At 59.5% G+C, this 114,312-nt stretch carries 111 protein-coding genes, 1 tRNA gene and 1 riboswitch (2 of these 113 cut by a window edge); of the genes, 54 read left to right on the top strand and 58 right to left on the bottom strand.

Annotated elements, in window-relative coordinates; translation table 11 throughout:
• From trpB to rpsA, 5 genes are all read right to left on the bottom strand, one after another.
• Positions 1-625, bottom strand: partial view of a tryptophan synthase subunit beta gene (gene trpB, locus KO492_RS18485; protein WP_066606997.1) — the 5' end (the start) only. The gene continues 626 nt to the left of window position 1, outside the view; 625 of the gene's 1,251 nt are visible here — the first part of the coding sequence; the start codon lies at positions 623-625; its stop codon lies off the left edge, out of view.
• A 98-nt stretch (positions 626-723) separates the two neighbouring features.
• A complete protein-coding gene (locus KO492_RS18480; protein ID WP_216046308.1) occupies positions 724-1,365 on the bottom strand; it encodes a phosphoribosylanthranilate isomerase in 642 nt (213 codons plus the stop codon).
• A gap of 37 nt (positions 1,366-1,402) precedes the next feature.
• Positions 1,403-1,750 (bottom strand): LapA family protein, encoded by a 348-nt coding sequence (locus tag KO492_RS18475; protein ID WP_216046307.1) that lies wholly within the window; start codon positions 1,748-1,750, stop codon positions 1,403-1,405.
• Between the two features lie 10 nt (positions 1,751-1,760).
• Entirely contained in the window at positions 1,761-2,042 is a 282-nt protein-coding gene (ihfB, locus tag KO492_RS18470; RefSeq protein ID WP_066606989.1) for an integration host factor subunit beta, read from the bottom strand.
• A gap of 403 nt (positions 2,043-2,445) precedes the next feature.
• Positions 2,446-4,125 (bottom strand): 30S ribosomal protein S1, encoded by a 1,680-nt coding sequence (gene rpsA / locus KO492_RS18465; RefSeq protein ID WP_216046306.1) that lies wholly within the window; start codon positions 4,123-4,125, stop codon positions 2,446-2,448.
• Positions 4,126-4,485: 360 nt separating this feature from the next.
• On the opposite strand from rpsA, the gene KO492_RS18460 reads away from it, so the two are divergent.
• Positions 4,486-4,938, top strand: coding sequence for a hypothetical protein (locus tag KO492_RS18460; protein WP_216046305.1), 453 nt, complete (start codon positions 4,486-4,488; stop codon positions 4,936-4,938).
• An 81-nt stretch (positions 4,939-5,019) separates the two neighbouring features.
• Here KO492_RS18460 and KO492_RS18455 read toward each other — a convergent pair whose 3' ends face one another.
• The 13 genes from KO492_RS18455 to miaB form a co-directional block, all read right to left on the bottom strand.
• Positions 5,020-5,652 (bottom strand): NAD(P)H-dependent oxidoreductase, encoded by a 633-nt coding sequence (locus KO492_RS18455; protein ID WP_216046304.1) that lies wholly within the window; start codon positions 5,650-5,652, stop codon positions 5,020-5,022.
• Positions 5,653-5,797: 145 nt separating this feature from the next.
• Positions 5,798-6,742, bottom strand: a complete 945-nt coding sequence (locus KO492_RS18450) for a hypothetical protein (RefSeq protein WP_216046303.1) — start codon at positions 6,740-6,742, stop codon at positions 5,798-5,800.
• Entirely contained in the window at positions 6,739-7,347 is a 609-nt protein-coding gene (cmk, locus tag KO492_RS18445) for a (d)CMP kinase (protein WP_216046302.1), read from the bottom strand. The genes KO492_RS18450 and cmk overlap by 4 nt, the downstream gene beginning before the upstream one ends.
• Before the next feature lie 57 nt (positions 7,348-7,404).
• A complete protein-coding gene (gene aroA, locus KO492_RS18440; protein WP_216046301.1) occupies positions 7,405-8,754 on the bottom strand; it encodes a 3-phosphoshikimate 1-carboxyvinyltransferase in 1,350 nt (449 codons plus the stop codon).
• Between the two features lie 96 nt (positions 8,755-8,850).
• The gene (gene trmB, locus KO492_RS18435) at positions 8,851-9,597 is read right to left on the bottom strand and encodes a tRNA (guanine(46)-N(7))-methyltransferase TrmB (protein WP_216046300.1); all 747 of its coding nucleotides are present in this window, start codon (positions 9,595-9,597) and stop codon (positions 8,851-8,853) included.
• A gap of 123 nt (positions 9,598-9,720) precedes the next feature.
• Positions 9,721-10,902: a methionine adenosyltransferase gene (metK, locus tag KO492_RS18430; protein ID WP_216046299.1), complete on the bottom strand. Its 1,182-nt coding sequence runs from the start codon at positions 10,900-10,902 to the stop codon at positions 9,721-9,723.
• Between the two features lie 9 nt (positions 10,903-10,911).
• Positions 10,912-10,962, bottom strand: a riboswitch (SAM-SAH riboswitch).
• A 37-nt stretch (positions 10,963-10,999) separates the two neighbouring features.
• On the bottom strand, positions 11,000-12,523 hold the full coding sequence (gene lnt, locus KO492_RS18425; protein ID WP_252735610.1) for an apolipoprotein N-acyltransferase: 1,524 nt from the start codon (positions 12,521-12,523) through the stop codon (positions 11,000-11,002).
• The gene (locus tag KO492_RS18420) at positions 12,516-13,451 is read right to left on the bottom strand and encodes a transporter associated domain-containing protein (RefSeq protein ID WP_216046298.1); all 936 of its coding nucleotides are present in this window, start codon (positions 13,449-13,451) and stop codon (positions 12,516-12,518) included. Before KO492_RS18420 ends, lnt begins: the two co-directional genes overlap by 8 nt.
• 42 nt (positions 13,452-13,493) lie before the next feature.
• Positions 13,494-13,982: an rRNA maturation RNase YbeY gene (ybeY, locus tag KO492_RS18415; RefSeq protein ID WP_216046297.1), complete on the bottom strand. Its 489-nt coding sequence runs from the start codon at positions 13,980-13,982 to the stop codon at positions 13,494-13,496.
• Positions 13,983-13,998: 16 nt separating this feature from the next.
• Positions 13,999-15,009, bottom strand: a complete 1,011-nt coding sequence (locus tag KO492_RS18410; protein WP_216046296.1) for a PhoH family protein — start codon at positions 15,007-15,009, stop codon at positions 13,999-14,001.
• Between the two features lie 209 nt (positions 15,010-15,218).
• Entirely contained in the window at positions 15,219-15,533 is a 315-nt protein-coding gene (locus KO492_RS18405) for a hypothetical protein (protein ID WP_216046295.1), read from the bottom strand.
• A gap of 11 nt (positions 15,534-15,544) precedes the next feature.
• The gene (locus KO492_RS18400) at positions 15,545-16,042 is read right to left on the bottom strand and encodes an OmpA family protein (protein WP_082715433.1); all 498 of its coding nucleotides are present in this window, start codon (positions 16,040-16,042) and stop codon (positions 15,545-15,547) included.
• Positions 16,043-16,364: 322 nt separating this feature from the next.
• Positions 16,365-17,714, bottom strand: coding sequence for a tRNA (N6-isopentenyl adenosine(37)-C2)-methylthiotransferase MiaB (miaB, locus tag KO492_RS18395; RefSeq protein WP_216046294.1), 1,350 nt, complete (start codon positions 17,712-17,714; stop codon positions 16,365-16,367).
• Between the two features lie 178 nt (positions 17,715-17,892).
• On the opposite strand from miaB, the gene KO492_RS18390 reads away from it, so the two are divergent.
• The 4 genes from KO492_RS18390 (at position 17,893) to KO492_RS18375 (ending at position 20,540) form a co-directional block, all read left to right on the top strand.
• Positions 17,893-18,756 carry a hypothetical protein gene (locus KO492_RS18390; RefSeq protein ID WP_216046293.1) on the top strand — a complete coding sequence of 288 codons (864 nt, stop codon included), beginning with the start codon at positions 17,893-17,895 and terminating at the stop codon, positions 18,754-18,756.
• A 185-nt stretch (positions 18,757-18,941) separates the two neighbouring features.
• Entirely contained in the window at positions 18,942-19,370 is a 429-nt protein-coding gene (locus tag KO492_RS18385; protein WP_066606941.1) for an FKBP-type peptidyl-prolyl cis-trans isomerase, read from the top strand.
• Between the two features lie 122 nt (positions 19,371-19,492).
• Positions 19,493-19,990 (top strand): hypothetical protein, encoded by a 498-nt coding sequence (locus KO492_RS18380; RefSeq protein ID WP_216046292.1) that lies wholly within the window; start codon positions 19,493-19,495, stop codon positions 19,988-19,990.
• A 130-nt stretch (positions 19,991-20,120) separates the two neighbouring features.
• Positions 20,121-20,540 carry a DUF1489 family protein gene (locus tag KO492_RS18375; RefSeq protein ID WP_216046291.1) on the top strand — a complete coding sequence of 140 codons (420 nt, stop codon included), beginning with the start codon at positions 20,121-20,123 and terminating at the stop codon, positions 20,538-20,540.
• Positions 20,541-20,613: 73 nt separating this feature from the next.
• Here the strand turns inward: KO492_RS18375 and hisG are convergent, their stop codons facing one another.
• From hisG to hisS, 3 genes are read right to left on the bottom strand one after another with little or no spacing between them, the layout of a single operon-like run.
• Positions 20,614-21,312, bottom strand: coding sequence for an ATP phosphoribosyltransferase (gene hisG / locus KO492_RS18370; protein ID WP_066606930.1), 699 nt, complete (start codon positions 21,310-21,312; stop codon positions 20,614-20,616).
• Positions 21,312-22,409 carry an ATP phosphoribosyltransferase regulatory subunit gene (locus KO492_RS18365; RefSeq protein WP_216046290.1) on the bottom strand — a complete coding sequence of 366 codons (1,098 nt, stop codon included), beginning with the start codon at positions 22,407-22,409 and terminating at the stop codon, positions 21,312-21,314. Before KO492_RS18365 ends, hisG begins: the two co-directional genes overlap by 1 nt.
• Positions 22,409-23,893 carry a histidine--tRNA ligase gene (gene hisS / locus KO492_RS18360; RefSeq protein WP_216046289.1) on the bottom strand — a complete coding sequence of 495 codons (1,485 nt, stop codon included), beginning with the start codon at positions 23,891-23,893 and terminating at the stop codon, positions 22,409-22,411. Before hisS ends, KO492_RS18365 begins: the two co-directional genes overlap by 1 nt.
• Positions 23,894-24,039: 146 nt before the next feature.
• Between hisS and KO492_RS18355 the strand changes: the two genes are divergently transcribed.
• Positions 24,040-24,252, top strand: coding sequence for a SlyX family protein (locus tag KO492_RS18355; RefSeq protein ID WP_066606921.1), 213 nt, complete (start codon positions 24,040-24,042; stop codon positions 24,250-24,252).
• Positions 24,253-24,356: 104 nt separating this feature from the next.
• Here the strand turns inward: KO492_RS18355 and KO492_RS18350 are convergent, their stop codons facing one another.
• Positions 24,357-25,436 carry a hypothetical protein gene (locus KO492_RS18350; protein WP_216046288.1) on the bottom strand — a complete coding sequence of 360 codons (1,080 nt, stop codon included), beginning with the start codon at positions 25,434-25,436 and terminating at the stop codon, positions 24,357-24,359.
• Positions 25,436-28,954, bottom strand: coding sequence for a DNA polymerase III subunit alpha (gene dnaE, locus KO492_RS18345; protein WP_216046287.1), 3,519 nt, complete (start codon positions 28,952-28,954; stop codon positions 25,436-25,438). The genes KO492_RS18350 and dnaE overlap by 1 nt, the downstream gene beginning before the upstream one ends.
• A gap of 248 nt (positions 28,955-29,202) precedes the next feature.
• On the opposite strand from dnaE, the gene xdhA reads away from it, so the two are divergent.
• The 10 genes from xdhA (at position 29,203) to panB (ending at position 41,014) form a co-directional block, all read left to right on the top strand.
• On the top strand, positions 29,203-30,576 hold the full coding sequence (gene xdhA / locus KO492_RS18340) for a xanthine dehydrogenase small subunit (protein WP_216046286.1): 1,374 nt from the start codon (positions 29,203-29,205) through the stop codon (positions 30,574-30,576).
• Positions 30,576-32,978 carry a xanthine dehydrogenase molybdopterin binding subunit gene (gene xdhB / locus KO492_RS18335; protein WP_216046285.1) on the top strand — a complete coding sequence of 801 codons (2,403 nt, stop codon included), beginning with the start codon at positions 30,576-30,578 and terminating at the stop codon, positions 32,976-32,978. Before xdhA ends, xdhB begins: the two co-directional genes overlap by 1 nt.
• Positions 32,975-33,898, top strand: coding sequence for a xanthine dehydrogenase accessory protein XdhC (xdhC, locus tag KO492_RS18330; protein WP_216046284.1), 924 nt, complete (start codon positions 32,975-32,977; stop codon positions 33,896-33,898). Before xdhB ends, xdhC begins: the two co-directional genes overlap by 4 nt.
• Positions 33,895-35,406 (top strand): ABC transporter ATP-binding protein, encoded by a 1,512-nt coding sequence (locus KO492_RS18325; protein WP_216046283.1) that lies wholly within the window; start codon positions 33,895-33,897, stop codon positions 35,404-35,406. Before xdhC ends, KO492_RS18325 begins: the two co-directional genes overlap by 4 nt.
• Positions 35,403-36,488 carry an ABC transporter permease gene (locus KO492_RS18320; protein WP_216046282.1) on the top strand — a complete coding sequence of 362 codons (1,086 nt, stop codon included), beginning with the start codon at positions 35,403-35,405 and terminating at the stop codon, positions 36,486-36,488. The genes KO492_RS18325 and KO492_RS18320 overlap by 4 nt, the downstream gene beginning before the upstream one ends.
• On the top strand, positions 36,488-37,414 hold the full coding sequence (locus tag KO492_RS18315; RefSeq protein WP_216046338.1) for an ABC transporter permease: 927 nt from the start codon (positions 36,488-36,490) through the stop codon (positions 37,412-37,414). The genes KO492_RS18320 and KO492_RS18315 overlap by 1 nt, the downstream gene beginning before the upstream one ends.
• Positions 37,415-37,452: 38 nt before the next feature.
• Positions 37,453-38,538 carry a BMP family ABC transporter substrate-binding protein gene (locus KO492_RS18310; protein WP_216046281.1) on the top strand — a complete coding sequence of 362 codons (1,086 nt, stop codon included), beginning with the start codon at positions 37,453-37,455 and terminating at the stop codon, positions 38,536-38,538.
• A 216-nt stretch (positions 38,539-38,754) separates the two neighbouring features.
• Positions 38,755-39,105: a carboxymuconolactone decarboxylase family protein gene (locus KO492_RS18305; protein WP_066606897.1), complete on the top strand. Its 351-nt coding sequence runs from the start codon at positions 38,755-38,757 to the stop codon at positions 39,103-39,105.
• Positions 39,106-39,319: 214 nt separating this feature from the next.
• Complete coding sequence (panC, locus tag KO492_RS18300; protein ID WP_216046280.1) at positions 39,320-40,168, top strand: pantoate--beta-alanine ligase; 849 nt, start codon at positions 39,320-39,322, stop codon at positions 40,166-40,168.
• 27 nt (positions 40,169-40,195) lie between these two features.
• Positions 40,196-41,014 (top strand): 3-methyl-2-oxobutanoate hydroxymethyltransferase, encoded by an 819-nt coding sequence (gene panB, locus KO492_RS18295; protein WP_216046279.1) that lies wholly within the window; start codon positions 40,196-40,198, stop codon positions 41,012-41,014.
• Between the two features lie 334 nt (positions 41,015-41,348).
• On the opposite strand, the gene KO492_RS18290 is transcribed toward panB, so the two are convergent.
• Together KO492_RS18290 and KO492_RS18285 are read right to left on the bottom strand one after the other, a co-directional pair.
• Positions 41,349-41,546 (bottom strand): CsbD family protein, encoded by a 198-nt coding sequence (locus tag KO492_RS18290; protein WP_216046278.1) that lies wholly within the window; start codon positions 41,544-41,546, stop codon positions 41,349-41,351.
• A gap of 78 nt (positions 41,547-41,624) precedes the next feature.
• Positions 41,625-42,611 carry a 2-hydroxyacid dehydrogenase gene (locus KO492_RS18285; protein WP_216046337.1) on the bottom strand — a complete coding sequence of 329 codons (987 nt, stop codon included), beginning with the start codon at positions 42,609-42,611 and terminating at the stop codon, positions 41,625-41,627.
• Between the two features lie 165 nt (positions 42,612-42,776).
• On the opposite strand from KO492_RS18285, the gene KO492_RS18280 reads away from it, so the two are divergent.
• From KO492_RS18280 to KO492_RS18270, 3 genes are read left to right on the top strand one after another with little or no spacing between them, the layout of a single operon-like run.
• The gene (locus tag KO492_RS18280) at positions 42,777-43,307 is read left to right on the top strand and encodes an SH3 domain-containing protein (RefSeq protein ID WP_252735608.1); all 531 of its coding nucleotides are present in this window, start codon (positions 42,777-42,779) and stop codon (positions 43,305-43,307) included.
• 6 nt (positions 43,308-43,313) lie between these two features.
• Positions 43,314-44,303 carry a capsular polysaccharide export protein, LipB/KpsS family gene (locus tag KO492_RS18275; protein ID WP_216046277.1) on the top strand — a complete coding sequence of 330 codons (990 nt, stop codon included), beginning with the start codon at positions 43,314-43,316 and terminating at the stop codon, positions 44,301-44,303.
• 27 nt (positions 44,304-44,330) lie between these two features.
• Positions 44,331-45,224, top strand: a complete 894-nt coding sequence (locus tag KO492_RS18270; protein WP_216046276.1) for a cation diffusion facilitator family transporter — start codon at positions 44,331-44,333, stop codon at positions 45,222-45,224.
• A gap of 27 nt (positions 45,225-45,251) precedes the next feature.
• Here the strand turns inward: KO492_RS18270 and KO492_RS18265 are convergent, their stop codons facing one another.
• The 6 genes from KO492_RS18265 to KO492_RS18240 all read right to left on the bottom strand — a co-directional run bounded on the left by KO492_RS18265 (position 45,252) and on the right by KO492_RS18240 (position 51,952).
• On the bottom strand, positions 45,252-47,276 hold the full coding sequence (locus tag KO492_RS18265; RefSeq protein ID WP_216046275.1) for a M3 family metallopeptidase: 2,025 nt from the start codon (positions 47,274-47,276) through the stop codon (positions 45,252-45,254).
• Positions 47,277-47,419: 143 nt separating this feature from the next.
• Complete coding sequence (locus KO492_RS18260; RefSeq protein ID WP_216046274.1) at positions 47,420-48,469, bottom strand: HesA/MoeB/ThiF family protein; 1,050 nt, start codon at positions 48,467-48,469, stop codon at positions 47,420-47,422.
• Positions 48,466-48,933 (bottom strand): dUTP diphosphatase, encoded by a 468-nt coding sequence (gene dut, locus KO492_RS18255; RefSeq protein WP_216046273.1) that lies wholly within the window; start codon positions 48,931-48,933, stop codon positions 48,466-48,468. Before dut ends, KO492_RS18260 begins: the two co-directional genes overlap by 4 nt.
• 49 nt (positions 48,934-48,982) lie before the next feature.
• Positions 48,983-50,182 (bottom strand): bifunctional phosphopantothenoylcysteine decarboxylase/phosphopantothenate--cysteine ligase CoaBC, encoded by a 1,200-nt coding sequence (gene coaBC / locus KO492_RS18250; RefSeq protein ID WP_216046272.1) that lies wholly within the window; start codon positions 50,180-50,182, stop codon positions 48,983-48,985.
• A 76-nt stretch (positions 50,183-50,258) separates the two neighbouring features.
• Positions 50,259-51,074 carry a ChaN family lipoprotein gene (locus KO492_RS18245; RefSeq protein WP_216046271.1) on the bottom strand — a complete coding sequence of 272 codons (816 nt, stop codon included), beginning with the start codon at positions 51,072-51,074 and terminating at the stop codon, positions 50,259-50,261.
• Entirely contained in the window at positions 51,071-51,952 is an 882-nt protein-coding gene (locus tag KO492_RS18240) for an RNA polymerase factor sigma-32 (protein ID WP_216046270.1), read from the bottom strand. The genes KO492_RS18245 and KO492_RS18240 overlap by 4 nt, the downstream gene beginning before the upstream one ends.
• Positions 51,953-52,095: 143 nt before the next feature.
• Between KO492_RS18240 and cobU the strand changes: the two genes are divergently transcribed.
• From cobU to KO492_RS18220, 4 genes are all read left to right on the top strand, one after another.
• Positions 52,096-52,629, top strand: a complete 534-nt coding sequence (cobU, locus tag KO492_RS18235) for a bifunctional adenosylcobinamide kinase/adenosylcobinamide-phosphate guanylyltransferase (RefSeq protein ID WP_216046269.1) — start codon at positions 52,096-52,098, stop codon at positions 52,627-52,629.
• Positions 52,626-53,195 carry a histidine phosphatase family protein gene (locus tag KO492_RS18230; RefSeq protein ID WP_216046268.1) on the top strand — a complete coding sequence of 190 codons (570 nt, stop codon included), beginning with the start codon at positions 52,626-52,628 and terminating at the stop codon, positions 53,193-53,195. The genes cobU and KO492_RS18230 overlap by 4 nt, the downstream gene beginning before the upstream one ends.
• Before the next feature lie 77 nt (positions 53,196-53,272).
• A complete protein-coding gene (locus tag KO492_RS18225; protein ID WP_216046267.1) occupies positions 53,273-53,959 on the top strand; it encodes a glutathione S-transferase in 687 nt (228 codons plus the stop codon).
• Positions 53,960-54,061: 102 nt separating this feature from the next.
• The gene (locus tag KO492_RS18220; protein WP_216046266.1) at positions 54,062-55,573 is read left to right on the top strand and encodes a YifB family Mg chelatase-like AAA ATPase; all 1,512 of its coding nucleotides are present in this window, start codon (positions 54,062-54,064) and stop codon (positions 55,571-55,573) included.
• Here the strand turns inward: KO492_RS18220 and KO492_RS18215 are convergent.
• The 4 genes from KO492_RS18215 to rsmI all read right to left on the bottom strand — a co-directional run bounded on the left by KO492_RS18215 (position 55,566) and on the right by rsmI (position 58,805).
• Positions 55,566-56,444, bottom strand: a complete 879-nt coding sequence (locus tag KO492_RS18215) for an alpha/beta hydrolase fold domain-containing protein (protein ID WP_216046265.1) — start codon at positions 56,442-56,444, stop codon at positions 55,566-55,568. The two genes, KO492_RS18220 and KO492_RS18215, sit on opposite strands and share 8 nt — an antisense overlap.
• A gap of 8 nt (positions 56,445-56,452) precedes the next feature.
• The gene (gshB, locus tag KO492_RS18210) at positions 56,453-57,388 is read right to left on the bottom strand and encodes a glutathione synthase (protein ID WP_216046335.1); all 936 of its coding nucleotides are present in this window, start codon (positions 57,386-57,388) and stop codon (positions 56,453-56,455) included.
• 131 nt (positions 57,389-57,519) lie between these two features.
• Positions 57,520-57,918, bottom strand: a complete 399-nt coding sequence (locus KO492_RS18205; protein ID WP_216046264.1) for a YraN family protein — start codon at positions 57,916-57,918, stop codon at positions 57,520-57,522.
• 29 nt (positions 57,919-57,947) lie between these two features.
• Positions 57,948-58,805, bottom strand: a complete 858-nt coding sequence (gene rsmI, locus KO492_RS18200; RefSeq protein ID WP_216046263.1) for a 16S rRNA (cytidine(1402)-2'-O)-methyltransferase — start codon at positions 58,803-58,805, stop codon at positions 57,948-57,950.
• A 112-nt stretch (positions 58,806-58,917) separates the two neighbouring features.
• Between rsmI and KO492_RS18195 the strand changes: the two genes are divergently transcribed.
• From KO492_RS18195 to murJ, 3 genes are read left to right on the top strand one after another with little or no spacing between them, the layout of a single operon-like run.
• A complete protein-coding gene (locus KO492_RS18195; protein ID WP_216046262.1) occupies positions 58,918-60,096 on the top strand; it encodes a penicillin-binding protein activator in 1,179 nt (392 codons plus the stop codon).
• Positions 60,056-62,878, top strand: coding sequence for a [protein-PII] uridylyltransferase (locus KO492_RS18190; protein WP_216046261.1), 2,823 nt, complete (start codon positions 60,056-60,058; stop codon positions 62,876-62,878). The genes KO492_RS18195 and KO492_RS18190 overlap by 41 nt, the downstream gene beginning before the upstream one ends.
• Positions 62,875-64,416 (top strand): murein biosynthesis integral membrane protein MurJ, encoded by a 1,542-nt coding sequence (gene murJ / locus KO492_RS18185; RefSeq protein WP_216046260.1) that lies wholly within the window; start codon positions 62,875-62,877, stop codon positions 64,414-64,416. Before KO492_RS18190 ends, murJ begins: the two co-directional genes overlap by 4 nt.
• Before the next feature lie 48 nt (positions 64,417-64,464).
• Here the strand turns inward: murJ and KO492_RS18180 are convergent, their stop codons facing one another.
• Positions 64,465-65,163: a rhomboid family intramembrane serine protease gene (locus KO492_RS18180; protein ID WP_066606834.1), complete on the bottom strand. Its 699-nt coding sequence runs from the start codon at positions 65,161-65,163 to the stop codon at positions 64,465-64,467.
• A gap of 77 nt (positions 65,164-65,240) precedes the next feature.
• Here KO492_RS18180 and trpS point away from each other — a divergent pair, with 77 nt between their 5' ends.
• Positions 65,241-66,257: a tryptophan--tRNA ligase gene (trpS, locus tag KO492_RS18175; RefSeq protein WP_216046259.1), complete on the top strand. Its 1,017-nt coding sequence runs from the start codon at positions 65,241-65,243 to the stop codon at positions 66,255-66,257.
• 72 nt (positions 66,258-66,329) lie between these two features.
• On the opposite strand, the gene KO492_RS18170 is transcribed toward trpS, so the two are convergent.
• The gene (locus tag KO492_RS18170; RefSeq protein WP_216046258.1) at positions 66,330-66,914 is read right to left on the bottom strand and encodes a L,D-transpeptidase; all 585 of its coding nucleotides are present in this window, start codon (positions 66,912-66,914) and stop codon (positions 66,330-66,332) included.
• A 373-nt stretch (positions 66,915-67,287) separates the two neighbouring features.
• Here KO492_RS18170 and KO492_RS18165 point away from each other — a divergent pair, with 373 nt between their 5' ends.
• The 10 genes from KO492_RS18165 (at position 67,288) to KO492_RS18120 (ending at position 75,958) form a co-directional block, all read left to right on the top strand.
• Positions 67,288-67,743: a universal stress protein gene (locus KO492_RS18165; protein ID WP_066606827.1), complete on the top strand. Its 456-nt coding sequence runs from the start codon at positions 67,288-67,290 to the stop codon at positions 67,741-67,743.
• Between the two features lies 1 nt (position 67,744).
• Positions 67,745-68,209, top strand: coding sequence for a DUF2267 domain-containing protein (locus tag KO492_RS18160; protein WP_216046257.1), 465 nt, complete (start codon positions 67,745-67,747; stop codon positions 68,207-68,209).
• A gap of 82 nt (positions 68,210-68,291) precedes the next feature.
• Entirely contained in the window at positions 68,292-68,858 is a 567-nt protein-coding gene (locus KO492_RS18155) for a NifU family protein (protein ID WP_066606819.1), read from the top strand.
• Positions 68,859-69,290: a GNAT family N-acetyltransferase gene (locus KO492_RS18150; protein WP_303578285.1), complete on the top strand. Its 432-nt coding sequence runs from the start codon at positions 68,859-68,861 to the stop codon at positions 69,288-69,290. It begins immediately after the preceding gene.
• A gap of 222 nt (positions 69,291-69,512) precedes the next feature.
• A complete protein-coding gene (locus tag KO492_RS18145) occupies positions 69,513-70,502 on the top strand; it encodes a BMP family lipoprotein (RefSeq protein ID WP_216046256.1) in 990 nt (329 codons plus the stop codon).
• A 12-nt stretch (positions 70,503-70,514) separates the two neighbouring features.
• Complete coding sequence (locus tag KO492_RS18140) at positions 70,515-72,101, top strand: ABC transporter ATP-binding protein (protein ID WP_216046255.1); 1,587 nt, start codon at positions 70,515-70,517, stop codon at positions 72,099-72,101.
• Complete coding sequence (locus KO492_RS18135) at positions 72,098-73,201, top strand: ABC transporter permease (RefSeq protein ID WP_216046254.1); 1,104 nt, start codon at positions 72,098-72,100, stop codon at positions 73,199-73,201. Before KO492_RS18140 ends, KO492_RS18135 begins: the two co-directional genes overlap by 4 nt.
• A 3-nt stretch (positions 73,202-73,204) precedes the next feature.
• The gene (locus KO492_RS18130; protein WP_216046253.1) at positions 73,205-74,167 is read left to right on the top strand and encodes an ABC transporter permease; all 963 of its coding nucleotides are present in this window, start codon (positions 73,205-73,207) and stop codon (positions 74,165-74,167) included.
• A gap of 136 nt (positions 74,168-74,303) precedes the next feature.
• Complete coding sequence (locus KO492_RS18125; protein ID WP_066606803.1) at positions 74,304-75,212, top strand: sulfite exporter TauE/SafE family protein; 909 nt, start codon at positions 74,304-74,306, stop codon at positions 75,210-75,212.
• Positions 75,213-75,214: 2 nt separating this feature from the next.
• Entirely contained in the window at positions 75,215-75,958 is a 744-nt protein-coding gene (locus tag KO492_RS18120; RefSeq protein WP_216046252.1) for a TIGR02186 family protein, read from the top strand.
• Between the two features lie 3 nt (positions 75,959-75,961).
• On the opposite strand, the gene KO492_RS18115 is transcribed toward KO492_RS18120, so the two are convergent.
• The 4 genes from KO492_RS18115 to ccrA all read right to left on the bottom strand — a co-directional run bounded on the left by KO492_RS18115 (position 75,962) and on the right by ccrA (position 80,849).
• On the bottom strand, positions 75,962-77,518 hold the full coding sequence (locus KO492_RS18115) for an ATP-dependent DNA helicase (protein WP_216046251.1): 1,557 nt from the start codon (positions 77,516-77,518) through the stop codon (positions 75,962-75,964).
• Between the two features lie 57 nt (positions 77,519-77,575).
• Positions 77,576-78,214, bottom strand: a complete 639-nt coding sequence (locus tag KO492_RS18110) for an acyl-homoserine-lactone synthase (RefSeq protein ID WP_216046250.1) — start codon at positions 78,212-78,214, stop codon at positions 77,576-77,578.
• 169 nt (positions 78,215-78,383) lie between these two features.
• A complete protein-coding gene (locus KO492_RS18105) occupies positions 78,384-79,097 on the bottom strand; it encodes a helix-turn-helix transcriptional regulator (protein ID WP_216046249.1) in 714 nt (237 codons plus the stop codon).
• A 471-nt stretch (positions 79,098-79,568) separates the two neighbouring features.
• Positions 79,569-80,849: a crotonyl-CoA carboxylase/reductase gene (gene ccrA, locus KO492_RS18100; protein WP_216046248.1), complete on the bottom strand. Its 1,281-nt coding sequence runs from the start codon at positions 80,847-80,849 to the stop codon at positions 79,569-79,571.
• A 356-nt stretch (positions 80,850-81,205) separates the two neighbouring features.
• On the opposite strand from ccrA, the gene KO492_RS18095 reads away from it, so the two are divergent.
• The 3 genes from KO492_RS18095 (at position 81,206) to KO492_RS18085 (ending at position 85,023) form a co-directional block, all read left to right on the top strand.
• Positions 81,206-83,230: a protein meaA gene (locus KO492_RS18095; protein WP_252735607.1), complete on the top strand. Its 2,025-nt coding sequence runs from the start codon at positions 81,206-81,208 to the stop codon at positions 83,228-83,230.
• A 96-nt stretch (positions 83,231-83,326) separates the two neighbouring features.
• Positions 83,327-84,037 carry a purine-nucleoside phosphorylase gene (gene deoD / locus KO492_RS18090; protein ID WP_216046247.1) on the top strand — a complete coding sequence of 237 codons (711 nt, stop codon included), beginning with the start codon at positions 83,327-83,329 and terminating at the stop codon, positions 84,035-84,037.
• Positions 84,034-85,023: an aldo/keto reductase gene (locus tag KO492_RS18085; protein WP_252735606.1), complete on the top strand. Its 990-nt coding sequence runs from the start codon at positions 84,034-84,036 to the stop codon at positions 85,021-85,023. The genes deoD and KO492_RS18085 overlap by 4 nt, the downstream gene beginning before the upstream one ends.
• Positions 85,024-85,096: 73 nt before the next feature.
• Here KO492_RS18085 and KO492_RS18080 read toward each other — a convergent pair whose 3' ends face one another.
• The 13 genes from KO492_RS18080 to KO492_RS18020 form a co-directional block, all read right to left on the bottom strand.
• Positions 85,097-85,267 (bottom strand): hypothetical protein, encoded by a 171-nt coding sequence (locus tag KO492_RS18080; protein WP_156444371.1) that lies wholly within the window; start codon positions 85,265-85,267, stop codon positions 85,097-85,099.
• Between the two features lie 130 nt (positions 85,268-85,397).
• On the bottom strand, positions 85,398-85,598 hold the full coding sequence (locus KO492_RS18075; protein WP_252735605.1) for a hypothetical protein: 201 nt from the start codon (positions 85,596-85,598) through the stop codon (positions 85,398-85,400).
• 132 nt (positions 85,599-85,730) lie between these two features.
• Positions 85,731-86,510, bottom strand: coding sequence for a succinate dehydrogenase iron-sulfur subunit (locus KO492_RS18070; RefSeq protein WP_066606775.1), 780 nt, complete (start codon positions 86,508-86,510; stop codon positions 85,731-85,733).
• A 123-nt stretch (positions 86,511-86,633) separates the two neighbouring features.
• On the bottom strand, positions 86,634-86,972 hold the full coding sequence (locus KO492_RS18065; protein ID WP_066606772.1) for a hypothetical protein: 339 nt from the start codon (positions 86,970-86,972) through the stop codon (positions 86,634-86,636).
• Entirely contained in the window at positions 86,969-87,640 is a 672-nt protein-coding gene (locus KO492_RS18060; protein WP_216046246.1) for a sulfotransferase, read from the bottom strand. The genes KO492_RS18065 and KO492_RS18060 overlap by 4 nt, the downstream gene beginning before the upstream one ends.
• Before the next feature lie 207 nt (positions 87,641-87,847).
• Positions 87,848-89,656, bottom strand: coding sequence for a succinate dehydrogenase flavoprotein subunit (gene sdhA / locus KO492_RS18055; protein WP_216046245.1), 1,809 nt, complete (start codon positions 89,654-89,656; stop codon positions 87,848-87,850).
• Between the two features lie 22 nt (positions 89,657-89,678).
• Complete coding sequence (gene sdhD, locus KO492_RS18050; protein WP_066606764.1) at positions 89,679-90,053, bottom strand: succinate dehydrogenase, hydrophobic membrane anchor protein; 375 nt, start codon at positions 90,051-90,053, stop codon at positions 89,679-89,681.
• A gap of 11 nt (positions 90,054-90,064) precedes the next feature.
• Positions 90,065-90,463: a succinate dehydrogenase, cytochrome b556 subunit gene (gene sdhC / locus KO492_RS18045; RefSeq protein ID WP_216046244.1), complete on the bottom strand. Its 399-nt coding sequence runs from the start codon at positions 90,461-90,463 to the stop codon at positions 90,065-90,067.
• 291 nt (positions 90,464-90,754) lie between these two features.
• Positions 90,755-91,786 (bottom strand): MaoC family dehydratase, encoded by a 1,032-nt coding sequence (locus KO492_RS18040; RefSeq protein WP_216046330.1) that lies wholly within the window; start codon positions 91,784-91,786, stop codon positions 90,755-90,757.
• A 16-nt stretch (positions 91,787-91,802) separates the two neighbouring features.
• On the bottom strand, positions 91,803-92,006 hold the full coding sequence (locus tag KO492_RS18035; RefSeq protein WP_216046243.1) for a DUF1737 domain-containing protein: 204 nt from the start codon (positions 92,004-92,006) through the stop codon (positions 91,803-91,805).
• 10 nt (positions 92,007-92,016) lie between these two features.
• Positions 92,017-92,565, bottom strand: a complete 549-nt coding sequence (locus tag KO492_RS18030; protein ID WP_216046242.1) for an NnrU family protein — start codon at positions 92,563-92,565, stop codon at positions 92,017-92,019.
• A gap of 27 nt (positions 92,566-92,592) precedes the next feature.
• Positions 92,593-93,447: an HpcH/HpaI aldolase/citrate lyase family protein gene (locus KO492_RS18025; protein WP_216046241.1), complete on the bottom strand. Its 855-nt coding sequence runs from the start codon at positions 93,445-93,447 to the stop codon at positions 92,593-92,595.
• Positions 93,448-93,591: 144 nt separating this feature from the next.
• The gene (locus tag KO492_RS18020) at positions 93,592-94,347 is read right to left on the bottom strand and encodes a sulfite exporter TauE/SafE family protein (RefSeq protein WP_216046240.1); all 756 of its coding nucleotides are present in this window, start codon (positions 94,345-94,347) and stop codon (positions 93,592-93,594) included.
• A gap of 162 nt (positions 94,348-94,509) precedes the next feature.
• Between KO492_RS18020 and mdh the strand changes: the two genes are divergently transcribed.
• Both mdh and KO492_RS18010 read left to right on the top strand, forming a co-directional pair.
• Positions 94,510-95,472 carry a malate dehydrogenase gene (gene mdh / locus KO492_RS18015; RefSeq protein WP_066606751.1) on the top strand — a complete coding sequence of 321 codons (963 nt, stop codon included), beginning with the start codon at positions 94,510-94,512 and terminating at the stop codon, positions 95,470-95,472.
• Positions 95,473-95,597: 125 nt separating this feature from the next.
• Complete coding sequence (locus KO492_RS18010; protein WP_216046239.1) at positions 95,598-96,644, top strand: glycosyltransferase family 2 protein; 1,047 nt, start codon at positions 95,598-95,600, stop codon at positions 96,642-96,644.
• Positions 96,645-96,721: 77 nt separating this feature from the next.
• On the opposite strand, the gene KO492_RS18005 is transcribed toward KO492_RS18010, so the two are convergent.
• Positions 96,722-97,381 carry an outer membrane protein gene (locus KO492_RS18005; RefSeq protein WP_216046238.1) on the bottom strand — a complete coding sequence of 220 codons (660 nt, stop codon included), beginning with the start codon at positions 97,379-97,381 and terminating at the stop codon, positions 96,722-96,724.
• A gap of 350 nt (positions 97,382-97,731) precedes the next feature.
• On the opposite strand from KO492_RS18005, the gene sucC reads away from it, so the two are divergent.
• The 7 genes from sucC to lpdA all read left to right on the top strand — a co-directional run bounded on the left by sucC (position 97,732) and on the right by lpdA (position 106,782).
• Complete coding sequence (sucC, locus tag KO492_RS18000; protein WP_066606745.1) at positions 97,732-98,925, top strand: ADP-forming succinate--CoA ligase subunit beta; 1,194 nt, start codon at positions 97,732-97,734, stop codon at positions 98,923-98,925.
• Between the two features lie 5 nt (positions 98,926-98,930).
• A complete protein-coding gene (sucD, locus tag KO492_RS17995; RefSeq protein ID WP_066606743.1) occupies positions 98,931-99,818 on the top strand; it encodes a succinate--CoA ligase subunit alpha in 888 nt (295 codons plus the stop codon).
• Positions 99,819-99,955: 137 nt separating this feature from the next.
• Positions 99,956-102,925 carry a 2-oxoglutarate dehydrogenase E1 component gene (locus KO492_RS17990; protein WP_216046237.1) on the top strand — a complete coding sequence of 990 codons (2,970 nt, stop codon included), beginning with the start codon at positions 99,956-99,958 and terminating at the stop codon, positions 102,923-102,925.
• 4 nt (positions 102,926-102,929) lie between these two features.
• Positions 102,930-104,426: a 2-oxoglutarate dehydrogenase complex dihydrolipoyllysine-residue succinyltransferase gene (odhB, locus tag KO492_RS17985; protein ID WP_216046236.1), complete on the top strand. Its 1,497-nt coding sequence runs from the start codon at positions 102,930-102,932 to the stop codon at positions 104,424-104,426.
• A 23-nt stretch (positions 104,427-104,449) separates the two neighbouring features.
• Positions 104,450-104,902 carry a hypothetical protein gene (locus tag KO492_RS17980; RefSeq protein WP_216046235.1) on the top strand — a complete coding sequence of 151 codons (453 nt, stop codon included), beginning with the start codon at positions 104,450-104,452 and terminating at the stop codon, positions 104,900-104,902.
• Complete coding sequence (locus KO492_RS17975) at positions 104,899-105,294, top strand: MAPEG family protein (RefSeq protein WP_216046234.1); 396 nt, start codon at positions 104,899-104,901, stop codon at positions 105,292-105,294. The genes KO492_RS17980 and KO492_RS17975 overlap by 4 nt, the downstream gene beginning before the upstream one ends.
• 93 nt (positions 105,295-105,387) lie before the next feature.
• The gene (lpdA, locus tag KO492_RS17970; RefSeq protein WP_216046233.1) at positions 105,388-106,782 is read left to right on the top strand and encodes a dihydrolipoyl dehydrogenase; all 1,395 of its coding nucleotides are present in this window, start codon (positions 105,388-105,390) and stop codon (positions 106,780-106,782) included.
• Between the two features lie 81 nt (positions 106,783-106,863).
• Here lpdA and KO492_RS17965 read toward each other — a convergent pair whose 3' ends face one another.
• The 3 genes from KO492_RS17965 to KO492_RS17955 form a co-directional block, all read right to left on the bottom strand.
• Complete coding sequence (locus KO492_RS17965; protein ID WP_216046232.1) at positions 106,864-107,340, bottom strand: acyl-CoA thioesterase; 477 nt, start codon at positions 107,338-107,340, stop codon at positions 106,864-106,866.
• A 393-nt stretch (positions 107,341-107,733) separates the two neighbouring features.
• The gene (locus KO492_RS17960) at positions 107,734-108,387 is read right to left on the bottom strand and encodes a GntR family transcriptional regulator (protein WP_066606725.1); all 654 of its coding nucleotides are present in this window, start codon (positions 108,385-108,387) and stop codon (positions 107,734-107,736) included.
• Between the two features lie 31 nt (positions 108,388-108,418).
• Entirely contained in the window at positions 108,419-109,114 is a 696-nt protein-coding gene (locus tag KO492_RS17955) for a M48 family metallopeptidase (protein WP_216046231.1), read from the bottom strand.
• A 162-nt stretch (positions 109,115-109,276) separates the two neighbouring features.
• On the opposite strand from KO492_RS17955, the gene KO492_RS17950 reads away from it, so the two are divergent.
• From KO492_RS17950 to KO492_RS17930, 5 genes are all read left to right on the top strand, one after another.
• Entirely contained in the window at positions 109,277-109,591 is a 315-nt protein-coding gene (locus KO492_RS17950; protein ID WP_216046230.1) for a TIGR02300 family protein, read from the top strand.
• Positions 109,592-109,727: 136 nt separating this feature from the next.
• Positions 109,728-109,803, top strand: a tRNA-Ala gene (locus tag KO492_RS17945).
• A gap of 443 nt (positions 109,804-110,246) precedes the next feature.
• Positions 110,247-112,190 (top strand): acetate--CoA ligase, encoded by a 1,944-nt coding sequence (gene acs / locus KO492_RS17940; RefSeq protein WP_417274862.1) that lies wholly within the window; start codon positions 110,247-110,249, stop codon positions 112,188-112,190.
• Between the two features lie 177 nt (positions 112,191-112,367).
• Entirely contained in the window at positions 112,368-112,625 is a 258-nt protein-coding gene (locus KO492_RS17935) for a DUF4212 domain-containing protein (protein ID WP_216046228.1), read from the top strand.
• 12 nt (positions 112,626-112,637) lie between these two features.
• Positions 112,638-114,312: the 5' portion of a sodium:solute symporter family protein gene (locus tag KO492_RS17930; protein ID WP_216046227.1), read on the top strand. Its footprint extends 68 nt past the window's final position; the window shows 1,675 of its 1,743 coding nt (coding positions 1-1,675); its start codon is at positions 112,638-112,640; its stop codon lies beyond the right edge, outside the window.

Below are 114,312 nucleotides of genomic sequence, written 5' to 3'. Positions count from 1 at the left end.
CCGGATAGGGATGCGGTCCCGCCACCGTGCCGATGCAGTAGAACGTGTCGCGCACATTGGTCACCCAATCGCGCAGCGCATCGTTCATCGCATCCTTGAGCGTGCCACGACCGGAGGAAACCGGAACAACCTTGGCTCCCAAAAGCTCCATGCGGAACACATTCGGCTTTTGACGCTCCACATCCGTCGCGCCCATGTAGACGATGCACTCCAGCCCGAACTTGGCACAGACAGTCGCCGTGGCCACCCCGTGCTGCCCTGCACCGGTCTCCGCAATGATCCGCGTCTTGCCCATGCGCCGCGCAAGCAAAATCTGCCCCAGCACATTGTTGATCTTGTGCGCGCCGGTGTGGTTGAGCTCCTCGCGTTTAAGATAAATCTTCGCGCCGCCCAATTCGTCGGTCATCTTCTCCGCAAAATACAGCGGCGATGGACGCCCCACATAATGCTTCCAGAGGTCACGCATCTCGTCCCAGAACGCCGGATCGGTCTTGGCCTTGTTATACTCCTCCTCCAGAGAGAGAATCAGCGGCATCAATGTCTCTGACACAAACCGCCCGCCGAAAATACCGAACCGCCCCTTTTCGTCAGGGCCATTCATGAAGCTGTTAAAAAGATCGTTCATCGCGATGCTCCCTTGCGGATCTCACAGGATGTAGCGCAGGGGGGCGGACCGGTAAAGCGCGCCCGCCTCCTTTGTGCCGAAATACTCGAAAAAGCCCGTCACGCGGCGCGGATCGTCTCGATAAAGGCGCGGATTTTTCCCGCATCCTTCACACCCGGCGCGCTTTCCACGCCCGAGGACACGTCCACCTGTTTCGCCCCGGTCATCTGGATTGCCAGAACCACATTCTCGGGCGTCAACCCGCCTGCCAACATCCACGGACGGTTCCATGCGCGTTTGGAGATCAGACGCCAGTCAAAGGACAGGCCATTGCCCCCCGGAAGGTCAGCCCCTTTCGGAGCCTTGGCATCCACGAGCAACTGGTCGCACACCATCCCGTAGGCATCGAGCGCAGGCACATCTTCGGCGCTTGCCACACCCACTGCTTTCATCACGGGAAGGCCATAGCGCGACCGGATTTCGGCCACGCGCTCGGGGCTTTCCTTGCCGTGAAGCTGCAACATATCAAGCGGCACTTCCGAGGTGATCCGATCCAATTCCGCATCTGTGGCATTCACCACCAGCGCGACCTTGGCGACCCCCACGGGAACATCCAGCGCCAGATCACGCGCAGTTGCGACTTCGACATGGCGCGGAGATTTCGGGAAAAAGACAAAGCCCAGATATTGCGCGCCCGCCTCGACCGCCGCAGAAACGGCATCAGGCGTTTTCAGCCCGCAGATTTTCACACGAGTTTCCATGGGTCGGGTCTATCGCGCCAGGAACCGTTTTCCCAGATTAATTTTCGAGAAGCGCCAGAACCTCGTCGCCTTCGTTCTTCGCCTTGTCGGTTTTCAGCTTGCTGACTTCCCGCGCGAGCTTTTCCTTCTCACGCTTGTGCGTCGAGGCGGCAGAGCGGTGTTTATACTCACGCATCCATTCCCAGACAAAGCCGATCAGAAGCCCCGCGATGATCGCGCCAAAGATCACAACGAACAGCGGCAGGCTGACCGACATGGTCACGCCGCTCAACGTGGCAAGCTCTGCGGGCAGAAGGTTCAACGTCACGACATCCCGATTGGCGATGGCAACGGTCACAAGCACCACGGCCAGCGCGGCGAGAAAGGCGTAACGGATGTATCGCATGGAAATGACCTTATTCTTCGTTCAGACGGTCGCGCAGGAGCTTCCCGGTTTTGAAAAACGGCACATGTTTTTCCTCGACAGGAACACTTTCCCCCGTGCGCGGGTTGCGGCCCATTCTGGCATCGCGCTTCTTGACGGAAAAGGCGCCAAATCCGCGCAGTTCCACCCGATCGCCGCGCGCCATCGCTTCGATGATTTCCTCAAAGATCGTGTTGACGATACGCTCCACATCGCGTTGGTAAAGATGCGGATTTTCGTCAGCGATCTTCTGGATCAACTCAGACCGAATCATTGAAGCTCCCCCTTACATTTCAGGCGCGTTTATGTCCTCAGATCATGCCGGAGAGATATGAGCCCGCATGACTATTTATAGAGTGACTATAGGATGGGATCGCGATCCGGGGAAGCGTTTCATAGGGGCGTGACACGGGTTTTTTACCCCTAATATGCTGACTTTCCGCCCAAAAATCCGGTTTCGCTGTGCAAATTCCGATTTTGGCACCCTCTCGCCTCGTGCCGCATTGCGGCAAAATCTGCGGCGATTCGGTTTTCATGCCCTGTTCAAGGCGACCAGTCACGACAAGTTCCAGTGACCCCGAAGCCCCCACCGACCCGCTCGGCTCAAGCGCGGATGGGTCAAAGAAAAAGGCCCCGCAGATGCGAGGCCTTTTCCCGATTTTGATCGACTGTCGCGATTACTCGTCGCCGGTCTTCAGAGCCGCGCCGAGGATATCGCCCAAGGACGCGCCGGAGTCGGAGGAGCCATACTGTGCAACGGCTTCTTTTTCTTCGGCAATCTCGCGTGCTTTGATGGACAGACCCAAACGACGGGTTTTCTGATCCACATTGGTCACGCGCACATCGATGTGATCGCCGATCTGGAAACGCTCGGGGCGTTGTTCAGCACGATCACGGGACAGGTCGGAGCGACGGATGAAGGATTTCGCGCCTTCATATTCCACTTCGATCCCGCCGTCTTCGATGGCAGTCACGGTCACGGTCACGACGGAGCCGCGTTTCACGCCCTCAACCGCACCGGAGAAGCTGTCGTCCAGAGCTTTGATGGAGAGAGAGATACGCTCTTTTTCCACGTCCACTTCGGTGACAACGGCTTTGACCACGTCGTTCTTGTGGTAGTTCTGGATGGCTTCCTCGCCACGCTCGTCCCAGGACAGGTCGGAGAGGTGAACCATACCGTCGATGTCGCCCGGCAGGCCGACGAACAGACCGAATTCGGTGATGTTCTTGACTTCGCCTTCGACCACGGTGCCTTCCGGATGGGTCTCGGCAAAGAGTTCCCACGGATTGCGCATGGTTTGTTTGAGGCCGAGAGAAACACGACGCTTGGACGGATCGATCTCGAGAACCATGACTTCCACTTCTTGCGAGGTGGAGACGATTTTGCCCGGATGGACGTTTTTCTTGGTCCAGGACATTTCGGAAACGTGGACAAGACCTTCGACGCCCGGTTCCAGCTCGACGAACGCACCGTAGTCGGTGATGTTGGTCACGCGGCCCGTGTGAACGGTTTCGAGCGGATATTTGGCTTCAACAGAATCCCAAGGATCGTCCTGCAGCTGTTTCATGCCGAGGGAGATACGGTGGGTCTCTTTGTTGATCTTGATCACCTGAACCTTGATCGTCTCGCCGATGGAGAGGATTTCGGACGGGTGGTTCACGCGACGCCATGCCATGTCGGTGACGTGCAACAGACCGTCGACACCGCCGAGGTCCACAAAGGCACCGTATTCGGTGATGTTTTTGACAACACCGTCAACAGCCTGACCTTCGTGCAGGTTGCCGATAACTTCAGCGCGCTGTTCCGCACGGGACTCTTCGAGGATCGCACGACGCGATACAACGATGTTGCCACGGCGACGGTCCATCTTGAGGATTTGGAACGGCTGCTTGAGACCCATGAGCGGGCCAGCATCGCGCACGGGGCGCACGTCGACTTGGGAACCCGGAAGGAACGCAACCGCGCCGCCCAGATCGACCGTGAAACCGCCTTTGACGCGGCCAAAGATGGCGCCTTCGACGCGCTCTTCGGATGCGTAGGCTTTTTCGAGACGGTCCCATGCTTCTTCACGACGGGCTTTATCGCGGGAGATAACCGCTTCGCCACGGGCGTTTTCAACACGGTCGAGGAACACTTCAACTTCGTCGCCAACAGCAACGGAAGGAGCCTCACCCGGGTTTGCGAATTCTTTAAGATCAACGCGGCCTTCCATTTTGTAGCCGACGTCGATGATGGCCTGACCTGCTTCAATAGCGATCACTTTGCCTTTTACGACAGACCCTTCAGCGGGTGTGTCAATTTCGAAGCTTTCATTCAGAAGGGCTTCGAAGTCCTCCATAGATACGTTCTGAGCCATGTGGTCTCTAGATTCCTTTTCATACATTTATGCGGGCCATGCGGTTGTCTCCGCCGGTCTTGATTTCATTGACGTCTGGGATCGCTCTCAAAGCACCGAAGGACAGGGTGAAAACACAAACAAGAAGGGCCGGAGATTTCCATGCTGGAGATCTTCTGGCCCTGCTCACCCATGCCCGCGACTCTTTACGGTCGTCAGACAAGCGCGCGTATAGGGGAAAACCCCTTGATTGGCAAGACAATGTGCCTCAAGCGCGCATGTTATCGGATAACAGGCGGATCGACGTGCTTTGCTTTTGTATAACCTCGCCCACTGTGAAAGCGTATCGGGACAAAAAACATAATTTAGGAACGACTTGATATGAACATCTCAAAACGCACTTTCCTCACAACGGGCGCTGCCGCTGTTGTTTCAAGCGCCTTCGCCCTCCCCGCTCTCGCAGCAGGAAAAGAGGGCTTCACCCCCGTTGCTGGCGCTGCCCTTGGTGCGGCGGGCCCACTTGCCCTCGGCCTCGGGGCCATCATCGCTGTCGGAGCCATCGCAGGCGGCGGTGGCGGCGGCAAAGTGAATGTTCAGGACCTGTCCGTTACCGCGATCAACAAAGCGGCCCCCGAAGACCGCCCGACACTCCTCGGCAAGGAACTCGAAGCACGCCTATCCAAGGAATTCCCCGAATTCAAATTCAACGGCGAAATCGTCACAGCCGTCCGCAAAGCCTACGGGAAGGGCCTGAGCGAGGGCAAAACCCTGATCACCGCCGCAGGAAAAGAGCAGGACTGGTCAATCAAAGTGACAATCGTCATCAAAATCTGACCATTCCCAGCCGCCAGATGAGCCCGCCGAACATGCGGTCTTCGGCTCATCTGGCGGTTCGGGCCTTCTGCCGGAACCGGATCAGTTCAGGTCCGTCACCATCTCATAGGCAGGTTTGCGGACCTTTTTGAGCGAGGCCAGCCAGTCGCCCTCCACGTCACGCGTCCCCAGCACCAGCGCCACAACGGATTTGAGGCCTTTGTCCTCAAGCCCGAGGATCGCGTCGAACTGTGCGGGATCGAAACCCTCCATCGGCGTGCTGTCGACCTCCAACTCGGCTGCCGCCGCCAGAGCAAAGCCCAATGCGATATAGACCTGACGGGCGGCATGTTCGAAATTTTCATGCCCGTCCCGCGACAGGTAGAGCGATTTCAAACGGCTGTAATAGGCATCCAACGCCTCGCGCGTGCCCGGACGTTCTGCGGCGTGATGGTCGACCACCGCATCAATGCGCGCATCATCGTAATTGTCATAGGCCGCAAAAACCAGAAGATGCGAACCGTCCGTAATCTGTTCCTGCCCGAAAGACGCCGCCTTGAGCTTTTCGCGCAGATCCTTGTTGCGGATCACAAACAGGTGGAAAGGTTGCAGGCCGGAAGAGGTCGGCGTCATGCGGATGGCTTCGACGATCTGTGCCACCTTGGCCTCATCCGCCGGTTTGGACGGGTCCATTTTCTTTGCGGCATAGCGCCAGTCGAGCTTGTCGAGGAACATCAGGAATCCTTGGTATATTGGTATATGTGCGTTTGCCGCACCATATGCATGGCGACCCCCCGCGACAAACCCATATTTCCGGCCACCCCCTTGCGCACATCCCCCCCCTTGCGCATCTCTCTGGGTGGCGGGCGCAAGGGGTTGTTTACGACATATCCAAACCGAGGCGCTCTGGCGGAAACCCCATATCCGCAAAACGCGCCAGCACATTGGCCTCGAACGCCGGATCGTCCAGCCACAGGCATTGCGAGAAATACCAGTAGAGAAACTTTGTGTAGTCGCGCTTTTGCCCCACGGCCCGCGCAAGCGCCGCCGCGAAGTCTTCCGGTGTTTTTACCACCTCTGCGACCTGATCGAAATCGGCGCGGGCAAAGAGCAGCGTCGGCGTGCCGTGCAGAAACCCTTCTATCGACGCGGCCGAATTGGCCGACACCGTCACCGCCGCCTGCCTCAACAGGTCATGCACATTGGCGTTGGTCTTGATCGGCCTGTATCCCGCCGCCTTCATCTCCTTGATCGCCTTCACCCCCTCCTCTTTGCGAAGCGGGTGGGGTTTGACATAGACCGGCCGCCCGTCCGCACCCTCCAGAACCGTGCGGATCATCTCGTCGCGGCTCATATAGGCGTGCCCCCGACGATAGGGCGGCGGGCCTTGCAGAAAGATGACGATGCCCTCGGGGTCGATCTCTTCCACGGCTTTCTTCTGATGATACCGCGAGTTGCGCTGCTCGGAGAAACGCGCCTTCAGCGCCGCGACATAGCGCTCCGCCTCAAGCGCATCTATTGCCTCGGGCACAAAGCTGCGCATCGCTATGGAACTGTCCGCCAGCACACCCTTCGGATCAAGATGCCAACACCCGTCCAGATAGGCCAGCGCCGCGATCAACACATCCTTGTGGGGCTTGCGGGCATTGTCCACCACATGCAGATTGCCATCCGGCGCAACCGGCGGGAACCGTGGCGCGATCTCCACCGTGCCGCCACGCCGCTCGATCATCCGCTTGAGACGCGGGTAAAGCGACGACATCTTGCCCGCCTCCAGAGCCGCCCGCTCGTGATCGGGCAGATGCAGGACGAGCTTCGCCGTCATCCCAGCTTGGCCTCGATCAGTTCAATGACTTTCGCCACGGCCTGCTCGATGCTCATCGAAGTAGTGTCAATCACAACCGCATCCTCGGCGGGCTTCAGCGGAGCCGTGGCCCGTGCCGCGTCACGCTCGTCACGTTCGCGCAGATCGTCGAGCACCTCTTCAAAGGTGATCTCCTCGCCCTTTTCCACCAGTTCCTTATGCCGTCTGCGCGCACGCACCTCGTCGGAGGCAATCACATAGAGCTTCACCTCGGCATCCGGACAGATCACCGTGCCAATGTCACGCCCGTCGAGAACCGCACCGCCCTCGCGGCGGGCAAAGGCCTGCTGGAAATCCACCAACGCCTCGCGCACAGCCGGCTCCGCAGCCACCCGTGAGGCGGCCTGTCCCGCATCCGCCGAGCGCAGGTCATCACGCTCCAGATCCTGTGCCGTCAGGGTTTGCGCCGCTTCAATCGGCGAGAGACCTTCAAAGGTTTTTGCGCCCGTCGCACGATACAACAGGCCCGTATCGAGATGGGCAAAGCCGAAATGTTGCGCGACAGCTTTGGAAATCGTGCCTTTTCCGGCGGCGGCAGGACCATCAATCGCGATGCAGAAACTCATGTTTTTTCCTCCTGAGGGGAGCACACGCTGACTCTTTGCGCGCGCGAGGTCAAGCCCTCAGTTGTTGCGTTTCACATCAGCGCCCAGATCGGTCATTAATTTTTCAAAAACCGGAAACGACGTGGCAATGGGACTGGCGTCATCCACCGTGACCGGCTCTTGCGCCGCCATCCCCAGAACGAGGAAGGACATGGCGATCCGGTGGTCGATATGGGTGGCACAGGTCGCGCCCCCTTTGACACCTTGCGCACCACAGCCGTGCACAATCAGCGTGTCCTCGTCCTCTTCGACCTCCACGCCGCACGCCTCAAGCCCGCGCGCCATCGCGTCGATGCGGTCAGATTCTTTCACCCGCAACTCCTTGACGCCTTTCATGACGGTGGTGCCCTCGGCAAATGCCGCCACCACCGAGAGAACCGGATATTCGTCAATCATCGAAGCGGCCCGTTCCGGCGGCACCTCGATGCCTTTGAGTTTGGAATATTTCACCCGCAAATCGGCAACCGGCTCGCCGCCTTCCTCACGCGGGTTCTCGAAGGCAATATCCGCCCCCATCTCCACCAGCGTGGTGTACAGCCCGTTGCGCGTCAGGTTCTGGCTCACGCCGGGCACGAAAATCTCCGAGCCTTCGACAATGAGCGCCGCACAGACCGGAAACGCCGCCGAGCTCGGATCGCGCGGCACGGCCACCTCTTGCGGCGTCAATTCGGGCCGCCCTGTCAGCGTGATCTTGTTATAGCCCTCCGGCGTGGTCTCGGTCACAACCTCCGCACCGAACCCCGCGAGCATCCGCTCCGTATGGTCCCGCGTGGCCTCTTTCTCGATCACCACAGTTTTGCCCGGCGCGTTTAGTCCCGCAAACAACACGGCGGATTTCACCTGCGCGGAGGGCACAGGGGTTTCATATTCCACCGGCACAGGCTCCGCCGCCCCCACAAGGGTCAGCGGCAACCGCCCGCCAGAGCGCCCGACAGCACGCGCACCGAACAGCGCCAGAGGATCGGTCACCCGCGCCATCGGCCGTTTGCGCAAAGAACCGTCGCCGGTAAATGTCGTGCAGAAATCATAGGTCGCCACGCAGCCCATAATGAGCCGCACGCCCGTGCCGGAGTTGCCACAGTCGATCACATCTTCGGGCTCGGTAAAGCCGCCGACGCCCACCCCATGAACAGTCCACTCCCCTGCCCCTTCGCGCACCACATCCGCACCCAGCGCCTGCATCGCCTTGGCGGTGTCGAGCACATCTTCGCCCTCAAGAAGTCCGGTGATCCGTGTCTCCCCCACCGCCATAGCGCCAAAAATCAGCGCGCGATGCGAGATGGATTTGTCACCGGGCACCGCTGCCGTGCCTTTCAAAGGCCCGCTCTTGCGCGCTGTCATCGGGATCGGGGTGCCGTGGCTGGACATGTTGCTCTCCTCACATTTCTGACCGCCCTGATACCGCAAGCAACGCAAACGGTCTATCCGGCAGTCTCCTTTGTGGCGAAAATACTCAGACCACGCTCACCGCTTGCGAAAGGTCATGTAATGGGGCGTGCGGCCTTCGCGGATCGCCTTTTTCTCATAACGTGTCGAGAACCAGTCGGCCCACGGCTTGCGCCAGTCTTCCGCACTCTCGCCCAGCCATTCGAATCCCGCGCGTGGCACTTCTTCCATCGTCTGCCGCACATAGTCGGGAATATCGGTCGCCACACGGAATTCCGCGCCGGTTTCAAGTACACGGTAGAGCGGCGCAAGATGTTCCTGAGTGACGAAACGCCGCCGGTGGTGACGGGCTTTGGGCCAGGGGTCGGGATAGTTGAGAAAGGCTTTCTCGATGCTCTCGTCCGGCAGCACGTCGAACAGGTCACGCGCATCGCCGGCATGGATCGCCACATTGTCCAGACCGCCCAAGCGGCGCATATGTCCGAGACAGGAGGCCACCCCGTTCACATAGGGTTCACAGCCGATGATCGCGACATCGGGATAGCTCTGCGCCATATGGATCAGATGCTCCCCTGCGCCGAACCCCACTTCGAGCCAGACAGGTTTGCCGCCGAACCGCTCGACCAGATCAAGCTTTACCCGCTCGGGGTTTTCCTCCCAGCTCACCGGTCCGGGAGCCAGCCGCGGCAGGTCTTCTTCGAGATAGACCTTTTGCGCCTGATTGAGCGTCTTGCCGTGGATGCGGCCATAGAAATTGCGCCATGGCGCACCGGAGGCGTGAGCAGTCTTGTTGGCGTCAGAGTCGTGCGTTTGATCGTCGGACATGGGAAACCCTGTTTTGTTCAAGCGGGGCTTTTGCCAAGAAAGCCGTGAAAACACAATGCAACGTGCCGAGCTTCACTCTTGAAGCGATGAGGCGCACGGCTCTGCGCACGCCCCATGTTGCATTCAGATCGCGCTTTTCAACGCTTCGGCCAGATCGGTGCGCTCCCAGCTAAAGCCGCCATCGGCTTCAGGAGCGCGGCCAAAGTGCCCGTAGGCCGCCGTGCGCTGGTAGATCGGTTTGTTGAGCGAGAGATGGGTGCGGATGCCGCGCGGAGTCAGATCCATGACCTGCGGGATCGCGGCCTCGATCAGCGCCTCGTCGATTTTGCCTGTGCCGTGGAAATCCGCATAGATCGACAGGGGCGCCGCCACACCGATGGCATAGCTGAGCTGGATCGTCGCCTTATCGGCCAGACCCGCAGCCACCACGTTTTTCGCCAGATAGCGCGCGGCATAGGCCGCGGAACGGTCCACCTTGGTCGGATCCTTGCCGGAGAATGCCCCGCCCCCGTGCGGTGCGGCCCCGCCATAGGTGTCGACAATGATCTTGCGCCCCGTCAGGCCCGCATCTCCGTCAGGTCCGCCGATGACGAACTTGCCCGTCGGGTTGACGTGCCAGACCGTATTCGCCGTGAGCCAGCCTTCGGGCAGCACTTCTTCGATATAAGGCGCCACAATCGCGCGCACATCATCGGAGGTCAGGTTTTCGTCAAGGTGCTGGGTCGACAGGACAAGCGAGCTGACTTCGACCGGCTTGCCATCCGCATAACGCACGGAAAGCTGTGCCTTGGCGTCAGGGCCAAGCATCGGCTCCGTGCCATTCTTGCGCACCTCGGCCAGACGACGCAGAATCGCATGGGAGAACTGGATCGGAGCGGGCATCATCGCCTCGGTCTCATTGGTGGCAAAGCCGAACATGATCCCCTGATCGCCCGCGCCCTCGTCCTTGTTGTCGGCGGCATCGACACCTTGGGCAATATGGGCGGACTGTTCGTGCAGGAGATTCGTGAGCTCCAGCGTCTTCCAATGGAACTTGTCCTGCTCGTAGCCGATGTCGCGCACGCAATCGCGCACGATACCGTCAATCTTCCCCATATAGTCGTGCAGCTTGTCCTGATCGGACAGGCCCACTTCTCCCCCGATCACCACGCGGTTTGTGGTGGCGAAGGTCTCGCAGGCGACCCGCGCTTCGGGTTCTTCTGAGATCAGGGCATCAAGGACAGCATCGGAGATACGGTCACAGACCTTATCCGGGTGGCCCTCGGAAACAGATTCCGAGGTGAATACGTAGTCTTTGCGGGACATAGGGGGTCGTGCTCCATTGGGTTATGTCGCCCACACGTCAGGAAGCCGTTGTGCGGGCCGTTGATTAGTCAGCGATATAGACCCTCACGGGGGAGGGTCAATCTGTTTTTCTGTCACGGGTCAGTCGGGCTGTCCCCCAACCGCCTATCACAAGCAGAGTTAACATTACCCAAACAGACAGTTCCCCAAGCCGCGCATAGGGTGTTTCGGGCAAGGCAGAGGGCAGCGCCTCGGTGAAGGCACCGGAGCGGCCCAGCGGGATCTGCGCGATCATGCCCCCGCGCGCATCGACAAGCGCCGAGACCCCTGTATTGGCGGCACGCACCATCGGCAGCCCCATCTCGATCGCACGGAACCGCGCCTGCACAAGCGACTGCTGCGGGCCGGAAAACCCGCCGAACCACGCATCATTGGTCATTTGCAAAAGCCAGTCGGGCCGCTCTTGTGTGCGCAAGTCACGCGGGAAAATCGCCTCGTAGCAAATCAGCGGCAAGGCGTGCCCCAAGCCCCCCGTATCGAAAAGATGCGGCCCACGACCTGCGGAATAGCCGTAGCCGTTCTTGGCGGTGAAGGCCCGCAGGCCGATCCGCTCCAGCAGACCGGGCAAGGGCATGTATTCTCCGAAGGGCACGAGGTGGTGTTTGTCATAGGTCTCGACAACCTGCCCCGTTTCATCCAGCAAAACGGCGCTGTTATAGCCCTGCATCCCGTCAACGCGGTTCAGCCCGACAATGGCACGGGCGGGCGCGGCTGTCTGTGCGATCTCTTCGAGGTAGGACCCCGCGGCATAAAGCGGCGCGGCGACCGACGTTTCCGGCCAGATCACCAGATCGGCCGGTGCCTCACCCGCACCCTTGGTCAACTCAAGCGCACGGTTGTAGAACACGGGGATATAATCCGGATCCCATTTGAGATGCTGCGGCGCATTGGGTTGCACCACGCGGATGTTATACCCTGTCTTTTCGGGGAGAGGCTGCGCCTCGCGATAGGCCCCACCGGCCCAGACCAGAGCGAACAGGCTAAGGGACATCCCCACCAGCCGGACAGACCGGCGCTGCGCCGCGAAGGCCAGAAGCGCGGCGAAGGCAAAGCCCAGCATGGTCAGGCCATAGGGCCCGATCAGCGCAGCAAGCTGTGCCACCGGCGTATCGATCCAGATATAGCCCGGCATGGCCCAAGGAAAGCCCGTGAACACATGACCGCGCGCAAGCTCTGCACCCCCCCAAACTGCGGCCAGTCCCGACAGGCCGGATTTGAGTATTTTTGCCATACAGAAAGCCAAAGCCCAGAACAGTGCCAGCCCCCCTGCCATGAGAAACAGGGCGAAGGGGATCATCCAGCCATGTCGCCAAGGCTCGACCAGAAAGGGATTCACGATCCAGTTGAGGGCAAAGAGAAAATGCGCAAAGCCGATGAGCCAGCCCAGAAAGGCCGCCTGACGCGCACCCTGCGCTCCAAGCCATACACGCGCCGCCAAAGCTAGGCCCAGAAGCGCCACGGGCCAAAGCCCCAAGGGGGCCTGCCCCGCCGCGATACACAGCCCCGCCGCAAAGGCCGTGAGGCGGGGACGTGTCGCATGACGCGCAAGACGGGACCAGCGGCGCGCCATAAGATCAGGCATCAAGTTTCGGTTTGACGGCGGAAGGCAGACGCACGCGCAGCCGTTTGATCCGGCGCGGGTCGGCGTCAATCACCTCGAACTCGGTGCCGGTCGGATGCGGGATCACCTCGCCACGCGCGGGCACGCGCCCCGAGAGCAAAAAGACCAGACCGCCGAGCGTGTCGATTTCTTCCTCGTCATCCTCGTCGGCCAGTCGCAATCCGATGGCGGCTTCGAACTCTTCGAGCGGAGCCTTAGCTTGGGCAATGAACACGCCCGGCGCGGATTGTGTCCAGAACACATCCTCGTCGACATCATGTTCGTCTTCGATTTCACCAATGACCTGTTCGACCAGATCTTCGAGCGTCACCAGACCGTCCACACCACCGTATTCATCAATCACCAGCGCCATATGCATCCGGTCCGACTGCATCTTCTGCAACAGGATACCGATGGGCATGGAGGGCGGCGCATAGATCAGCGGGCGTAGCATTGCGTTGAGATCGAACTGCTTGGCCCCCTTGCCGTTGAATCCGTATCCCAGCGCGACATCTTTCAAATGCACAAGCCCCACGGGCGTGTCCAAAGTGCCGTTATAGACCGGAAGGCGGGTCATGCCGCTTTCACGGAAGACCTTTACCAGATCATCCATTTTGATATCGCAAGGCACCGCCACAATATCGGCTTTCGGCACAGCGACATCATCCACACGCATACGGCGCAGGTTGACCATGCCGGGACGCTGCGCAGGCGGGACCTGCGCGGCGGGTGCCGGTGTATCGGCGATTGTCGGTGTCTTGTCGGGTTTGGAGGAAAACACAGACCTGAGACGATCGAACCAACCATTGGAAAATTTTCCGGCCCGATTCGAGTGGCTCTGCGTTCTACTTATGGGGTCCGCTGGCGCGCTCTGCGCTGCCATAGAAGACCCAGGCTCTGTATCGCCCATGCGTCCTTTCCAAAATCACGCGGCCCAAACGCGGCCGTTCGCCTAATATGGGTCCTCTAGACCCAAGGTTGCAAGTATTTCGACCTCTGTAGCTTCCATAATTTCGGCATCGCGGTCGGAAATGTGATCATAACCCAACAGATGTAATAAACCATGAATAATTAAATGGGTGACATGCTCGGCCATCGGCTTATCTGCGGCCTCGGCTTCGCGCGCGCAGGTGTCGTAGGAAATCGCGATATCGCCCAGTTCGATCATCCCGTCGAATGACGGCGCGGGCAAGGGCGGGCGCTCCTCCGGTGTGGCGCGCTCGTCTGCGGGCCACGACAGGACATTGGTGGCTTTGTCTTTCTCGCGAAAATCCGCGTTGAGCACTTTGATCCGCGCATCATCGCAAGCCAGAACAGAGCCTTCGCAGAGATCGACCTCAAGACCCACGCGAGCACAAAACGCATCAACGGCCCGCGCCACCAGCGCCTCCAGCCCCGCGTCTTCCCAGCGCGGATCTTCAATGATCACATCTATGGCCATAAGCCCTCCGGAGCGGTTACTGCGCTTCGTCGGACTCATAGGCCTCGATGATCGCGGCGACAAGCGGATGTCGCACCACATCTTTCGAGGTGAAGTAGTTAAAGGCAATATTCGGCACACCTGCGAGGATGCGTTCGGCGTCGCGCAGGCCCGAAGGCACCCCGCGCGGCAGATCGACCTGTGAGCGGTCGCCGGTGATGACCATGCGCGAACCTTCGCCCAAACGGGTCAGGAACATCTTCATCTGCATGGTGGTGGAGTTCTGCGCCTCGTCCAACACCACAAAAGCGCGGCTGAGGGTGCGACCGCGCATAAAGGCCAGCGGCGCGATCTCGATGGTCTTTTCCTCTTTCATCTTGGCCAGTTGCTTGGCCGGAATGAAATCATTCAGCGCGTCATAAAGCGGCTGCATATAGGGATCGACTTTCTCGTCCTGCGTGCCGGGCAGAAAACCCAACCGCTCGCCCGCTTCCACCGCTGGGCGCGACAGGATGATCTTGTCGACATGGCCGTTGATGAGCATATTCACGCCCACCGCCACGGCCAGATAGGTCTTCCCCGTGCCCGCAGGCCCGATGCCAAAGGCCATCTCGTTCTTGAACAGGTTCTGCACATAGGCCTTTTGCGCCTCGGTGCGCGGCTCGATGAGCTTTTTGCGGGTCTTGATCTCCACATCCCCGCCACGGAACATTTCCATCTGGTCGCCCGGCAAGCCCTTGTCGGCAGGGGTCTCCCCCATCCGGATCATGCCATCAATATCGCCCGGTTCGATCTCGCGTCCGGCTTCGAGCTTGGAATAAAGATCCTGCAACACCGAAGCGGCACGCCCGCGTGTGCTTCCTGTTCCCATGACAGACAACATATTGCCGCGTCGGACGATCTGAACGTCGAGCTTGTGCTCTATCTGGGCGAGGTTTCTATCGAATTCACCACACAGGTCGATGAGCAACCTGTTGTCATGAAATTCAAGAAGCGTTTCGTGGACTGCGTCCTGCGATTTCGGGGGTGTCAACGCGCTCAGGCCCAAATAGTTTCTCCGGTTCTGGTCCGACTCTGGTGATGGTTCTTCCTCTCATGGTGCCAAGGGATTGCGGTTCTGGCAAGCACAGACACTAAATCTTCACCTCGCGCTCAGCACAACCCCGCCACCCCATCCACAAATCGCCTAAAAAACAATCAAACGAAAACGGCCACCCACAGCGGGATGGCCGTTGAAATTCAAGGTAAAAATCCGGCTTAGATCGGGTCGGAAATCGTCGTTCCCTTTTTATAGGGACCAACCGCCGTATTCGGCGCGGCAGTACCGGAACAGACCGGTTTGCCGTATTTGTCGACGCGCGCGCTAAGATAACCTTCGACGCCATCGTCAATGATCCAGTGATCACAGCCTTGCGGGTCGATCCAGATACCGGCCTCAAGCTTCGAGAGATGCTTCGTGTCGAAACCGCGATCCACGGTCTTGTCCTTTTTCGGGACTTCCATGAACCCTGTTTCACAGGCAGACAAGCTTCCGGCAACAGCGAGAAGGGCGAGGGTTTTCACTACATTCATCGTCTCTCTCCTCACTTGATACACAGAATTTCGACGCGGCGGTTTTGCTGCATACCGGCCGCTGTGGCGTTCGAGGCTTTCGGCATCCGTTCACCATAGCCGCGCACATCGGCAACATAGGCGCCGGTCTTGCGTGCCACTTTGGCCACCGCATTGGCGCGGTTGTAGCTCAGACGCATGTTGTATTCGTCAGAAGCGCGGCTGTCGGTGTGACCGATGATGATATAGGCCGTCGCGCCCGCTTTCCGGAAGAACTCGGTCAGACGTTTGCGTCCGGCCGCAGAGATGGCATATTTATCTGTGGCGAAAAGCTGGTCGGAGGGCATCACCGCACAGCTTCTGACCGGATGGCAGGTCGGACGACCCTGACGGTCAAGCTTCAGGTCCATATACCCTTCGGCACCATCATCCATCACCCAATGTTCGCACCCGTCCGGATCAATCCAGATGGTCGGTGTGTAGTTTTCGCCCTGAACACGGGTCTGTGCCTGCAACGGCGCGGCCCCCATAGTTGCGAGAGCCAATCCCGCACTTGCCACTAAGGCAAATACGGCCCGGCCTTTCCGGCCTGTTTTGAGAAATTCGATGGTCACGTTTTCCGTCCCCCAAATGTACACATTTTCAGACCGCCCATAATCGCCCCCACAGCCATAAGCTGCCAGCGTCCTACTCACTAAGATTGTGGCTGAAAGATAGCAAAATTTGGTGCTTTGTGAAGGAAAAACACCAGATATTGTGTCTCAAATTTCAACGAAATCAAACCTTAGCTAAAATTGTTTCCAGAACAAGGTGCAGTCGAAAATATTTTTGCCCCTACGTCACCTTCACAGGTCAGCGCAGCACAACACCCGCCAGAGAATTCGGTCCGCTTTCGATGATTCTCACCCGCGCAATCTCGCCCACAGCCACGTCGTCAGTGACGTGAACCGCATGAAGATACTCGGATTTTCCAACCATCTGACCGGCGAGCCGCCCCTTGCGTTCAAACAGGACCGAAACTTCGCGCCCGATCATGGCATCCTGAAAGGCGCGTTGCTGCTCGGTGATGAGCTCTTGCAAGCGGTAGAGACGTTCGGAGGCGACATCGGCATCCACCATCTTGTCGTCCTTCTCCGCCGCAGGTGTCCCCGGACGCGGTGAATATTTGAACGAATAGGCGGAACCATAACCGACTTCGCGCACGAGGTTCATCGTGTCCTCGAAATCCTGATCCGTCTCGCCGGGAAAGCCGACAATGAAATCGCCGGACATGGCAATGTCGGGCCGTGCGGCGCGGATACGCTCAATCAGGCGGATATACTCTTCTGCCGTATGCTTGCGGTTCATCGCCTTGAGAATACGGTCGGAACCGGACTGCACGGGAAGATGCAGATAAGGCATGAGCTTGTCGCAATCCCCGTGCGCCGCGATCAGGTCATCTTCCATATCGTTCGGGTGCGAGGTGGTGAAACGGATGCGCTCCAGCCCGTCAACCTTGGCCAATTCGCGGATGAGACGCGCAAGGCCCCATGTTCCGCCCTCGCCTGCCCCGTGATAGGCGTTCACATTCTGCCCCAGAAGGGTGATCTCGCGCACGCCACGCTCCACCAGATCGCGCGCCTCGGAAAGCACACGCTCCGCCGGACGGGACACTTCCGCGCCGCGCGTATAAGGCACCACGCAGAAGGCACAGAACTTGTCGCAGCCTTCCTGCACCGTCAGAAACGCCGCCGGTGCGCGTTTGGCCTTGGGGCGCGCCTTGAGATGTTCGAACTTGTCCTCTTCGGGGAAATCGGTGTCGAGCGCCTTGACGCCCTTGCCCGCCTTCGCCTCAAGCTGCGGCAGTTTGTGATAGCTTTGCGGGCCGACAACCAGATCGACCATCGGCTGACGCCGGATGATCTCTTCGCCCTCGGCCTGCGCCACACAGCCCGCCACACCGATCTTCAGATCGGGGTTGGCCAGTTTCAGATCCTTGTAGCGCCCGAGCTCGGAATAGATCTTTTCCGCCGCCTTCTCGCGAATGTGGCAGGTGTTCAACAGGATCATGTCCGCCTCTTCGGGCGAAGACACTTCCGTATAGCCCGACCCGCCGAGACTTTCGGCCATGCGCTCGCTGTCATAGACATTCATCTGGCAACCATAGGTCTTGATAAAGAGCTTTTTGGCGCCTGCCTTGGTGTCGATCTTGGTCTCGGACATCGCTTGGGTCCACATATCATGGGGAATTAAAGCGCCCTCCTAACGCAACTGGCCCAACAGGGCAAGCATCACGGGTCAGGAGGTCTTGTTGCGAAACTGTTTCCCTTTGCCTTGCAATCCCCTGCCCTTCATGCATTTTTTACCGCGAACGGGGACAGTGCTCCGGTAAGGGATATTCATGCGGTACGACAGCCTCGACACTTTTCTCACAGACGGCAAGGACGCGCTTCTGAAAGGGCCGGTTGCACTGGTCTTTGCTGAAGACCTTGTGGAAGTCGACACGACCCTGCGCCACCACCTGTCTCTGGGCTTCAAACAGGTGCTTCTCTTTGCCCCTGACGAGGTCCGCCTGCCCGAAGGGCTGGAGTTGAAAATCCACCGCATCCGCTACGCGACCCGCGCGCCGGAGATGCTCTCCACCGCCGTAAACCGGATCATCGAGGCCGCGCCGGGGATCTGGCTGTATTACTGCTACAACGGGGAATACCTGTTTTTCCCCTTCTGCGAGACCCGCACAATCACGGATATGCTGACCTTCCACACCGAAGAGCGCCGCGACGCGATGCTCACCTATGTGGTCGATCTCTACGCTGGCGATCTTGGCGCACATCCGAACGCGGTCTCCCTCGAAGACGCCCATCTTGACCGCTCGGGCTATTACGCTTTGGGCCGCGCGGATGCCGACGGGCAGCAAAAAGACCGCCAGCTCGACTTTTTCGGCGGGCTGAGATGGCGGTTTGAAGAACACATCCCCCACCACCGCCGCCGCATCGACCGGATCGCGATTTTCAAGGCCAGAAAGGGTCTGAAACTCAGCGAGGAGCATCTGTTCAACGACGAGGAATACAACACCTACGCCTGTCCGTGGCACCACAACCTGACCGCCTCCATCGTATCATTCCGCACCGCCAAGGCCCTGAAAAGCAATGCCGGATCGACCTATGATATCGAGAGCTTCATGTGGCACAATTCCGTCGAATTCGAATGGCACAGCCAGCAGTTGCTCGACCTTGGCCTGATGGAGCCCGGTCAGTGGTTCTGACGCCTTCCGAACAGGGGCCGACGGATATTCCTCCTGAAACCGCGCAACACAGGCGCTTTTCCTGCGCTTTTTCCGGCCTTCGGGTTGCAAATGCCGAATCAGAGCTTATCCTCATAGCCAATCGCAACGGGCACCTGCGTAAGAAGCGCAGCCCCGAAATTCACCCCGAAAAGTTAGGACGTTTTATGACCGAAGTTAAATCGGGCGACAAAGTTCGTATTCACTACACCGGCACCCTGTCCGACGGCACTGTCTTTGACAGCTCCGAAGGCCGCGACCCTCTCGAATTCACTGTTGGCTCCGGCCAGATCATTCCGGGCATGGACAAGCACCTGCCAGGCATGACCGTTGGCGAAAAGAAAACCATCGTTGCCGTGGCTGACGAAGCCTATGGCCAGCGTCACGCCGACGCCCAACAAGCCGTGCCGCGCGCACAGATCCCTGCCGAGATTCCGCTCGAAGTTGGTCTCCAGCTTCAGATGCAGAGCCCCCAAGGTCAGGTGATCCCCGTCACGGTCGTGGAAATCACCGAAGAGGAAGTGACGCTCGACGCCAATCACCGCCTCGCCGGCGAAGACCTGACCTTTGCTATCGAGCTGGTTGAAATTCTCTGATCCGAGTATTTTCCCGGCAAAGAAAACAGGGCGGCGCGCACAAAGCGGGCCGCCTTTTTTCATGTCCGGCCCTCCCGTGTTTTTGGCATTGATCCGGCGCGCTTTTGCCGTCAAATGACCCCATGACCACGGAGTTTGCCCCAGATTGCCCGAATTGCGCCGCGCTATGCTGTCTCGCGCTGGCCTTTGACGCAGGCGACATGTTTGCCCATGACAAAGCCGCGGGTGTGCCCTGTCACCGGCTGGCGGGGACCTCGTGCTCCATCCACGCCGATCTGGCGCAAAAGGGCTACAAGGGCTGCGTTGCGTTTGACTGTCTCGGCGCGGGGCAAAGGGTGACGGCGCTTTTCACCGAGAACTGGCAACAGCACTCCGCAATGACCGGTCCGATGATGGAAGCCTTTCGCAAAATGCGGAGTGTCAGGGAATTGCAGCAAATGCTTATGGCTGCCGAAACCCTGCCCCTGCCCGAACATGCGGCGTCCGAACGGCGGGCGTGGTCCGACAGGCTTTCTGCCGCCTGTGACGATCTTGACCGGCTGGAGGCCTTCGACCTAGCCCCCCTGCGCCAGTGGCTCAAGGGGCTTGCCACCTATGTCAGGCGGGACGCGGAACTATAGGACAGACCGGAGCTTTGAGCGCGGGTTTTGCACCATGTTTCGTATGAAGGCAGAGCGCATCCAGATCTTGTGATGACGTTTTTCAGCAAAGCTGTTTCAGCTTCCCCCAAATTCGCTTTAGAGTGCGCCTATGGCCAACCACATCAATCTCGTCAAACTTTGCGTCGGAATCGACTCTTTCGAAGAACTGAACGCCTATATCGAAGCCGCCCCCGGCGGTATTCGTGGCCATGTCACCCGCATGTGGCCGAAACAGGAAGACAAGCTGCTGCAAGGCGGCTCGCTTTACTGGGTGATCAAGGGCGTGGTTCAGGCCCGTCAGGAGATTGTCGGACTTGAAGAAGTCATTGGCGAGGACGGCGTGCGGCGCTGTCGCATCCTGTTGTCCGCCCCGCTCATCCGCACGCAAAACGCGCAACGCCGCCCGTTTCAGGGCTGGCGCTATCTCAAGCCGGAGGACGCCCCTGCCGATCTGCCCCGAGGCCGTGCGCAGGAGCCGGAACTGCCCCCCGAACTGGCGCAGACATTGGCCGAGATCGGTGTGATCTGAGTATTTCCGGCACAAAGGAAACGCCGTGCGCCTCAAGGGGCAACCGTCTACGGCAAGCCCCTCTGCGTTGCGATCAGTCGTCCAGCCCCATCATCCGGCACAGCTCTGCGAGCGTGGCGCGGTCCTCGTCGGTCCAGTGTGCCATGCGCGATTTGAACAGCGTCGCCTGAGAGCGGTGCACCGGATCACAGTTGAGGATTTTCAGGTGGTTGGCCCGCAAGGTCTCGCCCGTCGAGGTGATGTCGGCAATTGCCTCTGCGGTCAGGTTTTTCACCGTGCCTTCGGTGGCGCCCTGACTGTCGACAAGCTGGTAATCGGCCACACCATGCGCTTTGAAATATTCGCGGATCAGGTGGTGGTATTTCGTCGCGATCCGCAGACGGAAACCGTGGCGCGCACGGAAGGCGGCGGCGGCAGCATCCAGATCGTCGAGCGTATCGACATCGGTCCAGCATTTCGGCACGGCGATGATCAGGTCGGCATGGCCAAACCCCATCGGCGCCAGTTCATACACTTTGTTTTCCCAGCTAGCCAACTTGTCGCGCACCAGATCCGATCCGGTGACGCCCATATGGATACGGCCAGCGGCGAGTTCGCGCGGGATTTCGGAGGCCGAGAGCATCACAAGCTCCACACCCTCGATCCCGTCGACCACGCCGGAATATTCCCGCTCGGCCCCCGCACGCGACAAAGTCACGCCGCGCTCGGAAAACCATTCAAAGGTCTTGTCCATCAACCGGCCCTTGGAGGGCACGCCCAGTTTGACGACCATCACGCGCCTCCTTTCAGGCTCAGGAGCACATTCGGGCGGATCACCCCGCCCACGGCGGGAATTGACCGCCCCTGCCCCAAAACAGCGGTGAGCGCATCATAGCGCCCGCCGGTGGCCACAGGCGGCAGGTCGGGGCGGGCTTCGGCGTAAAACCCGAAGACGAACCCGTCGTAATATTCCATCGAGGTGCGGCCATAGGAGGCTTCGAACACAAGGTTCTCCACATCAACGCCGCGTTTGCCCAGCGCCTCGGTGCGGCGGCTCAACAGGTTCACCGCATCGGAAATCGCTGGCAGATCGACCGCAATATCGCGCAGTTGCGACAGCACATGCGGCAGGGTCTCCTTGAGCGAAAGGATGTCTTCGAGCAATTCGATCTCGCTGGCGGGGATCGGCGGGGCGCTGGCGTCTTCTTCAAGCGCCTTGATACGCATGTCGATCTCCGTCTGTGTGCGCAGCCCGATAAAGGGCGCCTCACCCTCTTTCAGATTGGCACGCACGCGGTCGAGATTTTGCTGGCGCAAGCCTGTGCCCGCTTCGGAAAACCGCGTCATCAAGGCGCGGAAACGACGCGGCCGCCAGATGTGACGCAAGAGCGCGGCGCGGCGGGTTTCGGTCGTGTTCAACCCTGCCACAGCGGCCTTGAGGATGCCAATGTCCCCCGTCGCGGCACGCAGGTCATGTTCCGCCAGCGCCTCCGCGAAATTGGCGAAGACTTCGGCATCGGCGGCAGCCGGATCGGAGCCGTCGAAGACCTCGTAGCCGACCTGAAAATACTCGCTGGCGCGGCTGGGCATGTCTTCCTGTTTGCGAAACACCTCGCCCGCATAGGTGTATCGCGCAGGTTCGGCCCCATCGCTCATATGTTGCTGCACCATAGGCACGGTGAAATCCGGACGCAGCATCATCTCACCATGTTCGGGATCATCGGTCACATAGGCCCGCGCGCGGATGTCCTCTCCGTACAGGTCCAAAAGCACCTCGGCAGGCAGGAGAATATCCATCTCGACAGGCAGCGCACCTTGCGCCTCGAACAGAGCCTTGAGCCGTGCGGCCTCGGTCTTGACGGCGGCTTTCGTGATTTCGGGGCGGGGCATCAGGAATAGCTTTCGATGATTTCACGCACCTTGGCGACCATCTGGTCGCGCGGCACTTCATACTGGTTGGGGCGGTCTTTCCACTCCTCAAGAGAAGCATTCTCCGCCAGTTTCGTGCCGAGGATCAGATCCTTGATCTGCACCACGCCGCGTTCCGCCTCGTCACCCCCCTGAATGATCGCCACAGGGCTTTCCCGTTTGTCGGCATATTTGAGCTGGTTGCCGAAGTTCTTCGGATTGCCCAGATAGACCTCGGCGCGGATGCCCGCCTGACGCAGTTCCGTGACCATTGTCATATAATCACCCATCCGGTCGCGATCCATCACGGTCACGACGACAGGCCCCTGTGCCGTGGACCCGATCCGGCCCGTGGCGCGCAAGGCGGCCAGAAGGCGGTCAACGCCGATCGACATGCCGGTTGCGGGCACGGCCTGACCGGTGAAGCGTTTCACCAGATCATCATAGCGCCCGCCGCCCGCGACAGAGCCGAATTCACGCACGCGACCTTTCTCGTCCGTGATCTCGAAGGTCAGTTCCGCCTCGTAGACAGGGCCGGTGTAATAGCCCAAGCCCCGCACCACGGCGGGGTCGATCACGATGCGGTCGGGGCCGTAGCCCTGACCTTCGAGCAGGGTTGCGATCTGGCGCAGCTCGTCCACACCTTCGATACCGGTCTTGGCCTCTCCAACCAGTTCCGCCAGACGGTCCAATGTCGCCGCGTTGCTGTCCTGACGCCCGTTCACAAAGCCGAGGATCAACTCGACCTGCGCGGTCTCCAGACCTGCGCCTTTGGTGAAGTCGCCACTCTCGTCCTTGCGCCCCTCGGTGAGCAAGGCCATCACGCCCGCATCCCCGAATTTGTCATGCTTGTCGATGGTGCGCAGAACGATGCCGCGTACATTGGCGAATTCTTCGGTGTCGGGCAGGCCAGCGGCCTCCAGCACCCCGTCGAGCACCTTCCGGTTGTTTACGCGGATGATGTAATCGCCACGCTTGATGCCAACGGCCTCCAGCGTATCGGAGAGCATCGCGCAAATCTCCGCATCGGCGGCCACAGAGGGCGCGCCAACAGTGTCGGCGTCGCATTGGTAGAACTGGCGGAAACGTCCCGGACCGGGTTTCTCGTTGCGCCACACCGGCCCCATTGCAAAGCGGCGGTAGGGCGAAGGCAGGTCCTGACGGTATTGTGCCGCCACACGCGCCAGCGGCGCGGTCATGTCATAGCGCAGGGCGACCCAATCGGAATCATCTTCCTGCCATGCAAAGACACCCTCGTTCGGGCGGTCCACATCAGGCAGGAACTTGCCAAGCGCCTCGACGGTTTCCACCGCAGAGGTTTCCAGCGCCTCGAACCCGTAATGATGATAGACTTTGGCGATCTGATCGAGCATATGCTTGCGCTCGGTCACTTCTGTGCCGAAGTAATCACGAAAGCCCTTGGGCGTCACTGCCTTGGGGCGCGGGGTTTTCTTGGGCTTGGCCATGGCTGGTCCTTTTGCTCACTGTCGCGGGCGGCATATCGCACAGGCGGCTCAGGGGCAAGACGGGGCAGGCCCGCAAGGGGTGAAAACCCGTGCAAAACCGCCTATATTGGACAGTGGATCAGTTCACCACTGAGAGGGAGAAAGACATGTCAAACGAAACCCGCGTGACCGTGCTCGAAGAACAGGTCGCCTATCTCACCAAAACAGTCGAAGAACTCTCCGATGTGGTTGCAAAACAGGAACGCATGTTGGAGTTGGTCGAACGGCGGCTGGGCATGTTGATGGAGGCCGAGGCGCTCCGCCAATCCGATTCCGAGGGCACCGTCGCTCTGGCCGACCAGCGGCCGCCGCACTGGTAAGCCCGCCACCTGCATGGCTCACCGCGAGGTCATAGACCGCGTTTGCGCCGCATAACGCGTTGCGAAAGAGTGTGTTCAGTCAGGCGCTTCAGACAGGCCGCGCCTCAGCGCATTTCCTCGCTCATCACCTGACCGTCATGCAGCAACAGTTCCAGCCAGTCCTCCTCCGCCCCGAAACGGGGATAGATCGAGACAAAGGCCACCTGACGCTCCAGATCACTCAGCCGCTCCGCAGGGCAATAGGAACCACGGCCCACGCCGCAGGTCTTGCGCTTGATCTTCTCGTAGGTCTTGTCCGCATTCGACCAGTCACGGTCCGTGTCGTCGGAATAGCGCAACACCTCATGCAGCCCCGCCGCGCCGAACATCACCAGCGCCGCTGTGACCTGACGTGCGCAGCCATCGGCAAAGCCGGTGATATACTGGCTGTGCGGGGCGGTGTTTTCAGGGGCGCTGTCGTAAAGCTGCCAGACGGGGCGGCCTTCACGCGGGAACTGGTCAACCTTTGCGCCCATCGCGCGGGGCCGGATCTCGCAATTGATCCCGACCTCGCCAAAGGGCAGCACCTCACCGGTTTTCACAGTCGAAACCGGTCCGTTTTCGGGCGCGGCTTTCAGAAAGCCGAACAGCGGCTTGCGCGTCTTGGCGGCAGGCTTGGCGGGCTGAGCCTCTGGCGCAGTCTCTTCGGGAACTTCGAGGAGCGTGCTTTGCACGCCGTAAGTCTCCGGTCGCACCTCGGAACTCTCGGCCTCGGCAAGGGCGGCTCCGGCCTCCGTCTCCACCCGCATGGCGACCTCGTCGGTCGCCCCCTCGGCACGTTTCGGTTTCAGAAAGCTGAAGATGCCGCCGAATCCGGCTTTCTGGACCTCTGTGGTCGCGGCACGAATCTCTGGTGTCTCTGCGACATCCGGCTCGTCACCGGCGGCCATATCAGCGGTCGTGTCTACAACCAGCGCGGCATCAGTAGACGGCTCGCCCATCTCGTCAGACAGTTCGCCGCCCTTCAACTCATCCGCTTCGACCTGCGCCGTTTCGTGGAGCACCTCGGCACCATCCGCCGCCGCGACGGCCTCCTCAGCGACAGGTGCTACGACCTCTCCCGACGGCGGGGCGAGAAACTCCGGCACAGACATCTGACACGCGCTCAAAAGCAGCCCGCAAGAGGTGAGCAAGACGCAGCGCATCAAATGTCCTCAACCATAATCACTCCATCGAAAGACTTGATCGCGCCTTTGACTTCCGGCGTGATGACAAACGGTTTGGGCACGTCGATATCCACCTCGTTGGGATAATCCGGTGCCATGATGCAAAAGCTGATCGCGCCTTTGGGCGGCTGTTTTGCCTCTTCGGTGATGCGGGTCAGAAGCTCACCCACCTGTGCGATGGCGCTGGCGTCCTCGCAATAGATCTTGAGCCCCGCCCCGCCGGCATCCGCGACCACCGTATCCATCGGCGCGACCGAGCGGATCATCGGGTCGAACTGCCCGTCATTGAACCGCCCTTCGAGCGTCACCACCAGCTTGTCGTGGTTCTCGAAGATCGTATAGGCGCTCTCGTAATCGCCCTTTTTCGGGAACATGGCGATGCCCGCCAACTGACCGGTGGAGTCAGAGATATTCATCCGGAAATAGCGCGTGCCCTTGCCCGATTTCATCGGACGGAAGCCCGAAACCAGCACGCCGACCTTCATGATCGCGCCGCCTTCGGCTTCGGCCTTGGCCTGCACCTCGGCAATCGTACCGATCTTCTTGCGTTTCAGGGCGCTGGCATAGTCGTCGAGCGGGTGGCCGGAGAGATAGAACCCGATGGCCTTGTGTTCTTCCATCAACCGCTCGGAGGCGACCCAGTCATTTACCGGCGAGAGGCGCGGTTCCGGCAGGTCTTCACCCGCATCACCAAAGAGCGAGACCTGATTGGAGGCCTTTTGCTCATGGATCGCGGCGGAATATTGCACCAGCGCATCAAGGCTCTCGAAGACGCGGCGGCGGTTGCTGTCGAGCTGGTCGAAGGCGCCCGCGCGGGCGAGCATCTCAAGCGGGCGTTTGCCGACCTTCTTGAGATCGACGCGACGCGCGAAATCGAACAGCGTGACAAAGGGTTTGCCGCCTTCTTCGCGCGCACGGACGATCAGTTGCATCGCCTCTCCGCCGACGTTTTTGAGCGCGCCCAGCGCATAGACCAGTTTCTGGTCCACCACATCGAAAGTCGCAAGCGAGCGGTTCACGCATGGCGGAATGATCTCGATCCCCAGCCCGCGTTTGACCTCTTCGGCATAGATGGAGAGCTTGTCGGTGAGGTGGATATCGCAATTCATCACCCCCGCCATGAACTCGACGGGATGGTTCGCCTTGAGCCAGCCGGTCTGGTAGGACACCACCGCATAGGCCGCCGCGTGGGATTTGTTGAACCCGTAGTTGGCGAATTTCTCCAGAAGGTCGAAAACCTCGGAGGCTTTCTTTTTGTCGACCCCGTTCTTGGCCGCGCCCTCTTCGAATTTCGGGCGCTCGGCGTCCATCGCCTCCTTGATCTTTTTCCCCATCGCACGGCGCAACAGGTCGGCGCCGCCAAGGCTGTAACCCGCCATGACCTGCGCGATCTGCATCACCTGTTCCTGATAGACGATGATGCCTTGGGTCTCGGCCAGAATGTGGTCAATCGTCGGATGGACGGATTCCAACTCCTTGCGCCCGTGTTTCACGTCGCAATAGGTCGGGATGTTCTCCATCGGCCCCGGACGGTAGAGCGCCACAAGCGCCACGATGTCTTCGATACAGGTCGGCTTCATCTGACGCAGCGCCTGCATCATGCCCGAGCTTTCCACCTGAAACACCGCAACCGTTTTCGCATCCGAATAGAGCTTGTAGGTCTTTTCGTCATCCAGCGGGATGAGGTTGATCTGGTTCTCCCCGCCCTCGGGCGGCTCGTAAAGCTGTGTCCCGTCCGCCGCAACATGCAGCGGGCGGCCCGATTTGAAGATCAGGTCCATCGCCGACTGGATCACCGTCAGCGTCTTGAGCCCCAGAAAGTCGAACTTCACCAGACCCGCCTGCTCGACCCATTTCATGTTGAACTGGGTGGCGGGCATGTCGGAGCGCGGGTCCTGATAGAGTGGCACCAGATGGTCCAGTGGCCGGTCCCCGATCACAACCCCCGCCGCGTGGGTCGAGGCGTTGCGCAACAGCCCTTCGACCTGCTGGCCATAGGTCAGAAGCCGGTCCACAACCTCCTCGTTGCGGGCCTCTTCGCGCAGTTTCGGCTCGTCTTCCAACGCCTGCTTGATCGAAACCGGCTTCACCCCCTCGACAGGGATCAGCTTCGACAGCCGGTCCACCTGCCCGTAAGGCATCTGCAACACCCGCCCGATGTCCCGCACCGCCGCCTTGGACAAAAGCGCACCAAAGGTGATGATCTGCCCCACCTTGTCGCGCCCGTATTTCTCCTGCACATAGCGGATGGTTTCCTCGCGGCGGTCCATGCAGAAGTCGATGTCGAAGTCAGGCATAGACACACGTTCGGGGTTCAGGAACCTCTCGAACAGCAGCGAATAGCGCAGCGGGTCCAGATCGGTGATGGTCAGACAATAGGCGACCAGAGAACCGGCCCCCGACCCCCGACCGGGCCCGACCGGAATACCGTGATCCTTCGACCACTTGATAAAATCGGCCACGATCAGGAAATACCCCGGAAAGCCCATCTGCTCGATGATGCCCAACTCGAACTTGAGCCGGTCCTCGTAATCCTCCCGCGAGCCTGCCGGCTGGATCACGGCCAGACGTTTGTCGAGACCTTCCCACGCCTGTTTGCGCAGTTCCTCCACCTCGTCATCAGCGAATTTCGGCAGGATCGGCGCACGTTTATAGACCTTGAAGGCACAGCGTTTCGCGATCTCCACCGTGTTCTCGATGGCTTCGGGCAGATCGGCAAAAAGCGCGGCCATTTCCGACGGCGACTTGAAATAATGCTGCGGGGTCAGACGCCTGCGCGGCTCCACCTGATCGACATAGGCCCCCTCGGCGATACAGATCAGCGCATCATGCGCCTCATACATCTCGCTTTTCGGGAAATAGGCATCATTGGTCGCCACCAAAGGCAAACCCATCTCATAGGCCCATTCGACAAAGGGCCGCTCGGTCAGCCGCTCCGCATCCGTGTGGCTGCCGCCCTCGCCCGGATGGCGCTGCAACTCGACATAGAGCCGGTTCGGGTAGATCGCCTTGAACCGCTCCAGAAGGGCGCGGGCCTGATCGAAGTGATTCTCCAGAATCATCTTGCCCACCGGCCCCAGCGATCCGCCGGTGAGACAGATCAGCCCCTCGGAATATTGCTCCAGCTCGTCCACCGTCACCTGTGGCACACCGTCGTGCTTGTCCACATAGAGACAGGAGTTGAGCTTCATCAGGTTCTCGTAACCCGTCTCGCTCTGGGCCAGAAGCACCACCGGCGCAGGGCGTTTCTGGCGCTCTCCGGGGGCGGCCACATGATAGGCCACATCCACCTGACAGCCGATGATCGGCTGGATCCCTGCGGCCTTGGAATATTCGGAAAATTCCAACGCACAAAAGAGGTTGTTGGTATCCGTCACCGCCACGGCAGGCATGTCCATATCCTTCACCATGCCGCTCAATTTCTTGAGCCGCATCGCCCCTTCAAGAAGCGAGTATTCGGTGTGGACGCGAAGATGGATAAAAGTTGGACTGCTCATTTGCCGCCAAGCTAACGCAAGCCGGTCACGGAGGCCAAGGGCAAAACGTGTCTATTTCACGGCTCCGTTATAAACCGTCCCCGCGCCCGAATTTTGATCATAAGTGCAAAATTTGCGCAAGAACCTGTCACCATGCCGCGCAAATCCCTTGCAAAACGCCTGTCGGAGCGGTTTCCTAACAGGAACTCATTCGCGTTTTCCGCCGCATCGGGCGCGGGTTTGGAACAAGACAGCGGCAGGTCTGATATATGGAGATCACTTTTCGGCTGAACGGCGAGCTCATCACAGCCAGCGAAACACCGACGCGAACTCTGCTTGACTATTTACGCGAAACACGCGGCCTCACCGGCACAAAAGAGGGCTGCAACGAAGGGGATTGCGGAGCTTGCACCGTGATGGTGGAAGACGCGCAGGGCAAAAAGCCCCTGAACGCCTGCATCCTGTTCCTGCCCCAGCTTCACGGCAAATCCGTCACCACGGTCGAGGGTCTGTCCAAGGGCGACAGCCTGCATCCCGTGCAAAAGGCCATGATCGAAGAACACGGAAGCCAGTGCGGCTTTTGCACGCCGGGCATTGTCATGTCTCTGGCCACAGCACATGCCCGCGGCGAGACGGCGCATAAGGATGTTCTGGCCGGAAATCTCTGCCGCTGCACGGGCTACGCGCCCATCCTGCGTGCCGCGAAAAAGGTCGAGGATGCGCCTGTGCCCGAGGGGCTGGATCACATCCCCTTTGCCACCCCTGCCATTGTCGAGCGCCCCGAGACCACCGACGAGCTTGCCGCCATCTATGCGCTGCGTCCTGATGCGGTGCTGATTGCGGGGGCGACCGATGTCGGACTTTGGGTCACGAAACAGATGCGCGATCTGGGTGAGGTGATTTTCCTTGGCGGGATCGAGGATCTCAAAGGCATAACGGAAACTTCCGACGCATTCGAAATCGGTGCGATGACCCCGATTGCCGATCTGATCGCGACGTTCAAGCCTCATGCGCCCTCGCTTGCGGAGATGTATCGCCGCTTTGCCTCCACACAGGTCCGCGCGGCAGCCACGCTTGGCGGCAATATCGCCAACGGCTCTCCCATCGGTGACAGCCCGCCCCCGCTCATCGCCGCAGGTGCCACGCTGACGCTGCGCAAGGGTGAGGACCGGCGGAGCATCGCGCTGGAAGATTTCTTCATCACCTATGGCAAACAGGACCGCCAGACCTCCGAATTTGTCGAAAGCATCACCGTGCCGAAAGCAGGGCTTGAGAACCTCAAAGTCTACAAGCTCTCGAAACGCTTCGATCAGGACATTTCCGCCGTCTGCGGCGCGTTCAACATCACGGTCACGGACGGAACCATCACCGCCGCCCGCATCGCCTTTGGCGGCATGGCCGGCACGCCTGCACGCGCCAAGACCGTCGAGGCGGCGCTGACCGGCAAGCCGTGGACGCAGGAGACCATCGACGCAGCCCTGCCCGCCTTTGCCGAGGATTACACGCCCATGAGCGACATGCGGGCCTCGAACACCTACCGCCTCACCACCGCGCAAAACATGCTGCGGCGCTATTTTGCAGAGGATCAGGGCCTTGCCACATCGGTCCTTTCGGTCACGCAAACCGGAAAGGAGGACGCATAATGTCAGTCGGCTCCCCCCTTCCCCATGACGCGGCCAAGCTCCATGTCACCGGACAGGCGCGTTACATTGACGATATTCCGCTGCCTGCGGGCACGTTGCATCTGGCCTTTGGCCTGTCCACCATCGCCCATGGCGAGATCACCGCAATGGACCTCTCCGCCGTGCGGGCCGCACCGGGTGTGGTGCGGGTCTATACGGCAGAGGATTTCGGCGACCATGTGCCGGACTGTTCGCCCTCTCTGGGCGACGAGCCGCTTCTGACGTCTTCGGAGGTGCAGTTCATCGGCCAGCCGGTGTTCCTCGTCGTCGCCACCTCGCATCTGGCCGCGCGCAAGGCCGCCAAACTTGGCAAGATCGACTACAAGGAACGCCCCGCGATCCTCGACTATGACACCGCGATGGAGGCAGAAAGCCGTTTCGAAGAAGGCCCGCGCATCTATGGCTGTGGCGACGCGGCTCAGGCCATCGCCAAGGCCCCGCACAAGATCGAAGGCACCATCGAGATCGGCGGGCAGGAACATTTCTACCTCGAAGGTCAGGCCGCCGCCGCCGCCCCGCAGGAAGGCGGCGATATGGTCGTCTATTCCTCCACCCAGCACCCCTCCGAAATCCAGCACAAGGTCGCCCACGCGCTCCATGTGCCGATGCATGCGGTGCGTGTGGAAACCCGTCGCATGGGCGGCGGCTTTGGTGGCAAGGAGTCCCAAGGCAACTGGCTTGCCATCGCCTGCGCCATCGCGGCACGCGACACCGGCAAGCCCTGCAAAATGCGCTATGACCGCGACGATGACATGATCATCACCGGCAAGCGCCACGACTTCCGCATCTCCTACACCTGCGGCTTTGACGAGGACGGGCGCATTCTCGGCGTCGACTTCCTGCAACTGACCCGCGCGGGCTGGTCACTGGACCTGACCCTGCCCGTGGCCGACCGTGCCATGCTGCATGCGGACAATGCCTATTTCCTGCCGAACGCACGGATCGAAAGCCACCGGCTCAAGATGAACACCCAGTCCAACACCGCCTATCGCGGCTTTGGCGGGCCGCAAGGCGTTCTGGGCATCGAACGTGTCGTCGACCATATCGCGCACACGCTGGGCAAAGACCCTGTCGAAGTGCGCAGGCTCAACTATTACGACGAGATGGTCACCCCCACCGCAGGCGACGGACAGCCCGAAGACCATGTGCTCTCGCTTGACGGAGAGCCCACCTCCGAAGGCAGCGTCGAACATCTCGACCCGCACCCGCAACACGCGGGCGGCCAACTCACCCCGCGCGGCAAGCTCACCCCCTACGGGCAGGAGGTCGAGGACTTCATCCTGCACGGCATGACCGAAAAGCTCATGGAGACCGCTGACTATGCCGCGCGCAAAGAGGCCGTCGCACAGTGGAACGCCGAAAACCCGATCATCAAAAAGGGGCTCGGCGTCTCGCCCGTCAAATTCGGCATTTCCTTCACGCTGACCCACCTCAATCAGGCGGGGGCGCTGGTCCATATCTACAATGACGGTTCGATCCACCTGAACCACGGCGGCACGGAAATGGGGCAAGGTCTGTTCCAGAAGGTCGCCCAAGTCGCCGCCACGGAATTCGGTGTCTCGCTCGACAAGGTCAAGATCACCGCGACGGACACCGCCAAAGTGCCCAACACTTCGGCCACCGCCGCCTCTTCCGGCACCGATCTTAACGGTATGGCGGTGAAAAACGCCTGTGACCGCATCCGCACGCGACTTGAGGTCTTTATCCTCGAACGTTTTGGCGAAAGCGATGTGACATGGTCCGGCGGCAAGGTCCGCTTCGGCACACAGGAGATGAGCTTCGAGGAGCTGGTGAGCCTTGCCTATATGAACCGCGTCTCGCTTTCCGCGACAGGGTTCTACAAGACGCCAAAGATCGAATGGGACCGGATCAAGGGCAAAGGCCGCCCGTTTTTCTACTTCGCCCACGGCATCGCCATCACCGACGTGGCGCTCGACACGCTCACCGGCGAAAACCGCATCCTGCGCGCCGACATCCTGCATGACGCGGGGGCCTCGCTCAATCCGGCCATCGACAAAGGCCAGATCGAAGGCGGCTATGTGCAGGGTGCAGGCTGGCTCACCACCGAGGAACTGGTCTGGGACGACAAGGGGATGCTCAGGACCCACGCCCCCTCGACCTACAAAATCCCCGCCTGTTCCGACGCGCCCGAAGTGTTCAACGTGGATCTGTGGGACGGGCGCAACCGCGAAGAAACGATCTATCGATCCAAAGCCGTGGGCGAGCCGCCCTTCATGCTGGGCATCTCCGCCTTTCTCGCGCTCTCGGATGCCTGCGCCGCCTGTGGCCCGCATTATCCCGCGCTCAACGCCCCCGCCACGCCAGAGGAATGTCTCAACGCCATTGCGAGGGCACGCGGATGAGCTTTGACCGCGAAGCATTATGCGCGGCCATTGCAACACATGGCCGCGTCGCGCGTGTTGTTGTGGCAGAGGTCCAAGGCTCCGCCCCGCGCGAAGTCGGTGCCGCCATGCTGGTCTGGCAGACTAACAACGGACCGGCGCAATCCGGCACGATAGGCGGCGGCACTTTGGAATATGAGGCGGCCAGACACGCCTTCACCGCACCGCGCCTGCAACGCCTGCCGCTTGGCCCCGCAATGGGCCAGTGCTGCGGCGGGGCGGTGACGCTTCTGACCGAAGTGTTCGAAGATGCCGAGGATATTCCCGAGGACATTTTCGCCCGCGGTCCCGGCCCCATGCCTTTTGCTGTGAAAAAAGCTCTCACCGAAGCGCGGGCGCAGGGTGTGGTCACACCGAAACTCTATGGCGCGTGGATGGTCGAACCTGTCACCCGCGCCACGCGGCCGATCTGGGTCTGGGGCGCAGGCCATGTGGGGCGTGCCATCGTGACCACGCTTGCGCCGCTGCCCGAGCTTGCCATCACATGGGCGGACACCGCCGCCGCACGGTTTCCCGATCACATCCCCGATGGCGTCACCCGACTCGTGGCCGCCAGACCGGACACGCTCGTGCCCTACGCGCCACCAGAGGCCGAACACCTGATTCTCACCTATTCCCATGCGCTTGATCTGGAGCTGTGCCACCGCGTTCTGTCGCACGGATTCGCCTTTGCCGGCCTGATCGGGTCGCGCACGAAATGGGCGCGGTTCCGCAACAGGCTGCGCGATCTTGGTCACACAAATGCCCAAATCGACCGCATTTGCTGTCCAATTGGGCAACCTGACCTCGGGAAACACCCTCAGGCCATTGCGGTCGGGGTCGCTGCGCAAGTAATCTCGCGAAGAGAGATCACAGAATCCTACGGGGAACGGACAGGGTGACAGAACTTTTAAAAGTCGTGGGACTGACCCGCGAATATCCCGGCGTGCGCGCCAATGACGATGTCAGTTTTTCCATCGGCACGGGCGAGGTTCACGCGCTTTTAGGCGAAAACGGCGCCGGAAAATCCACCCTTGTCAAGATGATCTACGGGCTGGAAAAACCGGATGCGGGCTTTATGAAACTGCGTGGCGGCTCCTACACGCCCGCCAATCCACAGGCCGCCCGTGCCGCCGGTGTCGCCATGGTGTTCCAGCATTTTTCCCTGTTCGAAGCCTTGAACGTAGCAGAGAATGTCGCGCTCGGCATGGAGAACCCGCCGAAGATGCGTGAACTGGCGGCCTCTATCCGTCAGGTCTCCGAGAATTACGGCCTGCCCTTGGACCCCGACCGCATTGTGGGCGATCTGTCGGCGGGGGAGCGGCAACGGGTGGAGATCATCCGCTGTCTTTTGCAAGACCCGAAGCTTCTCATCATGGACGAGCCGACCTCGGTCCTGACGCCGCAAGAGGTCGAGATCCTGTTCAAGACCCTGCGCAAGCTGCAATCCGAGGGCACGTCGATCCTCTACATCTCCCACAAACTCGAAGAAATCCGTGCGCTGTGTGACGAGGCGACAATCCTGCGGCTGGGCAAGGTCGTGGGCGAATGTGATCCGAAAACCACCACCGCACGCGATATGGCGGAGATGATGGTGGGCCAGACGCTTCATGTCCCATCACGCGAAAGCAGCGAGGCGGGGGAGATGTTGCTGGAGGTCAAAGACCTTGATTTCGCGCCATCAAACCCGTTTGGCACGCGACTCAAGAAAGTCTCGCTCAAGCTGCGCGCGGGTGAGATTCTGGGCATCGGCGGCGTCGCGGGCAACGGGCAGGACGAATTGCTTTCCGTGCTGTCCGGCGAGGCACGCACCGACAAGGGCGCGATTGCCTTTGACGGGCAGGATGTCAGCGCCTTGGGACCGAATGCGCGGCGCAGGATCGGGCTTCTGACCGCCCCCGAAGAACGTCTCGGCCATGCCGCAGCCCCCAACATGAGCCTGACGGAGAACGCCGCGCTGACCGCGACGATCCGCAAAAAGCTCAGCAAGAACAACTTCCTGAACTGGAAAAAAACCGAAAGCTTTGCCCGCGAGGTCATCAAGGCCTTTGACGTGCGCACCCCCGGTCCCGCCTCTGCGGCGCGCTCGCTGTCGGGCGGCAATTTGCAGAAATTCGTGATTGGCCGCGAGGTGTTGCAAGACCCGAAGGTCTTTGTGGTCAACCAGCCGACATGGGGCGTCGATGCCTCCGCCGCCGCCGACATCCGGCAGGCTCTGCTCGATCTGGCCGCAGGCGGTGCGGGCGTCATCGTGATTTCGCAAGACCTCGATGAACTGATGGAAATTTCCGACCATTTCGCCGCTCTGAACGAAGGCACCCTGACCGCGCCCCGCAAGGCCAAGGGGCTGACCGTCGACGAGATCGGCCTGATGATGGGCGGCGCGCACGATCTGGAGGCCGCACAATGATCACCTTTGTCAAACGACCGCAGCCTTCGAAATTCTGGACCATCGCCACGCCGGTTCTGGCGGTGCTCCTGACCATGATATTGGGCGGGCTGCTGTTTGCCGCTATGGGCAAGGATCCGGTCGTCGCCATTCGCACGATCTTTTGGGACCCGCTGTTCAACGACCAGTTTGCTGCCTATTCGCGGCCCCAGTTGCTTGTGAAAGCCGCGCCTCTGATCCTGATCGCCATCGGCCTGTCGCTGGGCTTCAAGGCGGGCATCTGGAACATCGGCGCCGAAGGGCAATATATCATCGGCGCACTCACAGGGGCCTCTGTCGGGCTGGCGTTCTACCCGCTTGATGCGTGGTGGATTTTCCCGCTGATGGTGATTGCGGGGGCTTTCGGCGGTTTTCTCTGGGCGATGATACCGGCCATCCTCAAGACGCGGTTCAACACCAATGAAATCCTCGTCTCGCTCATGCTGGTCTATGTGGCCGAACAGATCCTCGCCTCCGCCGCCCTCGGGTTTCTGCGCAACCCCGAAGGCAACGGCTTTCCCGGATCGCGCAACCTGAGCCAGATCCCCGCCATGTCGAACCCAGAGCTGATCTCCGGCACAGGCGCGCATTGGGGCGTGGTTGCCGCCTTCGCCGCCGTGGTCGCCGCCTATGTGCTGATCAACAAACACATGCTCGGCTTTCAAATCCGGCTGACGGGCGAAAGCCCCCGCGCCGCGCGGTTTGCAGGCGTCAAGGACAGGCTGCTCGTCGTCTTCTGCCTCGGCACCGCCGGCGCGCTGGCAGGGCTGGCCGGTCTGTTCGAGGTCACAGGCCCCGCAGGCCAGATCTCCATCGACTTCGGCGCGGGCTACGGCTTCACCGCCATCATCGTCGCCTTTCTCGGTCGCCTGCATCCGGTGGGCATCCTGCTCGCGGGCCTGCTGCTGGCGCTCACCTTCATCGGCGGGGAACTTGCACAGTTCATGCTCGGCCTGCCCTCCGCGGCCATTCAGGTCTTTCAGGGGATGCTGCTGATGATCCTTCTGGCGATGGATATTCTCGTCAACTACCGTGTGATGATCGCCAACAAGGAGGCCGCGTGATGGATTTCGGAGGCATCAACCCAGTCATTCTTCTGGCCTCGCTCATGGTCGCCTCGACACCAATCCTTCTGGCCGCTCTGGGCGAGATGGTGACGGAGAAATCCGGCGTGTTGAACCTCGGCGTCGAAGGCATGATGATCACCGGCGCGGTCTGCGGCTTTATCGCAGCGGTCGAAACCGGCTCGCCCACAATGGGCTTTGTCGCCGCAGCCATCGGCGGCATGGCGCTCTCCATGCTCTTTGGCCTGCTGACACAGGTTTTCCTCACCACACAAGTGCCCGCAGGGCTGGCGCTCACACTGATGGGAACCGGTCTGGCCTCCCTGCTCGGGCAGAACTACGTCGGGATCAAACCGCCCTCGCTGCCCGATCTGCATGTGCCGCTCTTGCAGGACATCCCCTTCATCGGCCCCGTCGTGTTCCAACATGACGCCGTGGTCTATCTCAGCCTCTTTGCCGTGGTCGCTGTCTGGACCTTTCTCAAATACACCCGCGCCGGTCTGGTCCTGCGCGCGGTCGGGGAAAACCACGCCGCCGCCCATGCGCTCGGCTACAAGGTCAAGCTGGTGCGCTTTGCCGCCATCGGCTTTGGCGGCGCGATGGCCGGACTGGGCGGGGCCTACATCAGCCTCGTGCGCGTGCCGCAATGGACCGACGGGATCACCGCAGGCATCGGCTGGATCGCTCTGGCGATTGTCGTCTTTGCCTCATGGCGCGCAGGTCGCGTGTTGATCGGGGCCTATCTCTTTGGCGGCATCACCGTGCTGCAACTCAACCTTCAGGCGGCAGGCGCGAAAGTGCCCGTGGAGCTTCTCTCCATGTCGCCGTTCCTTGCGACCATTGTGGTCCTTGTCGTCATTTCCGCCCGCCGTCATGGTGGCACCAACGCCCCCGCGATGCTCGGGCGGATTTTTCACACCTCGTGAGGTTCACGAGGAATTTGTTTCAAAAGGGGAGACTATCCATGAAACGTAGAACTCTGCTGACTGCTGCTGCGGCGGCCTCTGCACTGACCCTTGGCCTTGGCGCACCCGCCTTTGCCCAAGACCCGACCAAAGTCGGCTTTATCTATGTCGGTCCTGTCGGTGACGGTGGCTGGACCTATGAGCATGACCAAGCCCGCCTCAAAGTCGAAGAACATTTCGGCGACAAGGTCGAAACCGTGTTCCAGGAAAGCGTGCCCGAAGGCGCAGATGCCGAACGTGCGATCACGCAGATGGCGCTCTCCGGTGCCGATCTGATCTTCACCACCTCTTTCGGCTACATGGACCCGACCATCAACGTCGCGGCCAAATTCCCGAATGTGAAATTCGAACATGCCACCGGCTATAAAACTGCCGACAACGTGGGTGTCTATTCCGCACGTTTCTACGAAGGTCGCGCCGTTCAGGGCACCATCGCAGGCATGATGACCAAGACCAACAAGGTCGGTTACATCGGCTCCTTCCCGATCCCCGAAGTGATCCGCGGCATCAACTCCGCCTATCTCCACGCCAAGAAGGTGAACCCTGACGTCGAGTTCTCCGTGGTCTGGGCCTACACTTGGTTCGATCCGGCGAAAGAGGCCGATGCCGCTCAGGCGCTCATTGACCAAGGTGCCGATGTGATCCTGCAACACACCGACTCCACCGCGCCGCATGCCGCCGCACAGAAGGCGGGCAATGTCATCACATTCGGTCAGGCCTCCGACATGTCGGAATATGCACCGATGCCGCGCGTGTCTTCGATCATCGACAACTGGGCGCCCTACTACATCGAGCGCATTCAGGCGGTCATGGACGGCACTTGGGAAAGTGACAACACATGGGACGGCATCGGGCCGGGCATGGTTGGCATCGGCGAGATTTCCGACGCGGTTCCCGAAGACGTGAAAGCCGCCGCTCTGGAGATCAAGGACAAGATTGCCTCCGGCGAATATCACCCGTTCACAGGTCCGATCAACAAGCAGGACGGCACGCCTTGGCTGGCCGAAGGCGAAGTGGCCGATGATGGCACGCTTGCGGGCATGAACTTCTATGTCGAAGGTCTGACCGGCGAGATTCCGCAGTAAGCGGCAAGCCTGTCGCGGCCCGACAAGGGTCCGACACCTATCCGACGCAAGTCCGACACCCGATTGGGGCCCGTTTTCGTGACGGGCCCTTTTCCTTTTTGATCTTCGTTTTCCTAAATATTTTCAAAATCGAATATGTTTGATGCCGATCAAAGTCCGCCCTTTCTGCATATGCGAAAAGCGCCCCATGTAAGACACGCGAACAAGGAGTTTCTCATGTCCTGGGTTGAAAAAAACGAAGACATGCGCAATGCGCTGCGCGCCCTGAATAAAGCCAACAAGAACATTCCGGCGGGCTTCGGAGCCATGTCGAAAGCCGCGCTGGAAGGCGATGCGCTGGACCATAAAACCAAGGAATTGCTGGCGCTTGCCATGGCCGTTTCGGTGCGTTGCGAACCCTGTGTCGGCTTTCACGTCGAAGCCCTGATGAAACACGGCGGCACCCGCGAAGAACTGGCCGAAATGCTGGCCATGAATGTGCAGATGGGCGGCGGCCCCGTGCTGATGTATGCGGCAAAAGCGCTGGAATGTTGGGACGAACTGGCCGCGCTCAAAGACAAGAGCTAAGACTGGAAACATTTTTGAAAAGGCGGCCCTCTGGAGGTCGCCTTTTATATTTTATCTATCTGTTTCTGTTAGTTATATGCGTCACATCCAGCTTGCGCCACGCGACTTCTGCGCGGACCGGAAGCCATATCCCTGATCTCCTTGTCGCTCTGCCCCACAGTTTGTAGTCTGCGCGCAATCAGAGGCTCACGAGAGCCGGAACGGAGAAGCAAAGATGAAAATCTGTCGGACCAAACAAGAGATACGGGACACGGTGAAAGCCTTTCGCAGCGCCGGAGAAAGCGTCGGTCTCGTTCCCACAATGGGCTTTTTGCATGACGGCCATCTGACGCTGGTGCGCACGGCACAAAACCGGACCGACCGTGTCATCGTGTCGATTTTCGTCAACCCGACGCAATTCGGAGAAGCCGCCGATCTCGACGCCTACCCGCGCGACGAGGCCCGCGACTTTGCACTTCTGGAGGCCGAAGGGGTCGACGCGGTCTTCTGTCCCACTGTCGACGAAATGTATCACCCCGACAAACAGACCACTGTGCTGACCGAAGAGCTGGACAAAACCCTCATGGGCGCCCTCCGTCCCGGCCACTTCAAAGGCGTCTGCACCGTGGTAACAAAACTCTTCAACATCACCACCCCCAACCAAGCATTTTTTGGTGAAAAGGACTACCAACAGCTTCAAGTCATCAAAACCATGGTCCGCGACCTCGACATGCCCGTCGAGATCACAGGGGTGCCGACCGTGCGCGATGTTGACGGGCTCGCCATGTCCTCGCGCAACGTGCGCCTCTCCGCCGAAGACCGGAAGGCGGCGCGTATCCTCAACAAAGCACTGGCCTATGCCGATTACGAAGTCTCCGACGGGCGCAACGCACAGGATCTCGAAGAGGAAATTCGTGCCTTCATCGCCCGCGAACCCCGCACCCAGATCAAAAGCATCGATGTCCGCGACGCAACGACACTGCAAGAGGTCGAGGGCAAAATCACCCGTCCTGTGGTAATCCTTCTCGCCGCCCGCTTCGGGGATGTGCTATTGATCGACCAAAGGGTGGCACATCCGGCCTAAAGCCCTGAAGGAGGAGGAGGAAAAATCATGTCTACACAAACCGAAACCATTCGACGCGTCACCGTCCCGCAAATCCGCGCCCGCAAAGGCGGTGATCCGATTGTCTCGCTCACCGCCTATCACGCCCATACCGCTGCAATTGCCGAGAAATACTGCGATTTCCTGCTGGTCGGCGATAGTCTCGGCATGGTGATGCACGGGATGGAAAGCACGGTCGGCGTGTCTCTGGACCTGATGATCATGCATGGCAAAGCAGTGGTGCGCGGCACCAAACGCGCGCTGGTCGTCGTGGACATGCCCTTCGGTTCCTATGAGGAAAGCCCCGCACAAGCCTTTCGCAATGCCGCGAAAATCATGAAGGAAACCCAGTGCCAAGCCGTCAAGCTCGAAGGCGGCGCGCGCATGGCGGAGACGATCAAATTCCTCTCCGAACGCGGCATTCCGGTGATGGCCCATATCGGACTGACACCGCAAAGCACCAACATCATGGGGGGCTTCAAAACCCAAGGCCGCGACGAGGATGACTGGCAATTCCATATCGACGACGCCAAAGCCGTAGCCGAAGCTGGCGCGTTTGCCCTAGTCGTCGAAGGTGTGGTCGAACCGCTGGCCGACAAGATCACCAAAGCTGTGGAGATTCCGACCATTGGCATCGGCGCGTCAAAAACCTGCGACGGTCAGATTCTGGTGATGGAAGACATGCTGGGCCTGAACGACTGGGTGCCTAAATTCGTCAAGAAATTCGGCGCTGTCGGGGCCGCCATCGAAGATGCCATTGCGGACTATGCCGAAGACGTCAAATCCCGCGCCTTCCCGACACCTGAGAATGTCTATAAAAACAAATAAACGAGGCGCCTACGGGCGCCTTTTTTGAGTATTTGCGGCACAAAGGAGAGGCGCGAATTGCGCCCTGACCGCCGGTACATTGCGCTGTGACGTCTCCGGAAGGGGTTTGACCCCACGGGTCAGGGCGTCTCCTTCGTGCGCGGCCATCGGCTCTCCAGCCTGTTCCGCAGAACAAGCCTATCCCGAACCGGTTAACTTAAGCCTAACGGCGGTTTCCTTTGTGCCGGAAATACTCATATTTTCCAGATATCCGCATGCAGAGGCCCCCTCTCCAAGCAGGCATCAAGGTCAAAACGCGCCCAACATGAGGGCGCGTTCTGATGTTGCTCACATATCAGAGCTTGTCGATAAACTCATTCACGGCCTTGCGCGCTTCTTCTTTGGACTTGCCATAGCGCTGTTGCAATTTGCCTTCGAGTTGCTCGCGGTTGCCTTCAGCTTCGGCGAGGTCATCCTCGGTCAAATCGCCCCATTCCTCACGAACGCGGCCTTTCATTTCTTTCCATTTACCTTCGAACTGGTCCCGATTCATTTGAGAACCTCCTTTTTCAGTGTCTGAGAAAGAAACGCCCCAAAGGCAGAAAAGGTTCCAAGCCTGTCCGCCGCGCGCTCAAAGCATTGCTGGCACAACCATGTCAGGCGGGCGGTGTCCGTCGGCAAAGGTGCGGATGTTGAGCATCACTTTCTCGCCCATCTCGACACGTCCTTCCACCGTTGCCGAACCCATATGCGGCAGGAGCACCACATTGGGCAGTTCACGTAGGCGCGGGTTGATCTGATGTCCGCGTTCGAACACATCCAGTCCCGCCCCGCCGATCTCGCCCGCACGCAGACCGCGCGTCAGGGCGTTCTCGTCAATCACCTCACCGCGAGAGGTGTTCACGATCACGGATGTCGGTTTCATCAGTTTCAAACGCCGCGCGTTGATCTGGTGAAATGTGGACGGCGTATGCGGACAATGAATCGACAGGACATCAATGCGTGAGAGCATCTGGTCGAGGCTGTCCCACCATGTCGCCTCAAGATCCGCTTCGATCTCGGTGCGCAAGCGGCGGCGGTTGTGATAGTGCACTGACATACCAAAGGCGCGGGCGCGGCGCGCTACCGCCTGACCGATCCGCCCCATCCCGAGAATGCCGAGCCGCTTGCCCGTCAGGCGCATGCCCATAAATGCGGTCGGGGCCCACCCCTCCCAAACACCGGATTGCATCGCCACCTGCCCTTCGGGAATTCGCCGCGTGACCGCCAGCATGAGCGCCATTGCCATATCGGCGGTGTCTTCGGTCACAACGCCGGGAGTGTTGGACACCAGAATCCCGCGGTTCTGCGCGGTGAGGACATCGATATGATCCACACCTGCGCCATAGTTCGCGATCAGTTTGAGCCGCTCTCCCGCCTGCCCCAACATGCCCGCATCGATCCGGTCGGTAATGCACGGGACCAGAACATCCGCCCGTTGCATCGCCGTGACGAGGGCCTCCCGATCCATCTTCTCGTCTGTCGGATTGAGTTCGACATCAAAGAGTTCTTTCATTCGGGTTTCGACCTGCTCCGGCAACGCGCGTGTCACCACGACTTTGAGACGTTCTCTCATAATAGCCGTAACCTCCCTCTTTATTTTTCCCCCCTATACTGGCAAACTCCATTGCATCCCGGCAAGGCGTAAAGGATAAGAACCGGAGCACAAACAACCATCGCCACGCAGAGAATGATCACACAAGGTGTCGGCGGTGAGAGGCCAGTGAGCAGATTAGAGAGCGTTATGGTAAACAGCGGTCGATTTTCCGGCATGCAAGGCCTGTTCAGGGCCGTTTTGCTATGCCTTCTTGTCGCCATTCCCGCCGGTGTCTCCGCAGAGGGTCCGAAGCGCGGTGCGGTCACCAACCTGCCGCTGCCCCGATTTGTCTCATTGAAAAGCGACAAGGCCAATGTCCGGCGCGGGCCGTCCCTGTCGCATCGTATCGACTGGGTCTTTGTCCGCCGCGGCTACCCGCTTGAAGTCATCGCGGAATATGGCCACTGGCGTCGCGTTCGTGATGTTGAAGGCGCAACAGGATGGCTGCATTACTCGCTGATAACTGGCGCCCGCACCGCGTTGGTCACAGCAGAGAATGTCGATCTGTTTTCCCGTCCCGACCCCGCCTCACGTCTCAACGCCCAAGCCGAGAAGAACGTGATTCTGCGGTTGCTTGAATGCAATGTGTCCTGGTGCAAGGTCACGGCGGACGGACAAAAGGGGTGGGTGTTGAAAGACGGGCTATGGGGAGTGCGCCCGGATGAAGTTCTGGAGTAAGTCCCGATGGATCAGATCAAATCCCCTCTCGCGGCCCGCAACATTCCGGCCGGCCTGAAATCCTGTGTCATTCACGGTTATGGCAGCTGGCACGAGTCCATCGCCCAAGGCCAACATGACTTTTTCACCAAACTGCTTCCCAAGCTCGAAGAAAAGGGCTTTGCGACCTATCTGGTCGAAGGCGGCTCCCGAACGGGTCGTGCGCTTTTGAATGCCGATCATTTCCACATCATCGTCGGTGGACCGGCCATGTACGGCCCGACCATCCTGCATGCCTGCCCCTCCTACATCTGGGGTTTCTGGTATTTCGACGAATTGGGATACGGGCACAACAGTTCGCTGCGGTTTGCCCGTTACCATTCCGATCCCGACATGCGCGAGGCGGCCGAGTATTTTTTCAACGGCGTGACCAGCTATATGTTGCAGGAAAACATCTCGAAGTTCGCACAAGAGCCGCGCTTGGAAGCGCCTTTGCCGCCGTCTTCCGCGACCATCCTGTGTCAGCCTGCGGAAATCGGCAAGCCCGGCACGCGATACCTGAGCCTTGAGCAGATCATCCCTGAGGCCGCGCGCTACGACAGCGACGCACCTGTCTATGTCAAACCCCATCCGCATCAAAGCAAACAGGGTCGGCGGCGCATCCTCGGGATTTGCGAGGACTACCCGAATGTCAAACTTACGGATGCCTCCATCCACGACCTGATTGCCGCCGCCCGCGTGGTCATCACCCAGAATTCTTCGGCCGGATTCGAAGCCCTGATGCAGAAAAAACCTGTCATCACCTGTGGCAAGACCGATTACTGGCACGCCACCCTCACCGCACGCACGGTCGGGGATCTCAAAACCGCGATCGAGTTCGGCCCGCAGACCATGGGAGAATTCGATTATGAAGGCTATTTTCACTGGTTTCTTGAGCGTCAGTGCCTTGAAACCGCCAAGGATAATTTTGTCGCCCGCGCATGGTCACGCATCTGCGACAAGCTGATGCTGGACTAAGCACCGCATTTCGGGGCATGACAAACCATGCAGGACAAACACCTGAACATCTCGGCAGGGGTCGCCTCTGTCAGCGTTGCGACGCTTTTGGTGATCGCAAAAATCTGGGCGCTGAGCGTGACCGGTTCTCTGTCGATTGCCGCCTCTCTGGCCGACAGTGCGCTTGACCTGCTCATTGCCTGCGCCGGATTGCTGGCGATCTATTACGCCGCGCGACCACCGGACAAGGACCACACCTTTGGCCACACCTCCGCCGAAGACCTCGCGGCACTTGCACAATCCGTCTTCATCCTGATCTCTGCCGCTGTCATTGCCGTCACAGCCGTCCGGCGCTTACTGGCCACCACCCCGCACCAGATGACAGCCGAAGGTGCGGGCGTCGCGGTGATGCTGCTATCCATCGCAGCCACCATCGCGCTGGTGCTCTGGCAACGCTATGTCGCCCGCAAAACCGGCTCGAAAGTGGTCTCCGCCGACAGCCTGCACTATCTGGGCGATCTCATCCCAAATATCGGCGCGATTTGTGCGCTTCTGGCCTCGTCCCTGCTCGGGTTTCAACATCTCGACAGTATCGTTGCCTTGGTCGCAGCGGCCCTTCTGGTGTTGGGGGCACTGAATATCGGCAAATCCGCATGGGATGCGCTGATGGATCGCGCGGCTCCGCCCGATATGATCGCCGCCATTGAAACCATGGCGCAGGAAATGCCCGGCATCTATGCCTATCACGATCTGAAAACGCGGATGGCCGGATCGAAACCCTTTGTGAACATCCATATTGAAGTGGACGGAGATCAGACCTTGCGCGAGGCGCATGCAATTTCCGCCGATCTCAAACGTCAGATTCTGGCCGCCTATCCGAATGCCGATGTGATTGTGCATAAAGATGTAGCGCACGAGGCGGATAAACCGCCTCGCGATTGAGTGTTTTTACAGCATGAAAACGCGACCTCACTCCGCCGCCAAAAGCCCCCGCCCCTTGAGCAGCGCCTCAACACCGGGCATCCGGCCACGGAACGCCGTGTAGAGCGCCTCGGCATCTTCAGAGCCGCCCTTCGAGAGGATGTTGTCCTCAAGGCGTTTTGCCATAGCCGGATCGAAAGGCGAGGTTTCCTCGAAAGCCTCGAAGGCATCCGCATCCATCACTTCCGACCACATGTAACTGTAATAGCCCGAGCTATACCCGTCGCCGGAGAAGATATGCGCGAAATGTGGTGTGGCGTGGCGCATGGTGATCGCCTTCGGCATACCGATTTTCGCCAGTATCTCAGCCTGCGCCTTCATCGGGTCTTTCGGGGCAGGACCGTCGTGAAACTCCAGATCGACAAGCGCAGAGGCCACATATTCCACCGTCGCAAACCCCTGATCATAGGTCTGGGCCGCGAGCAGACGCTCCAGCATATCGCGCGGCATCGGTGCGCCGGTCCCGGCATGTGTCGCGAATTCTTCAAGCACTTCGGGCACTTCGAGCCAGTGTTCATAAAGCTGGCTGGGCAATTCGACAAAATCCCGCGCCACAGACGTGCCGGAGATCGTGTCATAGGTCACGTCGGAGAGCATCTGGTGCAGCGCATGGCCGAACTCGTGGAACAAGGTGCGCGCATCATCATAGGATAGCAAAGCGGCCTCACCTTTCGGTGGTTTGGCAAAATTGCACACATTGAGCACAATCGGGCGGATGTCGCCTTCGAGCTTTTGCTGGCTGCGCATGGCCGTGCACCACGCGCCGGAGCGTTTGGACCCGCGTGCGAAATAGTCCCCGATGAACACGGCCATATGCTTGCCATTGCGCGTCACGTTCCATGCCCGAGCATCAGGATGATAGGTGGTGACATCAAGCGGTTCGAACTCAAGCCCGAACAGGCGGTTGGCACAGGTAAATGCAGCCTCGATCATACGGTCGAGTTGCAGATAGGGCTTCAACTCCGCTTCATCGAGATCGTGTTCGGCCTTGCGCCGTTTTTCGGAATAGTAGCGCCAGTCCCAAGGTGCCAGATCCCCGTTCACACCGTCCTCGGCCATCATCTTGGACAGAATCGCGGCATCGCGCTCCGCCGCCTCTTTTGCAGGTGCCCAGACCCGCATCAAGAGATCGCGCACATGTTCCGGCGTTTTGGCCATCTCGGTTTCGAGCTTATAGGCCGCAAAGTTTTCATAGCCCAAGAGCCTGGCCCGTTCCTCGCGCAATTCGAGAATTTCGCGCGCAATCTCGCGGTTGTCATTGGCATTGCCATTCTCGCCTCGCGCCGCCCATGCGCGAAAAGCCTTTTCCCGCAAATCGCGGCGAGGGGAGAATTGCAGAAACGGCGTGATCAGAGAGCGCGACAGCGTGACCACCGGCCCCTTCGCGCCTTTTTCCTCACCTGCCGAACGCGCGGCATCAACCACGAACTGCGGCAGGCCTTCGAGATCATCCTCCGAAAGCTCCATGAACCATTCCCGCTCGTCAGCCAAAAGGTTCTGACTGAACTGGGTACCAAGCGTGGCAAGGCGCGATTTGATCTCCGCCATGCGGTCCTTGTCCGCACCTTCGAGCTTTGCCCCCGAGCGCACAAAGGAACGGCGGGTGAGCATGAGAACACGCTGCTGCTCGTCTGTGAGGTCAAGGTTTTCACGCTCCTGCCATAACGTCTCGATCCGCTGGAACAGCGCCGCGTTGGCGGTGATTTCGGAACTGTAGGCAGAGAGCATCGGGGAAAACTCCCGCATCAGGGCGTCCCGCGTGTCATTCGTATCCGCGCCCGCCATGCCGTAAAAGGCTCCCAGAACCTTCGACAGGGTCGCATCGGCTTTCTCCAGCGATTCAATCGTATTGGCAAATGTCGGCGCTTCCGGATTGTCCGCAATCGCCTTGATCGCGGCGCGGCCCTCGGACAGGGCGGCCTCCACGGCAGGCTTTACATCCTCATCCTTCAGATCGGCAAAAGGCGGCAAATTGAATTCGGTCGTCCACTCGGCGAGATAGGGATTGGTCATAGGGATCTCCTTTGCCCAAAAACTATGCCTCCGCATCGACAAGTAAAAGGGCTAAAGCCCGTCACATTTGATTTGTGACACGCATTGAGAGGGAAGTGCGACAAGATCAACCTGTTGCACGGTTCTTTGCGCAAACCCATCGCTCAGGTTTTGCGATTAACGCTTTTGCCGCCGCAAATCGGGCAGTCCGGTCGTTTCTTCACTGTGATGCTGCGGGTCTCGGCATAGAGCGCATCATGAATGACGAGTCGCCCCTTGAGCCCCTGCCCCGCGTCCGTGATTTCTTTCACCGCTTCCATCGCCATCATCGTGCCCAAAATCCCCGGCAAGGGGGCCGCCACACCTGCTTCGGCGCAACTGGGAACCATGCCTTCGGCAGGGCGCTCGGGGAACACACATTGATAGCACGGGCCATTTTCATGGGATTTATATGTGCTGATTTGACCTTCCCATTGCGTAATCGCGGCTGCGACCAGCGGCTTGCCGTGGATCACACATGCGCGATTGGCCAGATAACGCGTGTCGAAATTATCCGTCCCGTCGAGCACAAGATCATATTCAGCCACCAGATCGATAGAGCTTTCGTCAAACGCGCGATGATAGGGGCGCACCTCAATGAACGGGTTCTGCGCCTTAATCGCCTCGGCGGCGGAAAACACCTTGGGCACACCGATCCGGTCGTCCGTGTGGATCACCTGACGTTGCAGGTTCGAAGACTCCACCACATCCGGATCAATCACCCCGATTACCCCGACCCCCGAAGCCGCAAGATATTGCAGCACAGGCGCGCCAAGTCCTCCGGCCCCGATCACCAAGACCTTGGCGTCTTTGAGCTTTTTCTGCCCCGGCCCGCCGATCTCCCGCAACAGGATATGCCGCATGTAGCGATCCAGTTCGGCGGGACGAAACGCGCCTTCCTGCGCCGGAGGCTCAACCACCTTCGCCTTGCGCCGCAGACGAGCAAGCCCTGCCCGATAGACAAGAACAATCAGCGCGGCAACACCGATCAGCAGCCATTCGCCCAAACTCCCGCCAAGGCTTGCCCGCAGCGCATGTCCCTCCGGCAGCACGGCAATGGTCAGAAGCACAGCAAGGTAAAGCACACCGATCATCGCCCAACGCGCCCGTTTGGGTGCGCCGGTCAGCCAACCGATGCCCCAAAGCACTGCCGCAATGATCAGAAAATAACTCATTTCCGTCCGGTCGAGCCAAAGCCCCCGGCACCGCGCGCGGTGTCCGTAAGGCTCTCCACCACCGAATATACCCCTTGCACCACAGGCGCGATGATCATCTGGCCGATGCGCTCGCCATGCGTGACATGAAACGGCTCCTGACCATGGTTGATCAGAATAATGCCCACCGGCCCGCGGTAATCGGCGTCAATCGTTCCCGGCGTATTGACCAAAGAAATCCCGTGTTTGAGCGCAAGACCGGAACGCGGTCGCACCTGCACCTCGTAGCCTGCGGGAATTTCCATCGCAAACCCCGTCGGGATCAGCGCCCGCGCGCCCGGCTCAAGGGTAACCCCTTCCGCACGCATCTCCGGCGGGAAATTCGCCCGCACATCGCCGCCCGCGGAATGGGCCGTTTCATAGGACGGCAGTTTGATCTCGGTGTCAGCCCCGTCGAGCCATTGAATTTTGATCTCTACGCTCATGTCTCTTCCATATTCTTGTCAAAGCGGGGCTTTCTGATGGCCCAAATACTCATTTCTTCGCCAGATAATCCACGATCCGGTGCGCCAACTGTTGTGCCACTTCATCTTTGCCCATGCGCGGCCACTCCTCCGCGCCGCGTTCTGAAATCAAGGTCACAGCATTCTCTGTGCCGCCCATGATTCCGGTGCTCGGAGACACATCATTGGCCACAATCCAGTCGCAACCCTTACGCGCACGCTTTGCCGTGGCATGGGCGATCACGTCATCCGTCTCCGCTGCAAACCCAACGACAAGACGCGGACGCCCCTCTGACATCTGGCTCACCCCTGCCAGAATGTCGGGGTTTTCAGAAAATTCCAGCACCGGCAGCTTGCCTTGTTGTTTCTTGATCTTCGACCCGCTTTGCGAGGCCACGCGCCAATCGGCCACAGCGGCGGCAAAGACAGCCACATCAGCGGGCAAAGCCTTCTCGACAGCGGCTTGCATTTCGCGGGCGGTTTGCACAGAGATCACCCGCACACCGGAGGGGGCGGGCACATCGGCCGGACCGGTGACAAAGCTCACATCCGCACCCAGATCCCGCAGGGCCACGGCAATCGCAGTCCCCTGCGCACCGGACGACCGATTGGCAATATAGCGCACGGGATCAATCGGCTCGTGTGTCGGGCCGGATGTGACCACGATATGCTTGCCCTTCAAAGGCCCGTCGGTGAGTGCGCGGCGGATGGCGGCAATGATATCAGGCGTTTCGGCCAAACGCCCCGGCCCGAACTCGCCGCAAGCCATACTGCCCTCATCGGGGCCGACGAAAAGCACGCCATCTTTTTTGAGAGTCGCCACATTGCGCTGACAGGCGGGGTGTTGCCACATTCTGACATTCATCGCGGGCGCAACAAGGACCGGTGTATCAGTGGCCATCAACAAGGTGGATGCTAGATCATTGGCCAGCCCGCCCGCCATCTTGCCCAGAAGATCGGCGGTGGCAGGGGACACAACGACCAGATCAGCGGCGCGGGACAGTTCGATGTGCCCCATCTCCGCCTCATCCGTCAGATTGAAGAGGTCACGATACACTTTCTCGGCGGACAGGGCCGACACAGACAAAGGCGTCACGAATTCTTCGGCGGCTTTGGTCAGGACCGGCACGACACGCACACCCTCTTCACGCAGCCGACGGATCAGATCGAGCGATTTGAACGCCGCGATGCCGCCTCCGATAATCAGCAGAATGGATTTTCCGTTCAGCATGTCCGCTCTCCCTGGCTCTCGCGCCTGTCCACAAGGATCGGTTTAAGCCAAGGCGCAGGGCGAAACAATGGCCGGATCAGTCCGTGGCCGCTTTGGCAAAACCCGCACAGGGATCGCCGCGCTCTGCGGCATCGGTCACAAGCCAGACATCATAGGGCGGGACCTCATCGGGCGGGGCTTCCAACTGGCCGACAGAGAGAACCGTCACATCAGGTGCGGCCTGTGCGAGCACTGCGGGCATCCCCCAATCGCTGCGGGCATGGCCATTGCCCGCGATGACGACGACAGGGCCACCGGTTTCCTCCAGGGCTTGCAACGCCACTCTTGAAAAGGCCGCATCGCGCAGCCTTTGTGCCTCGACCATCCCCGCCATCATCTCAAGCGGCATGGCTTCGCAATGCGCTTCGAACTGCATCTGTGCGCGGTCTTCTTGCATCTCTTCAGGCAGTGGTGTGGTCAAGCCATAGCGATCCGCCTCAGCGCCAAACACATCCGCCGCCCCCTCGGAGAACGCGCGCCGCACCTCGTCACGCGAGAGAGCCGCGCCATAGACCGGCGCCGTGCTAGCCGCAAAAATCGGCGCATACATCGAGAAATCCGGCCAGCCAGAGTTGTCCCAGTCCAACACCTCGGCCAAAGCCGCCGCATCCGTGCGCAAATCCGGCGTCACCTTCGCCGCCTGCTCCGGTGTCAGCATCTCGAACACCAGCGCGGCAGGAGCAAGCGTCTCTACCGCACGGGCCTGATGCGCGTGCTGGATCGGGTTGTCATGGGTTTCCCCCAGAATAACCACATCTGCCGGTGGCAGCGTGGCAAACGCATCCGGCGTAATCTGGTCCGAAAAAGCGGGGCCAGCGGCCAGAAGGGCCGCAAGTGCAAAGCTGTAGTTCATGCAAAGAACTGCTGCACATCCCCGCCGTTGGTTTCAAGAGATATCCGCATTTTTTGCAAAGCGGCGGCTTCGAGTTGCCGCACCCGTTCTTTCGACAGCGACAACTCGTCACCAAGGCTCTCCAGCGTGCGCGGCTCGTCCGTGAGCTTGCGCGACTTCACGATAAACCGCTCCCGCTCGCTCAGATGATCCATCGCTTCGAAAATCCATGTTTTGAGCTGTGCCTGATCATGGGCTTCGCCCACCATCTCCGCCGTGGTTGCACCCTCATCGGCCAGCGTGTCGATCCATTCACGCCCTTCATCCTCACCGGATTGCTGGGCATTGAGCGAAAAGTCCGAACCGGAAAGACGCCCGTCCATCACTTCGACATCCCGCAGCGGCACACCCAGATCCATCGCGATCATCTGCAAAAGCTGATCATGATCCAGCGCTTCACCTTGCGCGGAGGCTTCACGCTCAAGGCGGGCCTGCACACGGCGCATGTTGAAGAACAGGGATTTCTGCGCCGAGGTCGACCCCGTGCGCACCAGTGACCAGTTGCGCATCACATAGTCCTGAATGGAGGCCTTGATCCACCACACAGCATAGGTCGAAAAGCGCACCCCACGATCCGGATCGAATTTTTCGGCGGCTTTCATAAGGCCCAGCCCCGCCTCCTGAATAAGATCGCTCATCGGCGCGCCATAGCGTTTGAACTTGGCCGCCATGGAAATTGCCAAGCGCATATAGGCGGTCACAAGACGGTGCAGCGCCGCCTCGTCACCGTGATCCCGCCACGCCCGTGCCAGCGCCTGTTCCGTCTCCAGATCAAGCATTTCCGCTTTCATCGCCCGCCGAGGCAGTGCATTGTCAGATGCAGTCATATCGAGTGCCATAATATCACCTCCTGAGAGTTCTTGGCTCCGGCCCTAACTTCACAACGCATCCATAGATCACGTCCGTGACAGTCATTTGCGGGCTGTGGCTACTCCTGTTACGAAAAGACTAACGCTTCAGATCAGAAATAGGTTTCACGTTCATGTGCGCGAATATGACAGTCGTGCTTGGGGGGGCATCTTCCGGCAAGTCGGACATAGCCGAAAAACTATGTGTAAACAGAATGTTGCAGAAGGTTTACCTTGCCAGCGCGGAGTGTCTCGATCAGGAAATGCGCACAAAGGCTGCGCAACATCGCACAAAACGCGGGGCTGACTGGTGCACAATTGAAGAGCCTCTGGAGGCCGCCCGTGTCATTTTGGACCGGAAAGCCGGTGAGATTCTTCTTTTCGACTGCGCAACGATGTGGCTCACCAACCACCTTCTGGCGGATCACGACCTGTCTCGTGAAACAGACGCCCTGCTCGACGCGATCAAGTCGAGCCCCGCAGAGGTGGTGATCGTCTCAAACGAAACGGGTCTCGGCGTTGTCCCCGAAAACGCGCTTGCCCGCCGGTTTCGCATCTCTCAAGGCGACCTGAACCGACGCCTCGCCGCCCAAGCCGACACGGTGATCGGCGTCATGGCCGGCCTTCCCTTTGCGCTCAAAGGCAATCTTCCGGCAGGGCTCTCATGAGCCACCTGTGGTTGATCCGGCATGGCCCGACCCATGCGAAAACCTTTGTCGGCTGGACGGACCTCCCTGCCGACCTCTCCGACCAGCAAGCCATTTCACGCCTTGAAGCCGCATTGCCCGATGTCCCTGTGGTCTCCTCCGATCTCAGCCGCGCGGTCGAAACCGCCAATGCCATACAGGCGCACCGCCCGCGCCTGCCCCATGATCACCGCTTGCGAGAAACCCATTTCGGCGCGTGGGAAATGCTCAGTTGGTCGGAGATCGAAGCCCGCGATGGCGATCTCGCACGGCAGGTCTTTGAAACCCCCGGCGACACAGCCCCCCCCGGCGGCGAAAGCTGGAACAGTTTCTCGGCGCGGGTTCACGCTGGCGTGGGTGCCCTGTCTGGTGAAACCGTGATCGTGGCCCATATGGGCGTGATCCTCGCGTTGCTACAAAAGGCGCTGTCCTGCACAGCCTATGAAGCCTTCGCCCACCGGATCGACCCTTTATCATGCACTCGGATCGACTGTCCGGAGGGGATTTCGGGGCCTTGGTCCTGCACGCAAATCAATCACAAATATTGATACCAAACAAAACAAATATACATTTTTGTGATCCGACCTCCCTGCACTACAGTATATAAAACAATTAGGGGGTTCCTATGTCTTACGATCTTTTCATCGGCGACAAAAGCTTTTCAAGTTGGTCGCTCCGCGGCTGGCTCCTATTCGAAAAATTCGATATCCCCTACACAGAAATCATGGTCGGCCTCTACAACGGAACAATGCAAGACGACCTTGCATCTCTCGCTCCCGCCCAGTTGGTGCCTACTGTGCGCTCGGCTGAAGGATGGATTATCGGCGAAAGCATCGCTCTGGCTGAAACATTGGCGGAACGTCACCCTGATGCCGGGCTTTGGCCGATTGATCCGCAAGCCCGCATCTACGCCCGCTGGCTGGTGGCCGGAATGCACTCCGGCTTCAATGCTCTGCGTGCGGCCTGCCCGATGCAACTCCTGCACCAATACCGGAACTTTCAAGTTTCAGATGCTGTACAGGGGGATCTGAATCGGTTGGAAACCCTAGTTGCCCATGCGTTCGAAAGGTTTTCCGGCGATAGCGATTGGCTCTTTGGCGACTACTGCGCAGCCGATGCCTTTTACGCCCCTGTCGCCGCCCGAATCGCAGGATATAACTTGCCCGTATCACAACGTCTGGACGCTTATGTCTCCGCACATCTCTCTGACCCCGCCTTCAAACGCTGGCGCAAAGACGGGCTAAATGTCCGTTTTGATCCTGTGCCCTATGCATTGGATTTACCAATCACAGCGTGGCCGGAACACGTTTAGACGCATCCAAGATGCGCAAACCCATGTGGCGTTAACCATTTCCTAACCACGTCTGCGCTAGACCGAAGGACATTGGCTATTCAGACACCGGAGTCCCGTCACATGGTCGCACGGACCTTTTCCGTCGCCTTCGAAGGCATCGAAGCCCGCACGGTTGAGGTTCAATGTGCCATTGCCCCCGGATTGCCGAGTTTCACCATCGTCGGACTGCCGGACAAAGCCGTTTCGGAAGCCCGCGAGCGGGTCCGCGCCGCACTGGCCGCCATGCAGATCGCTCTGCCGTCCAAGAAGTTGGTGATCAACCTTTCGCCCGCCAACCTGCCGAAAATCGGGTCGCATTTCGACCTCCCCATCGCACTGGCGATCCTTGCCGCGACAGGATTGATCCCCGAAAGCAAGGCCGCAGAAACCCTGTCACTGGGCGAACTGGCGCTCGACGGGTCGCTCGTGCCGGTCAACGGCGCTCTGCCTGCCGCTCTCAAGGCCGCCGAACAGGACTGCGTTCTGGCCTGTCCCGAAGCCTGCGGATCAGAAGCCGCATGGGTCGGCGCCACGCCGGTCTATGGCGCAAAAAACCTCGCACAGCTTTTGCGTCACTTCACCGGCGACCGCCCGCTACACGAAGCACATCCGGGAGAAATCTCCCTGCCCGCCCATCAGAAAGACCTGCACGATGTAAAAGGGCAGGAAAAGGCCAAACGCGCACTGGAGATCACCGCAGCGGGCGGGCATCACCTGTTCATGGTCGGCACGCCCGGCTCCGGCAAATCCATGCTCGCCGCCCGCCTGCCCACGATCCTGCCGCCTCTGTCGGCACAAGAGGCGCTGGAGACCTCGATCATCCATTCCCTTGCCGGTCTTCTGGACGAAGGCGGCATTTCCCGTGCGCGCCCGTTTCGCGAACCGCATCACACCGCTTCTATGGCCGCAATCGTTGGCGGCGGGCGTGGCGCGCAGCCTGGCGAAATCTCCCTGTCGCACAACGGTGTGCTCTTCCTCGACGAGCTTCCCGAGTTTCCGCGCCCCGTGTTGGAAACGCTGCGACAGCCCATCGAAACCGGCGAAGTCATGGTCGCCCGCGCCAATGCGCATATGCGTTATCCGGCGCGGTTCATGTTGGTGGCGGCGGCGAACCCTTGCAAATGCGGCTACCTGCCCGATCCGGCGCGGGCCTGTGCGAAGGTTCCGCTCTGTGGCGAGGACTATCTTGGCCGCATCTCCGGACCTTTGATGGATCGTTTCGATTTGCGCATTGAAATGCCACCCGTCCAGTTTCAGGACCTTGATCAACCACAATCCGGCGACAGTTCCGCCACGGTCGCTGCCCGCGTTGCCCAAGCCCGTGCGCTTCAGAGCGAACGTTATGAAGGAAGCGGGTTTCGCACCAATGCCCAGATCGAAGGAAAAATGCTCGAAGATGTCGCCGCTCCCGATGCCGAGGGGCGCGAGATTTTGACCAAAGCGGCCGAAAGGCTCGGACTTTCGGCGCGCGGCTATCATCGAGTATTGCGCGTCGCCCGCACCATCGCCGATCTGGCCGGTGAAGAGCACATCCGCCGCCCGCATCTGGCGGAGGCTTTGAGCTATCGCGTGGTCTCCGGCGTGCTCAATTGAGAGCGCGCAGAAACTCTGCCGTCTCTGCAATCGCCTGACGCGCCTCCGGGAAAAACCCGTCGAACATCTGCCAGACATGGGGCGCATCTTTGGTGAGGCTAAGGGCAACCTCGGCTCCCTGTGCGCGCAGATGCTCTGCCAGACGCACGGAATCATCGCGCAAAATCTCGCAATCCGACGCCTGCAAAAGCACCGGCGGGCAGTTTGGAAATTGCGCGAAAATCGGCGAGACATGCGGGTCCGTCGGAGAACTTTCTCCCAAGATCATCGCCGTCAGGTCGCGCGCGCGTTCTGGCGGAAAGAAATGGTCACGCTCCGCATTGGTCTCGAAAGAGGGGCTGGAAAGCGTCAGATCGGTGAAGGGCGACCACCCGAAGGCCCCCGCAGGTGGCGTCCCTCTCTGGCACAGTTCCGCCAAAAGCGTCAAACCCAGACCACCTCCGGCACTGTCGCCCCCAATGCTGATATCTTTCGGGCGATACCCCGCAGTGATGAGCGCCTCCCACACCGCCAGAGCATCTTCGAAAGCTGCGGGCAAAGGATGTTCCGGTGCAAGCCTGTAGGCCGGCAGGTAAACCGGACGGTGGGCCAGCTGCGCCAAGCGCGAAGCCAGCCGTTTGTGTGTCTGCGGGCTTCCGGCGATATAACCGCCCCCGTGAAAGAACAGGATCACCTTGCTCTCGTCACATTCGGGCGGGCAAATCCACATGCCCGGCAGCCCCAGAGCATCATGGGTGACCTCGGCGGAAAGCTGAACCGGCAGGCTCAATTTCGCCGCCCAATCAACCCCCTCCCGCAAAGGCACAGGGTTTTGCGCATGGGTAAACGCAGCCCGCACGACGGGGCTCAGCGCCCCGGCAAGAAGCCGCATCCTGAGACTCATGCGCGTTTGGCCTCGATTGCTTTCCAGATCAACTCGGCCGTGTTGGTCCCGTCAAAACGTTCAAGCTCCTGAATGCCCGTGGGCGAGGTCACATTGATCTCGGTCAGGTAGTCGCCGATCACATCAATACCGACAAAAACCTGTCCCTTTTCTTTCAAAAGCGGCCCGATCCGCGCACAGATTTCCAAATCCCGCGCCGACAGGCCGATTTTTTCGGGGCGCCCCCCGACATGCATGTTTGAGCGGGTCTCTCCCGCTTGCGGCACGCGGTTGATCGCACCCACAGGTTCCCCGTCGACCAAAATCACCCGTTTGTCGCCATTGGACACATCGGGCAGAAATTTCTGCACGATCATCGGCTCACGGGACATGCCGGTGAACAATTCGTGCAAGGAGGACAGGTTCCGGTCATTCGGATCGAGCCGGAAGACCCCCGCACCGCCATTGCCGTAAAGAGGCTTGAGAATGATATCGCCATGCTTGGCTTTGAACGCCCGAATGGTCTCGAGATCGCGGGCAATGGCCGTAGGCGGCGTCAGGTCCGGAAAGGTCAGGACCAGAAGTTTCTCGGGATAGTTACGCACCCAGAACGGATCATTCACCACCAAAGTGCCGGGCGTGATCATATCCAGCAAATGTGTGGTGGTGATATATCCCATATCGAAAGGCGGATCCTGACGCAGCCAGACCACATCGTAGTCCGAAAGATCGACCTCGGTCATTTCGCCCAGACTGTAATGATCCCCTTCGACGCGACGCACCTCAACCGGCCATCCGCGTGCAGTGACGCGGCCTTCCTGATAGGCCAAGTGCTCCGGCGTGTAATAAAAAAGCTCATGGCCGCGCTTTTGCGCCTCTTCCATGATCCGGAACGTGCTGTCGCCATTGATATCAATCGGACCGATAGGGTCCATCTGGATTGCGACTTTCAAGGGTGTGTTGGTCGAGGCTAGGTTAGACAAAAGGCTCATCTCCCGAAACTGGTTTCCTCTTAGATGGACCAGCCCTGCGGCGCATTCAATGGGAATGTCTTGTGCATGAAGGCACAAGCACCCGCTTGCCTCTATAGCATGAGCGCATTTTCAAGGATTTCAACCTGTCCGACCCCGTCAACCAAGGCCAGATCAATCCGCATAGGGGTCAACAACCCCTTGGGCAGACGACCGATATAGTCTTCGGCACTAGCACAAAGCCGCACCCTTTGCTTCGCACCCAGATGCGTCGCAGCTTTGGCGAAAGATTTTGAGGCCTTCACTTCGACAAAGACGATTTCCTCGCCCTGCCGGAAAATCAGATCAATCTCGCCAGCGCGACCCCGCCACCGCTCTTCGAGCAAGTCAAACCCTCGCGATTGATACAGACGCGCAACAGCAGCCTCCGCACTCAATCCGAAATCATAGGCTTTCCGCCCACGCTCCTTGCGTAGAGCGACATCCGTATCCGACACAAAATCTGGCGGCATCTTACGCCTTTCTCACACATTCGGGCGTATCAGCCCTCCTTCATGGCCAAGGCCATCTGATACACGTCCCGCTTCTTCAATCCATAACGGGCAGCCACGTCTGCCGCCGCGTCTTTGACCGTCATTGCCTCTAAAGCCTCCGCCAGAGCCGTCTCCAGATCCGCTTCGGAAACCTCAGCGCGCTCCGCCCGATCAATCAAAAGCACGATCTCGCCTTTGACCGGCGCATCACGCAGGCTTTCTTCCAGCTCTCTCAGCGTTCCTTTCCGCACCTCCTCGAAACGTTTCGTCAACTCCCGACACAGAGCCGCCTGACGGGTTTCTCCCAAGGTATCGCACAATTCTCCTAATGTTCGGTGAACGCGTTTCGGGCTTTCATAAAAGCCCAGCGTCGCAGGCACGCTCGCAAACGAGCTGAAAAACTTGAGCCGCGCGCCTTGGGAGGATGGGGGGAAACCGGCAAAGAGGAACCGGTCAGACGGCAGGCCGGAGATGGTCAGGGCCGCAATCATCGCGGAGGGACCGGGGGCCGAGGTGACCGGAATATCACGCGAGAGCGCCTCACGGCACAGGGCAAACCCCGGATCGGCGACCAGAGGCGTGCCGGCTTCCGATGCGTAGGCGACCGATTTACCCTCCTCCATGAGCTCAATCAGGCGCGGGCGCATCTGACCACCATTGTGGTCGTGATAGGGGTAAATGTGCCGGCCGTTGAGCGGCACACCGTGAATATCCATCAATTTGCGCAGGGAGCGCGTGTCTTCTGCGGCCAGCACATCCGCCGAGGCAAGAATATCGAGAGCCCGCAAGGTGATGTCGCGGGCATTGCCGATGGGGGTGGCGAGAAAATGAAGCCCGGCAGAAAGCGGCTTGGTTTGATATGTCAATGTGATCTCTGATCTTTGCAGCGTTTACTCTTTGAAGCGTCTCGCATAGTCTGCCCGCAAGTTTGCGTGACCGTCTGTGTTGCGCCATTGCCGTCAGGAGTGAGGTTTACCTATGTTCGCTGTTCTTCGTGCCGCCCGCAAGTCACTCACCCGATTTGTGCTCGGTCTGTCCCTTTTTTCCCTCGCCGCATGTGATCCCGGCGCCCTTCCTGTTGGCGGCGGTCCGACGATCAACACATCCCAACCTGTTCCTGTCGCCCTATTGGTGCCATACGAATCGCAACAGACCGGCGATGTCGCGATGGCGCAATCGCTTGAGAACGCCGCGCGTCTTGCCATGGCGGATCTCGATGGTGCAACCATTGACCTGCGCGTCTATCCGACAGGGGGCCAAGCCGAACGTGCCTCCGCCGCAGCAAGTCAGGCGGTGAAAGACGGAGCCAAGATCATCCTCGGGCCGGTCTATGGCGGCGCCGCAAAACTCGCGGGTATTCCGGCGGCCAATGCCGGCATCAATGTGCTGTCCTTCTCCAACAACCCCGATGTGGCAGGCGGCAACGTCTTTATCCTCGGGCCGACCTTCCAGAACACAGCAGACCGGCTGGTGGCCTATGCCCGCGCCAATGGCAAAGGCCGGATCATGGTCGTGAATGGCGACAGCCCCGCAGAAAACGCAGGCGCTGCGGCGATCAAAACCGCGATCAACCGCCAAGGGGCCACACTCGCGGCCACGCAGAGTTTCGAGTTGAGCCAGCAAGGCGTCATTCAGGCCATCCGCCCGATTGCCACAGCCGCGCGCAACTCCAACGCCGATGCGATTTTCTTCACCTCCGGCAACGACGGCGCCATGCCGCTTCTGGCACAGATGTTGCCCGAAAACGGCCTCAAATCGCCCTCGCCGCAATATATCGGGCTGCAACGCTGGAACGTGCCAGCCTCCGCGATGAGCCTTCCGGGGCTTCAAGACAGCTGGTTCGCCATTCCCGACCAACAGCTCACAAGCAATTTCTCCGCGCATTATTCCGCCAAATACGGTCAGGCGCCCCATGCGCTTGCAGGGCTGGCCTATGATGGCATCGCGGCCATCGGGGCCTTGGTGAAAGCCGGAAACCAGAACGCCCTGACGGCACAAGGTCTGACCCGTGGCTCCGGCTTTGTCGGCGTCAACGGTATCTTCCGCCTTCTGCCTGACGGAACCAACCAACGCGGCCTCTCCATCGCGACCATTCAGAACAATCAGGTAATCGAGATTGACCCTGCCCCAAGAGCCTTCCGCGGCGCCGGATACTGACCTTCCGGCCCTTTCCGCCTTTCTTCCTGCGCCTTCGGGCACATTCATCTGCGCACAAGATGCCATCTTTGACGTCTCCTCCGTTGCCTCGGCACTGGAGGAGGCATGGTCACAGGCGGCCTCTCCTGCGGAGATCAGAAAGGCTACGGTTGCCGTCCTGAACGACGCGCAAAAGCAGGGCCGCGCCGCCATCGCAAGCGCCATGACCGACGCACCCCGCAATGCCCGACCGGCGCTGCGGGCCTATGCGTGGCTCACGGATTGCATTGTGACGACAGTGCTGTTCACCGCGATGACAAAGCTGCACCCCAATCCCAACCCGACAGAGGGCGAACGGATTGCCGTTCTGGCGGTGGGCGGATACGGGCGCGGGGAAATGTCGCCCTATTCCGATGTCGACCTGCTGTTTCTCGCTCCGCACAAGATCAACGGCTGGATCGAAAGCGTGGTCGAGAGCATGCTCTACATGTTCTGGGATCTGCACCTGAAGGTGGGCCATTCCACCCGCACGATCCGCGACTGCATCCGGCTGGGCAAAGAGGATTTCACCATCCGCACCGCCATGCTGGAAATCCGGTTCCTGAGCGGCAACCGCGCGCTGGCCACGGAATTGCAGGAAAGACTGCGCGACGAACTGTTCCAAAACACCGCGCGCGAATTTATCGAGGCCAAACTCGAAGAACGTGCCGCACGACACCGCAAACAGGGCGGGCAGCGTTATGTTGTCGAACCCAACATCAAAGAAGGCAAAGGCGGTCTGCGCGATCTGCACACGCTGTTCTGGATCGCGAAATATGTGCACGGGGTCAGCCATCCTTCTGATCTTGTCAAAGCCGGTGTCTTTACCCAAGACGAATACCGCCAGTTTGACGAGGCGGAGACCTTCCTCCATGCCACACGCAATGCGCTCCATCTGATTGCCGGACGACCGATGGACCAGTTGACCTTTGACATGCAGGTCGAGGTGGCGGACCGGTTGGGATATTTCGACCATTCGGGACGACGCGGGGTCGAGCATTTCATGCAGAACTACTTCCTGCACGCCACCCGCGTGGGCGAATTGACTCGGATTTTCCTGACCTCGCTAGAGGCCCGACACGTCAAACAGGAACCCGCGCTGCAACGTCTGCTAAAACGCCGCCGCAAGGTGGGCGATCAATACGAGATCGTTCACAACCGCCTCAACACCCGCGACCGCAAAGCGTTTCTCTCCGACAAGCTGAACCTGTTGCGCGTGTTCGAGGACGCTCTGCGCACCGGTTATCTGCTGCATCCCGATGTGATGCGGCTGATCTCGGCCAATCTCGACATGATCGACAACGAGATGCGCAACGCGCCGGAAGCACGGCGGATTTTCCTCGACCTCTTGCTCAAACACGGCAACCCCGAACGTGCGCTGCGCCGGATGAACGAGTTGGGCGTGCTTGGGGCGTTTATTCCGGAGTTTCAACACATCGTGGCGATGATGCAGTTCAATATGTATCACAGCTACACGGTCGACGAGCATACGATTCAGGTGATCTCCAACCTCGCGCAAATAGAGCGGGAAGAACTGGAAGACCCTCTGCCGCTGGCCACCAGCATCATGAAGACCGGCGTCAACCGGAAGGTGCTTTATGTCGCGCTGCTTTTGCATGACATCGGCAAGGGGCGCGTCGAGGACCACTCCGTGATCGGCGCCCAGATCGCGCGTCGTGTCGCGCCGCGCCTTGGCCTGAAGCCTTCGGAATGCGAGACGGTGGAATGGCTGGTGCGCTATCACCTGTTGATGTCGGACATTGCCCAGAAACGCGACATTTCCGACCCGCGCACCGTGCGCGACTTTGCCAAAGCGGTAAAGACCCGCGAGCGGCTTGATCTCCTGACGGTTCTGACCGTCTGCGACATTCGCGGCGTCGGGCCCGATGTCTGGAACAACTGGAAAGCGACGCTGATCCGTAACCTGCACGCCCAGACCGCCTATGCGCTCGAACACGGCCTGGAAGAGGTCAACCGCGACGCCCGCGAGGGTGAGGCGAAAAAAGAGCTCCGCGCCCGTCTCAAGGACTGGAACTCCGCCGACAAGCGCCGCGAGTTGCAACGCCACTACAGCACCTATTGGCAGGGCCTGCCCTTTGCCACGCACGAGATTTTCGCGCATCTGCTCAAGGACATCCAGCCGGACGAAATCCGCATCGACCTGCATCAGGACGAAGATCGCGACGCCACACGCGCCTGTTTCGCACTGACCGACCACCACGGGATTTTCTCGCGCCTCGCAGGCGCACTGGCACTTGTGGGAGCCAATGTGGTGGATGCCCGCACATTCACCTCCAAAGACGGGTTTGCCACCGCCGTGTTCTGGATTCAGGACAATGACGGCAACCCGTTCGAGGAAGGCCGCCTCCCGCGTTTGCGCCAGATGATCGACAAAATCCTGCGCGGCAAGGTCGCCGCCAAAGACGCGCTGGAAACCCGCGACAAAATCAAGAAACGCGAAAGCAAGTTCAACGTCCCGACCTCGATCATTTTCGACAACGAGGGCTCGGAGATTTTCACCATCATCGAAGTGGACACCCGCGACCGCCCCGGCCTTTTGTATGATCTCACGCGGGTGCTGGCGGAGAACAACATCTCCATCGTCTCCGCCCAGATCGCAACCTACGGGGCGCAGGTTGTCGACTCCTTCTACGTCAAAGATATGTTCGGCATGAAAATCCATTCCGAGAGCAAGCAACGCGCGCTTGAGAAGAAACTGCGTGCCTCCATCGTGGCGGGCGCGAAACGAGCGCAAGCGCAATGAAACCTGTCCGCCTTGTCAAAGGCTTTGTCACGGTGGGCGGCTGGACCCTGATGAGCCGCGTTCTGGGCTTTGTCCGTGACGCGCTGATCGCGGCGTTTTTCGGCGCAGGGCCCGTTGCCGAAGCCTTTGCGGTCGCCTTTTCCCTGCCCAACATGTTTCGACGTTTCTTCGCAGAAGGCACGTTGAACGTGGCCTTTGTGCCGATGTTCTCCAAAAAAGTCGAAGCTGGCGGTGACGCCAAACGCTTTGCCGAGGATACGCTTTCGGTGCTGGCCACGGCGCTGATCGCGCTGACGCTTCTGGCTACGCTGTTCATGCCCGCGCTGGTGACCATCATGGCGGCGGGTCTCATCGGGGACGAGCGGTTTGATCTCGCCGTCGGGTTCGGACGTATCGCCTTTCCCTATGTGTTGTTCATTTCCTTGGGCGCATTGTTCTCCGGCATTTTGAACGCCACCGGACGTTTTGCCGCCGCCGCCGCCGCGCCTGTGCTTTTGAATGTCGTGCTCTCGGTTGCGATGATTGGTGCGGCCAAGCTCGGCCTGCCGGTCGAACGTGCGCTGATCTGGGCCGTTCCCCTTGCAGGGATTGCCCAGCTTGCCGTGGTCTGGATCGCTGCGGCGAAGGCCGGTTTCAACCTGCGCCCACACCTGCCGCGTCTGACGCCCGAGATCAAAAGCCTCCTGATCCTCGCCGGTCCGGCCGCGCTGGCAGGAGGTGTCGTCCAGATCAACCTGCTCGTCGGACGTCAGGTGGCCTCGTTTTCGCAAGAAGGTGCGCTGCAATATCTGAACCTTGCCGACCGTCTGTATCAACTGCCCTTGGGCGTGGTCGCCATCGCCATCGGCATCGTGCTGTTGCCTGATCTGTCCCGCCGCCTTCAGGCCGGTGACGGGCAAGGCGCGCGCGATGCCTACAACCGCGCCTGCGAATTCGCGCTCTTGCTGACCGTGCCCGCCGCCGTGGCGCTTGTGGTCATTCCGGAGCAGTTGATTTCCTTCCTGTTCCAACGCGGCGCCTTCACGCCCGAGGACACACAAAAAACCGCGCTGGCAGTAATGATCTATGGTTTGGGGCTTCCGGCCTTCGTGATGCAAAAAGTTCTGCAACCGCTCTATTTCGCACGTGAAGACACGAAAACCCCGTTCCGCTTTGCCATTTACGCCATGATCATCAATGCTCTGGTCGCAGTCGGCCTGTCCTTTTTCATCGGCTATCTGGCCGCCGCTTTCGCAACGACCGTCGCGGCATGGGGCATGGTCGCGCTTTTATGGTTCGGGAAAAAGGCGATGGGCGAAGACGTGCGCACAGATGCGCGCCTTCTCCGCCGCGCACCGCGCATCCTGATCGCATCCCTGCTGATGGGCGCATTGCTCTGGGGCTGTGAGAGCGCCCTGTCTCCCGTCTTTGCACTATCACGGGGCTTGGGCACGCTCTTGCTCGTCGCCATCGGGATCGTCGGCTATTTCACCATTGCACATCTGATCGGAGCCGTGCGGATGGCCGAATTGAAAGGCTCGATGCGCCGCAGCCGATAAACCATGGGCAGCAACCGCCGCCCGCTTGACGCCGCCGCGCGGCCTGTCTCACCGCCGCCGCAAACGCATGACAATCCGCCCGATCGCCCCCGGCACCAGAAGTCCGGCCACGACAAATCCGGCCACAAAACCCGACAGGTCCGCAATCCAATCCGCAGAGCCGCCAAACAACAGCCCGTAAACCAGTTGCAGCCCCATCAGAAAGCCGATGAGCGTAAAGGCACGCAGCCGGTTTTCATGCAACTGCCCGAGACCGAGCCAGAGAATGAACGTATAGGCTCCGATAAATCCGTAAGCCGCCGGATATGCGCCCAGAAGCGGGGTGGCGGAATTGAGCACCAGTGCAAAACCGAGCGATCCCGCCAGTGTCGAGACCACAAAGATCACCAGCACCGCGATATTGCCAAAGGTCTCGCCCACCATCTTGCCCAGAGCAAGGATGAACACCAGCACCATAAGCGCATGGGTGATCGAGTAATGCACGAACGCATAGGTGAAGAACCGGCGCACATGCTCAAGCGGCCAGACACCTTGCGCGCGCATCGCCTCGAATATTGTGTCGAAAAATCCGTAATCTTCCATCGCGGCGATCCGCCAGCCCACGGCCTCCTGCCCGCCGATCAGGCCCAGTGACCCCAGTTGCAGCACCAGTTCGACCCCGCCCAGCACCAAGGCAATCGCAACCACCATAGGCGGCAGCGCATTGAACGGGCTTTCGGGGCGGGAATAATCGGGGTCTTCAGACATTGAGGGGCCTTTCCTTGACGCTTTCGCCTCGCATAGGTAAGCCACCAACACCTAATAATCCAGTGACGGAGTTCCAGATGGACAAGCCTACCTTTACACCCCGCGTCTTCTCGGGGATCAAACCTTCGGGTGGGCTCACTCTCGGCAACTATCTCGGCGCGATCAAACGCTTCGTGGATATGCAGGGCGGTGAGTTCGAAACCATCTATTGCGTGGCCGATATGCACGCGATCACCGTCTGGCAAGATCCCGATGAACTCCGTCAGGCCACACGCGAAGTCACCGCCGGCTTCCTCGCCTCCGGCATTGATCCCGAAAGCTCGGTCCTGTTCAACCAGTCGCGCGTCTCTGCACATGCCGAACTGGGCTGGTTGTTCAACTGTGTCGCCCGCGTCGGCTGGATGAACCGCATGACGCAATTCAAGGACAAGGCCGGCAAGAATGCCGAAAAGGTCTCTCTCGGCCTCTACGCCTACCCGTCCCTGATGGCCGCCGACATCCTTCTTTATCACGCCACCCATGTCCCCGTGGGCGAGGATCAGAAGCAACATGTCGAGTTGACCCGCGACATCGCCGCCAAATTCAACCACGACTACAAGGTCGACTTCTTTCCGGCCTGCGAACCCGTGATCGAAGGCCCTGCCATGCGAGTGATGAACTTGCGTGACGGCACGAAGAAAATGTCCAAGTCGGGTGAATCCGACATGGAACGCATCAACATGACCGATGACGCGGACACCATCTCCAAGAAGTTCAAAAAGTCGCGCACCGACCCCGAAGTGCTGCCCGAAGAGATGGAAGGCCTCGCCAACCGTCCCGAAGCCCGCAATCTCGTCAACATCTATGCCGCTCTTGCCAATATGACCGGCGAAGAGGTGCTCGCCGAATATGGCGGTCAGGGCTGGGGCAAATTCAAACCGGCACTGGCAGAACTGGCCGTCGAACATCTCGCGCCGATCTCCACCGAGATGAAACGCCTCATGGATGATCCGGCGGAAATCGACCGGATTCTCGCCAAAGGCGCGGACAAGGCCAACGAGATCGCCCGGCCGATTCTGAACAAGACCTTCGAGATCATGGGTTTCGTGCGCTGAACCCTTGAAGCCGGACATGGAAAAGGGCGCCCGCTGCGGCGCCCTTTTGCGTTTCCTTTGTGCCGGAAATACTCAGATCAGCTTGACCTGAGTCCCCACGGCGGCCCGATCATACAGGTCGATGATCTGCTCGTTATAAAGCCCGATACAGCCGTCCGACGACCGCCGCCCGATCTTGCGCGTGTCATGGGTGCCGTGAATCCGATAATATTGCCACGACAGATAGAGCGCACGCACCCCGAGCGGGTTTTGCGGCCCTGCGGGCACCGTCACAGGCAGGCTCGGATCACGTTCGCGCATCGACGGCGTCGGCGTCCATGTCGGGTTCTTCACCTTCTTGATGACCTCCGTATAGCCGCGCCGCGTCAACTCGTCGGAGATCGGCACAGAAGTCGGGTAGAGTTTGTAGGTGCCATCCGTTCCCCAGTAGTGGAGCGCACGGCTCACGGTATCGGCGACAATCGCGCCCTTGCCGAGACTGTCGAAATGTTCGCGCCAGTCGATCCGGCGGAAGCTCGAAATATTTTGCCGCGTGGCAACACTCGATTGCAACTCGTCCGGAAGCGTCAGCCCGATTTCTTCGGCAAAGGCTGCGCGTCCCAGAAAGGGCGTGGCGAGACCAAGCGCAAGGAACCGCCGGCGTTTCATGTCAGACATTGATGGGCCTCATTATGCATTTGGTTTGAGTTTTCCAAACACATCGCGAAATCCCCTTTCACCTTCAAATCACGAAGCGGTGACAGGCGTCAAACCGCCCTGTCGTGTCACATAAAGGTTTCAATGCTCCCCTATATCCGAGGGCAAGTGATACAGAATCAGTGTTGTCCCCACCTATTCCGTGTCGCTTGCGCCACCTGTAGGCGCATATTCTGATCGCCTTCCCCGACAGATCAGACCCTCATAGGACCCCCGGCTGCCCTGAGCCGGGGGTTTCTTTCACCTCTCACGTTGCACAGGTGGTTGCCTCTGCCGCCCGGCTCGGTCATCATCACGCAGATGCTCCGAACGGGGCCACAGCAAAGAGGTCAGAATGCGCAAGTTTCTTGTGATCCTCGATGACAGCCGCGAATGTCTCAACGCCATGCGCTTTGCCGCCATGCGCGCGTCCAAATCCGGCGGCGGTGTCACCATCCTGTCAATCATCCCGCCCGAGGAGTTCAACCACTGGATCGGGGTGGCCGATCTGATGCGCGAGGAAACCCGCGACCGGATTGTCGCCCATTTCGAGGTCTTCGCCAAATGGATGCGCGACCGGCAGGGGATTGATCCCGATCTGGTGATCCGCGAAGGCGAAGCGGTGCACGAGATTTTGGCACAGATCAAGGAAGACCCCGAAATCGGCGTGCTCGTGTTGGGCGCAGGCACGGAAAAATCCGGCCCCGGCCCTCTGGTCGCGGCGATGAGCAAACAGGCCGGTTTCCTGCCGATCCCGATGACATTGGTGCCCGGAGAGATGTCCAAAGAGCGGCTGGAGGCCGTGACCTGACATGACGATACCTTGGAGCTACCGACACTCCGAGCAGGAATTCGCCTCCTTTCTCAAGGATGCCCGCGACCGCATGGGGCAGGCCATAGAGGACGATGACATGGCCTACACCGCCGTGGAGGGCGTCTTGCAGGTCTTCCGCCGCCGCCTCACCCCGCCGCAGGTGGTCGCCTTTGGCAATGTCCTGCCATCAACCTTACGTGCGATGCTCGTCTACAACTGGCGGGTCGATGCCGTGCCCCTGCCCTTTGGCACCCGTTCGGAAATGATCCGCGAGGCGCAATCCCTGCGCAAAGCGCACAACATCACGCCGCTCAATGTCATCGACGCCACGGCCTATGCACTTTGGCGTCATTGCAACCACCGCGATCTCTCGCAGGCGCTTGCCAATATCGGGCCGGAAGCGGTCACATTCTGGGAGGTTCGCGGGGTTCCGCCCTCGGAGATTGCGCAGCGGAACATCTGACGCTACACTTAGAACCGTTCTAAATCTTGACTTTCCGCGTCAAAAGGCGCATATCCGACCGCAAAACTTAGGAATACGCGCCATGTTCATCCAGACCGAATCCACGCCGAACCCCGCAACCCTGAAATTCCTGCCCGGCCAGACTGTTCTGGAAACCGGCACGGCGGATTTCACCTCACCGGAAGCTGCGGAAACCTCGCCGCTGGCGCAGCGCATCTTCAAGGTGGGTCATGTCTCTGCCGTGTTCTTCGGCACGGATTTCGTCACCGTGACCAAGGACGAGGACACCGACTGGGATCACGTCAAACCCGCCATCCTCGGTGCCATCATGGAACATTTCCAGTCCGGCGAGCCGGTCATGGGCGGTCAGGGTGCGACCCCTGCGGGCGGTCATGCCGCGCACGACGGGCCGGATAGCGAGATCATCACGCAGATCAAAGAGCTTCTGGACACCCGCGTCCGTCCGGCTGTGGCCCAAGATGGTGGCGACATCACCTTCCACGGCTTTGACCGCGGCATTGTCTACCTGCATATGCAAGGGGCCTGCGCAGGCTGCCCCTCTTCCACGCTGACTCTGAAAATGGGCATCGAAAACCTGCTGCGCCATTACATCCCCGAAGTGCTCGAAGTGCGCCCCGTCGCAGCTTAAGTGACCGATTTCACACCGGATATGCTTGCCGCGCTCCATGCGGCAAGTTTCGACACGCCCCGCCCTTGGTCCGCGACCGAGTTTGCGGGGCTTTTGTCCATGAAAGGCGTGTTTCTGACCACAGGAGCGGGACCGTCCTTTGCACTCGGGCGCTATGTACCAGACGAGGTCGAGCTTCTCACCATCGCCGTCTCCCCGGAGGCCCGCGGGCGCGGTTTGGGGCGGGCCATGCTGCGCCGCTATGAGGCCGAAGCGCAAAACCGTGGCGCAACACAGTCTTTTCTCGAAGTTGCGGCCAACAATACCCCCGCAATTTTCCTCTATCTTTCCGAGGGCTACAGCGAATCCGGCCACCGCAAAGCCTATTACACCGCACCAAACGGCACCAAGATCGACGCGCGGATGTTCACAAAGCGCATAAATCAGACGTGACCCAACGTAAAAACTACGGCTTGGCCAAAATCTGAGGCGCAACCACGACCAAATGGTCAAATTTGGAAAAATCACTATTGACCCTCCGTAAGGGACGCGCCCTAATCCCTCCCAAGGCGAGACAATGCTCGCTTACGCGGGCCGCGGCATGTGGGCGATCTCTTCCAGAGACACCTCCACATGGGGCGCCCCCAAGATCAGTCTATAACGGGAGACCAATCCATGACCCTGAAAACCACGTTCCTCGGTGCCGCCGCTGCGCTGGCCCTGACCTCCGGTGCCGCTCTGGCCGATCCCGCTCTCATCTTCGACCTTGGTGGCAAGTTCGACAAATCCTTCAACGAAAGCTCCTATAACGGCGCCGAACGCTGGGCTGCCGAAACCGGCGGAACCTACCGTGACCTCGAATTGCAATCCGACGCCCAGCGCGAACAGGCGCTGCGCCGCTTTGCCGACAACGGCTTCAACCCGATTGTCATGGCCGGTTTTTCCTTCTCCACCGCGCTTGAAACCGTCGCTGCGGATTTCCCTGACACGAAATTCGTAATCATCGACGGCGTCGCTGATGCGCCGAACGTGCGCTCCGTCGTGTTCAAAGAAGAAGAAGGCTCCTATCTGGTCGGTATCGCTGCCGCCTATGCCGCCGAAGGTGACACTGTGTCCTTCATCGGTGGCATGGACATTCCGCTGATCTCCAAATTCGCTTGCGGCTACGCGCAAGGCTTCAAATCCGTGAAACCCGAGGGCAAGGTCATCGTCAACATGACCGGCACCACCCCTGCGGCATGGAATGACCCTGTGAAAGGTGGCGAACTGACCCGTGCGCAAAAATCGGCAGGGTCCGAAGTTGTGTTTGCCGCCGCTGGCGGGACCGGCCTTGGTGTGCTGCAAACCGCCGCAGACGAAGGCATGCTGGCCATCGGTGTGGACAGCAACCAGAACTACCTGCAACCGAGCTATGTGCTGACCTCCATGGTCAAACGCGTGGACAACGCGGTCTATGATGCATTCACACAGGGCGCGGATATCGAAACCGGTCTCTTCGTGATGGGGCTGGAAAACGAAGGCGTCGCACTCGCCATCGACGAATATAACGAAGCCCTGATCACACCGGAAATGAAGGCCGCGATCGACGAAGCCACCGCGAAAATCATCTCCGGCGAAGTCGTGGTGCATGACTACATGTCCGACGAAACCTGCCCGGCTTACTAAGGTAGGTCGCGCATGAGCGTTCAGAACGAGGCGGGGCGACAGGCAACTGTCGCCCCCACCGCATCCGCCCCCGCCATTGAATTGCGCGGGATTTCCAAAGCATTCGGACCGGTTCAGGCCAACAAGGACATTTCGATCTCCGTGGCCAAGGGCTCGATCCACGGCATCATTGGTGAAAACGGCGCAGGCAAGTCCACGCTGATGTCGATCCTTTACGGCTTTTACAAAGCCGATGCGGGGGAGATCCTGATCAACGGCAAAGAAGTCGAGATCACCGACAGTCAGGAGGCCATCGCCGCCGGTATCGGCATGGTGTTCCAGCACTTCAAACTCGTGGAAAACTTCACGGTTCTGGAGAATGTGATTCTGGGGGCCGAGGACGGCAAACTGTTGAAACCGTCGCTTGCCAAGGCGCGCAAGCTGTTGAAACAACTCTCGGACGAATATGAACTCTCCGTCGATCCGGACGCCTTGATCGAAGACCTCTCCGTGGGCCACCAGCAACGGGTCGAGATTCTCAAGGCGCTCTACCGTCAGGCCGATATCCTGATCCTCGACGAACCCACCGGCGTGCTGACCCCTGCCGAGGCCGATCACCTGTTCCGTATTCTCGAAGGGCTCAGGGATCAGGGCAAAACCATCATCCTGATCACCCACAAGCTGCGCGAGATTATGGAGATCACCGACACCGTCTCCGTCATGCGGCGCGGTGAAATGACCGCAACAGTCAAAACCAAAGACACCTCACCGGAAGAACTGGCCGAGTTGATGGTCGGGCGCAAAGTCCTTCTGCGTGTCGACAAGACCCCAGCCAAACCGGGCAAGCCCGTGATCGAGGTCGAGAATCTCGAAGTCATCGACGAACAGGGTGTCAAGCGGCTCAAGGGCATTGACCTCATGGTGCGCCAAGGCGAAATCCTTGGCATTTGCGGTGTTGCGGGCAACGGCCAGACCGAGCTGCTCGAAGTCTTGGGCGGCTATATGGAAGGCACCGGCACGATCCGCATGAATGGCGAAGAGATCGACCTGACCGGCAAATATTCCGACGGTCAGTCCCGTCGCGCCCGTGGCATTTCCCATGTGCCCGAAGACCGCCATGACGAAGGCTTGATCCTCGAGTTTCAGGCTTGGGAAAACATGATCTTCGGTTATCACCACGACCCGAAATATCAGAAGAATGCGCTTTTGATGGACAATGCGGGGATCAAGGCGATGACGCAGGTGAGCATGGACAAATTCGATGTCCGGCCCCCGAATCCCAAGCTCGAAGCCAAAAGCTTCTCCGGCGGCAACCAGCAGAAAATCGTGCTGGCCCGCGAGATCGAGCGCAACCCCGACCTGCTGCTCGTCGGGCAACCGACCCGCGGCGTGGATATCGGCGCAATCGAGTTTATCCACCAACAAATCGTGGCGCTCCGTGACGAGGGCAAGGCAATCCTTCTGGTCTCCGTGGAACTGGACGAAATCCTGTCGCTGTCCGACCGGATCGTCGTCATGTTCGATGGCCGGATCATGGGCGAGCGCCTGCCAAGTGAGACCAATGAAGGTGAACTGGGCCTGATGATGGCCGGCATCACCGATGAGGAGAAGGCACAATGAACAAGATGCCGAAATGGGCGGACGCCGTCCTCATTCCCCTGATTTCCATTCTACTGGCATTTTTCTTTTCCGGTCTGGTGATCTGGGCCATTGGCAAGGATCCGGTGGTAGCGATCAAAACCATGGTGGACGGGGCGTTTGGCTCCACCTCCGGGATCAGCTACACGCTCTATTACGCCACGAACTTCATCTTTACCGGCCTTGCCGTGGCCGTGGCCTATCATGCGCGGCTTTTCAACATCGGCGGCGAAGGTCAGGCAATGCTGGGCGGGCTGGGCGTGACGCTTGTCTGTCTGGCAGTGCCGTGGCCGCACTGGACGCTGGCGCTCCCTGCGGCAATGATCGGCGGGGCGCTGTTCGGCGCGGCTTGGGCCTTTATCCCCGCATGGCTTCAGGCCAAGCGTGGCAGCCATATCGTGATCACCACGATCATGTTCAACTACATCGGTGCAGCCCTTCTGGGCTATATGCTGACCCGTGTATTGAAGGTCAAAGGCTCTATGGTCACAGAAAGTGCGCGCTTTCCCGAAGGCGCACATTTGCCGAATTTCTCCGAGATTTTCGCCCCTCTGGGCATCAACTTCTCGCCCAACGCACCGGCCAATATGGCATTTTTCGTCGCGCTTTTGTGCACCTTCCTGTTCTGGATCCTGATCTGGAAAACCCGTCTGGGCTATGAAATCCGCGCCTATGGCCAGTCGGAAACCGCCGCGAAATACGCAGGTATCGCACCGGCCCGTATCGTCATCATCGCCATGCTGATCTCCGGCGCGCTGGCGGGTCTCATGGCGATCAACAACGTGATGGGCGAGGCGGAACGCCTGATCGACAACGCGGTGGAAGGGGCGGGCTTTATCGGCATCGCCGTGGCACTCATGGGGCGCAACCATCCCATCGGCATCCTTCTGGCCGCGCTGCTTTTCGGCTTTCTCTACCAAGGCGGCGCCGAACTTTCCTTCTGGGAATCGATCCCGCGGGAGCTGGTCGTGGTCATTCAGGCGCTCGTGATCATGTTCACAGGCGCACTGGACAATATGGTGCGGATGCCGCTCGAAAAAATCTTCGTGGCCCTTGGCAAAGACAAAAAGAAGGAGGCCTAAGACATGGATTATCTCACGATCCTCCAGATTCTCGACAGTGCCCTGCGACTGGCCACCCCTCTTTTGCTGACCTGTCTGGCCGGTTTGTTTTCCGAACGCGCAGGCGTGGTGGACATCGGGCTTGAAGGCAAACTTCTTGCCGCCGCCTTCCTTGCGGGGGCCGCTGCTGCCGTCACCGGTTCCATCTGGATCGGGCTTCTGGCCGGTGTGCTGGGGTCTCTGGCCTTTTCCATGCTGCATGGTCTGGCCTCGATCACCTTTCAGGGGGACCAGCTCATCTCCGGTGTGGCGCTCAACTTCCTTGCCGCCGGTCTGACCGTCGTGATCGGTCAAAGCTGGTTCAAACTGGGAGGGCGCACCCCGTCGCTCTCCGGAGACGGACGTTTCAGCGAATGGAACCTGCCGTTTTCCGATGCGATGGCAAAAATCCCCGTGGTTGGCCCCGCCTATGACGAATTGATATCCGGCCACACGGCGCTGACCTATCTGGCCTTCCTCGCGGTGCCTCTCTCGTGGTGGGTGCTGTATCGGTCGCGTTTCGGGCTGCGCCTGCGGGCTGTGGGCGAAAACCCCGGCGCTGTGGACACCGCTGGGATTTCGGTCGTCCGGCTCCGCTACTCCGCACTCGTCATTGCGGGCGTGCTCTGTGGGCTTGCTGGCACCTACCTTGCCTCACTGGCCGCAGGTTTCGTCAAGGATATGTCCGCAGGCCGTGGCTACATCGCTCTGGCGGCGCTGATCTTCGCCAAATGGCGGCCTTGGTATGCGCTTTGGGCAACGTTGCTCTTTGGTCTTCTGGAAGCCATCGGCAACCGTTACCAGTCCATCACTCTGGGCGATTTCGTCATCCCTGTGCAGTTCATGCAGGCCCTGCCCTACATCCTGACCGTGATCATTCTCGCGGGCTTTGTCGGCAAGGCCATCCCGCCTCGCGCCAGCGGACAATCCTATGTCAAGGAACGCTAAAGGCGCCGACAGGCGACCATGATGTTGAAAGCGGGCCTCAGGGCCCGTTTTTCTTTTGATCGGCAAGGCTCACTATTTGACGAAACGGCAAAATCATTGCATTGCTGGATAAAGACGCGGCGAAAGACAGACCCCCATGCAAATCTTCCTTCCCATCGCAGAAGTGTCGGTAAACGCATTCATGCTGTTGGGTATCGGCGGCGTGGTCGGTGTCCTGTCCGGCATGTTCGGCGTGGGCGGCGGCTTTCTGATCACGCCTTTGCTGTTCTTTGTAGGCATCCCGCCCGCGGTCGCGGTGGCCACCTCCGCCAACCAAATCGTCGCCTCCTCCGTCTCCGGCGTGCTCGCGCACCTCAAACGCAAGACTGTGGATTTGAAAATGGGCATGGTGCTTCTGGCGGGCGGGCTTGTCGGCTCGGCCATCGGCATCCAGATTTTCAACCTGCTCAAAGCTATGGGGCAGGTCGATCTGCTTGTGACGCTTTGCTATGTCGTCTTTCTCGGCATCATCGGCTTTCTCATGCTGATCGAGTCGCTCCGCGCCATGAAGCGGGCCAAAGGTCGTCCCGGCGGGCGTCCTGAGCGCAAGAAACACCTCTGGGTCCATACCCTGCCCTTCAAGATGAAGTTCCGCGCCTCCGGTCTCTACATCTCCGCCATCCCGCCCATCGGTGTGGGCATCATGGTCGGGATGCTCGGGGCCGTGATGGGCGTGGGCGGCGGGTTCATCATGGTGCCCGCGATGATCTATATTCTAGGAATGCCCACGAAGGTCGTGATCGGCACCTCCCTGTTCCAAATTATCTTTACCGCAGGGTTCACCACACTGCTGCACGCCTATACCAACCACACGGTCGATGTGCTTTTGGCCTTTTTGCTGTTGTTCGGTGGCGTGATCGGCGCGCAAATCGGCGCGCAGATCGGTCTCAAACTCAAGGCCGAACAGTTGCGCATTCTTCTGGCGCTTCTCGTGCTGGTCGTCTGCCTCAAACTTGGGATTGATCTGCTGATCACGCCCAAGGAACTCTACTCGTTGGGGGTATGAGGATGCGCCACCTGATCGCCCTTGTCGCATTCACCCTCCTGCCGCTCATGGCACAGGCCGAACAGGTCGTCGCCGCCCTCAGCCAGACACGCGTGGCCGTGAATGCCAATTTCGACGGGTCTGAAATCCTCGTTTACGGCGCGATCAAACGCGAAGATGCCATTCCCGAGAATGACCCGCTCGACGTCATCATCACGGTTGCCGGACCGGAGCATGTCGAAACCATCCGGCGTAAGGATCGGCGTTTTGGCATCTGGATCAATGTCGAAGCTCAGGTGGTCGGTCACACCCCCACCTTTTACACGGTCGCTTCGACACGCGCCCTGCATGACATCCTGCCGCCGCTCACCGACAGTCTTTGGAAGATCACCGCCGACAAACGCATCCTGCCCGGAATGCGCGGGCTTCCGGCACGCGAGGCCTTGATCCGCCTGCGCAAGGATGCCGATCTCTATCGCACGCGGGAAGGCGAGGTTGAGCTGATACAGGACACGCTGTTCAACACCTCCATCGCCCTGCCCTCCAATATTGACGAAGGGGTTTACACCACCCGCATTTTCCTCGTGCGTGGCGGTCAGGTGATCGACAGCTACGGCACATCGATCAATGTCCAGAAAGTCGGGATCGAGCGCTGGCTCTACAATCTCGCCTATGACAACGCCCTGATTTACGGAATCATGGCGCTCGCCATTGCCGGTCTGTTCGGCTGGGGCGCCTCGGAGGCCTTCCGCCTGCTTCGGCGGTGAGGCTTACAGCCCGTTCTCGAACTGCTCTGCTTCCAAGGTCAAAGGTGCCGCCACTTTCGCGGTCAGGTCCGCCACGGACAACGGCCCCGCCGGTTTCGCCAGACGCGCCCGCGTTACCCAGAACAGCCGCGTCTGCGCCCGCGTGATCGCCACATAGGCCAGCCGCTTCCACAGGGGAATGCCCGCCTCCATCCGTCCGGCACGGGCCGCGGCATAGAGGTCGGGGGCGAAGACCTGCACATCATTCCATTGCGAGCCTTGCGCCTTGTGGATCGTCACCGCCGCCCCATGCAGAAACGCCGCCCCCATCCGTGCGGCATAGGGGATAAAGGGTTCTTCCTCGTCGGGAAATTCGATCTTCACGATAGAGGCCGCCGAAATGTTCGGGTCTTCCGCCCCCATCACATGCAGACGCGAGAAACCGGGTTTGCGGCCCGGTCCGAGATAAACCACCTGCGCACCCTTGATGAGACCACGCGCCTCCAGATCAAGACGCTTCTTGCGGTGTTTCATCGGCAGTTCGATCCCGTCGCAGATCAGCGGCTCCCCGGGCAAGAGCGCATCTTCGGGCGCATCGAACACTTTGCGAAAGGCCTGAATAAGCCGGATTCGGGTCGCATTGCGCCAGACCAGCACAGGCGAACGTGCCATCAGATCGCTCTCGACCCGCTGCGCATAGACCACACGGTCGTCACGCGCGGCGGCCTCTTCGATCATCCGCTCGAATTGTTCGAAGCCAAGCTGCGGATCGGCCAGAGCATGGGCCAGATCAAGGATCGGGCTGTCCGCTTCCTGCCGGTGGATGCGATGCAGGATGTGTTGCTTGGCCTCGGGCAGGGATTCAAACACCATCTCGCCCGACTGGTTCACAGGCGCCAACTGCGCCGGATCACCAAAGAGGACAAGGGTCGGAAAAATCTCCTGCAAATCGTCAAACTGGCGCTTGTCGAGCATGGAGCTTTCGTCAACAAACCCGATGTCGAGCGGGTCTTCACGACGTTTCCACCCGGTGATGAAATCCGACCCTCTCAGCCCCGCAGCCGCCAGAGCGCCGGGGATGGACTTGTTGTTCTGGTAAAATCCATAGGCCTTGTCGAGCGCTTCCTCTGACAGCCCTTCGATCTTGAGCCCTTCCAGATCGGGACGCTCGCCATTGCCTGCCAGCCATTCCGCAATCTTCTCGTATTCCGGATCATAGACCGGCGTGTAGAGAATACGGTGGATCGTCGTCGCGGGCACCCCACGGTTGCGCAGCACGGAGGCGGCCTTGTTCGTCGGCGCGAGAATGGCCAAGGTCCGGCGTTCCTTGCGGCGCTTGCCCTCATAATCGCCGGAGACAATATCCACACCCGCCTCATCAAGCGCCTTGTAAAGCTGCGCCAGAAGCAGGGTTTTCCCCGATCCCGCCTTGCCGATCACCGCGCAAAGCTGGTTGCCCGCGCTGGCTTGTGGCGTGATGATCCCGTCTTCAAGATCAACGCCCACACGGGCCAGCATCGTGCTGATCGCATCAAAGGCTTCGGCCTGATCTTCGGAGAATGTGAGCGTGTCTTTGGTCATGCGGCGACCCTACAGGGACGCCGCTCGTTGCACCAGAGGTCACAGCGCAGAATGCGCTTACGCGATGGCACGCAACTCTTCGACAAAGCTCTGGTCAAAGGCCGCATGGAACCACTGTTTCGAGGTCGCACGGTCAATTCCAGCGCGCTCCAGTGTCGGGGCGAACACGTCCTCACGCATCTCCCAAAGCCCGACGCCGATGGCATCACGACCCTCACCGACACGTCCCAGAACATCCGGCACAAGCCCCATGAGAGAATAGATCCGCTCCATCCGCGCATCAAAGACACCGACGAAATGTTTCAGGTGGAATTCCTCCATGATCTCGCCCGCCCCCAAGGTCAGCGCCGCCGTCACGCGCCGGTCCGCGCCTGGGGCGAGGCAAAAGCGGGTGCACTCCCAGATGAACGGGCTTTCGATCCGCACCCCGTCCGTCAGATGCGAGAAGTGATCGTTCACCATCGTATCCCCCGTGGTCGGCAAGAACCGCATCGAACCGCCATGGGTGCCGTCCGGCATTTCCCAGATCACATAGAGCGGGTTGATCGCATCATATTCGTCGCGTTCCTCGCCCGCTTCGTTCACATGCACATCCCATCCGAGACGGCGTTTGAACTGATCCGCACGATCACGAAACATCGTGTCACGCAGGCGGGGGAAGAGGTGAAGGTCGTTTCCATAAATATAGTGTAGCATTTCTAGCTCCTGTCTCTGTCAGATGAGAAGGACGCTATCGGTGAAACGTTAACCAAGACCTGAAACCTGCGGGCGTTGTCCTGTGCAAATGTCTTTTTATCCGTTCCGCACTTATTTTTTAGGCAAACCTCAAAGAAAAGTCATGGTCACAAGCGTGCCCTGACGGGCTTCAGACAATAATCAGACCCAACGACAGCGCCCGCGCCACGGCATGAGTCGTATTCATGGCTCCAAGTTTGTGGCGCGCAGCCTCAATATACACTCTGAGCGTGTGTTCGGAAATTCCCATTTCCGCTGCGGCCTGACTCCGGCTCAACCCTTTGGCGATATGCGTGATGGCTGTGGCCTCCCTTGGAGACAGGGATACGCTGGGCTGTGTGGCCTTCTGGTTTTCGAAATACAGGGCCTTTTTGTTGAACTCATGCGCCACCACAACAAGATCGCGCGCATGGCGGGCAATCAAGCGCTCCCAAGCCTCATCTGTCGTGGTGTGGTTCAAGGTAAAAAGGGCGAATTGCCCCTTCGGGCCGCGGATCGGAATCGTGTAGCCCTGATTGCCGACCCCGTATTCGAGTGCGTCCAACAAAAATGCTTTGGCCGCTTTGCTCGACCAGTCCAGCTGCTTCCATGAGACAGGGGTAAACCTTTGAAAACAACCGAAAATAACAGGATCAATGCGCAGGTAGTCTCTTTCGAGATAACGGTCGACCCATTCCGTAGAATAAGTCCCCGCGCCAAAGCGCTCGCCCACACTGTTTACCCAGTGGTAGACAACATGAGAAACTCCCAAGAGATCGCGCAGTTTGAGTGTTGCGTCCTGAAACTCTTCGAAATTTTCAACCTCCTGGAGCGCCTCCAGAAAGTCTTGTAATCCCGTCTTCATGGCCCCCCGCCCGTTCCGGCAATACGTCCGAAGACGTGCTCGACAGTTCCGCCGCGACAACCAGACAGGTGTCCGCCAACTGCTCAGCGCTCGCCTTTAGACCGCTTTGATCCGCAAAACTTCGCAAATCTTCCAATACATCAAGTATCCAATCGTTGCGCATGTAAAGCCTCTTTCGGGATTTTGCGTGGGAGTCTTTCAACATGACGTTGTATTTTTGCAGAATGAAATTCGCATTTTTACCCTCCCCATAAATAGGGAGTTAGAAATACTTAGGGCCATGAAATCTAATAATTATTAGATTTCATAGATTTGCACCCCGACAGAACCACGCAGCGATCCGCAACGCATATTTGCGAAATGAAAATCGGTAGCCAAAGCGGTGTGACACATTTTCCACACAACGCAAAAAAGACCCGCCTCAAATATGAGGCGGATCCTGAACTCTATCTTAGATCGTCGGCGTATAGGTTACTTAGCCGCTTCGAGCACATCCTCGAATGTAAGGAGACCCGTTTTCGGCGCCTGCACCAGCACGGCCATATTGCCCGGCTTGTGCTGGTTCTTAAGCATCTTCATATGCGCGGCAGGAATTTCTGCCCACGGGAAGACCTCCGACATACAGGGATCAATCCGGCGTTCGATCATCAGCCGGTTCGCCGCTGCGGCCTGTTTCAGATGGGCGAAATGCGATCCTTGCAGGCGTTTCTGGTGCATCCAGATGTAGCGCACGTCGAAAGTGCAGTTGAACCCTGATGTGCCCGCACAGATCACCACCATACCGCCTTTTTTGCAGACAAAGGACGACACGGGGAAGGTCGCTTCACCGGGATGTTCGAACACGATGTCGACATTGTTGCCCTTGCCGGTGAACTCCCAGATCGCCTTGCCGAACTTGCGTGCCTCTTGGAACCATGCCGCATATTCCGGCGTGTTCACGGTCGGCAATTGCCCCCAGCAGTTGAAATCCTTGCGGTTGATCACGCCTTTGGCGCCCAGAGACATGACAAAGTCGCGTTTGTCCTCGTCGGAGATCACCCCGATCGCATTCGCCCCTGCCGCTGTCGCAAGCTGGATCGCAAAGGAGCCAAGACCGCCTGACGCGCCCCAGACCAGAACATTCTGGCCCGGCTTCAGCTCATGCGGGTGATGGCCGAACAGCATCCGGTAAGCGGTCGCCAGCGTCAGCGTGTAACAGGCGCTTTCTTCCCAAGTCAGATGTTTCGGACGCGGCAGAAGCTGTTGTGCCTGCACGCGGGTGAACTGCGCAAAAGAGCCGTCCGGCGTCTCATAGCCCCAGATCCGCTGCGACGGTGAAAACATCGGGTCGCCCCCGTTGCATTCCTCGTCATCGCCATCGTCCTGATTGCAATGGATGACAACCTCGTCGCCCACTTTCCAGTTCTTGACGCTGGAGCCCACGGCCCAGACAATACCGGACGCATCGGAGCCTGCGATATGATACTCTGCCCCGTGCCCGTCAAACGGCGAGATCGGCACACCAAGACCGGCCCAGATGCCGTTGTAATTCACGCCAGCGGCCATCACGAGCACCAGAACCTCATGACTGTCGAGCTTCGGTGTCTCGACCACTTCGCATTGGAAAGAGGTCTCCGGCTCGCCATGACGCTCACGGCGGATCGCCCAAGCATACATCTTTTCAGGCACATAGCCCATCGGCGGGATTTCCCCGATTTCGTAGAGGTCTTTCTCCTCGGCCTCATAGGTCAGCTGGTTTGCATCAAGCGCCATATGTTGCGTCCTCCATTCCTGTTCGGGCCTCGCTCACACGAGACATGCCTCACGGGCACTACCCTCCTCCTGCCGCGATGCAGAATCGCAGCGTCTCTGTCATGGTGATACGATCCACAAAGCAACAATGCAAACATATTTGATATTATTTTGTAATTTTATAACCGAGCAAATGCAGAAATTCCCCTGAAACCCTGAAAAACAAAGAGGATTCCGGCCTTTTCCTCCCGAATATTCCCTAACGTCACTGGATTTTCCGCCCCTGCCGCAACGCGGCGAATTGACAAAGGCACAATATTCCACGCATAACGCTTTTTGAGAAATATTGTTGCAACGAGATTTTGGGGAGGTGCGCAATGAGTCAAGATACAACCGGGATCACCAATGACCGCTCCGGCCCTGACAGTGTAGCCGCTGACCGGCCCCGCAAAGACCGCCCGTGGCTCTTCCGGACCTATGCGGGCCACTCGACCGCCAAGGCCTCCAACGCGCTCTATCGCACCAATCTTTCCAAGGGGCAGACCGGCCTCTCTGTCGCCTTCGACCTGCCCACCCAGACCGGCTATGACAGCGATCACGAACTGGCGCAGGGCGAGGTCGGCAAGGTCGGCGTTCCGGTCAGCCATCTGGGCGACATGCGGATGCTCTTTGACGACATCCCGCTGGAACAGATGAACACCTCCATGACGATCAACGCCACGGCCCCTTGGCTACTGGCGCTCTATATCGCCGTGGCCGAGGAACAAGGCGCGGATGTGTCCAAGCTGCAAGGCACGGTGCAAAACGACATCATCAAGGAGTATCTCTCGCGCGGCACCTATGTCTGCCCGCCGCGCCCCAGCCTGCGGATGATTACGGATGTGGCCGCCTATACGCGCGAACACCTGCCGAAATGGAACCCAATGAACGTCTGTTCCTACCACCTGCAAGAGGCCGGCGCGACGCCGGAACAGGAACTCGCCTTCGCGCTGGCCACCGCCATTGCCGTGTTGGATGATCTGAAAGAGAAAGTGCCTGCCGAGGCCTTCCCCACGATGGTCGGGCGGATTTCCTTCTTTGTAAACGCAGGCATCCGCTTCGTGACCGAGATGTGCAAGATGCGCGCCTTCGTCGAACTGTGGGACGAGATCACCCGCGAACGCTACGGCGTCACCGACCCGAAATTCCGCCGTTTCCGCTACGGGGTGCAGGTCAACTCCCTCGGCCTGACCGAACAACAGCCGGAGAACAACGTCTACCGCATCCTGATCGAGATGCTCGCCGTCACCCTGTCCAAGAACGCCCGCGCCCGCGCCGTGCAGCTTCCGGCATGGAACGAGGCGCTCGGCCTGCCCCGCCCCTTCGATCAGCAATGGTCGCTGCGCATGCAACAGATCCTCGCCTATGAGACCGATCTGCTCGAATATGACGACCTGTTCGACGAGAACCCCGCCGTGGAGCGCAAGGTCGCCGCGCTCAAAGAAGGTGCGCGCGCCGAACTGGACACGCTCGACAGTATGGGCGGAGCGATTGAGGCGATCGAATATATGAAATCGCGCCTCGTGGAGGCCAATGCAGAGCGCATTGCCAAGATCGAAGCGGGCGAAACCGTTGTCGTCGGGGTCAACAAATGGACCACCGGCGAGCCCTCCCCGCTCACCGCAGGCGATGGCGGCATCATGAAAGCCGACCCCGAGGCCGAAGCCGACCAGATCGCGCGGCTCAAGGCATGGCGCGAAAGCCGGAACGAATCCGCTGTGCAAGCCGCTCTCAAGGAATTGCGCGAGGCCGCCGCCAGTGGTGCCAATGTCATGCCCGCCTCGATCAAAGCCGCGAAAGCGGGGGCGACGACCGGCGAATGGGGCGATGTGGTGCGTGCGGCTTTCGGCCAGTATCGCGGCCCCACCGGCGTCTCTTCCAACCCCTCGAACCGCACCGAAGGGCTGGAAGACATCCGCGAAGAGGTCGCCCGCGTCTCGGCCGCTTTGGGGCGCAAGCTCAAGTTCCTTGTGGGCAAACCCGGCCTCGACGGCCATTCCAACGGGGCGGAACAGATCGCGGCCCGCGCCCGCGACTGTGGCATGGACATCGCCTATGAGGGCATCCGCCTCACCCCCGCCGAGATCGTTGCCGCCGCCAAGGCCGATGACGCTCATGTGGTCGGGCTTTCGATCCTGTCGGGCTCCCACATCCCGCTGATCGAAGAGTTGATGCGCCAGATGAAAGAGGCCGGTCTGGGTCATATTCCCGTGGTCGCAGGCGGCATCATCCCCGAAGAGGACGCCGCGCATCTGCGGGCCATCGGGGTTGCACGCGTCTACACGCCCAAGGATTTCGAACTGAACCGCATCATGTTCGACATTGTGGCTCTGGTCGATCCTGCGTCGCAAGCCGCCGAATAGCGCCTATCAAACGGGCCTGTCGCGCAACGCTTTAGGGTTTTCACCACCGAGATCGTGGATATAGTCGGGGCAACTCATCATCAAAGAGGTGCCCCGATGCCAACTCCCCATATTGCCGCCGCTGTCGGCGACATTGCCGAAACCGTCCTCATGCCCGGCGATCCCTACCGCGCCAAATGGGCCGCCGAGACCTATCTCGACAATCCCAAACTGGTCAACGAAGTGCGTGGCATGTTGGGCTTTACCGGCACTTATAAGGGCAACCCTGTCACCATCCACGGCTCCGGCATGGGGATGCCGTCGATCTCCATCTATGCCTACGAGCTGATCACCGAATACGGGGCCAAAACCCTGATCCGCATCGGTTCCTGTGGTGCGATGCAGGACTATATCAAGGTGCGCGATGTCATCATCGCCATGACCGCCAGCACCTTGGGCACGACCCCTTCGGCGGGGTTCTTCAAGGAAATCAACTACGCGCCCTGCGCCGATTACGGCCTGCTCGAAGCTGCCGTGAAAGCCGCGCGCAGCAAGGATACCGGCGTTCATGTCGGCAATATCTACTCCGCCGACGTGTTCTATGCCGAACGTCCAGACCTTGACGAAGCGATGATCCGCCACGGCATTCTGGGCGTCGAGATGGAAGCCGCCGAGCTTTACACCGTCGCCGCCCGTCATGGCGTGCGGGCGCTGGGTGTGATGACCGTGTCCGACCATCTTCTGACCCATGAGGCCCTGCCCTCCGATCAGCGCGAAAAGAGCTTTGGCGATATGGTCGAAATCGCGCTTGAGGCGGCCTTCGCATGAGTATGCCGAAACGCAAACTGGGCGCACACGGGCCAGAGGTCGGCGCCATCGGTTTCGGCTGCATGAGTTTCGCGGGCTTCTTTGGCGCGGCGGATGACGAGACCTCGCTAGAGACCCTCGCCGCGGTCGAAGCCGCCGGAATCGATTTCTGGGACACGGCCAATATCTATGGCATGGGCCATTCCGAACGCATCGTCGGGCAGTATCTCAAGGAAACCGGAGCCAAGGTGACGCTGGCCACAAAGGTCGGCATCGTCCCCGGACCGCCCCGCCGCTTTGACAACAGCGAAGACTATATCCGCGCGGAACTGGAAAGCTCGCTTGAAAAGCTGAACCGCGACAAGGTGGAACTCTATTATATCCACCGCCGTGCGCAGGAGGTGCCCGTCGAGATTCTGGCCGAGACGATGGGCAAGCTGATCCAGGAGGGGTTGATCGACGCATGGGGTCTTTCGGAAGTGGCCCCCGCGACCATCCGGCGCGCGCATAAGGTCGTGCCTGTCACCGCCGTGCAGAACGAATATTCGCTCTGGACGCGACAGCCGGAACTGGGCGTGATCCAGACCTGCGAGGAACTGGGCATTGCCTTTATCCCCTTCTCACCGCTCGCGCGCGGGGCCTTGGGCGTGTCGGACCTTGATCCCTCGCAGTTTCAGGACCACGACTTCCGCCGCGTGAATCCGCGCTTTGTCGAGCCGAACTGGTCGGAGAACCTCGACTACATCCACGCCTTCCGCGCCTATGCAGAGAAAAAGGGCGTCACCGCTCCCGCGCTCGCGCTGGCATGGGTCTTGCATCAGGGCGATCACCTGATCCCCATTCCCGGCACCCGCACCTCCACCCATCTGCACGATTGGGCCAAGGCCGCCTCAATCGGCCTGTCGGAGGATGATCTGTGGGATCTGGAACAGATCCTGCCCGTCGGCTGGGCCGCAGGGGATCGCTATTCGGACGCGCAACTTCTCGGTGTCGAGCGCTACTGCTAAGACCGCACAGAGCTTGAAACGACAAAGCCCCGCTCATCTGGCGGGGCTTTTGCATATCCAGTGGCGGTGAAGCTCACTCGTAATAGGCATACATCTGGTCAAGCACTTCAAGCTTGGAGGTCGAAACCTGTTCGCTTGATTTGGCAACCGGATTGGAAGGCGCATAGTATTCAAACCATTCGGAGACTTTCATCGTCGTCTCTTTCTTGGCGGCGGTCGTCAGCGCAACATCGTGCAGTGTCATATCATCATCTCCGTTAAGGGTCTTTCGGCCCTCCCTTGCCCATAGAGGTAAGCCGCCCCGCCGCGCATGACAGCCCCCAAATGTCGCATAGTCGTCATGCAGATGCTGCAATGCAGCGTCGGAGATATATCTATTCTTCGGACTTTGCCCCGCAATGTTTCGGCATTCCCTTCTCCGTTAGCGCCGTCGCGCCGCAGACCTGACAGCGCCACGCCACGCCCTGCGCATCCTTGCCGGACTGACGCCAGCGGCAATCCGACGTCCGCTCCGTGCGCAGGAGATACATGCCGATATAGAGCGCGAGGATGATGAAGGGGATGAGAAACAGCATATCTCTGCCTGTCTGGATTCGGAGACGCGGGCGCCGTGCGGGTGTGATGACCAACCCCGCGCCACACGCGTGGCTTTAAAACGAAAAGACCCCGCTGGAAAGCGGGGCCTGTGCACTCTTATGTGAACGCGATCAATGTGCGCGGTCGAGGATCATCTTCTTGATATGTGCAATCGCAGCCGCAGGGTTCAGACCTTTGGGGCAGGTTTTCGCACAGTTCATGATGGTGTGGCAGCGGTAGAGTTTGAAGCTGTCTTCCAACTCGTCAAGACGCTCGCCCGTGGCTTCATCGCGCGAGTCGATGATCCAGCGGTAAGCGTGCAAAAGTGCCGCCGGTCCAAGATATTCGTCACCGTTCCACCAGTAGCTCGGGCAGGAGGTGGAGCAGGAGGCGCACATCACACATTCATACAGACCGTCGAGTTTCTTGCGGTCTTCAATCGACTGACGCCATTCTTTTTCCGGACGGTTCGTCTTGGTTTCCAGCCACGGCATGATCGAGGCATGCTGGGCGTAGAAGTGCGTCAGATCGGGGATGAGGTCTTTCACCACCGGCATATGCGGCAGCGGGAAGATGCGCACATCGCCTTTGATCTCGTCGAGACCGTAGATACAGGCGAGCGTGTTGATCCCGTCGATGTTCATCGCACAGGAGCCACAGATACCCTCGCGGCAGGAGCGGCGGAAGGTCAGCGTCGGATCAATCTCGTTCTTGATCTTGATCAGCGCATCGAGAACCATCGGCCCGCATTTGTCCATGTCGATGAAATATGTGTCCACCGACGGGTTTTTGTCGTCGTCGGGGCTCCAGCGATAGATCTGGAATTTCCGGACATTGGTCGCGCCCTCGGGCTTCGGCCAGGTCTTGCCCGTCACGATTTTGGAATTTTTGGGAAGGTTAAACTGAACCATGGCCTGTTCCCCTTGTTTGTCGCCGGACTGACCGGCAGGAAGTTGAGTTTCGTAGCTGTCTGTGGTCTGGCATCGATCTCAAACCTACGGTGGAATATATGGCGGAGGCGTGCATGTCCCCTCCTACCCGAAAAGCCCGCTCAGACCGGACTGAGCGATACATGTGAGAGTTTCCGGCTCGCTGGCGATCTCGGTCACGGTCTGCACCGTTTCGTCATCCACGCCCGTCACCGCCGCTTTCGCCAGCGTGACCAGTTGGCCCGTTTCCGCATTGTCCATGATGCAATCGACATAGACATCGGCATCTACGCCGGGAAACTTGTCGTTGATCACGGTTTTCACAACGGTTTTGGCGGTCGAGCGCGTGGTGTCCTCGACAAGCGAAGACCCTTCGATGCAGCCGGACAATCCGGTGAACAACAAAGCCGCCGCTGCGGTTTTCAAGACGAGATGACGGGTCATCCGAGTGCTCCTTGTCCCTCAAGCACGCCCATGTCGCGGCTGCGGGAGTTCTTGTTATAATGGCCCCAATGTGCCGTATCGATGGTGTAATCCGGTGCCAGCCAGTCCGCGATCTTCTCCGGTCCGTCGTGATCCAGATCGAAACGCAGGAACCGCGCCGTGGCCGTGGCGAAATAGCTTTGCACCTCGGCAGTGTGCTGGTCGAACATCTCGCCCCAAGCCGCTTTCGCACCCGCTTCATCAAGACCGGACATTTTGCAGAACCGCTTGAGAAAGGTGCCATTGGCATGAGCGGCACGCGAGCCGATCCAGTCGGATTTGTCCCGCGTGTTGAAGAAGAAATAGGCATCCGGATAGGCCGCATGAAGCGTCCGGAACAACCGCCCGCCCTCAATCATGATCTGACCATTGAGAAAGGCGATGTCGGAAAACGCCAGAACACCGTCAAACCCGTCGAAGGGTTTGCGCCCGAACGAAAGGTTGTTCAGCATTGTCTGCGCCACATTGCGCCCCCCCGGCTCCTGCCAGTGCAGCGCGGGAATGCCGTTGTCTTTCATCATGCGATGAAAACTCAGCGTGCCGCAGCGGTTGAACCCGATCTGTATGATCAGGGGCGACGTCGCTCGCTGCGCGTTCTGACGCTTGGAATAGGGAGTGAGCACAGTCATGCCGCCCCCGCCTTTTGACGCGTCAGGCCGGACAGATGAGCCAAACCGCAGACCGCTTCGGAGGCAAAAGCCGACCCGCACCGGGAGAGATGCTCTCCAAGTCCTTCGTGCTTAGTCCACCAAAACAGGTTCAACGACATTTCTCAGGTCCGGTTCAGGAAAGGCCGCCGCCCCCGCGAAACAGGGGCGGCCGCATCAACATGTTTCTTAGAACGTCCGAGCTTTCGGAGCGATCTTTTCGAGGCTGATCCCGCCCTCGTCTTCGGTCGTAAGCGGGGCTTCGATGATCGGGCGATAGCTCAGATCAACCTTGTTGCCATCAACACGCGAAATCGTGTGGATGCGCCAGTTCTTGTCGTCCCGCTCCGGATAATCCTCATGCGCGTGGGCGCCACGGGATTCCTTACGCGCTTCGGCACCGTGAATGGTGGCCAGAGCGTTCGGCATCAGGTTCGTCAGTTCCAGCGTCTCCATCAGATCGGAGTTCCACACCAGCGTGCGGTCGGTGACATGCAGATCGTCCAGTTTGGCCGCGATTGCGGTCATTTTCTCGACGCCCTCTTTGAGGGTCTTGTCGGTGCGGAACACGGCTGCATCGGCTTGCATCGTGCGCTGCATTTCAAGACGCAACTCGGCGGTCGGGATGTTGCCCTTCGCATGGCGGATATTGTCGAAACGGTCAAAGGCCTTCTCGACAGATGCCATGTTCAGAACCGGATTCGGAGCACCCGGCTTGAGGATTTCACCGGCGCGGATCGCGGCGGCACGCCCGAAGACAACAAGGTCGATCAGCGAGTTGGACCCCAGACGGTTCGCACCATGCACAGAGGCACAGCCCGCCTCGCCCACGGCCATCAGGCCCGGAACGACTGCGGTCGGGTTGTCTTTGGTCGGGTTCAGAACCTCACCGTGATAGTTGGTCGGAATACCGCCCATGTTGTAGTGCACGGTCGGCAGAACCGGAATCGGCTCCTTGGTCACATCCACACCTGCGAAAATCTTCGCAGATTCCGAAATCCCCGGCAGACGCAGCGCCAAGGCTTCGGCGGGCAGGTGGCTGAGGTTCAGGTAGATGTGGTCTTTATGTTCACCGACACCGCGACCTTCACGAATTTCCATCGTCATGGAGCGGGACACATAGTCACGCGGGGCGAGGTCTTTATAGGTCGGCGCGTAGCGTTCCATGAAACGCTCGCCTTCGGAGTTGGTCAGATAACCGCCTTCGCCGCGCGCACCCTCGGTGATCAGACAGCCGGAGCCGTAGATGCCGGTCGGGTGGAACTGCACGAATTCCATATCCTGAAGCGCAAGACCCGCGCGTGCCACCATGCCGCCACCGTCGCCGGTGCAGGTGTGGGCAGAGGTCGCGGAGAAGAACGCACGGCCATAGCCGCCGGTCGCAAGCACAACCATCTTCGCGGAGAACAGGTGGAACGTCCCGTCATCGAGTTTCCAGCACAGCACACCCTGACACTGGCCGTCTTCGGACATGATCAGGTCGATGGCGAAATATTCGATGTAGAACTCGGCCTTTTCCTTGACGGACTGGCCGTAAAGCGTGTGCAGGATCGCGTGACCGGTCCGGTCCGCCGCAGCACAGGTCCGTTGCACGGGCGGGCCTTCACCGAATTCGGTGGTGTGGCCGCCGAAAGGACGCTGGTAGATCTTGCCCTCTTCGGTGCGCGAGAACGGCACGCCGTAATGCTCAAGCTCGTAAACCGCCTTGGGCGCTTCGCGGGCGAGATATTCCATCGCATCCGTGTCGCCGAGCCAGTCGGAACCCTTGACCGTGTCATACATATGCCACTGCCAGTTGTCCGGCCCCATGTTGGAAAGCGATGCGGCGATCCCGCCTTGCGCGGCCACGGTGTGCGAGCGCGTCGGGAACACCTTGGTCACACAGGCTGTGCGCAGGCCCTGTTCGGCCATGCCGAGAGTCGCACGCAGACCAGAACCACCGGCGCCAACGACGACGACGTCGTATTCGTGGGTTTCATATTCATATGCTGCTGTCATTGTCTTTATTCCTTGCCGCGCATCACTGAATGGCGAGTTTCAAAAGGGCGAAAAGACCGGTGGCCATCAGGGCATAGCAAAAGCCTGCGACCGCGATCAGCGTCAGCTTGCGTTTGATGCCCCCGATGTAATCCTCGACGGCTTCGTCCACTTCGGTCTTCAGATGGATAATTCCGCCCACGAGGCAGAGCGCCGTGATGATCGCTATGCAGGGGTTGCTGTAAAAGGCCAGCACCTCTTCATAGGAATGGCCCACGGCATATCCGAAAGTGAAAATGAAAAGCGGCACGAGGATGGCCAGCGAGATCGACGTCGCGATCGTCAGCCAGTGATGTGCCGCGCCGGTATGCCCGGCGCCCAGACCCGTTGCCCGTTTGCGGTCAGTGAGATAATTCATGGCCAGCCCCTTCAGAAAATCAGAAACACAAGAGCCGTCAGCACGGTCAGGACAGTTGCCCCGATAAACATGCCCCAGCCCATTTTCTCGGAAGTCTCTACGTCGAGGCAGTAGCCGAAATCCCAGATCACGTGACGGACACGACCCAGCATGTGATACCAGATGGCCCAAGCGGCCGCGAGCATGACGATATTCCCGATCCAGCTTCCGTAGAGGTCGTTGAAACAGTTGAATGCCGACTCGGAGGTTGCCGCTGCGAGGAACCAGCAGATCACAAGGAAGACAGACCCCAGCGAGGCAATGCCGGTGATACGAACCATGATCGACGAGACCGACGTCATTTGTGGTCGATAATACGGTCCGATCATGAACGGAGAGAGCGGTCGGTTACCGCGATTCACATCAGCCATGGTGGCGTCCTTTCACGATTGATGCGTTAAAGTTGCTCTCTGTATTATACCTTTCTGCCTCGGAGTCACCACCTGTGAGCGCTAAAGTGAGCGGTTTCTGGCGTCTAAAATGCAGGAAAACGCCATCTGTGATCACAAGAAACCGTCAGTGATCACAAATACTGGCAAAACCCATTTACCTAGGGTTTTTATAAGATTTATGCGCCGTTCTTCGCCGGAAACACAAAAAAACGGGGCCGCGAACATCGTCGCGCCCCCGTTTGCGATCACAAATCCCGAAAGCCCTGCGACTTACAGCGGCACAACGGCCCAGTAATCCAGATCCAGCAGCACATCGGGGTGATATTTGCCCTCATCCGTCTTGTAGGCGAACTCCGGCGCACCGTGTTTATAGGCCACAAGCCGCAACCGGAGCGCGCCGACGCCGGGCGCTGTGGTCTCCGCCTTATCGAGCACCTCGGAATAGGCCCGCACGGTGTCGCCTGCAAAACAGGGGTTGGCATGTGCCCCGCCGTTCAGCCCCACAATCATCTGCGCATTGGCCAGACCGTTGAACGACAGCGCCCGCGCCATGGAGATCACATGGCCGCCATAGATCAGCCGCTTGCCATCCTCGCGGTTGGTGGCATCGAAATGCACCTTCGCCGTGTTCTGCCAGAGCCGTGTGGCCATCATGTGTTCGGGCTCTTCAATCGTCACCCCGTCCACATGGTCGATCTTCTCGCCGATCTCGTAATCGGCCCAGCGGTGCGGTTCTCCGGCCAGCGTGAAGTTGTATTTGAGAAAATCCAGCCCCTCGGGAATCACCAGCGCCTCAGGGGCCACCACCTTTGACAGTTCGGGGATCACCGTCTCCGGCGCGGGGGCGTCCAGATCGCCCTTGCGCACCATGACCCAGCGGACATATTCCAGCACCGGCTCATCGAACTGGTTAAGCCCCGTGGTCCGCACCCAGACCACACCGGATTTGCCGTTGGAATTCTGTTTAAGCCCAATCACCTCGGAGACCGATCGCAGCGTATCTCCCGTATAAACAGGTTTCAGCCAACGCCCCTCCGCATAACCGAGGTTCGCCACGGCATTGAGCGAAATATCGGGCACGGTTTTGCCAAAGACCACATGAAAGGCGATCAGGTCATCCACCGGACTGCCCGACAGCCCGCAGCTCTCGGCAAATTCATCGGACGAATATAGCGCATGTCGCGCCGGATAGAGCGCATGATAAAGCGCACGTTCTCCGCCGGACACGGTGCGCGGCACGGCGTGTTCAATCACCTGCCCCACTCTATAGTCCTCGAAAAAGCGCCCCGGATTGGTTTTCACGCGACATGCATTCACTTCAAAGTCCTCCCAGTTTCACCTCCGGGTCATATTCCCCGTCGGCCTCTTTAATAACCGCCTGTGCGCAACGCATCTTTCCCGTGCTTGCATCAAAGGCGTAGGAGGGCGAGCCGTAAAGCTCCCACCCCTTGCTCAAAGCCTTTGTCACCTTGTGACAAAAGGCGGATGTGTCTTCTTCGGTCAGGAGCCTGTAGGCTTTCATGATCTCTTCCTCACATTGGAAACGGCGACGGGCCGACAACTGTGTGGATATACCCGATCACGCCGTAAAGCACGACGGAGGCGACAAAGAACATCGCATCCTTGCCGAGGCTTCCTTTCTCCCGCCCAGCCCACGCACCTTCCGCGCGGTTGATGAGCGCGATTTCCGCCAGCGACCAGACCAGCAGGCCACCGAACAGGATGATCGAGGCAAGATCGCCGTTGACCATGAGATGCGCCACCGCCCAGAGCGCGAAGCCCAAGAGCATCGGGTGACGCAGCCCGTTGAGGATCACGCCCTTTTTCGGCGCGGGACTCATCATATAGATCGCAACCAGCACCATCAGGTTGTTGAGGTGACGCAGGAAATAGGGCGGTGCCCAGACAAATATCTCGGCGGCCATCTTGTAGCCGATCACCATCAGAATGACGGACACAACAAGCGCCAGCGCCACGGCCCCGCGCCCTTTGTCCCCCATCTGTGCCCGCCGCTCGGGCATCAGACGTTTGAACATATGGGCGGCGGCCCAAAGCAGAACCCCGAGAATAAGAATTAGCATCGCTGTCTCCTCTCCACGGGGCGTGCGTCACCCCATGGCTTGAATGGCTTCATGTTTCGCGAGCGTCGCCCGCGCCGTCACGATATGCAGATTCTCCACGATCTTGCCATCCACCACAGCAACCCCCTCGCCCTTCGCCTCGGCCTCCTCGAAAGCTGCGATCTGGCGCTGTGCGAGGTCGATCTCCGCTTCCGTCGGGGCGAAAGCCGCGTTGGCGACCGCCAGTTGCGCCGGATGGATCAGGGTCTTGCCATCAAAGCCCATGTCACGGCCCTGTTCACATTCCGCCCTGAGGCCCTCTTCGTCCTTGAACGCATTATAGACGCCATCAAGCACCACAATGCCGTAGGCTTTCGCCGCGATCAGGCACAGATGCAGCCCGCCCATCATCGGCAGACGGTCGGCGCGGAAACGTGTGTTCAGCTCTTTCGCCAGATCATTGGTCCCCATGACAAACCCCGCCATCCTCGGATGGGCGGCAATCTCTGCAGCATTGAGCATCCCCAGCGGGGTCTCCATCATCGCCCAGAGCGGCACATCGGGGATGGCCTGCGCCAGAGCTTCGACCATCTCGGCGCTCTCCACCTTCGGCAGGAGTATCCCGTCAATATCCGCACCGACAAAGGCCGCCACATCATCGCGGCCCCATTCGGTGTCAAACCCGTTCACACGCACGATCTTGGCGCGGTTGCCGTAGCCGCCTTGGGCCAGAACCTCTTGCAGCAACCCGCGCGCCTTGGTCTTTTCATCAGGCGCAACCGCATCTTCGAGATCAAAGAGAATGGCATCACAGGCCAGACCCTTGGCCTTTTCCAGCGCACGTTCCTTTGATCCGGGAATATAGAGAGCCGAGCGATAGGGGCGAGTGGCGAGTTCGGTCATTGATTCTTTTCCTCCGCAATATTGTTGCGCAAGAGGCCACAAAAATGAACCATTCCGCAAGGGTAAATTTTCCGCAGCGCAGAATTTATCGCGTCAGACACCGTGCAGACGCCTGCAGGCAAGCCCATCCCACCGCCACATGACCTATCCGGCCAGCGCTTCCCAGATCAGCTTGCCCCCCGTGATCACCAGAAACACATAGGTTAGCCCGAAAAACAGCTTTTCCGGCACTCTATGATGCATCCAGACACCGGCAAACACGCCCAGCACCGCCACCGGCACCAAGGTCAAATCCGCAATCAGGCTCTCCTTGGTGAAAATGCCAACCATGGAATAGGGCACGACCTTCATCGCATTGATCGCCCAGAACACCAGAACCGAGGTCGCCTGATAGGTCGTCTTGTCCAGCCGCTTGGACAAAAGATAAACGGCGGCGGGCGGTCCTCCGGCGTGGGAAATGAAACTCGTGAGACCGGTGACACCGCCCCACGCCAGCCCCGCGCCCGTGCCCAGCTCGCGTTTCGGCGGCTTGATCCAGTGCCGCGCTTTCGCCAGTTGCCACGCCACGAATCCCACGGCCACCACCCCGATCATCAGCTTGAACACCGCCGGATCCGCGACGCCATATAACAGTGCGCCGATCACAATTCCGGGAACAGCACCAAGGATCAGAATTGCCGACACCCGCATGTCCCACTTGCGCCAGAACAACCTGATCGCCGTCACATCCATGACCATCAGCAAGGGCAACATCAGCCCCACCGCCTGCCCCGGCGAGAGAATCAAAGCCAGAAAAGGCGTGGCTGCAAAGGCCGCGGCAGAACCGAAACCGCCCTTGGAGATCCCCGCGAACAGCACGGCAGGAAGGGCGAAAAAGTAGAAATTGAAATCCAGCGTCATCACGGGGGCCTTGTCGAACCGGGATATTTTCTTATGCGAATACAGTCGGGTTATCGCTAACGCTAGCGAAAACCTGAACGCGGCAGCGCAGCACAGACTTGCACGAATGCCTTCAAAGGGCTACCCATGCGCCAATCTCACCAACTGATTGGAGACTGACACATGGCCCGACCCAAGATTGCCCTTATCGGCGCTGGCAATATCGGCGGCACACTTGCCCACCTTGCAGCCCTGAAAGAACTCGGCGACGTTGTCCTTTTCGACATCGCTGAAGGCCTGCCCGAAGGCAAAGCCCTCGACATCGCTGAATCCGGCCCTTCCGAAGGGTTCGATGCCACCATGTCCGGCACCCAATCCTACGAAGACATCGCTGGCGCAGACGTCTGCATCGTGACCGCCGGTGTGGCACGCAAGCCCGGCATGTCCCGCGACGACCTTCTCGGCATCAACCTCAAGGTCATGAAATCCGTGGGTGAAGGCATTGCCAAACACGCCCCCGACGCCTTTGTGATCTGCATCACCAACCCGCTCGACGCGATGGTCTGGGCGCTGCAGAAATTCTCCGGTCTTCCGGCGAACAAAGTCTGCGGCATGGCTGGCGTGCTCGACTCCGCGCGTTTCCGTCACTTCCTCTCCGTCGAATTCGGTGTCTCCATGAAAGACGTCACCGCATTCGTTCTGGGCGGTCACGGCGACACGATGGTGCCCTCCGTGCGCTACTCCACCGTTGCCGGTATCCCGCTGCCCGACCTCATCGAGATGGGTTGGACCACGCAAGAGAAACTGGACGCAATCGTTCAGCGCACCCGTGACGGTGGCGCCGAAATCGTTGGCCTGCTGAAAACCGGCTCCGCCTTCTACGCTCCGGCCACCTCCGCGATCGAAATGGCCGAAGCCTACCTCAAAGACCAGAAACGCGTTCTGCCCTGCGCAGCTTACTGCAACGGCGAGATCGGCGTGAACGACATGTATGTGGGCGTGCCCACCGTGATCGGCGCTGGCGGCATCGAAAAAGTTGTCGACATCAAGCTCACCAAAGACGAGCAAGTGATGTTCGACAAATCCGTTGAAGCCGTGAAAGGCCTCGTCGAAGCTTGTAAAGCCATCGACGGTTCGCTGGCCTAAGCCGGCGCGCAATCTGAAAAATTACCGAAAGCCCGCAGCTTACCCTGCGGGCTTTTTTGTGTTTCGGTGCTGGCGCTGCGCTGTTACGTTCCGGCATGGTTTTGATTTGAGACTGGTTTGGACCTTTGACCCCATCGGACACGACAGATTTACCGGACACGCATGAGGCCACACCGCCCGGTGCCACACCGACATGGGCCGTGGCCTCGCTTGGTGACGAGCCTGCCCCGCTGATCGCCGCCTTTGCGCGTCACACCCGCGCCATCGGCGCGCGGGAGGTTCACATTTTCCTCGACCGTCCCAATCCCGACGTCGCAAGGTTGATCGGGGACCGCGACGGCATCTTCATCACCACCTGCGATCAGGCCTTCTGGGACCGCGAAAACCGTGGCCGCAGACCGGAGCGCCACACGGGGCGACAGAAATTCGTTGCCACATACGTCTACAGGCGCACGACTTGTGACTGGGTTCTGCATTGCGACGTGGACGAGTTCATCGCCGACGGTCAGGCGCTGTCCAACGCCTTGGCCAAAGCCGACCGCAACAAGGGGCTGGTCGTGCGCAATGCGGAGCGGGTCTACCTGCCCGACACGGTGCAGGACACGATCTTCGCGGGCGGCTTCCGCCATCCGACAAGCTTCACCCCCGAAGATGCAGAGGCGCTCTATGGCCGCTTCGCCAAGTTCCTCGCCTTCGGCCTCACAGGGCATCGGGTTGGCAAAACCATCACCCCGACCGGTCACGACTGGGAACTCGGGGTTCACCACCCCAAAGCCGTGGGAGACGGCCCGAAGCCACAACTCGACAGAATACATCAGCGCTTGTTGCTCCATTTCGACGGGCTGACGCCGCTGCATTACGCCATAAAACTGTTAAAAAAATCCTTCGAGAATTACTCCGGCCCGAAACGCAAGATCGGCGAGGCCCGCGAGGCGCAACACAGGTTCACCCGCAGCCATGCCGACCGCCCGCAGGAAATCCTGCGCATGGTCAACGGGGTGCAATCCCTCACACCGCAGCAGGTTGACGCGCTCTGGACATTGGGTCTGCTTCAGCCCGAACCGTTCTTTCCGAAAGATTGCGACGGGCTGGACCTCTCCCGCGCCCATTTCGACAGTCTCTTGCGCGACCGCGACCATGACATTCTCGCCAAGGCCGGTCTGGAGATGTGAGCCGCCAGACATGAAAATGGACATGAAAAAGCCGGGCACCACGGGCCCGGCCATTTCGTTCACTTGCCGATCAGAGATCAGAACTTATAGGTCACCCCGAAGTTCAAAGCGTTGGTAATGATGTCGCTTTCAAGGTTGCCGCCGCCGTCCAGATCAACGTCAAGCTGGCTATAGCTGCCTTTATATTCGGTGAACAAATCCCAGCGGTCGTTCAACTCGTAGCTCGCCCCGAGGACCAGCGCGATGGTCGGCCCTGCGATCTGGTATTCCAACGTATCGGTGTTCTCGGTGGTCACCTCGACATGCGGAATGATGATCCCCGCCGAGACGCTCGCATAAGGGGTGAACTTGTCCCAAGCCCCCGGCCAGCGCCAGATCGGACCAACCGTCAGGTTGTTCAGCCCGTCGGTGAATTCCAGCGTCGAAAATCCGTTATCGGCCATGTCGTCTTCGTCCGCATAGACCTTGCTGTGGGTGAAATCCGCGATCCAGCCAAAGGTCTCGTTCACCCAGTAGGTGCCGCGCACACCGTAATAGGGCGGCATGTCAAAGCTCTTGCCTTCCCACCCTGTGGTGAAGTCGAAAGTGTCGACGCCATCGGTGCCGGACACGCTGCTGTGCGGGGCTGTTTGGTAGCCGCCGTAAACGGACAGGCTGAAGTCTGCCGCTTGCGCCGCAAGGGGTGTCGCCAGAACGGCCACGAGCGCCAGAGCGGCTTTTTTCTCCGATTTATACATGATGATCCCCGAACTGTCTGTGAGTGAGTCTTGCTATATAACTACGCCCCCTGCCCCTTTCGGACAAGGAAATCGATCTGTGCGCTGCCGCGTAAAAGCGTCGCGCTGGGCGAACGGATACACAGATTGTAAAACTGTCGCCGCTACTAAAAACGCCAAATGATGCAAAATTCCGCGAGGTGATTCGGAAATCGGATAGAAAATGGAATTTGTGATCACACGAAACTTTCCTGTGATCACAAAAACTGAAAACACGCGCGTTTTCCCGCCAATCACGGAAAAAACCATTTCTTATGCCCTCCGGCAAATGCCATATACGGGGCAATCGAACCAGGGAGAGGATATCTCTAATGAACATCCACGAGTATCAGGCGAAAGCCCTTCTCAAGGAATACGGCGCTCCGGTTTCTGACGGTCGCGCTGTCCTGAGCGCAGCCGACGCGAAATCTGCGGCCGGCGAGCTCGACGGCCCGCTTTGGGTTGTCAAAGCCCAGATCCACGCAGGGGGACGCGGCAAGGGTAAATTCGTCGAAGCCGATGCTGGCGAAAAAGGCGGCGTGCGCCTCGCGAAATCTGTGGAAGAAGCCGCAGAAGAAGCGAAGAAGATGTTGGGCAAGACCCTCGTCACACACCAGACCGGTCCGGCAGGCAAACAGGTCAACCGCATCTACATCGAAGACGGTTCCGACATTGACCGCGAACTCTACCTCGCCCTGCTCGTCGACCGCCAGACCTCGCGCGTGTCTTTCGTCTGCTCCACCGAGGGTGGCATGGACATCGAAGAAGTTGCTGCGGCAACGCCCGAGAAAATCCTGTCCTTCTCTGTCGATCCGGCCACTGGCTATCAGGCCTTCCACGGCCGCCGCGTTGCTTTCGCCCTCGGCCTTGAAGGCGCACAGGTCAAACAATGCGTCAAACTGATGGGCCAGCTTTATCAGGCCTTCATCGAAAAAGACATGGAACAGCTGGAAATCAACCCGCTGATCGTCATGCCCGATGGCAACATCAAAGTGCTCGACGCAAAAGTCGGCTTTGACGGCAACGCGCTCTATCGCCACCCCGACATTGTCGAACTGCGCGACGAGACCGAAGAAGACCCGAAAGAACTGGCTGCTTCCCAACACGACCTGAACTACATCGCGCTTGACGGTGAAATCGGGTGCATGGTGAACGGTGCCGGTCTTGCGATGGCCACCATGGACATCATCAAACTCTACGGCGCAGAACCGGCCAACTTCCTCGACGTGGGCGGCGGCGCGACCAAAGAAAAAGTTACCGAAGCGTTCAAGATCATCACCTCTGACGACAACGTCAAAGGCATCCTCGTGAACATCTTCGGCGGCATCATGCGTTGTGACATCATCGCCGAAGGCGTGATTGCAGCCGTGAAAGAAATGGGCCTCAAGGTTCCGCTCGTTGTCCGCCTCGAAGGCACCAACGTGGAGCTCGGCAAAGAGATCATCAACAACTCCGGCCTCGATGTTATCGCAGCCGACGATCTCAAAGACGGCGCCCAGAAAATCGTTAAAGCAGTGAAGGGCTAACAGACATGGCAATTCTCGTAGACGAAAACACCAAGGTCATCTGTCAGGGTCTCACTGGCTCGCAAGGCACCTTCCACTCCGAACAGGCCATCGCTTACGGCACCAAAATGGTTGGCGGCGTCACTCCGGGCAAAGGCGGTCAAACCCACCTCGACCTGCCCGTGTTCAACTCCGTGCATGAGGCGAAACACGTCACCGAAGCCAATGCTTCCGTGATCTATGTGCCCCCGCCCTTCGCAGCCGACTCGATCCTCGAAGCGATCGACGCCGAAATGGAGCTGATCATCTGCATCACCGAGGGCATTCCGGTGCTCGACATGATGAAGGTGAAACGCGCCCTCGCAGACAGCTCTTCGCGCCTCATCGGCCCGAACTGCCCCGGTGTCATCACGCCGGATGCCTGCAAAATCGGCATCATGCCGGGCCACATCCACAAACGTGGCTCCGTGGGTGTTGTCTCCCGCTCCGGCACGCTGACCTATGAAGCTGTGAAACAGACTTCCGATCTCGGCCTCGGCCAGTCCACCGCTGTGGGCATCGGCGGCGACCCGATCAAAGGCACGGAGCATATCGACGTGCTCGACATGTTCCTCGACGATCCGGAAACCACTTCCATCATCATGATCGGTGAAATCGGTGGTTCCGCCGAAGAAGAAGCCGCCGAGTTCCTCGCCGAGCAGAAGAAAAAAGGCCGCTGGAAACCGACCGCCGGTTTCATCGCCGGTCGCACAGCGCCTCCGGGCCGCCGCATGGGCCACGCTGGCGCCATCGTCGCCGGTGGCAAAGGTGATGCGGAAAGCAAGATCGAAGCCATGAAATCTGCTGGCATCGTGGTTGCGGACAGCCCCGCAACGCTTGGCGAAGCTGTGCAGGAAGCCATTGCCAAAGGCTAAGGCCTGCGCGCACCTGTTCAGGTGCAGTTGACAAACTTCGCCTGCGCCCTTTGTTAAAGAAGGGCGCAGGCGCACCCACAAAAGGCGATGCGTGCCTGCCCTCGAAACGGAAACGCCCCCTAATTAAGGTCACACCGATGAACGACCATAGCCCCAATGACATCTTCCATGCCTCCTCCTTCATGCAGGGGCATAACGCGGAATATCTCGAACAAGTTTACGCGAAATACACCCAAGACCCGTCTTCCGTAGACGCCTCCTGGGCCGAGTTCTTCCAATCCCTTGGAGATGCGGCGAATGATGTCACCGCAGAAGCGGCGGGGCCCTCCTGGGGTCGTTCGGACTGGCCGCCGGTCCCTGATGACGAACTGACCCATGCGCTCGACGGTCAGTGGGCCGAACCGGCCGCTGCCGAAAAAGCCGGTCAGAAGATCAAGGAAAAAGCCGCCGAAAAAGGCGTGGCCATCACCGAAGATCAGGTCAAACGCGCCGTGCTCGACAGTATCCGCGCGATCATGATCATTCGCGCCTACCGTATTCGCGGCCACCTCATTGCCGATCTCGACCCGCTCAAGATGCGTGACGAAGAGCCCCATCCGGAGCTTGATCCGCGCACCTACGGCTTTACCGAAGCCGACATGGATCGCCCGATCTTCATCGACAACGTGCTGGGGCTGCAACACGCCTCCATGCGCCAGATCCTCGACATCGTGAAACGCACCTATTGCGGCACATTCGCGCTGCAATACATGCACATCTCCGATCCGGAACAGGCCGGTTGGCTCAAAGAGCGGATCGAAGGTTTCGGCAAGGAAATCCAGTTCACCAAGAACGGCCGCCGCGCCATTTTGAACAAGCTGGTCGAGGCCGAAGGTTTCGAGAAATTCCTGCATGTGAAATACATGGGCACGAAACGCTTCGGGCTTGATGGCGGCGAAAGCCTCATTCCGGCGATGGAACAGATCATCAAACGCGGCGGCAACCTCGGCGCGAAAGAGATCGTCATCGGCATGCCGCACCGTGGTCGCCTTTCCGTTCTGGCGAACGTGATGAGCAAACCCTACCGCGCGATTTTCAACGAATTTCAGGGCGGTTCCTTCAAACCCGACGATGTGGACGGTTCCGGCGATGTGAAATATCACCTCGGCGCATCCTCCGACCGCGAGTTTGACGGCAACAAGGTCCACCTGTCGCTCACCGCGAACCCCTCGCACCTTGAGGCGGTGAACCCCGTTGTGCTCGGCAAGGCCCGCGCCAAGACCGACCAGAACAACGATCCCGAGCGCACTTCGGTCATTCCGGTGCTGCTGCACGGGGATGCGGCCTTTGCCGGTCAGGGCGTCGTGGCCGAATGTTTCGGTCTGTCCGGCCTGCGCGGTCACCGCACCGGCGGCACGATCCATATCGTTGTGAACAACCAGATCGGCTTTACCACAGCGCCGCACTTCTCGCGCTCCTCGCCCTACCCGACCGACATCGCACTGATGGTCGAGGCCCCGATCTTCCACGTCAACGGCGACGATCCGGAAGCCGTGGTCCACGCTGCGAAAGTGGCCACCGAATTCCGTCAGAAGTTCCACAAGGACGTGGTGATCGACATCTTCTGCTACCGCCGCTTCGGTCACAACGAAGGTGACGAGCCGATGTTCACCAACCCGCAGATGTATACCAACATCAAGCGGCACAAGACCACGCTCCAGCTCTACACCGAACGTCTCGTCAAGGACGGTCTCATTCCCGAGGGCGAGATCGAGGATATGAAAGCGGCCTTCCAGGCCCATCTCAACGACGAGTTCGAAGCCGGTAAAACCTACAAACCGAACAAGGCCGACTGGCTCGACGGGCGGTGGTCACACATCAACCGCGAAGGTGACGAATACCAGCGCGGCCAGACCTTCATCTCCGAAGAAACCATGGCGCAGGTCGGGCGTGCTCTCACGAGCGCACCGGACGACGTCAACCTGCACAAAACCGTGGCGCGCCAGCTTCAGGCCAAGGCCAAGATGTTCGAAGAGGGCAAGGGCTTTGACTGGGCCACCGGCGAAGCACTGGCTTTCGGCTCGCTTCTGACCGAAGGCTATCCGGTCCGCCTCGCCGGTCAGGACTCCACGCGCGGCACCTTCTCGCAGCGCCACTCCGCCCTGATCGACCAGAAATCCGAAGAGCGCTACTACCCGCTCAACCACATCCGCGAAGGGCAGGCCCATTACGAGGTCATCGACTCGATGCTCTCCGAATATGCGGTGCTGGGCTTTGAATACGGCTACTCGCTGGCCGAACCCAACGCGCTGACCCTCTGGGAAGCCCAGTTCGGCGACTTCGCCAACGGTGCGCAGATCATGTTCGACCAGTTCATCTCCTCGGGTGAATCGAAATGGCTGCGGATGTCCGGTCTGGTGATGCTCCTGCCCCACGGCTTTGAAGGTCAGGGGCCGGAACACTCCTCCGCACGCCTCGAACGCTTCTTGCAAATGTGTGGTCAGGACAACTGGATCGTCGCAAACTGCACGACGCCGGCGAACTACTTCCACATCCTGCGTCGCCAGCTGCACCGCTCCTACCGCAAGCCGCTGGTCCTGATGACGCCGAAATCGCTTCTGCGTCACAAACTCGCCACCTCCGTCGCCGCCGATTTCACCGATGGCTCCTCCTTCCACCGCATCCTCTGGGACGATGCCGATGCCACCTACGGCACCGACAAATCCCAGATCAAACTCAAAGCGGACAAGGACATCAAACGCGTCGTGATCTGCTCCGGCAAGGTCTACTACGACCTGCTTGAGGCCCGCGACGCCGCCGGCAAGGACGACACCTACATCCTGCGTCTCGAACAGTTCTACCCCTTCCCCGCGCTCTCGATGGTCAAGGAGCTTGAACGCTTCAAAAACGCCGAGATCGTCTGGTGTCAGGAAGAGCCCAAGAACCAGGGCGGCTGGACCTTTGTCGAGCCGAATATCGAATGGGTGCTGACACGTATCGGTGCCAAGCACACGCGCCCGGTCTACGCCGGACGTGCCGCCTCCGCCTCGCCCGCAACGGGTCTGGCATCTCAGCACAAAGCACAACAAACGGCGCTCGTGAACGATGCGCTCAATATCGAAGGGTAATCACATGTCCGTTGAAGTCCGCGTCCCGACCCTAGGTGAATCCGTCACCGAGGCCACCGTCGCCACCTGGTTCAAGAAACCGGGAGATGCTGTGGCCGTTGACGAAATGCTCTGCGAGCTGGAAACCGACAAGGTCACCGTCGAAGTGCCCTCCCCCGCCGCTGGCACTCTGGGCGAAATCGTCGCCGCCGAAGGCACAACTGTCGGCGTTGACGCGCTGCTGGCCACGCTGAACGCTGGCGAAGGTGCCGCCCCTGCCCCGAAAGCTGCCGCCGCTCCTGCGGCTGCGGCCCCTGCGGCCTCCGGCGCATCCGAAACCGTCGACATCATGGTGCCGACCCTTGGCGAATCCGTGACCGAAGCCACCGTTGCCACATGGTTCAAAGCCGTGGGTGACAGCTTCGAAGCCGACGAAATGCTCTGCGAACTGGAAACCGACAAGGTCTCCGTCGAAGTGCCCGCCCCCGCCGCTGGCACCCTGACCTCGATCATCGCCAATGAGGGCGACACAGTTGCCGCTGGTGGCAAACTGGCTGAAATGTCCTCCGGCGCGGGTGCTGCCGCCGCTCCTGCCGCAGCCGCTCCGGCTGCTGCCCCCGCGGCTTCCGCTGGCAAAGACGTCGAAAACGCACCGTCCGCCAACAAGCTGATGGCCGAAAAAGGCGTTGATGCCGCCTCCGTCACCGGCACCGGCAAAGACGGTCGCATCATGAAAGAAGACGTGCTCAACGCGCTGAACAAACCGGCGGCAACTCCGGCCCCTGCCGCAGCACCTGCTGCTCCGCGTCCGGTCGCTGACGCCGCCCGCGAAGAGCGTGTGAAAATGACGAAACTCCGTCAAACCATCGCGCGCCGCCTTAAAGAGTCGCAAAACACCGCCGCCATGCTCACCACCTATAACGAGGTGGACATGACCGAGGTGATGGCTCTGCGCAAAGAGTATAAAGAGCTGTTCGAGAAGAAACACGGCGTGCGCCTCGGCTTCATGTCCTTCTTCACCAAGGCCTGCTGCCACGCGCTCAAGGAAGTGCCGGAAGTGAACGCCGAAATCGACGGCACCGACATCGTCTACAAGAACTACGTGAACATGGGTGTTGCCGCCGGCACGCCGCAGGGTCTCGTGGTGCCTGTGATCCGCGATGCCGACAGCATGTCCTTTGCCGAAATCGAAAAAGCCATCGCCGAAAAAGGCAAACGCGCCCGTGACGGCAAGCTCTCCATGGCAGAGATGCAAGGCGGCACCTTCACCATCTCCAACGGTGGTGTCTACGGCTCGCTGATGTCCTCGCCGATCCTGAACCCCCCGCAATCCGGTATCCTCGGGATGCACAAGATTCAGGACCGCCCGATGGCCATCAACGGTCAGGTTGTGATCCGTCCGATGATGTATCTGGCGCTCTCCTATGACCACCGGATCGTGGACGGCAAAGGCGCCGTGACCTTCCTCGTGCGCGTCAAAGAAGCCCTCGAAGACCCGCGTCGTCTGCTTATGGATCTGTAAGGTAACACAGAAAGATTAGTCCCGTGCCGGAAGCAAAAGACATTGTATTTGAAATCTGGCGTTTGCAAGAACGCAGGTGTTACTATGCAATGTCTGCTGCCGGCGCGGGAATTGGTTACGCGCTAGCTACGGTATCGCCTGACCTCTCTCTGTTGGAAACTCGCATTTTTCTTGCGACAGTAACGCTCTGGTCAATCAGCTTTCTATCTGGGTTCAAGGTTCTTTCATCTCTCAATCATGCAATGGTGATTAGCAAACAAGCCCACACAGATCGTCAAAAGATACATCCACAAAACTCAGAAGTTCACCGCATCTTAGACAATGTCATTGAGCAATCTGCTGAGAGTGTGGGAAGGCGGATTTTTCAATTCAAATGGATTCAAATGTTGTCTTTGATCGCTGGCGCACTGGCATTCGTATTTATCAAAGTCGACGTTTGTGCAGCCCTATCTCTCACAGCAAGCACTAAGTCATGACCCCGCTCCTCACCCTCCTCGCCCTCGTAGGCCTCTTGCACATCGCGCAATTCGCGGTGGCTTCCTACATGGCGAATGTGGATCTCGGACAGGGTTACACGACAAGCCCGCGCGACCGTGCGCCGTCTCGCGAGATGCGTGTGGGCACCGCGCGGATGCTGCGGGCCTATGACAATCATATCCAGATGTTTCCGTTCTTCGCGGCTGGCGTGCTCCTGATCCACCTTTCGGGTCAGTCGAGCACCATGACCGTGGCGGCGGCCTCTGTCTATCTCATCGCGCGGGTGCTCTATGTGCCCGCTTATGCCTTTGGCTGGCAACCGTGGCGGTCCCTGATCTGGGTCACGGCCATGCTCTGCTGTGCCATATTGTTCATCGCGGCGCTTCTGTGAACGCCTATCAAAAATGCCCGACGGTTGTCCGACGCTTGTCCGACATAAATCCGACACTGGAAAACGACCAATTCAAAGACCAAGGAGAAGACCATGGCATCTTATGACGTAATCATCATCGGCGCGGGTCCGGGCGGCTATGTATCCGCCATTCGCTGCGCCCAACTGGGCCTCAAGACCGCCGTGGTCGAGGGCCGCGAGACGCTGGGCGGCACCTGCCTCAACGTAGGCTGTATCCCCTCCAAGGCGCTGCTGAACGCGACCCATCATCTGCACGAAGCCGAGCATAATTTCGCGGCAATGGGCCTCAAGGGCAAATCGCCTTCCGTCGACTGGAACCAGATGAAAGCCTACAAGGATGACGTGGTCCGCCAGAACACCGGCGGCATTGAATTCCTGTTTAAAAAGAACAAGGTAGACTGGCTCAGAGGCTGGGCGACCATTCCGGCTGCGGGCAAGGTCAAGGTCGGTGACGAGGTCCATGAGGCCAAGAATATCGTCATCGCTTCCGGCTCTGTGCCGACCTCCCTGCCCGGCGTTGAAGTGAACAACGAAGGCGGCGTGGTTGTGGACAGCACCGGCGCGCTGGAACTGCCGAAAGTTCCGAAAAAACTCGCCGTCATCGGCGCCGGTGTGATCGGTCTGGAGCTTGGCTCCGTCTACGCCCGCCTCGGCGCGGAAGTGACCGTGGTGGAATACATGGATTTCATCACCCCCGGCATGGATGCCGACGTTCAGCGCACTTTCAAAAAGCTGCTTGAAAAACAAGGCCTTAAATTCGTTCTCGGCGCCGCGGTTCAGGGTGTGGATGCGTCCAAAACCAAGGCGAAAGTCAACTACAAGCTCAAGAAAGACGACAGCGAGCATGTGCTTGACGCCGACGTGGTTCTGGTCGCCACGGGCCGCAAACCTTTCACCGACGGTCTGGGTCTCACCGAGCTTGGCGTCGAATTCACCGACCGCGGTCAGGTCAAAACCGACGCCCATTGGGCCACCAACGTGCCGGGCATCTACGCCATCGGTGACGCCATCGTCGGACCTATGTTGGCCCACAAAGCCGAAGACGAGGGCATGGCCGTCGCAGAGGTGCTTGCAGGCAAGCATGGCCATGTGAATTACGACGTAATCCCCGGCGTGATCTACACTTCGCCGGAGGTTGCCACCGTCGGCAAGACCGAAGCGCAGCTGAAAGCAGAAGGCCGCAAGGTCAAAGTCGGCAAGTTCTCCTTCATGGGCAACGCCCGCGCCAAGGCCGTGTTTCAGGGCGACGGTTTCGTGAAGCTCATTGCAGACGCGGAAACCGACCGCCTTCTGGGCGCGGCGATCATCGGTCCGGCAGCGGGCGACATGATCCACGAAATCTGTGTGGCAATGGAATATGGCGGCTCCGCTCAGGACATCGCGCTGACCTGCCACGCGCACCCGACCTATTCGGAAGCCGTGCGCGAGGCTGCTCTGGCCTGTGGCGACGGTCCGATCCACGCGTAAGGCGCGGGGTTTCAACAAACAGAAAAGGCGCTCCTTCGAGCGCCTTTTTTATGACCTGTGTCGGTCCGAATTTATCAGGCTTCAACCTGTGCCAGCCGCCGCTTCTTCCAGCCGCTGCGCATGTTCACGCCGCAATGCCTTGCGCAACTCCGCCGCATGCCAGCGTTGCTTGTCCACGTCGCTCTCCGGCGTAAACCGTGGCACCTCAACGGTTTTCCCGTTCTCGTCCACCGCCACCATAGTGAAATAGCAGGAATTCGTATGCCGCACGGTTTGCGTGCGAATGTTCTCCGCCTCGACCCGAATCCCGATCTCCATCGAGCTGCGCCCGACATAGTTCACGGTCGCCCGACAATGCACCAACTCACCCACATGGATCGGCTCTTTGAACATCACCTGATCGACAGACAGTGTCACCGCATACTGGCCGGAATACCGCGAGGCACAGGAGAAGGCGACGAGGTCCAGAAGCCGCAGCAGTGCGCCGCCATGCACCTTGCCGGAAAAATTCGCCAGATCCGGCGTCATCATTTCCGTCATTTCCAGATAGCGTGTCATGGCTGTCTCCTTTTGCTGCACCCGCAGAAAACGCTGTGGCGCAGAAAAGGTCAAGTCGATCACAAGTGAGAAGGGACCGCCGGAAATGGCGGTCCCTTCTCGTCCGACCCATCATCGGGGGGGTGAGAAGGGCCGGAATCTCTCTTTTCTCATAACGTGGCGCATACAAATCCCGCCAATAACACAGGCGTGATCGGCACGTTCGCGCTCACAGTCACAAGCACTAACGCCGCAAGACAGCTATTCCGTCGCGCTATTTTCACTTTTTTAAGATTTTTCTGAAATTATCTGAGGACAGCTAAAAAGCGCGTTGTTTACGGGCCACATCGCGGCTCGTTTCCAACTGCATTGCAGGTCGTCAGATCACAAAACAACGCCACACAAATCGCGAGATCACATAGCAAGCATACGCAAACCTTTGGTCACATCCGAGCGCACCGCAAGGCGCAACCCCGGCTCGTCCCCTGCACGCAACGCCGCCACGATCAGGCGGTGGTTATGCGGCACTTCCGTGCGATTGAGCTTCGCATAGAGTGCGCGCATCGTCGGTCCGAGTTGCAGCCAGACGGTTTCGGTCAAGGCCAGCATGGCAGGCGCCTGTGCGCGCAGATAGAGCGTTCGATGAAAGTCCAGATTGGCGCGAATATAGCCGACATCATCATGCTTGGCGACCATCTCCGCGATGGTGCCATTGATCGTCTGAAGCCGCTCGATCAGTGCCATATGCGCCCGAGGAAGCGCGCGCGAGGCCAGTTCTGGCTCGATCAACGCACGGATGGAGGCCAGTTCTTCCAACCGCTCGTTCGACAGTTCCGGCGTGCTGACGCGACCCGATGCCGAAAGGTTGAGCCCGCCATCAGCCACCAGCCGCCGCACCGCTTCGCGCGAGGGCGTCATGGAAACGTCGAACATCTTGCCGATGCCGCGCAGCGTCAGCGCCTGTCCGGGGGCAAACTCCCCATGCATGATCCGCGAGCGCAAAGCCCGATAGATACGGTCATGTGCTGCGGTCGGATTGTCGGAGAGTCTGGTCGTAGGCGTAATCATAGGCGCACTTGTGATCACAATGGACAAAAAGTCAATCCGCGTCGAACCGCCACGCGTGCAATCGCTCGCCTTCCTCACGCAGCCAACGCCGGTGAATCGCATAGTCGGGACACAGGCGTTCCACATGGGCCCAGAAGCGGGACGAATGGTTCATCTCAAGCCGATGCGCCACCTCATGGGCCGCCACATAGTCCAGCACCGCCTCAGGAGCCATAACAAGCCGCCAGGAATACATGAGATTACCCGTAGAGGTACACGATCCCCAGCGCGAACGCGGATCACGCAAGGTGATCCGACCATAATCCGTCCCCAGTTGCGCGGCATAGCGATCTGACGCCGCGCGCAGGCGCATTTGTGCTTCGAGTTTCAGAAAAGCTTTCACCTTGGCCACCACAGCCGTCTCCCCCCCCGGCACCGCCAAGCGCCCGTCTTTGAGAACCGCGCGCCGCCCCTGCCCCGGCTGGATTTCGATCTCATGGCCCAAAAACGGCAAACGCACCCCGAATCCGGGCATCTGGCGCGGCGCACGACTGCCGAGATGTTTGCGAATCCATGCCTCTTTTTCACGCACGAAGGCCACGGCCTCCCGCTCCGGCAGACGCGTAGGCATGGACAACGTCACCCGCCCGTCCAGACGCGACACGCGCAGGGACAACCGCTTGGCCCGCGCAGAGCGCCGCAACGTGACCCCGACCGGCGGATCGCCTTCCAAAATAAAGTCAGCCATGCCCATGCCTCTTTGCCCGATCCCCATGACATAGCCTGCCCGAATGCCGGAGACCACGATCTTTACCGTTTTTTAGGGCAAAAGCCTTTGACAGCCTCTTTGCAATATGGCATGGCGCGCAGGTCTCCACATATGGATCAGTTACAACGAAAGGGATTCATCATGCCCAAAGAGGAATGGGGCGTAAAACGTGTCTGCCCCACCACCGGCAAACGGTTCTATGACTTGAACCGCGATCCGATCGTGTCTCCCTATACCGGCGAGACCGTGACCTTTGACGTGAACAACAAATCCCGTGTTGCCATCGCCGAAAAGACCGAAGCCAAACCTGCTGACGATCTGGATACCGAAGACGATCTGCTCGTTGAAGACGATGCAGACATCGATATCGATGACGATCTTCTCGACGATGACGAGGATGACGACAACGTTTCCCTCGAAGAAATCGCGGACGTCGCAGCAGACGACGACGAATGATGATTATGACAGGTGGAAAAATTCATCCGCCTGTCATTTTTTCTCTTGCAACACCAAGCAAGACAAAATAGTTAGCGCGGGCGGACGGAAAACGCCCATCCGCACAGACGCCTGACCGGCGCGAAACCGGTCGTATGGGGCCTTAGCTCAGCTGGGAGAGCGCCTGCATGGCATGCAGGAGGTCAGCGGTTCGATCCCGCTAGGCTCCACCATACCTCACCTGAAACAGACAATACGACACTCGCCCAGCAGCAGGATGCTCTCAAAACATCCCGTAAGGCGTTTTTGTTATCGTATCCGCACAAGGTTTCATGGCCACGCCAGCCATTTTCCCGAGACATACACCAAATATTAAGAAGCCTCTGCCATATTCCAGAACACATTGATGTTCTGGCCCGAAGGAGCAGAAAAGAATGAGACAGGTGACGTCAACTCAGACCTCATATCGCCACTCCTATGCAAATCTCGCAGTTAACGGTATTTACAGAATTCTGTAAAAATCCGTGAACCCCTTCACAAATGCGCTCTCAAATCCCGAGTATAAAGGAGATTTTCCTCTCAAACGCTGTAAACATCTTCCTTGAGGAGAAGACTCATTCACTGGATGAGCCATGTTTTGAGTTTGGGAGGCAACATGTCTGAAGATACAAATACAATGACCGCACCATCCGAGGCCTTCGCCTCCAGTGCGCATATTGACGCTGAAACCTATAATGAAATGTATACCCGTTCGGTTGAGGATCCCGTGTCCTTCTGGGCGGAGCAGGGCAAGATTCTCGACTGGATCGAACCCTATACGCAGGTCAAGAAGACCTGTTTCGATTTCGGCCGCGTGGATATCAAGTGGTATGAGGACGGCGTGTTGAACGTGTCCGCCAACTGCATCGACCGTCACCTCGCCAAGAGATCGCTGCAAACCGCGATTATTTTCGAGCCGGATGACCCCAACGAGCCCGCCCGCCACATCACCTACAAGGAGCTTTCCGACAAGGTGAACCGCATGGCCAATGTGCTCTTGAGCCAGGGCGTCATGCGCGGGGATCGTGTGGTCATCTACATGCCGATGATTCCCGAAGCCGCCTATGCCATGCTGGCCTGTGCGCGGATCGGTGCGATCCATTCCATTGTCTTTGCAGGGTTTTCCCCCGATGCGCTCGCCAACCGCATCAATGACTGTGGCGCGAAGCTTGTCATCACCGCCGACACCGCCCCGCGCGGTGGCCGCCGCACGCCGCTCAAGGCCAATACAGACGCGGCCCTGCTGCACTGTTCCGACAAGGTCCGCTGCCTCGTGGTCAAACACACGGGCGATCAGATCACATGGATCGACGGGCGCGATGTGGACGTCAAATACCTGATGGAACACGCCTCCCCCGACTGCCCGCCGCGGCCGATGAACGCCGAGGATCCGCTTTTCATCCTCTACACCTCCGGCTCGACGGGCAAACCCAAAGGCGTGGTGCACAGTTCCGGCGGCTATCTCGCCTATGCCGCACTCACCCATAAATATGTCTTCGACTATCACGATGGCGATGTGTTCTGGTGCACCGCCGATGTCGGCTGGGTCACCGGTCACAGCTATATCGTCTACGGCCCGCTGGCCAATGGCGCCACCACGGTGATGTTCGAAGGCGTGCCCTCCTACCCTGACGCGGGCCGGTTCTGGGCCGTCTGCGAAAAGCACAAGGTCAACCAGTTCTACACCGCCCCCACGGCTCTCAGATCGCTCATGGGGCAAGGCAACGAATGGGTCGAGAAATACGACCTGTCCTCGCTCAAGCTGCTGGGCACGGTCGGCGAGCCGATCAACCCCGAGGCATGGAACTGGTACAACGAGGTCGTCGGCAAGGGCAAATGCCCCATCGTCGACACATGGTGGCAGACGGAAACCGGCGGTCACCTTCTGACCCCGCTGCCCGGCGCGATCCCGACCAAACCGGGCTCTGCGACCAAGCCCTTCTTCGGCGTGCAACCTGTGCTTCTCGACGCCACCACCGGCGAGGAGTTGCACGAGACCGCGACCGAAGGCGTGCTCTGCATCAAGGACAGCTGGCCCGGCCAGATGCGCACCGTCTGGGGCGATCACGAACGGTTCCAAGAGACCTATTTCCAGCAATATAAAGGCTATTACTTCTCCGGCGACGGGTGCCGCCGCGACGAGGACGGCTATTACTGGATCACCGGCCGCGTGGACGATGTGATCAACGTTTCCGGCCACCGCATGGGCACGGCCGAAGTCGAAAGCGCACTGGTGGCCCACGCCAAGGTCGCCGAAGCCGCCGTGGTCGGGATGCCGCATGAGCTCAAAGGTCAGGGCATCTACGCCTATGTCACGCTGATGAACGGCGTGGAGCCCACCGACGAGCTGCGCGCCGAACTGGAGAAATGGGTCCGCACCGAAATCGGCCCGATCGCAAAGCCGGACTTCATCCAATGGGCGCCGGGCCTGCCGAAAACCCGCTCCGGCAAAATCATGCGCCGCATCCTGCGCAAAATCGCCGAAAACGACACCGGCAGTCTGGGCGACACATCCACGCTCGCTGAGCCCGCCGTCGTGGATGAGTTGATCAGCAATTCGCTCTACCAGAAATCCGCGTAAACACGCGCAAATATGGTAGGATACAAGCATCACCCCCGACAAATGAGGGGTGATGCCCCGACCTAAATCCGGTCGGGAAGGAAAGCGGGTTCCGCGAGGAGGCGGGAGTCGCGTTTTGAAAATCCGGGCGATTTCAAAAGAAACACCCGCATTTGGGACAAAAGGGAGGACCGCATTATGGCGGAAAATTCAGACAACAATGCTTATTGGTCTGCAAACAGACGGATCATCGGCATCTCACTGGTCATTTGGTTCATCAGTTCTTTCGGCTTCGGCATTCTGCTGCGCCCAATGCTGTCCGGTATCAAGGTCGGCGGCACAGACATCGGGTTCTGGTTCGCGCAACAGGGCTCAATCCTTGTCTTTCTCGTGCTGATTTTCGTCTACGCAACGAAGATGAACCGGCTCGATAAAGAACACGGCGTGGACGAATAAGGAGCGACACCAATGGATCAGTTTACCCTCAACCTAATCGTTGTGGGCGCGACCTTTGCGCTCTACATCGGTATCGCGATCTGGGCCCGTGCCGGATCAACAGCTGAATTTTACGCCGCAGGCCGGGGCGTCAACCCCGTTGTCAACGGCATGGCGACCGGCGCGGACTGGATGTCGGCCGCATCGTTTATCTCCATGGCGGGGATCATCTCGTTCGGCGGCTACAACACCTCTGCCTATCTGATGGGCTGGACCGGTGGCTATGTGCTTCTTGCGATGCTGATCGCGCCCTACCTGCGCAAGTTCGGCAAATTCACCGTGCCCGAATTCATCGGTGACCGGTTCTATAGCCAGACCGCACGCACCGTGGCGGTCATCTGTCTCATCACCGCATCCCTGACCTATGTGATTGGCCAGATGACCGGTGTTGGTGTGGCGTTCTCGCGCTTTCTCGAAGTGGACAATCTCACCGGCCTTCTGATCGGCGCAACCATCGTGTTCTTCTACGCGGTGATCGGCGGTATGAAAGGCATCACCTACACGCAGGTTGCACAATATGTGGTTCTGATCACCGCCTACACCATTCCGGCGGTCTTTATCTCCCTGCAACTGACGGGCAACCCTGTCCCGCCGCTGGGTCTTTTCTCAGACCATGTCGGTTCCGGTGAACCGCTCCTTGCGACACTCGATGGCATGCTTCGCGATCTCGGCTTCAACGAGTTCACTCAACAGACCGACACCACCTTGAACATCTTCCTGTTCACCATGTCCCTGATGATCGGGACAGCGGGTCTGCCGCATGTGATCGTGCGCTTCTTCACGGTGCCTACGGTGGCCTCCGCGCGGTCTTCTGCCGGTTGGTCGCTTGTCTTCATCGCGCTTTTGTATCTCACCGCGCCTGCCGTGGGTGCGATGGGCCGTGTGAACCTGATTGATACCTTCTACCCGAACGGCACCTCCGCAGAGGCCCTGAGCGTGGAAACCATCAACAGTGAGGAAAAACTCGACTGGGTCCGCAACTGGGCGCAAACGGGCTTGCTGCAATACGAGGACAAAAACGGCGATGGCCTCATCACCTATGTGGCTGATGCCGAACTCAACGAGCTGAGCGTCAACAACGACATCATGGTTCTCGCGAACCCTGAAATCGCGAACCTGCCGAGCTGGGTGATTGCCCTGATCGCCGCAGGAGGTCTGGCCGCGGCTCTCTCGACCGCAGCCGGTCTGTTGATGGCGATTTCTTCCGCCGTGTCGCACGACCTCATCAAGTCGCAGATCAACCCCTCGATCTCGGAAAAGGGCGAACTTCTGTCCGCGCGTATTTCCATGGCCGTGGCAATCGTGATTGCGACCTACCTTGGGGCCAACCCGCCGGGCTTTGCCGCGCAAACTGTGGCTCTGGCCTTCGGTCTGGCGGCGTCTTCGATCTTCCCCGCCCTGCTGATGGGGATTTTCTCCAAACGCGTCAACAACAAGGGTGCTGTGGCGGGTATGCTCGCTGGTCTCGGGATCACCGTGGTCTATATCTTCCTGCATAAAGGCTGGTTCTTCATTCCCGGAACGAACAGCTTCACCGATGCCGATCCGCTGCTGCTGTCGATCAAATCGACCTCCTTCGGGGCGGTTGGTGCGCTGGTCAACTTCGCGGTCGCCTATCTGGTGTCCAATGCGACGGAAGAGCCGCCTG

The organism is Celeribacter halophilus (assembly GCF_018860305.1).
GTDB classification, from domain to species: Bacteria; Pseudomonadota; Alphaproteobacteria; order Rhodobacterales; family Rhodobacteraceae; genus Celeribacter; species Celeribacter halophilus_A.
This window is presented reverse-complemented; position numbering and strand designations above follow the sequence as displayed.

Coding starts and splice junctions, on each gene's coding strand:
- KO492_RS18480 (WP_216046308.1), bottom strand. CDS start 1,365: ATGGAAACTCGTGTGAAAATCTGCGGGCTGAAAACGCCTGATGCCGTT.
- KO492_RS18475 (WP_216046307.1), bottom strand. CDS start 1,750: ATGCGATACATCCGTTACGCCTTTCTCGCCGCGCTGGCCGTGGTGCTT.
- ihfB (WP_066606989.1), bottom strand. CDS start 2,042: ATGATTCGGTCTGAGTTGATCCAGAAGATCGCTGACGAAAATCCGCAT.
- rpsA (WP_216046306.1), bottom strand. CDS start 4,125: ATGGCTCAGAACGTATCTATGGAGGACTTCGAAGCCCTTCTGAATGAA.
- KO492_RS18460 (WP_216046305.1), top strand. CDS start 4,486: ATGAACATCTCAAAACGCACTTTCCTCACAACGGGCGCTGCCGCTGTT.
- KO492_RS18455 (WP_216046304.1), bottom strand. CDS start 5,652: ATGTTCCTCGACAAGCTCGACTGGCGCTATGCCGCAAAGAAAATGGAC.
- KO492_RS18450 (WP_216046303.1), bottom strand. CDS start 6,742: ATGACGGCGAAGCTCGTCCTGCATCTGCCCGATCACGAGCGGGCGGCT.
- cmk (WP_216046302.1), bottom strand. CDS start 7,347: ATGAGTTTCTGCATCGCGATTGATGGTCCTGCCGCCGCCGGAAAAGGC.
- aroA (WP_216046301.1), bottom strand. CDS start 8,754: ATGTCCAGCCACGGCACCCCGATCCCGATGACAGCGCGCAAGAGCGGG.
- trmB (WP_216046300.1), bottom strand. CDS start 9,597: ATGTCCGACGATCAAACGCACGACTCTGACGCCAACAAGACTGCTCAC.
- metK (WP_216046299.1), bottom strand. CDS start 10,902: ATGTCCCGCAAAGACTACGTATTCACCTCGGAATCTGTTTCCGAGGGC.
- lnt (WP_252735610.1), bottom strand. CDS start 12,523: ATGCCTGATCTTATGGCGCGCCGCTGGTCCCGTCTTGCGCGTCATGCG.
- KO492_RS18420 (WP_216046298.1), bottom strand. CDS start 13,451: ATGGGCGATACAGAGCCTGGGTCTTCTATGGCAGCGCAGAGCGCGCCA.
- ybeY (WP_216046297.1), bottom strand. CDS start 13,982: ATGGCCATAGATGTGATCATTGAAGATCCGCGCTGGGAAGACGCGGGG.
- KO492_RS18405 (WP_216046295.1), bottom strand. CDS start 15,533: ATGAATGTAGTGAAAACCCTCGCCCTTCTCGCTGTTGCCGGAAGCTTG.
- KO492_RS18400 (WP_082715433.1), bottom strand. CDS start 16,042: ATGGGGGCCGCGCCGTTGCAGGCACAGACCCGTGTTCAGGGCGAAAAC.
- miaB (WP_216046294.1), bottom strand. CDS start 17,714: ATGTCCGAGACCAAGATCGACACCAAGGCAGGCGCCAAAAAGCTCTTT.
- KO492_RS18390 (WP_216046293.1), top strand. CDS start 17,893: ATGCGGTACGACAGCCTCGACACTTTTCTCACAGACGGCAAGGACGCG.
- KO492_RS18385 (WP_066606941.1), top strand. CDS start 18,942: ATGACCGAAGTTAAATCGGGCGACAAAGTTCGTATTCACTACACCGGC.
- KO492_RS18380 (WP_216046292.1), top strand. CDS start 19,493: ATGACCACGGAGTTTGCCCCAGATTGCCCGAATTGCGCCGCGCTATGC.
- KO492_RS18375 (WP_216046291.1), top strand. CDS start 20,121: ATGGCCAACCACATCAATCTCGTCAAACTTTGCGTCGGAATCGACTCT.
- hisG (WP_066606930.1), bottom strand. CDS start 21,312: ATGGTCGTCAAACTGGGCGTGCCCTCCAAGGGCCGGTTGATGGACAAG.
- KO492_RS18365 (WP_216046290.1), bottom strand. CDS start 22,409: ATGCCCCGCCCCGAAATCACGAAAGCCGCCGTCAAGACCGAGGCCGCA.
- hisS (WP_216046289.1), bottom strand. CDS start 23,893: ATGGCCAAGCCCAAGAAAACCCCGCGCCCCAAGGCAGTGACGCCCAAG.
- KO492_RS18355 (WP_066606921.1), top strand. CDS start 24,040: ATGTCAAACGAAACCCGCGTGACCGTGCTCGAAGAACAGGTCGCCTAT.
- KO492_RS18350 (WP_216046288.1), bottom strand. CDS start 25,436: ATGCGCTGCGTCTTGCTCACCTCTTGCGGGCTGCTTTTGAGCGCGTGT.
- dnaE (WP_216046287.1), bottom strand. CDS start 28,954: ATGAGCAGTCCAACTTTTATCCATCTTCGCGTCCACACCGAATACTCG.
- xdhA (WP_216046286.1), top strand. CDS start 29,203: ATGGAGATCACTTTTCGGCTGAACGGCGAGCTCATCACAGCCAGCGAA.
- xdhB (WP_216046285.1), top strand. CDS start 30,576: ATGTCAGTCGGCTCCCCCCTTCCCCATGACGCGGCCAAGCTCCATGTC.
- xdhC (WP_216046284.1), top strand. CDS start 32,975: ATGAGCTTTGACCGCGAAGCATTATGCGCGGCCATTGCAACACATGGC.
- KO492_RS18320 (WP_216046282.1), top strand. CDS start 35,403: ATGATCACCTTTGTCAAACGACCGCAGCCTTCGAAATTCTGGACCATC.
- KO492_RS18315 (WP_216046338.1), top strand. CDS start 36,488: ATGGATTTCGGAGGCATCAACCCAGTCATTCTTCTGGCCTCGCTCATG.
- KO492_RS18310 (WP_216046281.1), top strand. CDS start 37,453: ATGAAACGTAGAACTCTGCTGACTGCTGCTGCGGCGGCCTCTGCACTG.
- KO492_RS18305 (WP_066606897.1), top strand. CDS start 38,755: ATGTCCTGGGTTGAAAAAAACGAAGACATGCGCAATGCGCTGCGCGCC.
- panC (WP_216046280.1), top strand. CDS start 39,320: ATGAAAATCTGTCGGACCAAACAAGAGATACGGGACACGGTGAAAGCC.
- panB (WP_216046279.1), top strand. CDS start 40,196: ATGTCTACACAAACCGAAACCATTCGACGCGTCACCGTCCCGCAAATC.
- KO492_RS18290 (WP_216046278.1), bottom strand. CDS start 41,546: ATGAATCGGGACCAGTTCGAAGGTAAATGGAAAGAAATGAAAGGCCGC.
- KO492_RS18280 (WP_252735608.1), top strand. CDS start 42,777: ATGGTAAACAGCGGTCGATTTTCCGGCATGCAAGGCCTGTTCAGGGCC.
- KO492_RS18275 (WP_216046277.1), top strand. CDS start 43,314: ATGGATCAGATCAAATCCCCTCTCGCGGCCCGCAACATTCCGGCCGGC.
- KO492_RS18270 (WP_216046276.1), top strand. CDS start 44,331: ATGCAGGACAAACACCTGAACATCTCGGCAGGGGTCGCCTCTGTCAGC.
- KO492_RS18265 (WP_216046275.1), bottom strand. CDS start 47,276: ATGACCAATCCCTATCTCGCCGAGTGGACGACCGAATTCAATTTGCCG.
- KO492_RS18260 (WP_216046274.1), bottom strand. CDS start 48,469: ATGAGTTATTTTCTGATCATTGCGGCAGTGCTTTGGGGCATCGGTTGG.
- dut (WP_216046273.1), bottom strand. CDS start 48,933: ATGAGCGTAGAGATCAAAATTCAATGGCTCGACGGGGCTGACACCGAG.
- coaBC (WP_216046272.1), bottom strand. CDS start 50,182: ATGCTGAACGGAAAATCCATTCTGCTGATTATCGGAGGCGGCATCGCG.
- KO492_RS18245 (WP_216046271.1), bottom strand. CDS start 51,074: ATGAACTACAGCTTTGCACTTGCGGCCCTTCTGGCCGCTGGCCCCGCT.
- KO492_RS18240 (WP_216046270.1), bottom strand. CDS start 51,952: ATGGCACTCGATATGACTGCATCTGACAATGCACTGCCTCGGCGGGCG.
- cobU (WP_216046269.1), top strand. CDS start 52,096: ATGTGCGCGAATATGACAGTCGTGCTTGGGGGGGCATCTTCCGGCAAG.
- KO492_RS18230 (WP_216046268.1), top strand. CDS start 52,626: ATGAGCCACCTGTGGTTGATCCGGCATGGCCCGACCCATGCGAAAACC.
- KO492_RS18225 (WP_216046267.1), top strand. CDS start 53,273: ATGTCTTACGATCTTTTCATCGGCGACAAAAGCTTTTCAAGTTGGTCG.
- KO492_RS18220 (WP_216046266.1), top strand. CDS start 54,062: ATGGTCGCACGGACCTTTTCCGTCGCCTTCGAAGGCATCGAAGCCCGC.
- KO492_RS18215 (WP_216046265.1), bottom strand. CDS start 56,444: ATGCGGCTTCTTGCCGGGGCGCTGAGCCCCGTCGTGCGGGCTGCGTTT.
- KO492_RS18205 (WP_216046264.1), bottom strand. CDS start 57,918: ATGCCGCCAGATTTTGTGTCGGATACGGATGTCGCTCTACGCAAGGAG.
- KO492_RS18195 (WP_216046262.1), top strand. CDS start 58,918: ATGTTCGCTGTTCTTCGTGCCGCCCGCAAGTCACTCACCCGATTTGTG.
- murJ (WP_216046260.1), top strand. CDS start 62,875: ATGAAACCTGTCCGCCTTGTCAAAGGCTTTGTCACGGTGGGCGGCTGG.
- KO492_RS18180 (WP_066606834.1), bottom strand. CDS start 65,163: ATGTCTGAAGACCCCGATTATTCCCGCCCCGAAAGCCCGTTCAATGCG.
- trpS (WP_216046259.1), top strand. CDS start 65,241: ATGGACAAGCCTACCTTTACACCCCGCGTCTTCTCGGGGATCAAACCT.
- KO492_RS18170 (WP_216046258.1), bottom strand. CDS start 66,914: ATGTCTGACATGAAACGCCGGCGGTTCCTTGCGCTTGGTCTCGCCACG.
- KO492_RS18165 (WP_066606827.1), top strand. CDS start 67,288: ATGCGCAAGTTTCTTGTGATCCTCGATGACAGCCGCGAATGTCTCAAC.
- KO492_RS18160 (WP_216046257.1), top strand. CDS start 67,745: ATGACGATACCTTGGAGCTACCGACACTCCGAGCAGGAATTCGCCTCC.
- KO492_RS18155 (WP_066606819.1), top strand. CDS start 68,292: ATGTTCATCCAGACCGAATCCACGCCGAACCCCGCAACCCTGAAATTC.
- KO492_RS18145 (WP_216046256.1), top strand. CDS start 69,513: ATGACCCTGAAAACCACGTTCCTCGGTGCCGCCGCTGCGCTGGCCCTG.
- KO492_RS18140 (WP_216046255.1), top strand. CDS start 70,515: ATGAGCGTTCAGAACGAGGCGGGGCGACAGGCAACTGTCGCCCCCACC.
- KO492_RS18135 (WP_216046254.1), top strand. CDS start 72,098: ATGAACAAGATGCCGAAATGGGCGGACGCCGTCCTCATTCCCCTGATT.
- KO492_RS18130 (WP_216046253.1), top strand. CDS start 73,205: ATGGATTATCTCACGATCCTCCAGATTCTCGACAGTGCCCTGCGACTG.
- KO492_RS18125 (WP_066606803.1), top strand. CDS start 74,304: ATGCAAATCTTCCTTCCCATCGCAGAAGTGTCGGTAAACGCATTCATG.
- KO492_RS18120 (WP_216046252.1), top strand. CDS start 75,215: ATGCGCCACCTGATCGCCCTTGTCGCATTCACCCTCCTGCCGCTCATG.
- KO492_RS18115 (WP_216046251.1), bottom strand. CDS start 77,518: ATGACCAAAGACACGCTCACATTCTCCGAAGATCAGGCCGAAGCCTTT.
- KO492_RS18110 (WP_216046250.1), bottom strand. CDS start 78,214: ATGCTACACTATATTTATGGAAACGACCTTCACCTCTTCCCCCGCCTG.
- KO492_RS18105 (WP_216046249.1), bottom strand. CDS start 79,097: ATGAAGACGGGATTACAAGACTTTCTGGAGGCGCTCCAGGAGGTTGAA.
- ccrA (WP_216046248.1), bottom strand. CDS start 80,849: ATGGCGCTTGATGCAAACCAGCTGACCTATGAGGCCGAGGAGAAAGAC.
- KO492_RS18095 (WP_252735607.1), top strand. CDS start 81,206: ATGAGTCAAGATACAACCGGGATCACCAATGACCGCTCCGGCCCTGAC.
- deoD (WP_216046247.1), top strand. CDS start 83,327: ATGCCAACTCCCCATATTGCCGCCGCTGTCGGCGACATTGCCGAAACC.
- KO492_RS18085 (WP_252735606.1), top strand. CDS start 84,034: ATGAGTATGCCGAAACGCAAACTGGGCGCACACGGGCCAGAGGTCGGC.
- KO492_RS18080 (WP_156444371.1), bottom strand. CDS start 85,267: ATGACACTGCACGATGTTGCGCTGACGACCGCCGCCAAGAAAGAGACG.
- KO492_RS18075 (WP_252735605.1), bottom strand. CDS start 85,598: ATGCTGTTTCTCATCCCCTTCATCATCCTCGCGCTCTATATCGGCATG.
- KO492_RS18070 (WP_066606775.1), bottom strand. CDS start 86,510: ATGGTTCAGTTTAACCTTCCCAAAAATTCCAAAATCGTGACGGGCAAG.
- KO492_RS18065 (WP_066606772.1), bottom strand. CDS start 86,972: ATGACCCGTCATCTCGTCTTGAAAACCGCAGCGGCGGCTTTGTTGTTC.
- KO492_RS18060 (WP_216046246.1), bottom strand. CDS start 87,640: ATGACTGTGCTCACTCCCTATTCCAAGCGTCAGAACGCGCAGCGAGCG.
- sdhA (WP_216046245.1), bottom strand. CDS start 89,656: ATGACAGCAGCATATGAATATGAAACCCACGAATACGACGTCGTCGTC.
- sdhD (WP_066606764.1), bottom strand. CDS start 90,053: ATGAATTATCTCACTGACCGCAAACGGGCAACGGGTCTGGGCGCCGGG.
- sdhC (WP_216046244.1), bottom strand. CDS start 90,463: ATGGCTGATGTGAATCGCGGTAACCGACCGCTCTCTCCGTTCATGATC.
- KO492_RS18035 (WP_216046243.1), bottom strand. CDS start 92,006: ATGAAAGCCTACAGGCTCCTGACCGAAGAAGACACATCCGCCTTTTGT.
- KO492_RS18030 (WP_216046242.1), bottom strand. CDS start 92,565: ATGCTAATTCTTATTCTCGGGGTTCTGCTTTGGGCCGCCGCCCATATG.
- KO492_RS18025 (WP_216046241.1), bottom strand. CDS start 93,447: ATGACCGAACTCGCCACTCGCCCCTATCGCTCGGCTCTCTATATTCCC.
- KO492_RS18020 (WP_216046240.1), bottom strand. CDS start 94,347: ATGACGCTGGATTTCAATTTCTACTTTTTCGCCCTTCCTGCCGTGCTG.
- mdh (WP_066606751.1), top strand. CDS start 94,510: ATGGCCCGACCCAAGATTGCCCTTATCGGCGCTGGCAATATCGGCGGC.
- KO492_RS18005 (WP_216046238.1), bottom strand. CDS start 97,381: ATGTATAAATCGGAGAAAAAAGCCGCTCTGGCGCTCGTGGCCGTTCTG.
- sucC (WP_066606745.1), top strand. CDS start 97,732: ATGAACATCCACGAGTATCAGGCGAAAGCCCTTCTCAAGGAATACGGC.
- sucD (WP_066606743.1), top strand. CDS start 98,931: ATGGCAATTCTCGTAGACGAAAACACCAAGGTCATCTGTCAGGGTCTC.
- KO492_RS17990 (WP_216046237.1), top strand. CDS start 99,956: ATGAACGACCATAGCCCCAATGACATCTTCCATGCCTCCTCCTTCATG.
- odhB (WP_216046236.1), top strand. CDS start 102,930: ATGTCCGTTGAAGTCCGCGTCCCGACCCTAGGTGAATCCGTCACCGAG.
- KO492_RS17975 (WP_216046234.1), top strand. CDS start 104,899: ATGACCCCGCTCCTCACCCTCCTCGCCCTCGTAGGCCTCTTGCACATC.
- lpdA (WP_216046233.1), top strand. CDS start 105,388: ATGGCATCTTATGACGTAATCATCATCGGCGCGGGTCCGGGCGGCTAT.
- KO492_RS17965 (WP_216046232.1), bottom strand. CDS start 107,340: ATGACACGCTATCTGGAAATGACGGAAATGATGACGCCGGATCTGGCG.
- KO492_RS17960 (WP_066606725.1), bottom strand. CDS start 108,387: ATGATTACGCCTACGACCAGACTCTCCGACAATCCGACCGCAGCACAT.
- KO492_RS17955 (WP_216046231.1), bottom strand. CDS start 109,114: ATGGCTGACTTTATTTTGGAAGGCGATCCGCCGGTCGGGGTCACGTTG.
- KO492_RS17950 (WP_216046230.1), top strand. CDS start 109,277: ATGCCCAAAGAGGAATGGGGCGTAAAACGTGTCTGCCCCACCACCGGC.
- acs (WP_417274862.1), top strand. CDS start 110,247: ATGACCGCACCATCCGAGGCCTTCGCCTCCAGTGCGCATATTGACGCT.
- KO492_RS17935 (WP_216046228.1), top strand. CDS start 112,368: ATGGCGGAAAATTCAGACAACAATGCTTATTGGTCTGCAAACAGACGG.